The sequence below is a fragment of the Stenotrophomonas sp. 05L413 genome (assembly GCF_056397945.1).
Genome location: NZ_JBFTOL010000001.1, coordinates 398,735 through 511,810 on the forward strand (window position 1 = coordinate 398,735; position 113,076 = coordinate 511,810).

The following is a 113,076-nucleotide window of genomic DNA, read 5'->3' on the forward strand; positions in this document are numbered from 1 at the left end:
GAGGCGACGTGAGGTGTCACGGGTTGGCGCCACCGGCCTGCTCGTTGCCCACCCACGGGGTGATGGAGACCCGGATCTTGAGGCGGTTGCCCGGGTCTTCCGGCAGGCGGGAACGGTACTTGGTGCCCTTGTAGACGTAGTCCACGTCGTAGGCGATCGGGCGGCGGAACTCACGGCCGACCGGGATGATCTTGCAATCCCGGGTCAACAGCGGCCCGGTGTTGGCCGGCGTGGCCTCGACCACCACCGTCTCGGCGTAGCCGCTCTCGTCGGTACTGCCGTCTTCCCGGCGGAAGATCGAACGCACCGAATCCATGAAGCGGCCGAAGCGGCCCTTGTCTTCCTGCGGCTCCTCGCCGGTGACGTTGACCGGCGCGAGCGTGCGGGTGGAGACCGGCTCGCAGTGCTCTTCAGTGCGGGTGGCGCGCAGGGTCTGGAAGACCGGCTCGACGTTGAGCACCTGGGCGTAGTCGAACTTGACGTTCTCCACGATCACCACCCGGTTGCGCACCTCACCCTCCTGGGCGCACGCCCCGAAGGCGGCACTTCCGAGCAGGCAGACCAGCGTCAACAACGAAGCGGATTTCATTGGCAACAAGGAAAAGGACAAGAGGGATAGTTTAGGCAGTGGCAAGCACAAGGGGCTGAACATTACCCTTCCGTGACGCTTCTGCCCATAGGCCGGCCCCACCCGCGGGGCCGGAAGCCCGCCACGACGGGACGGAACGCCTGAAGCCTTCAGCCACACCGCCGGCGGCCGGGGCGGCCTGCCTGCCCTGCCCACATCCCCCCAAAGCCCCCGACACGTTCTAAAATCGACCGCTTACCCCCGCTCCCGACCCTCATGACCCTGCGCCTGCACAACAACCTGACACGCCAGCTCGAACCGTTCACCCCGCTCGATCCGACCTGTCCGACCCTGTATGTGTGTGGCCCCACGGTCTACAACTACGTCCACATCGGCAATGCCCGTGGGCCGGTGGTGTTCGGGGTACTGGCCGACCTGCTGCGCCGCCGCTTCGGCGGCCTGCGCTATGCCCGCAACATCACCGACGTGGATGACAAGATCAACACGGCCGCGCGCGAGCAGCACGTCCCGATCAGCACCATCACCGACCGTTTCGCCGCCGCCTACCGCGAGGACATGGCCGCGCTGGGCGTGGTGCCGCCGGACATCGAGCCGGAAGCCACCGCGCATATCCCGCAGATCGTGACGATGATCGAGCAGCTGATCGCCAACGGGCATGCCTATGCGGCCGAAGGCCACGTGCTGTTCTCGGTGAGCTCCTACGCCGACTACGGCAAGCTCTCGCGCCGTGACCCTGACGAGATGCTGGCCGGTGCGCGCGTGGATGTCGCCCCGTACAAGCGCGACCCGGGCGATTTCGTGCTCTGGAAGCCCTCCAGCGACGACCTGCCCGGCTGGGAGTCGCCCTGGGGCCGTGGCCGCCCGGGCTGGCACATCGAGTGCTCGGCGATGGCCGCAGCGCACCTGGGGCCGACCATCGATATCCATGCCGGCGGCGTGGACCTGCAGTTCCCGCATCATGAGAACGAGATCGCCCAGAGCGAGTGCGCGCACGGCGGGCAGACCTTCGCCCGGTTCTGGCTGCACAACGGCATGCTCAACTTCGGCGGCGCCAAGATGAGCAAGTCGATCGGCAACATCGAGCGCGTGCACGATCTGGTCCGCCAGCATGCCCCCGAGGCGCTGCGCTATGCCCTGCTGTCGGCCCACTACCGCCAGCCGCTGGACTGGTCCGATGCGCTGATCGAGCAGTCGGTGCGCACCCTGGACCGCCTGTACGGCACCCTGCGCGATCTGGTCGGGGTGGACGCCGCTGCGGTGATTCCGGCCGAGATCGAGGCCGCGCTGGATGACGACCTCAACACCCCACAGGCACTGGCCGAGCTCGCCCGTATCGCCGGTGAGGCACGCAAGGCTGCCGACGCCGACAAGGCGCACTGGAAGTCCGCGCTGCTCGGTGCCGGCCTGGCGCTGGGCCTGCTGCAGCAGGATCCCGCGGCCTGGTTTGGCACCGCAGGCGGCAACGACGACGATGCGGCCATCCAGGCCCTGATCGATGAACGCGCCGCTGCCAAGCAGGCCCGCGACTTCGCCCGCGCCGATGCGATCCGCGACCAGTTGGCCGCCGAGGGCATCGTGCTGGAAGACACCGCCCAAGGCGTGCGCTGGTCGCGCAAGCGCTGAACGACCGCCCGGCTGACCGTCGGGCGCTACCCGACACCGCCCGATCCACTGGGCATTGCCATGACATCGCCCCGGCCACGGACGGCCGGGCTGCCTCCCCCCGCAACTGCACGGTCACCCACGGACGGCGAACACCGACCCGGAGCCCCCATGACCCCCACCTCCCCGTTCCCGCTCGAACCCACCACTGCTGAAGCCCAGGCAGCCATCGCCGAGGAATTCGCGTTCTTCGGTGACTGGTCCGAGCGCTACCAGTACCTGATCGACCTCGGCCGCAAACTGCCCACGTTCCCGGAAGAATGGAAAACCGAGGAACATCGCCTGCTCGGCTGCCAGTCCATGGTCTGGATCGTGCCGGACGGCAATGCCGAGGCGCTGCGCTTCCACGCCATCAGTGATTCGGCGATCGTCTCCGGGCTCATTTACCTGGCCCTGCGCGTCTACTCGGGCCGTTCGGCGGCCGACATCCTGGCCACCGAGCCGAACTACATCCAGGACATCGGGCTGTCGCGCCACCTGTCGCCGACCCGCAGCAACGGCGTCGCGGCGATGCTGGCCTTCATCCGCGACACCGCCCAAGCGCAGTCGTGACGCTCTCCGCCGATCCGCAGGAGCCGGACAGCGCCCTGCAGCTGCTGGCCCGCCCGGGCTTTTCGCTGGTGCTGGCGTACCGCATCTTCGCGATGCTGTCCTACCAGATCGTCGCGGTGACGGTCGGCTGGCATATCTACGAGGTCACCCGCAATCCGTTCTCGCTGGGCCTGGTCGGCCTGGCCGAGGTGCTGCCGTTCTTCTGCGTGGCGCCGTTTGCCGGCTACCTGGTCGACCACCTGCCCCGCCGCCGGCTGGGCATGGTCGCCTGCAGCGGGCTGGTGATGACCGCACTGGTGTTGACCGCGGTCGCCCAGGGCTGGCTGCCGTTCCACGGAGTGTGGCCGATCTATGCGGCGATCGCCCTGACCGGCATGGTCCGCGCGTTCCTCTCGCCGATCTACAACGCTCTGTTCGCCCGCGTGCTGGAGCGTACGCAGTACGCCCGCGGAGCCGGCCTTGGCGCGGTCGTCTTCCAGGCCGGCATGGTGCTCGGGCCGGCCCTGGGCGGTGCGCTGGTGGCGTGGGGCGGCAAGGGCGTGGCCTATGGCGTGGCGGTAGGCGTGTCGCTGATCGCGCTGGGCTGCCTGGCGGCGCTGCGCGTCTCCGAGCCGGTGCACACGGGCCCGGCGGCGCCGATCTTCAAGAGCATCGCCGAGGGCGGCCGGTTCGTGCTGGGCAACAAGATCATGGTCGGGGCGATGGCGCTGGACATGTTTTCGGTGTTGCTCGGCGGCGTGGTGGCGATGCTGCCGGCGTTCCTGCACGAGATTCTGCATCACGGCCCGGAGGGGCTGGGCGTGCTGCGTGCGGCGCCGGCGCTGGGTTCGGTGTGCGTGGGGCTGTGGCTGGCGCGTCGGCCGCTGCAGCGCAATGCGGGGCGTGTGCTGTTGTTCGCGGTGGCCGGCTTTGGCCTGTGCGTGATCGGCTTCGGGCTGTCGTCGAATTTCTGGCTGTCGGCGGCGATCCTGTTGTTCTACGGTGCGTTCGACGGTGTGTCGGTGGTGGTGCGTTCGACGATTCTGCAGTTGGCGACGCCGGAGGAGATGCGTGGTCGGGTGTCGTCGATCAATGGCATTTTCATCAGTTCGTCCAATGAGCTGGGTGCGTTCTATGCGGGCACGATGGCGAAGCTGTTGGGGCTGGTCCCGGCGGTGGTGCTGGGTGGCTTTGCGGTGTTGAGCGTGGCGGGCATTACGGCCTGGAAGAACCCGACGCTGCGGCGATTGAACCTGCGCGATCTGCATTGAGCATTTGGCCGGCTCATTGCTTGGTGCTGGCCAGCTGGTTGGCTGGCGCCGCGCGGTTGGGGTGCATGCGTTGTCGGCTCGGCGCCTTCCTGTGCCTGGGGTTGGGCGGCCGGGCAGCGCAGTGCAGGACCCGCCGTAAACCCATCCATGGGGGCTCGTAGTGCGGCATCCATGCCGCACACGGTCCTTCACTGCGCCACCCGTCCACCCATGGACAGTGGGTTGCTTGCGCGGAATCAACAGCGAAGAACAAACGACGACAGGCAAAAAGCAAATAGCCGGCTCCTCACCGCTTATCACTCACGGAGTGCGACGCCGGTTGTTCGCTGTCAGCTGTCAGCGCTTAGCTTTTGGCTTTTGGCTGTTAGCTGCTGGCTTACGACATACCGCTTACGGCTTGCGGCTTGCGGCTTGCGTCTTGCGTCTTGCGGCTTCGGTCTCGCCTCCGGGTGCCAGCGGATTGCAGATTGCGTAATTTTCGGCGCGCCCGCCTAGCCGGTAGATCCACACCACACATGAATACCGCGCGCCGCGGCACAAGCATCCAGACCAGCGTTTGGTAGTTCCTGAAGGCCCAGCCAACCCTGGCAGCTGATTCAGAGCGTGCCGAAAGCGGGAGTCCAGGCTCTTCCTGCCGCCCACCCATGAACCTGTCGGGAGTGGGTCGGGTAGCCCGGTCCGGGACCGTGTGCGGCATGGATGCCGCACTACGAGCCCCCATGGATGGGTTTACGGCGGGTCCCGGACCGGGCTGCCCGACCCACTCGAGCACCAGACAGCAAGGCGCCAACGGCCTTCGCGACCAACCCGAACCAACCCGAACCAAAAACAAACAGCCAGCCAAAAAAAACCCGGCCGAAGCCGGGTTTTTCGTAGAACAGCACAACCAACAGCGCGATCAGTCGCCCTGCTGCTTCTGCAGATGCTCCCAACGCTCCTGCGCATCGATCGTGCGCTCAGCGGTCAGGCGGGCTTCCAGACGGTCCAGGCCAATTTCTTCGCCCGTATCCACACAGAAACCGTAATCGCCATCTTCCAGACGCTTCAGCGTGCTGTTGATCTTGCCGATCAGCTTGCGATAACGATCGCGGGTACGCAGTTCCAGCGAGTTCTCGGTCTCGCGGGTGGCGCGCTCGGCCTCATCGCCGATATCACGCACTTCCTCCTGCAGATTCGCGATGGTCTGCTTGGATTCCTCCACCAGATCATTGCGCCAGTGCTGCAGGCGCTGGCGGAAATACTCCAGCTGCAGCGGGCTCATGTATTCCTCTTCCGCGCTCGGCTTGTAACCGTCGGGCAGGATCGGACGACCGGTGGCTTCGTCAGTCTTGTATTCCACCACCTTCACCTTGGTGCGAGGGGCCGGGGCGGCCGAACGCGCTGCCACGGCAACGGCGACCTTGCCGACCGGACGGGACACGGGCTTGGGGGCGGACTCGGACTTGGCGGGGGTTTTTGCAGGCGATTTCGAAACGGGCACGGGATTCTTGTTTTGCGGGGCCTTGGAGGCGGCGACAGGGGCGACCGGCGCCGGCGCGGACGCCGGAGAAGGTGCCGCCTTGGCCGGGCTCTTGGCCGGGACAGACTTGGCCGGCGCCGGCGATGCCGGCTTCGGTGCGGACTTCACTACGGGTGCTGCAACCGGCTTGGTGGCCGGCTTGGGTGCCACGGGCTTGCTGGCGGTCTTGCTGGCCTTCACCGGCGTAGCCGGTGCCTGCTTGACTGCGGTCTTCTTCGCCGGTGCCGGCTTGGCCGCCGGTTTGGCGACAGCAGGCGTCACGGTCTTCTTGGCTGCCGTCTTGCTGGCAGCGGCTTTCTTGACGGGCGCCTTGCTCACCGGCTTGCCTGCCGCGCGCTTGGCGGGCGTGGCAACCGGCTTGGCGACCGTCGACTTCTTGGCAACGACCTTCTTGGCGACGGTCTTCTTGGCCACCACCGTCTTGGCAGCAGGCTTCTTGGCGACAGCCTTCTTGACGGTCCTGGCCGGCGACGTGCTGGCCGCCTTTTTAACGGGTGCCGTCCTGGCCGCCGGTTGTTTGGATGCAGGCTTGCCAGCCGGCTTGGCGGCCGGCTTCCTGGCAACGGACTTGGCCGCCAACTTCTTTACAACAGGCTTGGCGGTTTTCTTGGCGGCCTTGACGGCCTTCTTTGCAGTTTTTTTAGCAGCCACGAAACGCTCTTCCTTGGATTCCCCGGGGCCCGGGAAAGCGGGCCTTTATAGCCTACCCGACCAGCAGCAGCAACCACACCGCCTACTCCGTTCAGCCCCGGAGTCGCAAGGCGTGCGACCGGTCCACCTGGCAGGCGGGCCAACGTGCGCAGTTCGGTACCTGACCCGGCGACACCGCCGGGGTGGCCCGTCGCGCGCGTGGGTGCGGACGGGTCCAACGCCCCATCCTGCGACAAATGCGCCCTTCATGCCAACTGGAATAAGATTGGGGGGTGATCTCACGCCTGCTCATCGCCCTGCTGCGCTTCTACAAGCGCTTCATCAGCCCGTTGCTGGGGCCGCGTTGCCGCTTCATGCCCAGCTGTTCTGAATACGCCATGCAAGCCATCGCCACCCATGGCCCCGCGCGCGGCAGCTGGCTGGCCGCGCGCCGGCTGGGCCGCTGCCATCCCTTCCATCCCGGTGGCATCGACGAGGTGCCCCCGCGCGCCGCGCATGACGCCACCTGCCGCTGCACAGGAAAACACTGAATGTCCTCCACGCTCATCGTCAACGCCCGCTTGGTCAACGAAGGCACCATCACCCAGGGCGACCTGCGCATCGAAGATGGCCGCATCGCGCAGATCGGCCCCGGTTTGGATGCCCGCCCCGGCGAAACCGTCGTCGACGCCGCCGGCCGCTGGCTGCTGCCGGGCATGATCGACGACCAGGTCCATTTCCGTGAGCCCGGCCTGACCCACAAGGGCGACATCGCGACCGAATCGGCCGCGGCCGTCGCCGGGGGCCTGACCAGCTTCATGGACATGCCCAACACCAATCCACCCACGCTCAACGCCGAGATCCTGCAGGCCAAATACGATGCCGCCGCCGGCCGCGCACGCGCCAACTACGGCTTCTACATGGGCGCCAGCAACGACAACCTGGCCCACATCCAGTCGCTGGATCCCAAGACCGCGCCGGGCATCAAGGTGTTCATGGGCGCCTCCACCGGCAACATGCTGGTCGACAACCCGGAAACGCTCGATGCGATCTTCCGCGATGCGCCCACGCCGATCATCACGCACTGCGAAGACACGCCGATGATCGATGCCAAGGCCAAGGAGTACGCCGAGAAGTATGGCGATGCCCTGAGTGCCGAGCAGCACCCGGACATCCGCTCGCGCGAGGCCTGCCTGAAGTCCTCCGAGCTGGCCGTGTCGCTGGCCAGGAAGCACGGCACCCGCCTGCACGTGCTGCACATCTCCACCGCTGATGAGCTGGCCCTGTTCGAACGCGGCCCGCTGATCCGCGCCGATGGCAGCCGCAAGCAGATCACCGCCGAAACGTGCATCCACTTCCTGCGTTTCGACCGCAGCGATTACGCGCGGCTGGGCAACCTGATCAAGTGCAACCCGGCGATCAAGGAAGCCAGCGACCGCGAAGCGCTGACCCGCGCCGTGGCCGATGACGTGATCGACGTGCTCGCCACCGATCATGCGCCGCACACCTGGGAAGAAAAGCAGAAGCCCTATGCACAGGCGCCGTCCGGCCTGCCGCTGGTGCAGTACGCGCTGGTCGCCGCGCTGGAACTGGTACACGAAGGCAAACTGGAGATCACCCAGGTCGTGCAGAAGTTCGCGCACGCGCCGGCGCAGTTGTTCGATGTCAGCCAGCGTGGCTACCTGCGCGAAGGCTACTTCGCCGATCTGGTGCTGGTCGAAGACGTGCCGTTCACCGTCAAGCGCGAAGACGTGCTGTCCAAGTGCGGCTGGTCGCCGTTTGAAGGCACCACCTTCCGTTCGCGCATCGCCTCGACCTGGGTCAACGGGCAGTTGGCGTGGGATGGCGAGAAGCTGGTGGGCTCGCCGAACGGCCAGCGCATGAGCTTCGACCGCTGATGCGGGCACGGGTGTTGCGCGCGGCCCTGGCGGCCGCAGGCGTCGCGGCGATGGGCAGTCTGCTGCCCTCGCCCGCCGTGGCCCAGGCAGATGCGCGCGTGGTGTTTCCGGCCAGCGCCTCGCAGGGCGCGATGGTGATCGGCAAAGTGCCGGCCGGCAGCGTCGTGCAGTACGGCGGCCGCACCCTGCGCGTGAGCGGGTACGGCAGCGTGGTGTTCGGCATCGGCCGCGATGAGAAAGGTCCACTGCAGGTGCAGGTGACGCGCCCGGACGGCGGCAGCGAAACGGCCAGCATCGCGGTCACCCCGCGTGACTGGCCGACCGAGCGCGTCAACGGCGTGCCGCCCAAGACGGTCAATCCGCCGCCGGCGATTGCCGAACGAATCAAGCGTGAGCAGGCGCAGGTCACCGCCGCGCGTGCCCGCGATGACAATCGCGCCGACTTCGCACAGGCCTTCATCTGGCCGGTGCAGGGCCGCATCAGCGGCCGCTTCGGCAATGCGCGCGTCTATAACGGCCAACCCGGTTCGGGCCACTCCGGCATGGACATCGCGGTGCCGACCGGCACCCCGGTGAAGGCACCGGCCGCCGGCGTGGTCACCTTCGCCGGCCCGGACCTCTACCTGACAGGCGGCACGCTGCTGCTGGATCACGGCTTCGGGATCAGTTCGAACTTCCTGCATCTGTCGCGCATCGACGTGAAGGTCGGCGACCGCGTCGAGCAGGGCCAGGTGATCGCCGCTGTCGGTGCGACCGGTCGCGCGACCGGCCCGCACCTGCATTGGGGCATGAACTGGTTCGATACCCGCATTGACCCGCTGCTGGTGCTGGAACGCGGCAAGTAACGGAGGGCCGGCCGCTGGCCGGCACCCACGCTCAGCCTCGCGCAGCCCACCAGGTCCGCCACAGCGTACGCATCGGCGTGGCCTGGTACTGACGGTCCTGCGCCCAGGTCTGCTGGCGGGCACGGGCCAACGCGGCGTACAGCCGGCGGGGCCGCGGGCCGGCAACCCGCGCCGGCCACTTCGCCAGCAACTGCTGCGCCCACCTGCGCGGTGCGGCGGTGTCATCCTCGGCCAGCAGCGAACGCGGAATGGCGGCAACGCCACACTCGTGCAGCCGCTGGGCCAGGGTCTGCACCAGCACCGGGGTGGCGACATCGCCACGCGCCGGGGTATCGAACATCACCGCCTCGACCGCGGCCACCGCGGCCGCATAGGCCTGCAGCGCGCGCAGCGCCTGCGCCGGATCGACCGGCACCGCACGCGCGTCGATCAGATCCGGCAGGGTCTCGGCCAGCTGCGCCCACGGCGCGCGCACCGGCTCGAGCACACGGCCCAGCGGATGGCGCGAGCGCTGTGCGGACCAGCTGCGCAGCTCTTCACCCCACCACGCCAGTTTGGCGTCGGACGGCATCGGGTCGCCGGCGGTATTGAGGATGTCGTCGAACTCCTGCAGCAGCGAGAACCACGCCACCACCAGGGTGCGCTGGTGCTCGGGCACGAAGCGTTCGGCCACCTGCCACTCGGGCCAGCGGGTCCGCCACTTGTCCAGGAAACTGTCCAGGGCGCTGGGAGTACTCACGGTGTATTCCTTGAAAGGCTAGAGCGTGCGCGGAAGCGGCCACGCCTTGGCATGTTGCAGGTGTTCGGGACGTGCGATCAGCGTGTCGGCGCCCCAGGCCATGGGGTCGTCGGCATCGAGCCGATAGCCCCACAGCGCGGCGACCGAGGCCATGCCGGCGGCGTTGGCGGCGACGATGTCGCGCTCGTCATCGCCCACGTAGATACACGTGCCCGGGGCGATGCCCATGCGCTCGGCGGCAGCCAGCAGCGGATGCGGATGCGGCTTGCGCTGGGCCAGGGTATCGCCGCCGATCAGCACCTTGCAGCGCTGTTCCCAGCCCAGCTGCGGCACGATCAGCCGGGCCAGGTATTCGGGCTTGTTGGTGACGATGCCCCACGCGCAGCCGGCCACATCGAGCGCGTCGAGCATGCCGGCGATGCCATCAAACAGCACGGCATGCTGGCCGATCAGGCCTTCGTAGCGCGCCAGGAACTCCGGCACCAGCGCATCACGCTCGGCCTGCCCCAGCTCGGGAAAGGCCACCGAGACCATCGCACGCGAGCCCTTGGAGACCACCGGGCGCAGCGCGTCCAAGGTGATTGGCGCACGCTCGCGTTCGGCCAGCATCGCATTGGCGGTGGCCAGCATGTCCGGTGCGCTGTCCAGCAGTGTGCCGTCCAGATCGAACAGCACCGCCGGCGGGAAACCGGACTCAGACACGTGCCGCGTCGTCCGGCTTGACCGCGTGGGCCAGGTAATTGATGTCGGTGCGCGTGCTCAGGCGGGCACGGTTGCGCCACGGCTCATACGCCATGCCGCTGACATCGCGCAGGTTGAAATCGGCCTCGCGCAGCCACTTGCCCAGCTCGGCCGGCTTGATGAAATCCTGGTAGTGATGCGTGCCCTTCGGCAGCAGCCGCGCCACGTACTCGGCACCGACGATCGCCACGGCGAACGCGGCCGGGGTGCGGTTCACGGTGGACAGGAACAGCTGGCCGCCCGGCTTGAGCAGGCGATGGCAGGCGGCGATGATCGCGCCCGGGTCCGGCACATGCTCGAGCATTTCCATGCAGGTGACCACATCGAAGCTGCCCGGCTGTTCGGCGGCCAGGTCTTCAGCGGCCTGCACGCGGTAGTCGACCGTGACGCCCGACTCCAGCCCGTGCAGGCGGGCGACCTTGACCAGTTCCGGGGCCAGATCGATCGCGGTGACGTCCGCGCCTTCCTTGGCCAGCGCCTCGCTGAGCAGCCCGCCACCGCAGCCGATATCGAGCACGCGGGCACCGCGCAGGGTGACGCGCTGGGCGACGTACTGCAGGCGCACCGGGTTCAACGCGTGCAGCGGCTTCTGCGGGCCATCGACGTCCCACCAGCGGTTGGCGAGCGCGGCGAACTTGTCCAGTTCGGCCTGATCGAAATTGGTGGAAGCATGGGGGGTGTTCATGGGGATCCTTGATGCATCAAGCACGGATGTGTCGGATACGCTCGCGCCACTGGCGGGCGTTGGCGACGATCGCGGCGGTGTCCATCCCGACCAGTTCGCGCTGGACCAGCTTGGGCTGGCCGGCGATCCAGACATCGCTGACCTGGTGGCGGCCGGCCGCGTAGACAAGCTGAGAGAGCACATGGTGCAGCGGTTGGGTTTCCAGCGCGGAGAGATCCACGCAGACCAGATCGGCCTGCTTGCCGACCTCGATCGAGCCGATGCGGTCGCCGAAGCCCAGCGCGCGTGCGCCGCCCAGGGTGGCCGCACGCAGCGTGGTGGCCGCGTCCAGCGCGGTGGCGTCATTGGCCACGGCCTTGGCCAGGATCGCCGCGGTGCGGTTCTCGCTGAACATGTCCAGGTCATTGTTGCTGGCGCAGCCATCGGTGCCGATCGCCAGGTTCACACCGGCGCGCTGCAGCGCGCACGCCGGGCAGAACCCGGAGGCCAGCTTGAGGTTGGATTCGGGGCAATGCACCACGCTGACGCCGCGCTCGGCGCAGAGGTGGATCTCGGCCTCGGTCAACTGGGTCATGTGCACCGCGATCAGGCGGTCGTTGACCAGGCCGAGCCGATCCAGACGCGCCAGCGGACGCTGGCCGTGCAGCTTGAGCGAGTCGCTGATTTCCTGCGCGGTTTCATGCGTGTGCAGGTGCACCTGCATGTCCAGCTGGTCGGACAGCATGCGCACGCGTTCGAAGTTCGCGTCGTTGACGGTGTACGGCGCGTGCGGGGCGAACGAGGTGCCGATCAGCGGATCGTTGCGCCACTGGTCGTGCAGGTCGCCGGCCTTGGCGAAGTACTCGTCGTCGGTCTTGGCCCAGGCGGTCGGGAAATCGATGATCACCGCACCGACCAGCGCACGGAACCCGTGCTGCTTGTAGACGGCGGCCTGGACGTCGGAGAAGAAGTAGTTTTCGTTGGCGCAGGTGGTACCGCCGCGCAGCATCTCGGCGATCGCCAGGGTGGTGCCGTCGGCCACGAACTCCGGCCCGATCACCGCCGCTTCCACCGGCCAGATGTGCTGCTGCAGCCAGACCATCAGCGGCAGGTCGTCGGCGACGCCCCGCAGCAGGGTCATGGGATTGTGGGTGTGCGCGTTGACCAGACCCGGCATCAACGCCGCGTCCGGGCGGGACACGGTCTGCTTGGGCGCAAAGCGCTCGCGCGCTTGGGCACGCGGCAGGATCGCGATGATCTCACTGCCACGCACGGCCACGGCATGGTCTTCCAGCACCACCGCATGCGGCTCGATCGGGACCACGTAACCGGCTTCGATCAACAGGTCACAGGCTTCGGGAATGCGGGCGGTGTCGGTCATGCGGGCTCACTTTGCTGGAGAAACAGGTCAGCCTACGGCAGGGCCTACCTCGAACCTTCAGAAGACCGGTCCCATGCTGGACGGCTACCGCGATGCTTCTGGAGGACTGGCCCCTGAATCAGGGACGGCCGCGAAGCGGCGGGGTGTGGATGCGGGTGAGTTGGGGCCCACGATCCGCGGCGCGGATCGTGGGAGCGCCAGCGCGGATGCGCTGCCGCATACCCGGATTACTTGCCTGCGCGTGCGGAGTATTCGCCCGAGCGGGTGTCGACCTTGATGATTTCATCCTGGTTGACGAACAGCGGCACGCGGACCACCGCGCCGGTTTCCAGGGTGGCCGGCTTGCCGCCGCCGCCCGAGGTGTCGCCACGGACGCCCGGATCGGTTTCGGTGATCTTCAGTTCCACGAAGTTCGGCGGCTGCACGAAGATCGGCTCGCCGTTCCACAGGGTGACGATGCAGGACTCTTCGCCCTTCAGCCACTTCTCGGCGCCGCCCATGCCGGCCTTGGTGGCCTGCACCTGCTCGAAGGATTCCGGGTCCATGAAGTGCCAGAACTCGCCGTCGCTGTACATGAAGTCCATGTTGGTATCGACAACATCGGCCTTCTCCACGTCGTCGGTGGCCTTCATGGTCATTTCGACCACACGGCCCGACTTGATGAAGCGGTACTTCATGCGGGTGAAGGCCTGGCCCTTGCCCGGCTTGACGTATTCGGTCTCGGTGATGACCGCTGGTTCATTGTTGACCAGGATCTTCATCCCGTTCTTGACGTCGTTCATGCCAACAGTGGCCATGCTGAAACTCCTGAATGGGCAAACGCCGCGCAGGCGCGGCGAGCCGGATAGAATGGGAAATCCCACCGACACCGGTGGGGTGACTCGATATTTCTGACCCACATGATAACCGCAGGCCCCCATTCCATGCAGCTTTCCGCCATGCCCCTGGCCGCCCCCGTCCGCTGGCAGCAACGGTGGCGCGAGGCGATCCGCGACCCGCGCGAGCTGCTGCGGCAGCTGGGGCTGGATCCGGTGGCGCTGGGGGTCTCTGACGAGGCGGCCGGCCAGTTCGCGGTGCGCGTGCCGCAGGGCTTCGCGGCCCGGATGCGCCATGGCGACCGGCATGACCCCCTGCTCCGGCAGGTCCTGCCGATCACCGACGAATTGAAGGTCGTGCCCGGCTTCAGCCTGGATGCGGTGGGCGACGGCGCGGCCAAGAAGGCCACCGGGGTCATCCAGAAATACCGCGGCCGTGCCCTGCTGGTCACCACCGGCAGCTGCGCGATCAACTGCCGCTACTGCTTCCGCCGCCATTTCGACTACGGCGCCGAGAACGCGGCCCGCGAGGGCTGGCGCGATGCGGTCGACGCGATCGCGCAGGACCCGGACATCGACGAGGTGATCCTGTCCGGCGGCGACCCGCTGTCGCTGGCGACCCACAAGCTGGTGGAGCTGACCCAGGCCCTGAAGCAGATTCCGCACCTGCGCCGCCTGCGCATCCACAGCCGCCTGCCAGTGGTGCTGCCCGAACGCGTGGACGACGAGCTGGTGCAGTGGATCGCCTCGCTGCCGTGGCCGGTGGCGTTCGTGATCCATGCCAACCACGCCAATGAGTTCGACGCATCGGTGGACGCCGCGATGGCGCGCCTGCGCGCGGCCGGCGCCACCCTGCTCAACCAGGCGGTACTGCTGCGCGGGGTCAACGATTCGATCCAGGCGCTGCAGGCGTTGAGCGAGCGCAGTTTCGCGGCGGGCGTGCTGCCCTATTACCTGTACCAGGTGGACCGGGTCGAAGGCGTGGCCCATTTCGAAGTGGCCGACGACACCGCCAAGGACCTGCATGCACAGCTGACCGCACGCCTGTCCGGCTACCTGGTCCCCAAGCTGGTCCGCGAGATCTCCGGCGACAGCAGCAAGCGGCCGGTCTAGCGTCAGCTGCCCGATTCGAGCAGCTGCACCACCTCGGTCGCGCTGACCGGGTGGCTCAGCCAGTAGCCCTGGGCCAGGTCGCAGCCGCGCTGGGCCAGCAGATCGAACTGCACTTCCTGCTCGATACCTTCGGCCACCACGGTGATCCCCAGCGCATGGGCCATGGCGATGATCGCCGTGGTCAACGCCAGATCGTCCGGGTCACGCTGCATGTCGGCCACGAAGCTCTTGTCGATCTTGACCCCGTCCACCGGCACCTGGCGCAGATGACTCAGGCCGGAGAAGCCGGTTCCGAAATCGTCCAGCCAGACCTTGACGCCGGTCCGGTGCAGCTTGTCCAGCAGCGCGGCAGCCAGCATTTCATCGCCGATCACGGCGGTTTCGGTCAGTTCCAGGTGCAGGCGCGACGCCGGCAGCCCGGTGTCGCGCAGGCACTCGGCGACCAGAGTCGGCAGCTCGCCGCCCCGCAGCTGGCGCGGTGACACGTTGACCGAGACGAACAGCCCTTCACCATCGGCGCCGGGTGGCCACTGCACCGCCTCGGTGCAGGCCGCGCGCAGCACCTTGGGGCCGATCACCTCGATCAGGCCGCTCTGCTCGGCCACTTCGATGAACACCGAGGGCGGAATCGTGCCCAGGGTGGGGTGCTGCCAGCGCAGCAGTACCTCCACGCCGACCATGCGGCGGTCGCGGGTCCGGTAGATCGGCTGATAGGCCAGCCGCAGCTCGCCGCGCTCCCAGGCACCGCGCAGCTCCTGCTCCATGTGCACGCGGCGCTCGACCGCGTGATCCATGGCCCGGCTGTAGTAGCGGTAGCAGTTCTTGCCGGCCATCTTGGCCTGGTACATCGCGATGTCGCCGTTCTTGAGCAGCGTGGTGGCATCGGCGGCATCGTCCGGGAACAGGGTCACGCCGATCGAGGTGCCCAGGAACAGCTCGCGGCCCTGCACCACCAGCGGCTTGCCCAGTTCACGCACGAGTATCTCGGCCAGCTCACGGGCCCCGGCGGGAACATCGCCGTCACCGATCAGGATCACGAACTCATCGCCACCGAAGCGCGCCAGCAGCGCCTCATCGCCGCCGGCCTGGGCCACCGCCGCGCTGATCCGCTGTGCGAACTGCAGCAAGGCCTCGTCACCGGCCTCGTGGCCCAGCGTGTCGTTGACGCGCTTGAAATCGTCCATGTCAGCGAACAACAGCCCCAGCCGATGCCCGGAGGCCCGCGCCGCCATCAAGCGGTGATCCAGTGCCTCGCGGAAAGCCAGCCGGTTGGTCAGCCCGGTCAGGGCATCGGTATAGGCCATGTGCCGCACCTCACGGTCGTGCCGGGCAATCGCCTGGCTCATGCGACCGAACGCGCGCATCAGCTCACCGACCTCATCCTGGCGCCGGATCTCCGGCATCTGCAGGGTGTAATCGCCGGCCTCGATCTGGCGGGCGGCACCGGCCAGCCAGCGGATCGGCGTGACCAGGGTGCGCTGCACGTAGATGATCACCACCGCGCCGATTCCAACCAGCAGGCCGAGCATCAGCAGCAGCCAGCCCAGGTGCCGCTTGCCGACCTGCTGCAGGCGATCGCCCAGGGTCTGGTTGGCCTGCTGCTCCATGGCCTGCACATCGTCCAGCGCCATCCCCACGCGCACGCCGCCGATCCGCTGGTTGCCGATCATGATCGGCATCGCGTTGTCGAGCACCTTGGGCGACTGCTGAACCACCAGCGCGCGCGCGCCGGCCGCGCCCGCCGCGAGCGGATCGGTCATCGGCTGGCCAAACTCGAGCACGTCCACCGTGCCGTCGTGGATCAGCCTGCCGTTGTCATCGAATACCAGCACATAGCGCACCACCTGCTGCCGCGAGGTATTGCGTACCAGCGCGCCGACCTGCTCCAGGTCGTTGTAATAGAGCGGATTGGCCAGCGCATCGGACAGCTCCCGCGCCAGCGCTTCGCCACGGCTGCGCACACTGCGGTCGAACAGGTCATGGATGACCGTCCCGCTGAGGTGCTGCACCTCATCCTGCATCGTCGCCTGGCGCCCCAGCACCACGGCCACGATCGCCACCACGACCAGCATCGCGCCGCCCATCGCCAGCACGAAGCGGGCCTGCATTCCCGAACCCAAGCGACTCATTCCACTTCCATCCGCACGCGCGTCAAGCCTTGTTTCAATTCATCCAGCCGGTGCTGCATCTGCGCATCCACCCGGTGGAACCCGGACGTACCAAAAAATGTTTTCAATGCCGGCTGCGCCTGCGGATCCGATGCGGCATCCAGCAGCACCTGCTGCAACCGGTCGCGCACCTTCGGATCCAGGTCGTCACGCACCATTTCGACCGCACGCGGATACGGTTCGGTGCGATGGATGATGCGGAAATCGCGCAGGAAATTGGCCGGAATGCGCTTGGCATCGGACCAGTCCACGCTGCTCACCGCACCGGCATCGACCAGCCCCTTATGGACGAACGTGGCGATGTTCGATTCCGACCGGGCGAACACGTAACCCACCGTATCCGGCGCGGCGACATCGCCGATCGAGGCCAGGATTTCCGGCGTCTCGCCATGCTGCAGCAGGGTCATCACCGGCACCAGATACGCGCTGGTGGAGGCCACGTTCTGCAACGCCAGGGTGTGCCCACGCAGGTCTCCCAGCGTCTGGATGGGGCTGTCGCGGCGCACGAAAAACACGGTGTAGTAGTCGCGAACGCCGCTGCGCTCGGTCAGCAGCAGCGGCCTGGCGCCGCTGCGCAACCCCAGCGCGACGGCGGTACCGGAGGTCTCGGTCACCCAATCGACACGGCCGCGGCGCAGGTAACTGCCCATCTGCTGGGTATCGCGCGCCATCAGGATGCGGCCTTCGGTGATACCAACATCGTGCATGCGCGGAATCACGTAATCGAGCAGGGGCTGCAGTTGCGCATAGTGTGACCTGGGGTCGTCGCTGATCCGGCCCAGCACCAGCACTTGAGCGGGCCCGGCCCACACCGGGCCGGTCATCGCGACGATGGCCAGACACAGCACTACGCTCTGCAGCAGCCTTCGCAGTCCCGACAAGCCCATCACTCCCCCCAAGGAATCGAGACAGACTACCCGAAAAAATGAGAACTGCGTCAGCTTACAGGGGCTTATTGGTCGCCAATCTCGCCATGCGCTGTGCGTCGGAGAGGATGCCGCGCAGCAGGCGCACTTCCTGTTCGCTCAATTCGGTGCGCAGGAACAGGCGGCGCAGCTTGCGCATCGCCGATTCAGGGGCACGGCCCTTGTGGAAATCGATCTCATCCAAGGTGTCACCCAGCTGGCCGAACAGGCCTTCCACCTGGGCATGGCTGGCCGGCGCTTCGCCGAAGCCGGGGTCGGCCGGGGCGGCGGCCGGGGCATCGGCCGCGCCGAGAATGGCCATGCGCACTTCATAGGCCAGCACCTGGACGGCGGCGGCCAGATTCAATGAACTGAAGTCCGGGTTGGACGGAATATGGACGGCGGCGTGGCAGAGCTGCAGCTCTTCGTTGGTCAGGCCGGTGCGTTCACGGCCGAACACGAAGGCCACTTCGGCCGGCTCGGCCGCCTTGGCCAGCACGCGCTGGGCAGCCACGGCAGGCAGCAGCTCTTCCAGCTGGACCCGGCGCGAGCGGGCGGTACAGCCCAGCACGAACCGGCAGTCGGCCACGGCCTCGGCCAGGGTCGCCACGACCGGCGCGTCGCCGAGGACGTCTTCGGCACCGGCCGAGCGGCGGAAGGCCTCTTCATCCAGCGGTTTTTCCGGGGCGACCAGGACCAGGCGGCCCAGGCCCATGGTTTTCATGGCGCGTGCGGCCGCCCCCATGTTTCCGGGGTGCTGGGTGCCGACCAGGACAAAGCGGATGCGGGCGGGAGCGGTTTGAACGGACATGAACAGGCCAAATGCGAGCAGGACAGCGACAAATGGTAAACTGTGCGGCCGGCCTCTGCGCCGGGACCGCTCTTTTCCCCCGCCAAACCCCTACTCTGCCTTTACGGGAGCTTTTCGCCATGCAGAAACCCGCCGTCACCGTCATGGTCAAGGCCGCCCGCCTCGCCGGCAACGTCCTGTTGCGCAACATCAACAAGCTCGAGGCGTTGAACGTCGTGCAGAAGGGCCGCATGGACTATGCCAGTGAAGTCGATGCAGATGCGGAAAAGGTCATCGTCAAGGAACTCAAGCGCGCCTATCCCGAATACGGGATCATGGGTGAGGAAGGTGGCGTGCAGTCGGTCAACCGTTACATGTGGGTCATCGATCCGCTGGACGGCACCAGCAACTACCTGCGCGGCTTCCCGCATTACTGCGTGTCCATCGCCCTGGTCGAGAACGGTGAGCCGATCGACGCGGTGATCTTCGATCCGCTTCGCAATGAACTGTTCACCGCCAGCCGTGGTGCGGGCGCGGTGTTCAATGACCGTCGTATCCGGATTGCCGAGCGCAAGGATCTGGGCGGCGCGATGATCCATACCGGTTTTGCACCGCGTGAGCGCCAGCGCACGAGCGCGCAGCTGAAGGCGGTGGACGCACTGCTGGTACAGGCCGAAGACGTGCGCCGCACGGGTTCGGCGGCGCTGGATCTGGCCTATGTGGCCTGTGGCCGTGCCGATGCGTACTTCGAGGCCGGTGTGAAGGCCTGGGACATCGCCGCCGGTGTGCTGCTGGTCCGTGAGGCCGGTGGCCGTGTGTGCGATTTCAAGGGCGCGACCCCGGCCCGCATGGACAGCCGTGGTCCGGAAACCCAGCAGATCGTCGCGGGCAACGTGAAGATCAGCGATGCGCTGCAGAAGGTGCTGGTCAATACGGGCTACGCGGCGGAGTTCGACGCGAAGTTCTGATCGGGCTGGATCTGATCTGCATGATGACGGCGCCTTCGGGCGCCGTTGTTGTTTGTGGGCTGTCATCGTGCGCCGTTCTGGACGCGTCATAGCGAGCCTGGCTCGTCGTGCTTCGGTAGTGCCGACCGCTGGTCGGCTGCTGTTGAATGCTGGCAACGGTAACGGCAACGGCAGCGGCAGCGCTTCCATTGCTGAGGGCGAGAGGCCGGTGGGTAGCCTGGGCCAAGACGCGCCGTAAACCCATCCCTGGGGGCTCGTGGGCGCCATCCATGGCGCCCTGACGGTCTTGGCCCAGGCTACCCACCGGCCTCTCGACAGATCTCGATGTGGCGGATGGGAGAGCTCAACGCTCCTGACATCTACTGGACGGCACTGACATTTTTTGGTCGCGGGCGCCCGCCCAACAAAAAACGCCCGGCGGGAGCCGGGCGTTCTGCTCTGCGCACTGCGGTGTGGGTTACACCACGGTGTTGTTGGCGGCGCGCAGGGCGGCGATGCGCTCGTCCAGCGGGGGGTGGCTCATGAACAGCTTCTTGGCAGCGCCGCCGGCGATGCCGAAGGCGGCGATCTGGGTCGGCAGCGTGCTCTGGCCGTGGTTGACCTTCAGGCGTTCCAGGGCGGCGATCATCTTCTGGCGGCCGGCCAGGTGGGCGCCACCGGCGTCGGCGCGGAATTCGCGGTGACGGGAGAACCACATGGAGATCATGGTGGCGAACAGGCCGAACACCATTTCCAGGACGAACACGATGATGTAGTACGCAAAGCCGCGGCCGCCGCCTTCGCGGTTGCCGGACAGGGCGCTGTCGATGAAGCCGCCGACGATGCGGGCCAGGACGATCACGAAGGTGTTGAGCACACCCTGCAGCAGGGCCATGGTAATCATGTCGCCATTGGCGACGTGGGCGATTTCATGGCCGAGCACGGCTTCGGCTTCGTCTTCGCTCATGTTGTGCAGCAGGCCGGTGGAGACGGCGACCAGGGCCTTGTTGCGGTTGGCGCCGGTGGCGAAGGCGTTGATTTCCGGGCCTTCGTAAACCGCCACTTCGGGCATGCCGATGCCGGCTTCGCGGGCCTGCCGTTCCACGGTGGCCAACAGCCAGCGTTCGGTCGGGTTGCGCGGCTCGGTGATCACGACGGCGCCGGTGGAGCGCTTGGCCATGAACTTGGAGAGCAGCAGCGAGATGAACGAGCCGCCGAAACCGAAGATGGCCGCGAAGACCAGCAAGCCGCTCATCTGGTTGGGATTGACGCCCAGTACCGACATCACGATGCCGGCCAGGATCAGCACCGCAAAGTTGGTCAGCAGGAAGAGAGCAATGCGACTGAACATGGGAAAAGGACGCTCATGGGAGGTTGATGAGTGCAAATCTGCGGTGACTTCAGCTTGAATTCAAGTCGCAAACTGACCGACGATTCATAGTCCATGTCTGATTCCTCCTATTGCGGGCGCTTTGCGCCCTCGCCTACCGGCCCCCTGCACCCCGGCTCGCTGCTGGCGGCGCTCGGCAGCTGGCTGCTCGCCCGCCATGCCGGCGGCCAGTGGCTGGTGCGGGTGGAGGACGTCGATCCTCCTCGAACGGTGCCTGGAGCGGTGAGCGGCCAACTGGCCGCACTGGCCGCCTTCGGGCTGTGCAGTGACGGGCCGATCGTCCATCAGAGCCAGCGCGATGCGCTGTACCAGGGCGCGCTGGACCGGCTGCTGCGCGAGGGCAAGGCGTTTGCCTGCCACTGCAGCCGCAGCGAGCTGGCCGCGCAGGGCGGCATCCATCACCACTGCGTGGCCCGCGCCGCGCGTGCGCAACCGGCGGTGCGGCTGCGGGTGCCACCGGGCAGCGTGGTGGGGTTCGACGACGGCTTGCAGGGCCGCATCGTGCAGGACGTGCACGCCGAGGTCGGCGATTTCGTGCTGCGCCGGGCCGATGGCTTCTGGGCCTATCAGCTGGCAGTGGTGGTCGACGATGGCGCGCAGCGCGTGACCGACGTGGCGCGCGGGGCCGATCTGCTCGAATCCACGCCGCGCCAGATCCTGCTGCAGCAGGCCCTGGGTCTGCCGACACCGCGCTACCTGCATCTGCCGCTGCTGCTCGGCCCAGAGGGGCGCAAGCTCTCCAAGTCCGAGGCGGCGCTGCCGGTGGACCCCGCCCAGCCGCTGCCAGCGCTGCGCCGGACATGGGCGCAGCTGGGCCAGGATCCGGCGATCGGTGCAGGGGCCGATGAGGTGGGCGGGTGGCTTCGGCAGGCGGCCGATGGCTTTGATCCGGCGCGATTGCCACCGGGCGACATTCCGCTGCCGCACGCCGCTGGCGAGGCCGCCCCTTTTGCCCGCTGATGTTGCAGAATCCTGTTCCCCCTTGTTCGCCCTGCCTTTCGGAGTAGCTGCTCATGACATCTCGCGTCGCACTGGTCACCGGTGGTACCGGCGGTATCGGTACTGCCATCTGCCAACGCCTGGCCGACCAGGGCCATCGGGTCGCCACCAACTACCGCGACGAAGCCAAAGCCAAGGCCTGGCGCGAGAAGATGTTGGCGCGCGGCTGCGATGTGGCGATCTTCCCGGGCGATGTGTCCGACCCGGGCACCGCCGAGAGCATGGTGCAGGCCGTTGAAGCGGCGCTGGGCCCGGTCGAGATCCTGATCAACAACGCCGGCATCACCCGAGACACCACCTTCCACCGCATGCGTGCGGACCAGTGGCACGACGTCATCAACACCAACCTCAACTCGGTGTTCAACGTCACCCGCCCGGTCATCGAGGGCATGCGCCGCCGCGGCTGGGGCCGGGTCATCCAGATCAGCTCGATCAACGGCCTGAAGGGCCAGTACGGCCAGGCCAACTACGCCGCCGCCAAGGCCGGCATGCACGGCTTCACCATTTCGCTGGCGCGCGAGAATGCGGGCTTCGGCATCACCGTGAATACGATTTCGCCGGGCTACGTGGCCACCGACATGGTGATGGCCGTGCCGGACGAAGTGCGCGCCAAGATCATCGCCGACATCCCCACCGGCCGCCTCGGCAAGCCGGAGGAGATCGCCTACGCGGTGGCCTTCCTGGTCAACGACGAAGCCTCCTGGATCACCGGCTCCAACCTGGACATCAACGGCGGCCACCATATGGGGTGGTAACGGCCGAAATTGCTGCACTCCATGTTGCGCAACATAAATGCGGCCCCTTGCTACCTATGGCGGTTGCATAGGCTGCTGCACTGCGCCATGCTGCGCGCCTACTGTGATGAGTGACTGCTTCATGGCTGCGACCCGCATTATCAAGAAGTACCCGAACCGCCGGCTCTACGACACGGAAATCTCCAGCTACATCACCATAGAGGATGTGCGCCAGCTGATCCTGGACGGTGAGGACTTCGAGGTGCGTGATGCCAAGAGCGGCGATGACCTGACCCGCTCGGTGCTGCTGCAGATCATCGCCGACCAGGAGCAGGACGGCGAACCGATGCTGTCCACCCAGCTGCTCAGCCAGCTGATCCGCTTCTATGGGGACTCGCTGCAGGGCTTCATGGGCAATTACCTGGAGCGCAGCATGCAGGTCTTCCTGGACCAGCAGCAGCAGTTCCGCCAGCAGATGGGCAATCTCCTCGGCCAGACTCCCTGGGCGATGATGAACCAGCTGACCGAGCGCAACATGGAGATGTGGCAGGACTTCCAGCGCAACATGGGCACCGGCTTCGGCGGCCGCCCGGGTGGCACCGGGACAGGTACCGGCACGGGTACGGGTACGGGTACCGGCAAGAAGCCGGAAACGCCGGCACCGGGTGCAGGCAAAACCCGCCGCTGAGCCGCCGGCGTGGCGCAACAAAGAAAAAGGCGCAGCCCTCGGGCCGCGCCTTTTCTCGTTTCGGGGCCGGGCGACGTCACCGTCGCCGGCCGTCCAGCCCTATCGCCGTCCGGCCGCGCGCATCAGCGCTTGGGCTTGGCACAGCCGGTGCAGACCCGCTCGACCTTGTAGCCCTTGGCGCGCAGCTTCTCGACCACGCCGTCGTTGCCGAGCAGATGCAGCGTGCCGACCACCACCATCGTGCCGCCCTGCCCGGCCTGCAGATGCTGCTGCAGCTTGGGTACCCAGGCATCGTTGCGGTCGGTGTTGATGCGCTTGTACAGCTGCGGGTACTGGCCGCGCATCTCGGTGGCCATCGAGGTCCACAACAACTTGTCGTCGCCACGGCGCCAGGCATCGTGCAGCTTGCGCCCCATCTCGTCGCCCTTGCCGGCCTGTTCCAGCGCTTCGGCCACCATCTGCTGCTGTTCCTTGGCCGTCATCCCCGACAGCACCGCGATCTGGGTATCGATGTCTTCCAGCCCGGCGGTCGCCTTGCCGGCACTCGCGGCGCGGGTCATGAAATGGCGATCCAGGCCGAGCGCGGGGTCCAGTCCCATCTTGGTGAACTGGCTCAGGGTGATGGTCAGGCCGACGAACCACGGCTTCATGCCCTGCAGTTGGGCCAGCGGCAGCTTGTTCTCCTGCGCATAGGCCTGCAGCCTGGTCCAGGTCGCGGCGTCCAGGTCGCGTTTGAGCTCCGAACCATCGGTGCGCATCGCGGCCTGCACCATTTTCTGCGCCAGCTGCGGCGATTCCATGTCCTGCGGCGACAGCTCGAACACCACCCGCTGCGAGGCCGTGAACGCCTGGTCGACATCGGCAGAGAGCGGGTAATCGCTCGGCTGCAGCAGATGGAACGAACCCAGCAGATACAGGCGGCTGTCGCCCGGGCCGGTCACCTTCCACAGCAGCGGGACCGGCGGGGTGGCTTTCGCCGCTGTCGGCACGCTCGGCGCCACCGGGCGCGCGTCGGCGCTGCCCGTACCGAACAACAGGCTCGCAGCGATCAGCAACGGGGACACGACACGCGACAACATCGAGATCATCAAGCCTCTCCTTCAGGGGCGTGGTACGCCTGCTCCCCTGCGTCCACACGCAGGTCCAGGCGGTTTTCAGGGGGTGTCAGCGGACAGGTCGCGAACGGCGTGAACGCACACGGTGGGTTGTAGGCGTGATTGAAATCGATCACCACCCGGCCCTGGTCATCGGGGGCGGGCAGATCCAGATAGCGGCCGGCCGGATAGCTGCCGTGGCCGCTGGTGCGATCGCCGAAAATCACGAACAGCTCGCGACCAGGCTCGCCGATCGCCTCCAGCCGCCAGGTGCGGCCGTCGCGCTCGAATTCCAGCGTGCCGGCATTGGGCATGTTCGTGGTCAGCCCGGTGATGTCCACGATCGGCAGCGTCTTGCCGGCCGGATGTGGCACGAAGCGCGCGGTGATGCGCCAGGAGGGACCACCCGGCCAGTAGGTCAGGCCCGTGAAGTTCGTCCGCGAGGGGGCATCGGCGTGCTTGACCCGCAGCGCCAAACGCTCACCGCGATGGATCAGGCTGAGCCGGCCCTTGTCGTCATCGAAGGCGATCACTGTCGGGGTGGGATCGCGATCGCTGAAGAAGCGGATGCGGCCGGTGACCGGCTTGCCCTCCACGCGCATCGGCACGCCACGCTCCGGCGTGAACCAGACGGAGTTGCCGTCACGCGCGACCATGCCCAGCTTGTCCGGGCCGACCGCCAGACGGATGCCGCTGCCCGGCCCACGCCCGATGTAGTGCGCCTTGTATTCCAGCCAGTGCAGGCCAACCAGGCTGGTCCAGCCATCGGCGGCGTGCAGTTCTTCGTAGCGCTGTTGGCGCCACTGCTGTTGTTCGGCGGCGAAGGCCGGATCGATCGCCACCTTCGCCGGTGCCGCCTCGTTCTTTTCGCCGCATCCTGACACGCTGACTGCCAGCAGCAACGCGGCGGTCCACACTCCCCAGTGCTTCATGACCTTCCTCTCAACGTCCGCGCAGGAACCAGCGGTCGATTTCCGCCAGCGAAAAACGGGCCCAGGTCGGTCGGCCGTGATTGCACTGACCCGAGCGTTCGGTGATTTCCATGTCGCGCAGCAGGCCGTTCATTTCCGGCACGGTCAGGCGCCGGTTGGCGCGCACGGCACCATGGCAGGCCATGGTGGACAGCAGTTCGTCGCGGGCACTGGCGATGCGTCGGCTCTGGCCATGCTCGCGCAGGTCGGTCAGCACGTCGCGCAGCAGCGCTTCGGGTTCGGCATTGGCCAGCAATGCCGGAATGCTGCGCACATGCAGTGAGCCCGGCCCAGCGCGGGTGATTTCAAAGCCCAGCGAGGTCAAGGTCTCGGCCTCGCGCTCGGCGGTGTCGGCATCGCGTTCGCCCACCGCCAGGGTGATCGGCACCAGCAGCGGCTGCGCATGCAGGCCCATGCCATCGTGCGCGGTTTTCAGGCGCTCGTAACCGATGCGCTCGTGCGCAGCGTGCATGTCCACCACGATCAGGCCTTCGGCGTTCTCGGCGAGGATGTAGATGCCATGCAGCTGTGCGATCGCATAGCCCAGCGGCGGTACGCCACTGTCGGCTGCGGTCACCGGCAGGCCGTTTTCGCTCGGCATCGGCGGCAGGCTGCTGGTCGCTGCGGTACCGCCCGGCGCGCCATACAGCGCTGCGTAGGCGGACGGCGCATCGGCCACACGCAACCCCAACGGTGATTGCTGCGGGCGCCAGTCGCCGCCCATGCCACCGCCAGCGCCGTTGCCGGCGAGTGCATAGCCGGTACTGCCCGACGACGGCAGCCCGTAAGCGGGGGCCGCCGTGGCGGCACTCTCGGTGGCATGCACCTGGGGGCCGGCCGCGGTCATGCCGGCACGGGTTTCGGCCAGCGCTTCCTTGAGCGTGCGGTAGACGAAATCGTGGATCAGGCGCGAGTCGCGGAAGCGCACTTCATGCTTGGCCGGATGCACGTTGACATCGACGCGGGTCGGGTCGAGTTCCAGGAACAGCACGTACGCGGGCTGACGACCGTGGAACAGCACATCGCCGTAGGCCATCTTCACCGCATGGGCAACGCTGCGGTCGCGCACCGAGCGGCCGTTGACGTACAGGTACTGCTGATCGGTGCTGGCCCGCGAATAATGCGGCTGCGCGATCCAGCCGTGCAGACGCAGGCCGGCACCGCTGTGATCCACGCGCAGTGCCTGGTTGGCGAAGTCTTCGCCCAGCGTTTCGCCCAGGCGCGCATCCGAGTACAGATCCCCGGGCTTGTAGCGGCGCGAGGGTTTGCCGTTGTGCGACACGCGCAGCTCCACATCCGGACGCGCCAGCGCGAGCGAGCGCAACCACTCTTCGATATGGCCCAGCTCGGTGCGCTCGGCGCGCAGGAACTTGCGGCGCGCCGGCACGTTGTAGAAGAGCTCGCGCACTTCTACCGTGGTGCCGGGCGCCTGCGCGCGCGGGGTGACTTCGCCCAGCCGGCCGCCCTCGATATGCAGGGCCGAACCGTGCTCGTCGATGGCGCGGCGCGAGCTCAGGGTGAAGCGGCTGACCGAGGCGATCGACGGCAGCGCTTCGCCGCGGAAGCCGAGCGTCGCCACCGATTCCAGATCATCCAGGCTGGCGATCTTGCTGGTTGCATGCCGCGACACGGCCAACGGCAGCTCTTCCGGAGCGATGCCACCGCCGTCGTCGCGGATGCGGATCAGCCGCACACCGCCCTCTTCCAGGTCGATATCCACGCGGGTGGCGCCGGCATCCAACGCGTTCTCGACCAGTTCCTTGACCACGGACGCAGGGCGTTCGACCACTTCGCCGGCGGCGATCTGGTTGATCAGGATCTCAGGGAGTTGGCGGATGCTCATGCGCACCTCCAGGCAGTGGAGGTGGCAGGCATGGCAGCGGTGGGAATTCGGGAAACGGACGTCATCCCGTGATGATAGCGTGCGCCGGGCGGTGCAGCCCGGCGGGGTTACTTGCTGCCGCCCGCCACGGTGCCGGCGGCATCGATTTCAGCCTGCGCGCGCGCGGCGTACAGGGTGCCCGGCGGCGGCTGGCGGCTGAAGAAGGTGTGCACACCATCCAGCACCGCACCGGCGATCTGGCGCTGGTAGGCCGGATCGATCAGGCGGCGCTCTTCATCCGGGTTGGAGATGAAGGCGGTTTCGACCAGCATGGCCGGCATGTCCGAGGTGCGCAGCACCGCGAAGTTCGCACGTTCAATGTTGGGCTTGTGGTTCTTGCCGATCCGCTTCAGGCCGCCCAGCACATGCCCGGCCGCGTCTTCGGAGGCCTTCATGTAACCGCTCTGGGCCAGATCCAGCAGCACGTTGGCCAGGGTGCCTTCGGTCTGCTGCAGGCGCACGCCACCCACCAGATCGGCGGCGTTTTCCTTGTCGGCCAGCCAGCGCGCACGCTGCGAGGAGGCGCCCTTGGTGGAGAGCACGTACACCGACGAGCCGGTCGCGGCCCGGTTCTCGGCGGCATCGGCGTGGATCGAGATGAACATGTCGGCCTTGGCCGCACGCGCTTTCTGCGCGCGCATCGGCAGCGGAATGAACACGTCGCTATCGCGGGTCAGGTAGGCCTTCAGCCCGGGCGTCGCGTTGACCTGGCGGGCCAGTTCACGTGCCACCGCCAGGGTGATGTCTTTTTCGCGCTTGCCGGTCGGGCCGACGGCGCCGGGATCCTGGCCGCCATGGCCGGGATCGATCGCGATCACCAGTGGACGCATGCCGGCGCGCATCTTCACGCGCGAAGCGTCGCTGGGCATGGCCGGACGCGGGTTGTCCTGCAGCGCCGGGGTCGGCGCGGGCGCCGGAACCGGGGCACTGGCCACGACCGCCGGGGTCGACTGGCCGGCCAGGATCGCGGCCGGCGACGCACTGTTGCTGGCCGCGTTGGCGGTCCCTGCGGCAGCGACGTTGACCGTGGTGGCCGTCGCGGCAGCCGGGCCCGGCGCCGAGGTGGCGACCGTGGCGCTGGCCTGCTGGCGTACCGACGCGGTCAGCAACGCGGTGGCGCGCGCGGCATCGCTGCGTGCCTGTGCAGTCTGGGCGGCGGTCGGTGCAGGGGTCGGTGCAGGGGTCGGTGCAGGGGTCGGTGCCGGCGCGGTGGCCGGCGTCGAAGCCGCTGGCGTGGGCGAAGGTGCTGCGGCCGGGGTGGGCGCGGGCGCACTGGCAACGGTGGCCGCGGCCGGCGCATCGCCCGGCCACTCGATCACCAAGCGCGACTCATTGCCCTGCTTGATCATCTGCGGGCGGAACGGCGCGACCGATTCGGCCAGATCGAACACCACGCGGAACGTGCCTGGCACCGGCTGCCCGGTGCGGACAGCGGTGACCACGCCCTTGGGCGCAGGCAGTGTGAGGTTGCGGATCGCGCTGGAATCCGGGAAATCCACCACCAGCCGGTTCGGACCGGCCAGGGACAGGGTCTTGTAGCCCCCGCTGCCGGCCAGCGAAATCTCCGCACGGGTACCGGTCGCACCGGTCTCCACGGCCACCTGGCGGACTTCGCCCGCCCACGACAGCGCGCTCGCCAGACAGAGTCCGACGGCAGTGCAGAGGGCGGCGAGTGATTTCCCCATTGGCATGGGTCTGGATTCAATCACCGCGCTGAATGAAATGCAACTCCTTTTCCCTTAATAATCCGTAACCTGCCGGTGTTTCCTAGTGTCAGCCGACAGAAAGGGCCTGCAAGTCACCCCCTTGGGGCAGCCGTGCGAGCCATTCACGACCGGCCGGACTGGTGGCGGTGAGCCGGGCGCGACGCCCCTGTCCTTGGATATCCAGGGCCACTTCGAGGTCCGTCGGCGGCAATGCACCGGCACCGCGCTCGGGCCATTCGACCAGCCACAGCGAGGCGCTGCCTTCGTCCAGCCCGAGGAAATCCAGCTCCTGCGCGTTGCCGATCCGGTACAGATCCAGGTGCCAGGCCTCGTGGCCGTCGGCGAGCGGGTAGCGCTCCACCAGGGTGTAGGTCGGGCTGCGGATCGCCCCCTGCACGCCCAGCGCGCGCAGCAGTGCGCGGGCCAGGGTGGATTTACCGGCCCCCAGGTCGCCCTGCAGCTGCATCACCGCCTGCGGCGGCCGGGTCGCGGCCAGCCATTGCCCGAGCAGGTCGGTGTCTTCGGTCTGCGCGAGGAAAAACTCGATCATGTTCAACCGTCCGGATTGACCAACCGGCGCAGCGGCGCCAGCAGATCGGTGGGAAGCAGGCCCCGCTGGCCGTCACTGGCGGCGGCATCGCCGGCCAGGCTGTGCAGCAATGCGCCGGTGCTGGCGGCATCGAAGGCGCCCAGCCCCTGCGCACGCAGGGCGGCAATGATGCCGGTGAGCAGGTCGCCCATGCCACCTACGGCCATGCCGGGATTGCCGGCCGCCATCACCCGCGGCAGCGCATCGGGCGCGGCGACCACGGTGCCGGCGCCCTTGAGCACCACCACCGCGTGGAAACGCTCGGCAAGCGCTTTGGCAGCCGTGAAGCGGTCGGCCTGCACCTGCGCGGTGCTCAGCCCAAGCAGGCGCGCGGCCTCCCCCGGGTGCGGGGTCAGGATCGCGTCATGGAGTGGCTGCGGCGCCTTGGCCAGCAGGTTCAGGGCGTCGGCATCGATCACCAGCGGCTTGCCGCTGGCCAGCACCTGGCGCCAGAGTTCGTGCGCCCAGTCGTCCTGGCCCAGGCCAGGCCCGATCGCAATCACACCCGCGCGGGGCAGCAGGGCCTGCAGCTCCTGCGCGTCCTGCACGGCATGCACCATCGCTTCGGGCAGGCGCGCCAACAGCGGTGCGACATGCGGTGACTGGGTCGCCACACTGACCAGCCCTGCGCCGGCGCGCAACGCCGATTCACTGGCCAGCATCACCGCGCCGCCGCTGCCGAGGTTGCCGCCCACGCACAGCACGTGGCCGGATTCGCCCTTGTGGGTGTTGGCGCGCCGCGCCGGCAGCTGCGCGCGCAGGCGCGGTTGCTGCCAGCACTCGGCGCTGTGCTGCACGCCTTGCCCAGCGTCTGCAGGCAGATCCAGCGCGGCCAGGCGGCGACCGCCGACATGCTCCAGCGCTGCGCCGGTATACAGCCCCTGGTGGCGCACGATGAACTGCAGGGTGACCGTGGCACGGATGGCAACGCCCGGCACGTGACCGGTGCGCGCATCCACGCCGCTGGGCACGTCCAGCGACAGCACCGGCACGCCAGCGCCGTTGATGGCCGTGATCAGATCCACCGCGGCACCGGCCGGCGCGCGGTTCAGGCCGATGCCGAACAGCGCGTCCACCAGCAGGTCCATCGGCGGGAGAACGCCATCGAAGCGCCCCACCGCACCGCCGGTGGCGAGGAACGCCTGCTCGGCCCGCTGCGACAACGGGGTAGCCGGCGCATCGGTGTCCAGCCGCAGCACCGTCACCGGGCGGCCGGCTTCACGCGCCAGACGGGCCAGCACGTAGCCATCGCCTCCGTTGTTGCCGGTCCCCACCACCACACCGATGCGCTGCGCCTGCGGCCAGCGCTCCAGCAGGCAGTGCCAGGCGGCCTGGCCGGCCTGTTCCATCAGCGAGGCACCGCCATCGCCCAGCAAGGCACTGGCCTGCGCATCCAGGCGGCGCGCAGCGGCGATATCGAACAGTTCAGCAAGCTGGGGCATGCCGGGATTCTATACTTGTCGCCCAGGCGCAGCCTTGCCGCGCCCTCCCCAGGCTCCGTTTCCGCCCAGGCCATGTCCGCCGTTCCCCTGCCCGCCCCCGTCCATCTGGCCCGTGCCGCCGAACGCATCCGTGCGATCGCGGGCGTGCACGGCTTCCAGCGCTGTGGCGTGTCCGGCATCGATCTGCGCGAAGACGAGGCGCACCTGGCCGATTGGCTGGGCAAGGGCCTGTACGGCACGATGGAGTGGATGGCGCGCCACGGCACGCTGCGTGCGCGGCCGGATGAACTGCTGCCGGGCACGGTGCGGGTGATCTCGGTCGGCATGGATTACGGCCACAAGGACGACGCCGAAGCCTGGGCCACCCTGCACGATGGCGACCGCGCCTACGTGGCGCGCTATGCGCTGGGCCGCGATTACCACAAGCTGATGCGCAACCGGTTGCAGAAGTTCGCCGACAGCATCGCCGCGGAGATCGGGCCGTTCGGCTATCGCGTGTTCGTCGATTCGGCCCCGGTGCTGGAGCGTGCGCTCGCCCGCAATGCCGGGCTGGGCTGGATCGGCAAGCACACCTGCCTGATCGACAAACAGGGCGGCTCGTGGTTCTTCATCGGCGAAATCTACGTCGACCTGCCGCTGCCGGTGGATACACCGGCCAGCGCACACTGCGGCACCTGCACGCGCTGCATCGATGTCTGCCCGACCCAGGCGATCATCGCCCCGCACCGCCTGGATGCACGCCGCTGCATCTCCTACCTCACCATTGAACACGACGGCGCGATTCCCGAGGACATGCGCACGGCGATGGGCAACCGCATTTACGGCTGCGACGACTGCCAGCTGGTCTGCCCCTGGAACAAGTTCGCCAAGCGCACCGACGAGCCGGATTTCCGCGCGCGCAACGATCTGGACACCGCCTCGCTCGCCCAGCTGTTCGCTTGGGAAGAAGACGAGTTCCTGCGCCGCACCGAGGGCAGCCCGATCCGCCGCAGCGGACATGAACGCTGGCTGCGCAACATTGCCGTGGCGCTGGGCAATGCCCCCACCCACGCCGAAACACTGGCCGCGCTGCAGGCACGACGCGAGCATCCTTCGGCGATCGTGCGCGAACATGTGGCCTGGGCCCTGCAGCAGCACGCCAACCGCACCTCCGCGGGATGAAGCATCGCCGCCGACGTGCGACCATGGCCCCCCGTTCGTACCGTTTGGCCTGATTCCTCCATGGACCGCAGCGCGCAGATTCTCACGCCCAGCCAGCTCAACATCCTGGCCCGCGACCTGCTGGAAGGCGCGTTTCCCCTGATCTGGGTGGAGGCCGAACTGGGCAGCGTGACGCGCCCTGCCTCGGGCCATCTATATTTCACGCTGAAGGACGCGCGCTCGCAGATCCGCGCCGCGTTGTTCAAGCCCAAGAGCCAGTGGCTGAAGTTCGTGCCGCGCGAAGGCATGCGCGTGCTCGCGCGTGGCCGGCTGACCCTGTACGAAGCCCGCGGCGAGTACCAGATGGTGCTCGACCACATGGAGGAAGCCGGCGAAGGCGCCCTGCGCCGCGCCTTCGAGCAGCTCAAGGCACGCCTGGAGGCCGAGGGCCTGTTCGCGCCGGAGCGTAAACGCCCGCTGCCGGCGCATGTGCGTCGCCTGGCGGTGATCACCTCGCCGACCGGCGCGGCGGTGCGCGACGTGCTGAGCGTCCTTGAACGGCGTTTCCCGATGCTCGAGGTCGATCTGCTGCCCAGCCTGGTGCAGGGCGACAGCGCAGCCGCGCAGATCACTTCGCTGCTGCGTGCTGCCGATGCCAGCGGCCGCTATGACGTGATCCTGCTGACCCGCGGTGGCGGCTCGATGGAAGATCTCTGGGCCTTCAACGACGAGCAGCTGACCCGCGCGATCGCGGCCAGCCAGACCCCGGTGGTGTCTGCCGTGGGCCACGAAACCGACTTCAGCCTGGCCGACTTCGCCGCCGATCTGCGCGCGCCGACGCCGTCGGTCGCGGCCGAACTGCTGGTGCCTGATCAGCGTGACCTGCTGCTGCGTGTGCGTCGCCTCGATGCACGTCTGGCGCAGCTGCAACGGCACAGCCTGGGGCAGGCGATGCAGCGCGCGGACCGTGCCCTGCTCCGCCTCAACGCACAGAGCCCGCAATCACGCCTGCAGCTGTTGCAGCGCCGTCAGCAGGATGTCGCGCGCCGTCTGCACGCAGCGTGGTCCACACAGCATCAAGGCCGTCTGGCCCAGCTGCGCCACGCAGCGGCCGTGCTGCGCAGCGGTCATCCGCAGCGCCGGCTGGATGCCCTGCGTGAGCGCCTGCAACGCCTGCAGCCGCGTGCGGACAGCGCGATCGGTCGCCAGCTGCAGCGCGACGCCCTGCGCCTGTGTGCGCTCGCCCGTTCGATGGAGGCAGTCAGCCCGCTGGCCACCGTCGCGCGTGGCTACGCGATCCTGACCCGCGAGGACGATGGCAGTCTGGTGCGTTCGCCGTTGCAGGTGCGCCCGGGCGACACGCTCAAGGCGCGCGTGCAGGACGGCGTGATCGATGTAACGGTCAACGAACCGGCGCGCTGATCCGGCGCGCCCAAGCCGCTGCGCGGTTCGCCTTCAACGTCCCGCGCTTTCGCAGAATTTCTGCCGGTATTCCATCGCCTTGGGCATCAACGCCTGCAGGTTCTGGATGCGCGTGCCCGGGTTGGGATGCGTGGACGCGAATTCCGACGTCGACTGCCCACCACTGGCCTGTCCCATCCGCTCCCACAGCGGAATCGCTTCCTGCGGATCGAAACACGCTGCCGCGGCCAGCATCAGGCCCACTTCATCGGCCTGGGTTTCATGACTGCGCGCGTACGGCAGCAGGTAGCCGTAGCCCATCGCCGACATCATCATCTGCTGCTGTTGCGGGTCCATGCCGCTGGCGGCACCGGCCATCTGCCCGATCTGGGTCATCTTCTGCTGGGCCATGCGCTGGGCGCCATGGCGCAGCAAGGCATGTGCGATTTCATGCCCCATCACCACCGCCATCGCATCCACCGTACGCGCGACCGGAATCAACCCGGTGTAGACCGCCATCTTGCCGCCCGGCAGGCAGAAGGCGTTGGCCTGATCGGAGGGGATCACGTTGACTTCCCATTCGAAATCCCGCGCGAAATGGGCTGGCTTCAGGCCATGTTCTTCGGCGAGGGCGGTCTCCACCACGTCCACCTTGGCGATCAGGCGCTGGGCGATCGCCTGGATTTCGCGCGACTGCGGTGCACTGGGATCCAGCGGCCGCTCCTGCGCCAGGATCTCCTGGTAGGCCTGCAGGCCCAGCGCCTTTTCCTGGGTCGCATCGAGCGAGCTGTCGATCAGCACGCTCTCGCCGGTGTACGGATCCACCGCACGGTTGGAGAACCAATAGAACGCGGCATAGCCGGCGAAGGCCAGCAGTACCCACCAGCGGATGTTGCCGAACAGGCCCGGCCGCCGGGCGCGGCCCTGCTGCTGACCGCCGAATGGATCGTTGCGCATGCGCGTGGTTCCTGAGATGGCCGCGGCACCCTGCCCGACACTGTGCCAATCCTAGAACGCGCGCCGGGGGGCCGGGTGAAATCCCGTCACCCCACGACGGGGAGATCCCTCAGATGCCTCGGACCAGGCGGAAGCCGATCCGTGCGCTGGTGGTGTCCGAATCCTGCGATTGCCGCCACGCCGCGCGGGTCTGTGCCGGCGCATTGGCCCAGTTGCCACCGCGGATCACGCGCTGCCGGCAGCCCGGGTTGAACCAGGCCACGCCATCGGACGGCGCACGCCGGTAGCTGGCATGCCAGCAGTCGGCCACCCATTCGCTGAGGTTGCCGGCGATGTCGTGCAGGCCCCACGGGTTGGGATCGAAGCTGGCCACCGGCGCCGGCCCCCAATACCCATCGCCGTAGCCGACGAAGGCGTTGTACCAGTGCCGCCCGGAGGGCGAGACATCCTCGGCCCCGGTGAAATTGCCCGCACGCGCGGGCGGCGTGCCTGCATCGCCCCACGGGTACCGGCCGCTGCTGCCGGCGCGCAGGGCGTATTCGAATTCGGCCTCGCTGGGCAGCCGGTAGGAGCGCCCGGTCTGCTCGGACAGCCAGGTCGCGTAATTCTCGGCATCGCGTACGCTGACGTGCATCACCGGCAGGTTGGCGATCGCCTCGGCCCCGTTGTAATCGGACTGCCAGTCCACCCCGCTGCGCCGGACGAAGTTGCCGCTGCGCTCGTCATACACGATCGAATGACCGCGCCGCGTGGCCCGGGGGCGGGCCTTGGTAGCCTGCACATAGCGGCGGAAATCGGCGACCGTCACTTCCGTGATCGACATCGCGAAACCACGCTCGAAGCGCACGTAGTGCGCGGGTTTCTCGGCATCGGTCGCGCCGAGCTCGTTCTCGGCCGCGCCCATCTGGAAGCCGCCGTGCGGCACCACGATCATCTGCGGCCCGCGGCCGCCATCGCGCAGCGCATCGCTGAACACCTGCCGCGGCCGGAAGCTGCCGTAATGGGTGACCAGTTCGATGCGCTCGCGCAGCTGCCCCACGACAGGATCACCGGGCAGCGCGATGCGCAGGGCATCTTCCAGCTTCTGCCGGGCCGGCTTGAGTCCCTGCGGCGTGGCCAGATCGCGCAGGCCCTCGTTACGCAGCCGCGCCAGGGTGTCGGAGCGGATCGTTTCGATACGTTCGAAGGCGTCGGCAATGGTGATGGAGGAATCCCGGACCTTGGCCGCTTCGGCCAGCCAGGTACCGGCCGTCGCGAAATCGGCCGCCAGCGCCGCCGTCTCGGCACGCCGGATCAGTGCGCTCTCGGCCGCTGCCAGCCCTTGCCGGGCGCGGGGGTTGTCCGCGTCCAGTGCGAGTGCTTCACGGAAATTGGGAATGGCGCCATCGCCGTCTTCGCCGATGCGGTCCGCGCGCAGATCGTCTTCGCCGGCGCGGTTGTACGCCACCACGCGCTGTGCAATTTCCACACGCGACTGCAGCTCGCGCACCTTGGGATCGTCCGGCGCCAGGGTCAGCAATACCAGGGCCATCTCGCTGGCCTGGGCCAAGGCCTCGCGCTGCTTGAGCGGCCGCTCCAACAACGCTGAGGCTTCCTGCAGCAGGCGTTGCCGCGCGCGTTTCAGCCCGGCCTCGGCCACGCGGTCCTTGGGGTCGTGCTGCAACAGGGCAAGCCAGATCGGGATCGCGTCCTCGGCGGTGCGGTACAGCCGGTCTTCCTCGAAGGCGCGTGCGGCGTCGCGGCGTGCCTGGGGGACATCGCCGTCAACGAGGGTGGCAGCAGGCGGCTGCCAGCGCTCCACGGTCTCGGCAGCGTCCTCGCCTCCGATGGTGACCTGCGCCACCGGGGCGCTCGCTGTGCCCGGCGCGGCAGCAGGCTTGGCGGCCGGCGCTGCCGACGGTGCCGGCGCGGGCGCGGGAGAACACGCGGCCAGGATGCCCAACAGAGCAGTGAACAGCAGCGGCAATGGGCCTGACGGTCGCAAATGGGGGTCCTTGGGGCGTGTCATCGTCTTGCTGGTGCCCACGCCACGTCGCAAGCCGCCGCCTGGGGCGCGATGGCGATCCAGGTGGCATGCCGCAGGCGCAGGCAGGGGATCATCATAATCGCCACCGTCGCGGGGGGCGACCGTCCCCGGCCCGGGCGTTCATCACCACACGGCAGGATGCCGGCCGTAGCAGGGCGTTAGGCTATCCTCCCCGACCTGAGCACCCTTTTGCAGTACATGGAATCCCACGTGGCTTACTGGATCAAAACCCCGGCGGAACTGGACGAGCGCTACCGCCAGCGCCCCACCCGCATCGGCCTGGACACCGAGTTCATCCGCGAACGCACCTACTGGCCGCAACTGGCGCTGGTGCAGATGGCCGTCGGTGATGAAATCCTGCTGATCGACCCGCTGATTCCTGGCATGAACGAGGCCCTGGCCCCGTGGCTGGCCGACACCTCGATCCTCAAGATCATGCACAGCGCCAGCGAAGACCTGGTCACCTTCAAGGTCGCCTGCGGCGTGCTGCCGCGCCCGCTGTTCGATACCCAGATCGGTGCGTCGCTGGCCGGCATCGGCGGCGGCATGGGCTACCAGAAACTGGTCACGGCAGTCACCGGCGTCACCCTGACCAAGGGCGAAACCCGCTCGGACTGGATGCGCCGCCCGCTTTCGGAGGCGCAGCTGGAGTACGCCGCCGACGACGTGGAGTACCTGTTCCAGATCCACGACACCCTCGACGCGCGCCTGCAGGAACTGGGCCGCCGCCAGTGGCTGCAGGACGATGCCGAGCGCCTGCTCGCCAGTGTCGAACACGATGAAGAGCGCTGGCCGCACGTGGCGATGCGCTCGGCGCAGTTCATGGATACCCCCGCGCAGCTGCGCCTGCTGCGGCTGCTGCGCTGGCGCGATGTGCAGGCCCGCGCCAGTGACAAGCCGCGCAGCTGGGTGCTCGACAACGAACTGGCTGCCGTGCTCGCCCGCACCCCGCCGGCCGATGTGGAGGCGCTGTCCAAGCTGATGGAAGGCTTCCCCAAGGCCCCGCGCAAACTGGCCGCCCAGGTGTGGCAGGCGCTGACCACCCCGCTTGCCGATGAAGCCGAGGCACCGCTGGCGCTGCCGGCCAACGATGCCAACAAGCAGGCCCTGAAGCGGCTGCAGGATGCCGTCAGCGCGCGCAGCGCCGAACTCGGTCTGCCTGATGGCGTGCTCGCCTCGCGCAAGCACCTGGAAAGCTATCTGGAAAGCCGCCAATGGCCGGCCGCGCTCGCGGGCTGGCGCCAGGCGCAACTGGAGCCGATCCTCTCGGCACTGTTGCCGCCGGCGGCCTGAGCTTCGTGCGTCGGTGCGGATCTCACCGCACCGATGCACCGCTCGCGTCACCTTGCGAGTGCACTGCCGTCGAATTCTGAACGAATCGCACACCGCCCCTGACATGTCGTCATCGGCATGACCGCAGACACATACGCACGTTCAAACCGCATGCAAGAGTGAATCGCACGCAACGCTCCGCGCCTGCAACAGGCCCGGTCCGGACACGGCATCCCGCAGGACCGTGCCGCCGGCGCAGGTTCTGCCCACGCGGCTGCGCAAAGGACTCCCATGCATCTGATCGCGACTCGAAGGAACGCCCCCTCCCCTCGCCGCACCGCGCGCCGCCTGCAGCGCTGGCTCGGCGCGACCCTGCTGCTGGCGGCCACTACGGCCAGCGCTGCCGATGATCTGAACGAACGGCTCGCACAGGCCCTGCAGGGCACCGCCACGCCTGCGATGGGCGTGCTGGTCATCCGCGATGGCAAGATCGCCGAACATGCCGTGCATGGCGTCCGTCGCAATGATGCGACGACACCGGTCACCACGGACGATCAATGGATGATCGGCTCCACCGGCAAGCCGATCACGGTGGCGATGATCGCGCGGCTCGTTGAACAGGGTGTGCTGCGCTGGGATGCACCGCTGTCGACCTTGTTGCCCGACCTTACCGCACAGATGCAGCCGGCCTACCGCAGCGTCACCCTGGTGCAGTTGCTCTCGCACCGCGCCGGCCTGCCGGAAAACCTCACCGACGCCGCCGCACTGGATGCGTTCTTCGTTGATACGCGGGCCCTGCCCGTGCAGCGCGAGGCGTACGTCAAGGCAGCCCTGGCCGAAGCGCCGGTGCATCCGCCCGGCACCGAATTCGCCTATAGCAACAGTGGCTTCCTGATCGCGGCGGTGATCGCCGAACGTGCCACCGGCAAGGACGTGGAAACGCTGATGCAGCGCGAAGTGTTCCAGCCGCTGGGCATGACCGGTGCCGGGTTCGGCCCGACCCCGGCGGGGCAACCGCGGGGCCATCGCGCCGGCAAGCCGGTGACCACCGCACCGCAGAAGGCCGATGACGGGGTGCCACCGATCTACACCGCCGCCGGTAATCTGCACATGCGCCTGCAGGACCTGGCGCTGTTCGCCATCGATCAGCTCGCGGGCAGCCAAGGCAAGGCCACGCTGCTGACGCCGGCCTCATACGCGCTGATGCAGACCGCGCAGCCGGGCAGCGGATCCGGGCTGGACTGGGGCGTGCAGCCCTCGATTGCCGGCCGTCAGGGCCCGGTGCTGGTGCACGGCGGTTCGGACGGTAACTGGCTGGCCTGGGTAGTGCTGTTCCCCGGCCAGAACAACGGCGTGATCGCCATCGCCAACGCTGCCGAAGACATGGGCGCCGACCAGGCCACCATGGGCGTGCTGGGCGGACTGTTCGCCGAGCTGGCGCCGGCTGCAGCCGGGGCGCCCGCCAAGTAACAGAAACGACAACGCCCCGCAGATGCGGGGCGTTGCCGAGACACGCATCATGCTCACCGGTGCCCTGCGGCACCGGCGATCGCGTGTCTTACCAGTTCATGTTGAGCGAAACGCCCACGGTGCGCGGTTCGTTGTAGACCGCGGCCATGTAGTTCTCGATCACACCCTTGAGGTTCTTCTCATTGGTGATGTTGCGCGCGAACAGCGCCACTTCCCAGGCACCGTAGTTGGCGGAGTAACCCAGCTTCAGGCCACCTTCGAAGCTGCCCTTGGAGTTGAACTCGGCCGAGTCATACAGCACGAAGCTGGTGTAACCCTGCTTGTTCCAGTCGGTGGAGACGAAGAACACATCGCTGTCATTGACCGGCATGTCGTAACGCGCCGCCAGGTTGATGTTGTACTTCGGGGCGTTCGGCAGCGGATTGCCGTTGATCTGTGCAAACGTGTTGGCACCGACCTTGATGGTCGGGTCATTCACGGTGCAGACCACGGCGCCGTTCAGCGCGCAGACCTGCGCGTACACGCGGTCGTCCTGGATCTTGCTGTGCAGCAGGCTGACACCGGCGCTCAGGGCCAGGTTCGGGATCGGGCGCAGCTCCATGTCCGCTTCCAGACCGTAAGCCTTGGCCTTGTCGGCGTTGAACAGCACGCCGTTGCCATCCGAATCGTTGCCGTTGAGCTGGATGTCGTTGACCACGTAGGTGAACGCGGCGGCGTTCACGCGCAGGCGGTTGTCCCACAGGCTGCTTTTGATGCCGGCTTCCCAGGACAGGATGGTTTCCGAGTTCGCCGTGGTGAAATCGGCATTGAACACGGCCGAACGGCCCTGGATGGTCGGGCCGCGGAAGCCGCGGGCCACGCGCGCATACACGCTCAGCTGCGGGTTGAACGCATACATCGCGCTCAGGTCCCAGCTCGGCGTGGTGTCGGACATTTCCACGTAGGTGCGACCCTTGTAGGTCACGGCACCGGCGGCGGTATCGGCGGTCTTGAGCAGACGGGTCTTCTTCTCATCCTTGGTCTGGCGCAGGCCGGCGGTCAGGGTGAACTTGTCGGTCACGTCATAGCTGACCTGGCCGAACCCGGCCCAGGAGGTATTGACGTTGCGCAGGCGTACCCAGTTGTTCGGGTTGCGGGCATTGCCCTGCAGGAACCAGGCGCGCTGGTAGAAATCGGTGGTGTCGCGGCCGTCGAAGTAGAACGCGCCGACCTGCCACTTCAGGCGGTTTTCATCGGCGTTGGCCAGACGGAACTCCTGGGTCCACTGGTCCAGATCGCGGATCTGGCCCATCGACTGGCCGTAGCCGTTCGGCACGCCGTTGACCGGGTAGTTCACGGCGGCGCCGCCGTCGGTGTCACCGCGGCTGTAGCCGGAGGTGGTCTCGTAGGCAGTGATCGAGGTCAGCGAGACGTTGCCGAAATCGTAGATCGCCTTCACCGAGCCGCCGTAGGTCTTGTAGGCCTGCGGGTTGTTGTCGGCTTCGTCGTAGGCGACCTTGTCGCGCGGCACGTCGGTCGTGTTGGAGCCCTTGGTCACGGCGCTGCGCAGGAACAGGGTCGAGGTACCGTCGTAATCGCGTGCGTGGGCCGAGGCCAGCAGCGAGAGGTTGTCGCTCGGCTGCAGCAGCAGCTGCGCGCGCACGTTGCGGTCGTCGAAGCCGCCCATGGCGTTCTTCTTCGGCGAGACCGTGCCATCGGCGCTCGGGCCGCTGTAGGTGTTGTCGACGTAATCATCGCGGTGCTGGTACAGCGCCGACACGCGGAACGAGGCGATGTCGTTGATCGGGCCGCCGAAGCCGCCATCGATGGCCACGCTGCCGTACGAGCCATAGCTGGCCTGCACGCGGCCGCTGTAATCCTGGCTCGGCTTGATCGTGTCGAACTTGACGATGCCGGCGGTGGTGTTGCGGCCGAACAGCGTGCCCTGCGGGCCGCGCAGCACCTCGATCTGGTCCACGTCGTAGACCGGGTTGGACTTCAGCACCACGTGTTCAAGCACCACGTCGTCCTGGATGATCGACACCGGCTGCGAGGCACCCAGGTAGAAATCGATGTTGCCCAGGCCACGGATGTAGAAGCGCGGGAAGATGCGGCCGGTGGTGGTTTCGGCGTAGAAGCTCGGCACCTTGCCCGACAGGGCCAGCAGGGTGTCATCGCCGCCAGCGGTGTAATCACGGATCTTCTCGCCCTGCACCACGCCGACCGACACCGGCACTTCCTGCAGGTTGCGCTCGCGATGGTCGGCGGTGACGGTGATGGTGTCCAGCGAGGTCGCGCTGGCGGACTGCGCGTCCTGCGCCGAGGCGGCAGCGGACAGCATCAGCGCAGCGGAGGCGCAGGCCAGCGCCAGCGCGCGGCGGCGCGGCAGCACGGCAGCGGAGAGGGAACGGGAGAGAAGACGCGTCGACACAGGGGCGTGGCGTAGAGCGGGCATGCAGAGGTCTCGGGTAGTACAGATCGGGGCATCCGGCAGATGGCCGGGCACCATAGGAAATCGGCATCGCTGTGGAGACAGCGATGCGGCACGGTATTGGCTGGATGTTGCAGATTGGTGTCAGGGCGTTGTGGGCGACGGCTGTCCGGCCCCCCTGGTCCACTGGCTATGCGGCCGCGTTTTCTGGCGCGGATTATGCCCGGCCAAGGCGCGCGCCGGAAGGGCGGGGTTCGCGTTTGATGCTTTCCGGGCCATCGGTCACGTGTCGCCCGGCACTTGTCGCCCTGGCAGCGGCGGCGAACACTGAACCGGTCATCCACGAGATCCCCGCATGTCCTCTCGCCCGCTGGCCTGCCTGCTCCTGTTGTTGTCCGCCTCGGCCGCCCAGGCCGCCGAACCGCCTGCACAGTGGCTGGTCACCACCGACCTGTGGGGAAGCCCGGCCTACCAGCTGCTCACCCTGCCCGACCAGCAGGGTCCGGTGGAGGGGCGTTTCGATGGGGATAGTCTGCAGGGCAGCCGCCAGGGCACCACGCTGGCATTTGTCGTCACCGGCAGCGATGGCGCGACCTACCGCTTCCGCGGCGAGCAGACCGGCACGACCCTGCGCGGTACGGCCGATTATCCCGACACCAACGCCAGCGAGCGACGCGCGATGCATCCCTTCAGCGCGCGCCGCCTGCCCGAGCGGCCGGCCGGCGGCCCACGCCAGCATGACTTCGTGCCCATCTCCTATTCGAATGAGTTTTCGCCCCACCGCGCGCCCGTGCTGACGGTCTGGCCGGGCGACAGCGTGCGCACCACGACGCTGGATTCCGGCGGCGTGGATGCCAACGGCCAGACCCGGGCGCTGTTCGGCAATCCGCAGACGGGGCCGTTCTACGTGATGGAGGCCGAGCCCGGCGATGTGCTGGCGATCCACATCAAACGCCTGCGCTTGAACCGCGACTACGCCGATAGTCTGGACAGCATCGTGGGACGCGCGCTGACACCGGCCCTGGCAGCAAAGGCCACCGCACTGGACAAACCGGTGCGCTGGACCCTGGACCGCGAACGCGGCCGTGCCCGCCCAGAGGCGGCCACCGGCAAGCTCAAGGACTTCTGGGTGCCGGTCAGGCCGATGCTTGGCGGGCTGGCGGTGGCGCCAGGGTTTGGCAGCGCGCCGATCTCCGCCGGCGACACCGGCCGCTTCGGCGGCAACATGGACTTCAACGAAATCCGCGAGGGCGCCACCGTGTATCTGCCGGTATCCCAGCCCGGCGCCCTGCTCTACCTGGGCGATGCGCACGCGCTGCAGGGCGATGGCGAAACCTCGCAGTACGCGCTGGAGACCTCGATGGACGTGGAGTTCAGCGTGGAGGTGATCAAGTCCCGTGCGCAGTCAGCGCCGCGGGTGGAATCAGCGACGCAGTTGATGGTCCTGGGCCAGGCCGGCTCGCTGGATGATGCCCTGCGCGCGGCCACCGCCGGGATGGCGCAGTGGCTGGAACAGGACTACGGGTTGAGCCTGTCCGAGACGGCGCAGGTGCTGGGCAGTTCGGTCAGTTTCGTGGTGGCCAACCTGGCCGGGCGCAGCGTCGGGGTGGCGGCCAAACTGGACAAAGCCCTGCTGCAGCAGGTGGAACGCGCGCCCGCCACGGCGCGGGCCAGGCACTGAACCCAACGCAGGTCCCACTTGGCAGGCGCCGCCGGTCGGCGCTAGACTAGGCCCATTGCGGGGTACGGCCGAGGCCGGTGACGCCACGCAGCAGCAGCATACGTGGGGCCATAGCTCAGCTGGGAGAGCGCGTCGTTCGCATCGACGAGGTCAGGAGTTCGATCCTCCTTGGCTCCACCACTATTCAACAGAACGCCCCGGGAATCAGGTTCCCGGGGCGTTCTTGTTTCTGCAGGCCGCGCGCGGTTGCTTACGCGCCCTCGGGATTGTCCTTGCGCTCCGGYCGACGCGTGCCTGCATCATGGATCGCCTGATCGGTCTGTCCCGGCCGCTGCTTGGCGGTTTCGTCCTGCTTGCGGTCCTGCTGGCTTTCTTCGATGCCTTCCTGCTTGCCGTGTTCGCTGGGCTTGGTGTCAGCCATGGGTCTACTCACTCGTGCGGGCGCCGGGGCGGCGCCTTCCCGGGCAGACTAACCAGCCGATCGTGATGCACGAATCACGATCGGCGCGGCCTCGCACACAGCGCGCTCACGCGTGAGGCGTCGGTCACTCCAGCTTGACCACCAGCTTGCCGAAGTTGCGCCCCTTGAGCAGGCCGAAGAACGCCTCGGGCGCGTTCTCCAATCCCGCCACGATATCCTCGCGATACTGCACGCGGCCGTCCCTCAGCCACTGCCCCATGTCGTGCAGGAACGCGGGGAAGAAGGCGTGCAGATCGGACTGGATGAAGCCGCGCACGGTCAGGCGCTGGCGCAGCACCTGGCTCATGAAGCCGGGCAGCCGATCCGGCCCGGGCAGCACCGCGCCGCGCGCGTTGTAGGTAGCGATGGTGCCGCAGACCGGAATGCGTGCGAAGTCGTTGAGCAACGGCGCCACCGCATCGAACACATGCCCGCCGACGTTCTCGAAGTAGACATCGATGCCGTCGGGCACCGCCGCACGCAATTGCGCAGCGAAATCGTCGGCGCGGTGATCCAGCGCCACATCGAAGCCCAGCGTTTCCAGATACGCGCGCTTCTGCTCGCCACCGGCAATGCCCACCGTGCGCGCACCCTGCAGCTTGGCGATCTGCCCGACCGTTGCGCCCACCGGGCCGCTGGCAGCAGCCACCACGAGCGTTTCGCCCGGCTGCAGCTTGCCGATTTCCTGCAGGCCCACGTACGCCGTGAATCCGGGCATGCCGTACACGCCCAGTGCAGTGCTGATCGGCAGGCCGTTGTCTTCCAGCTTGCGGCTGAGCTGATCGCCGTCGATGACGGCATGCGTCTGCCAGTTACCCGGTGCCAGGACATGCTCGCCGGCCGCAACATCCGGATGGTTGGAGGCGAGCACCTCGGCAACGGTGCGCCCCTCCATCACTGCATCCAGCGCAACCGGGGCGGCGTAGGACGGCCCTTCTTCCATGCGACCGCGCATATAAGGATCCAGGGACAGGTATCGATTGCGCAGCAGCACCTGGCCTGGGCCCAGCGCGGGAACCGGCACCTGTTCGACACGGAAGTTAGCCGCGACCGGGGCGCCGTTCGGGCGCGAAGCGAGCACGATGCGTTTGTTGGTGAGTGCGTTCATCAGCGGATCGCTCCGGGGGAGACGAAAAAGGAATCCCGACAGTACGCCGTCCAGGCACGTCCAGACGGGGGGCAAAACAGCGTTCCATCGGTGCGGCGCGATGCGGAGGTGGCCTGGCCTTTGCGCGACAGCGACCGACGCTCTGGATGGCGTCACAGCATTCCATCCATACGCTGCACCGATCATCCGTTGCCCGCGCCGCAGGCCAAGGCGCATGATCGCGTCATGAACGTTCCCTCTTCCAGCCGACGCCGCTACCTGCTGCCCGTGTTGATGTCCGCCACCACGGTGTTCGGCTTGGCATGCTGGGCGATCCTGGCGACCGAGCCCGGTTGCCTGGCCGCGCAAGGCCATTGGTCGTCCGGTGCAGGCAAGTGCCACACGCGCCTGTGCCTGCTGCAGGGCGACTGCGGCGAGATGGCTTCACCTATCGTGGCATGCAACAAAGTGCAGGTCGGGGACAGCCGTGGCCGCGTGTACTTCCACTTGGGCAATCCCCTGCCTGGTGCGGGCGCCGAAGCGGAGTGGCCCGCAGGCAAAGCCGACAACGGCACGATCCGTGCACGCTTCGAGGATGAGCGGCTGGTCAGCCTGGCCTGCCCGGTCACGCCGTAGTGCGTGCGCGCTTCCATTGCAGCGGGCTCATGCCCATCTCGATCCGGAACATGTAGTTGAACGCCGATGCCGAGGCATAGCCCAGCTCGTGCGCGATTACCGTGGGCGAACGCCCCTGCGCCAGCCACTCGATGGCGCGCAGCAGGCGCAGCCGCAACCGCCAGTCGCGCAGGCGCATGCCGGTCTCGCGTTCGAAATGGCGTGCCAGAGTCCGTGCCGATGCCCCCAGCAACGGTGCCCAGTCCTCCACGCTGCGGGTATCGGCCGGCTGCTCGTAGAGTGCCTGGCACCAGCGCTGCAGGCGCGCGTCCTGCGGCCATGGCAGGTGCCGGGTGTGTTGCGGCTGGCGCGGCAACTGCGCGGTGATCAGCGTGCACAAGGTGGTGTAGTAGGTGCGGTCGTGATCGGGCACGGTGCGGTCGAGTTCGATGATCAGTTCGCGCAGCAGCGGTAACACTTCCAGGACCACGCAGCGCGTGGGCATGCCCAGATCCGGGGCATCATCCACGTACAGATTGCGGAATGCCGAAGTGCTCAACGCGCCGGTGTGATGCAGCGTGCCCGTCGGCACCCACAGCGCCTGATGCGGGGTGATCACGTGACGGGCCTGCCCCGCGCTGGCCTGCAGCACACCCGTGCTGGCGTGGACCAGCTGGTTCCAGCCGTGCACGTGCGGCGGGAAGCGCTCACCGGCCTCCAGCCGCTGGCTGCGCGCCACCACCGGCCACGGCAGACGCCGCAGCGGCGGCACCAGGACTTCGCGCCAACCCGGAACAGTGGGTTCCGCCGTGGCCATGTGACGCCTCATCGACAGGATGGGTCATTCTATCGAAAGACGCGGTCACCTCTGTCCACGGACCATGGGCCCTCCCCGCTGCCCTCCCCACCCATGTCACTCTTGATCCCGCCTCCCCGCCACGCCTGGCAGGTCATCACGGCCGGCATCTGCGCGCTGGTACTCACGGTTGGCCTGGCGCGCTTTGCCTACACCCCGCTGCTGCCGGTGATGCGACTCGACGCCGGGCTCACGGCAGCCGGCGGCGGCTGGCTGGCAACGTTCAACTATCTGGGCTACCTGGCCGGCACTGTGCTGGTCGCCCGGGTCGGCGACATGCAGCTGAAATTCCGCTTCTACCGCATCGGACTGGTCCTGGCAGTGGTATCCACCGGCCTGATGGGCACCACCACGGACATGGCCACCTGGGGCGTGCTGCGCTTCGTGGCCGGCCTGTCCAGCACCGCCGGCCTGCTGCTCGCCTCCGGGCTGGTGCTCAACTGGCTGCTCGCCCATCAGCGCCGCCCACAGCTCGGCCTGCACTTCGCCGGCCTCGGGGTGGGGATCGCGGTCTCGGGCCTGGCGGCTGCGGCGATGGCCGATCAACTGGCGTCCTCCCGGCAGTGGATCGCGCTGGGCACCCTCGCGGTGGTGTTCCTGATCCCGGCCTGGGCATGGATGCCGCCGCCGGCAGCGATCTCCAGTGCCACTGGGGCCAATGCTCCCCCGCCACCCGGGCGGCGCTGGCGCTGGCTGCTGATCGCCTCGTACTTCTGCGCGGGGGTCGGCTTCGTGGTCAGCGCGACCTTCATCGTCGCCATCCTGGTGGAGACCCCTGCCTTCGCCGGCCACGGCAGTTGGGTGTGGGTCCTGGTCGGCCTCACTGCCATCCCCTCGACGTTTGCCTGGGATCGGCTCTCGAACCGGCTTGGACTGATCCGTGCATTGATGCTCGCCTATGCGTTGCAGGCTACGTCCTTCGTATTGCCCTTGCTGGATGGCGGGCTGTGGGCCGGCGCGGCCAGCGCCGTGCTGTTCGGCCTGACCTTCGCCGGCATCGTCAGCCTGACCCTGACCGTGGTCGGTCGCCACTACCCGCACAATCCTGCCAAGGCGATGGCGACGCTGACGCTGAGTTATGGCGTCGCCCAGATCATCGCCCCCGCGATCGCCGGCACGCTGGCGCGCGACAGCGGCAGCTACCAGGGCGCATTGGTGCTGGCGGCGATCATGATGGTGATCGGCTTCGTGCTGTTGTGGTGCATTCCCGACGACCCACGATCCACCACGGGCTGATCAACTGCACCGGCGGAAAGCATCCGCCTGAACCGACGTTCATGCGCTTGTGTGATGTGCTCGGGCCCGCTGGATCAAGCACTTGGATGTGGGCGGACACGGGTTTGGAAACAAATGTGAAATTTTTTTCGCGAAACGCTTGCCGAACCCCTCATACCTCCGTATTATTCGCGTCCTCGCCAGCGGCAACGCAGCGATGAAGTGGCCGGGTAGCTCAGTTGGTAGAGCAGGGGATTGAAAATCCCCGTGTCGGCGGTTCGATTCCGTCCCCGGCCACCACAATTTCAGATGACCTGCAGAAATGCAGGTCATTTTTTTTGTCTGTTGTGCGGCGTCGCCACATCGCGCAGCGTTCAAGGAAGGAGGTTCCGCACATGGTTCGTGCTTTGTTCGCCGCGCTGTTCGGCAAACGTCCCGTTACCTTCCACAGCACATCCCCGATCGATGTGACCGTGCTGCGCCTCAAGCAGTCGATCCAGCATGGCCCGCGTCTCTCTGTCGCCGGAATGCGCGGGACGGCCTCCGCTCAACGGATCCGCCTGTGCTGGACGCGCCCGTTCGTGTCCAATTCTTTCAAGCCGTGTTTCATCGGTCAGTGCATCCCCACCGAACGCGGCACGCGGCTTGAAGGTGCGTTCCAGATGCATCCCTTCATCCGCACCCTGATGATCGGCATGTTCGTCAGCCTGCTCATCGTTCCGTTGGTGGCGGTGGTGAAGCACTGGCAACACACACACGACCTCGCGCCTGCGCTGTTGGCCAGTCTGGCGGTGGTGCCTGCTGCCTACTTCATGGCCGGCGCGGTGCTGGTGATCGTCACGATCAGCCGCTGGGCCGCACGCGACGATGAAGCGATGATCGAGGCGGAGATCCATCGCGCGCTGCAAAGCGGGCACACCGCTCAGGGATGATTTCCGCGGGCAGGCCGTTGCGCGCCTTGCCGTCCATCGCCACGCGCTGGCATGCTCACCCGGCGGACAGGATCGTCTGCGGCCGCGCTTGTTCGTCCCCATGGCCGCACACACAGGGAGAGGTGAATGTCCGAAGGCATCGAAGTGCTGCAGGCGCAGATCGCGCATCTGCAGCGAAACCAACGGCGACTGACGCTGGGCTGCGCAGCGGCTGGCCTGCTCACCATGGCCGCGTTGATGATGGGTGCGACGTCACAGCGCAGCGCCAGCTTTGATGTCATTGATGCGCAGCGCATCAACATCAAGGAACCTGACGGAACGTTGCGGCTGGCGATCTCCAATCGCACGCTGTTTCCTGGCGTGGTCATTCACAACAAGGAGCAACCTCATCCGCGCCCGATGGCAGGCATGCTGTTCTTCAACGATGAAGGCACGGAAAACGGCGGGCTGATCTACAACGGTTCGCTCGACAAGAGCGGCAAACCCTCCAGCGGCATGAGCCTGACCTTTGATCGCTATCAGCAGGATCAGCAGATGCAGCTGCTGGGCGTGGACGACGCGGGCACACACTACGCCGGGCTGACCTTCAATGATGTTGCCGATGGCCTGTCCCGCCCGTTCTTCTCCGAGCGGGACGAAGCACTTCATCGGAAGGGCATTCCTGCGATCACCGAGCGCGTGTTCCTTGGCAAGTCTCATGCGCGCGATGCCATGCTGACCCTGCGCGATGGTCAAGGAAAGCCGCGGCTTGAGTTGGTGGTCACGCCCTCTGGAGATGCCAAGGTGCGCTTCCTGGACGAGAGCGGCAACGCCACGCGGGAACTCTCCGCTGACAGTCGGTAGCGCGGGTGCCGCATGCTGCCACGCGCACGTCAGCGACGTGGGACGGCCACTGCATGACGGAATATTCACAATTTCCGCTCAGCCTATGCCTAAGCTCGCTGCGTCTTGTGTGGAGTGTCGACAATGCGCAGCCGCTATCTGATCAGTGCCCTGCTCGCCCTCGCCGCCACCGGGTCGGCCTGGGCGGCCGCGCCGGTGACCTCGGTGGAGGCGCTGGACATGGGCCGCTATGCCGGCCAGTGGCATGAGATCGCGCACCTGCCGGTCTCGTTCCAGAAGAAATGCGTGGGCGACATCACCGCCACCTACAGCCTGCGTGCCGATGGACGGATCAGCGTGCACAACGCCTGCCGCGAAGCCGATGGCGACCGCGTCGCCGCCGATGGCGTGGCACGCCCGGTCGAGGGGCAACCGGGCCAGTTGCAGGTGCGCTTCGTGCCGGACTGGCTGTCCTGGGTGCCGCTGGTCTGGGCCGACTACTGGGTGATCGCACTGGACCCGGAGTACCAATGGGCGGTGGTCGGTGAACCGGACCGCAAGTACCTGTGGATCCTGTCGCGGTCGCCGAGCATGGATACCGCCCTGTTCGAGCAGCTCAAGGCCCGCGCCGAGGCGATGGGCTATGACCTCGCCCCGCTGCGGGTGATGGCGCCGCTGGACTGACCCGGCCCGGCCTCACCCCACGACCGGGCCGGCCTGGCCCTCCCCACGACTAAAAGCACGTGGCCCCGTCATCCCGGTGCCCTACCCTTGCGTCTCGCTGCCACAGGCAGCGCGAACACCATACGCCGTAGTATGCTCGTACCCATGCAACACCCGCCTGAGGATTGCGCCATGTCCCACCGCTTCCGCCCCCGCCTCGCCCTTGCCCTCATCGTCGTCGCCTCGCTGGCCCTGACCGCCTGCAACAAGACGGTCAAACGCGTTTCCGAGCCGGCCGCCAGCGTGCAGGAGTTGACGGTGCGTGCCGATGGCAGCTGGACGGTTGCGCTGCGCCTGCAGAACTTCAGTTCGATGCCCATGACCTTCGACAACGTCGCGCTGCAGTTGAAGGTGAGCGATGAGGATGCCGGGCAGCTGCAGCTGAAGCCCGCACTGTCCATTGGCGGGGTCTCGGCCGATGTGGTCAACGTGGACATCAAGCCGAGCTCGGGCGCCCGCCTGGTGATGGCCGATGCACTGGCCGGCAACCGCACCCTGGGCTATTCGCTCAAGGGCACGGTAAGTGCCACCCCGCAGGAAAAGAAGCAACGCACGTTCGAGATTGATAGCCGCAGCACGCTCAACCAGGCTCCCGGCCTGCCCGGCGTCCTGCGCTGACCGGCGGGCTTTCCGCCACCCTTCGCCACTGATCGAGACTGTCCCCGATGAGCAGCTACACCGCCCCGCTTTCCGATATCCGTTTCGCCCTGCATGACGTGCTCAAGGTCGAGCCGCTGTTCGCGCGCCTTGGCCTGACCGATGCCACCGCCGATGTGGTGGATGCCGTGCTGGAAGAAGCCGGCCGTTTCAGCGCCAGCGTGCTGGCGCCGTTGAACAGCGTGGGCGATGAGATCGGCTGCGTCCTCGACCAGGCCACCGGCGAGGTCACCACCCCGCCGGGCTTCAAGCAGGCCTACGCCCAGTTCGTGGACGGCGGCTGGACCGGTCTGACCGCGGCACCGGAACTGGGTGGCCAGGGCCTGCCGCATACGCTGGGCGTGCCGCTCAACGAAATGATCAACGCCGCCAACCTGGCGTGGGGCAACTTCCCGCTGCTCTCGCACGGTGCGATCGAAGCGCTCAAGCAGCATGGCGAGGCCTGGCAGCAGGACGCCTTCCTCAAGCCGCTGATCGAAGGCCGCTGGACCGGCACCATGTGCCTGACCGAACCGCATTGCGGCACTGATCTTGGCCTGCTCAAGACCAAGGCCGAGCCGAACGCGGATGGCAGCTACGCGATCACCGGCACCAAGATCTTCATCACCGCCGGCGAGCACGACCTCACCGAGAACATCGTGCACCTGGTGCTGGCCAAGCTGCCGGATGCACCGGCCGGGGCCAAGGGCATTTCGCTGTTCGTCACCCCGAAGTTCAAGGTCGATCGCGAGGGCAAGGTGGGCGAGCGCAATGCGCTGCGCTGCGGCTCGATCGAACACAAGATGGGCATCAAGGGCTCGGTCACCTGCGTGATGAACTTCGACGGTGCCGAAGGGTATCTGGTCGGGCAACCGCACAAGGGCCTGCAGGCAATGTTCACCATGATGAACACCGCGCGCCTGGGCGTCGGCCTGCAGGGCATCGGCCTTTCCGAGCGGGCCTACCAGAACGCGCTGAAGTACAGCCGCGAGCGCCTGCAGTCGCGTTCGTTGAGCGGTGCGAAGAATCCGGAGAAGCCGGCCGACCCGATTCTGGTCCACCCGGATGTGCGGCGCATGCTGCTGACCATCAAATCGCTGGTCGAAGGCAGCCGCCTGCTGGCCCTGCACGCGGCGACCCTGATCGACGTCGCCCACCACGCCGAGGATGCCGGCGAGCGCGAACGCGCGGACACGCTGGTGAGCTTCCTGACCCCGATCTCCAAGGCCTGCCAGACCGAATGGGGCATCGAGAACACCTACAACGCGCTGCAGTGCTTCGGTGGCCATGGCTACATCCGCGAGCACGGCATGGAGCAGTTGGCCCGCGATGCGCGCATCACCACGCTGTACGAAGGCACCACCGGCATCCAGGCGCTGGACCTGATCGGCCGCAAGACCGCTTCCAGCCAGGGCGCGGGGCTGAAGCTGATGCTGGCCGAGATCGAGGCCTTCGCCAAGGCCAATGAAGGCAACGAAGCGCTGGCCGAGTTCATTGCCCCGCTGCGCGCCAAGGCCGACGAATGGGCCACGCTGACCATGGCGACCTTGCAGCGCGCGGCCACCAACCCGGACGAACTGGGCGCAGCCAGCTTCGATTACCTGTTCTACTCGGGCTATGTGGTGCTGGCCTACTGGTGGGCCCGCAGCGTCGCCGCCGCCGAGGCCTCCGCGCAGAGCGACGCGTTCAAGCAGGCCAAGCGCGAGACGGCCCGCTTCTACTTCGCCCGCGTGCTGCCGCGCACGCTCAGCCACGCCGCCGCGATCCAGTCCGGCGCCGAACCGTTGATGGCCATGACCGACGCGCACTTCGGCGAAGGTTGATCGGTCGCCAGACCACCGACCAACGGTCGGTGGCTACCTGATTGCCACGCAGGTGCCGACCGGCAGTCGGAACACCGATACCTGATCGTCGGTAGGTGCCGACCGTTGGTCGGCACCCCGGATACACCTTCTGGAGAAAAGCCCCCTTGATGTTCAAGGGGGCGCGCCGAAGGCGGGGGGTCAAGGTGGAATGCCTGTCCGAATCGTTACGAATCGGGTAGGGGCGCAAGCCCCTATACCCAATTCGTAACGATTCGGGTATAAGCTGTTTTCCCGATGGAGACAGACACTACACGCTTGGGTCTGATCGATACCGGAGCCTCGTCCGCCCCGGTCGCCGAGGTGTCGCCGATCGTTACGCTGCATCGGCCCGGATCGGTGCGGTTATTGGCCCTGGACGCCCACGGGCGCGTACTCGACTGGATCAATTGGCAGGACGCCTCCTGCCTCTACGCGCGTGGCGCGGTAGCCTGGACCTTGGGCGACCCCTGCCTGCACATCCACGGCGGCATCTGCCGCACCACCGGCCTGCAGAGCGGCCTGGACCTGCACCCGATCATCGCCGCCCGCGGGCATGCGCGCTCCCGCGCGATCGACCCCACCCCCAATCTGTCCAATCCCGCGCTGTTCGCGCGCGATTCGCACCTGTGCCTTTACTGCGGGCAACAGTTCAACCGCCCGCAGCTGACCCGCGACCACGTCATGCCGCTGTCCAAGGGGGGCCTGGACGTTTGGGAGAACGTGGTCAGCGCCTGCTTCCACTGCAACTCGCGCAAGAGCAACCGGACCCCGCAGCAGGCCAGCATGCCGCTGCTCGCCGTGCCCTATCGGCCGAGCTGGATCGAACACATGATCCTGTCCAACCGCAACATCCTGGCCGATCAGATGGCCTTCCTGAAGGCGCAGTTGCCCAAGCGTTCCAAGCTCTGCGCCTGAGCGCGCTGCGACGTTCTGTCGCAGCCTCCGTCACCGTTTACTCACTGAAAAGGCGGTTTGCTTGCCCCACCCTCATTTGGGGGGGAAAATAGGCGCTCAGAAGAAGCGCGATAAACATGATCGATTCCGCCCGCTATCCCCGCCTTGCGCGCATCCAGTCACCGGATGACCTGCGCAGGTTCGAAGAATCCGAACTGCCCGCGATCGCGGATGAACTGCGTGCCTACCTGATTGAATCGGTCGGCAAGAGCGGCGGCCATTTCGGCGCCGGCCTGGGCGTGATCGAACTGACCGTCGCACTGCACTACCTCTATCAGACGCCCGTCGATCAGCTGGTGTGGGATGTGGGTCATCAGACCTACCCGCACAAGATCCTGACCGGCCGCCGCGACGAGATCCACACGGTCAAGCAGAAGGACGGCGTCGCGCCGTTCCCCAAGCGTGAGGAAAGCGAGTACGACACCTTTGGCGTCGGCCATTCCTCCACCTCCATCTCGGCGGCGCTGGGCATGGCGATCGCACGCCAGGCCGAAGGCGATGACCGCAAGGTCGTGGCCGTGATCGGCGATGGCGCGATGACCGCCGGCATGGCTTACGAGGCGCTCAACCACGCCGGCGGCATGGAGCAGGAACCGAACCTGCTGGTGATCCTCAACGACAACAACATGTCGATCTCCGAAGCCGTGGGCGGGCTGACCAAGATGCTCGGCCGCGCCACCGGCAGCCGCACGCTCAATGCGCTGCGCGAAGGCGGCAAGAAGATCCTCGGCGACAAGAAGCACAACCCGACCGCGCGCTTCGTCAAGCGCTGGGAAGAGCACTGGAAGGGCATGTTCGTGCCGTCCACGTTCTTCGAGGAAATGGGCTTCCATTACACCGGCCCGATCGACGGCCACGACGTGCCGGCGCTGGTCGCCACGCTGAAGACGCTCAAGAGCCTGAAGGGCCTGAAGCTGCTGCACGTGATGACCACCAAGGGCAAGGGCTACGAGCGCGCCGAAGGTGATCAGATCGGTTACCACGCGGTCGGCCCGTTCGATCCGGACAAGGGCCTGGTCTCCAAGGGCGGGGCCAAGAAGCCGACCTATACCGACGTCTTCAGTGACTGGCTGTGCGATGCCGCCGCGGCCGAGCCGAAGCTGATGGGCATCACCCCGGCGATGCGCGAAGGCTCGGGCCTGGTGCGCTTCAGCAAGGAATATCCGGAGCGCTACTTCGATGTGGCCATCGCCGAGCAGCACGCGGTGACCCTGGCGGCCGGCATGGCCACCCAGGGCGCCAAGCCGGTGGTGGCGATCTACTCGACCTTCCTGCAGCGCGCCTACGACCAGCTGGTGCACGATGTGGCCGTTCAGGAGCTGGACGTGCTGTTCGCGATCGACCGCGCCGGCGTGGTCGGCCCGGATGGCGCGACCCATGCCGGCAACCTGGATTTGAGCTTCCTGCGCTGCGTGCCGCACATGGTGGTGATGGCGCCGTCCGATGAGGCCGAGTGCCGCCAGATGCTGACCACCGGGCTGGGCTATGCCGGCCCGGCCGCGGTGCGCTACCCGCGTGGCAGCGGGACCGGCATCGCCGCCGGCACGGATCTGGCCACGCTGGAGATCGGCAAGGCCGATCTGCGCCTGCAGGGCAGCCGGATCGCCCTGCTCGCGTTCGGCAGCACCGTGACGGCCGCCGAACAGGTCGGCCGCGAACTGGGCCTGACCGTGGTCAACATGCGTTTCATCAAGCCGCTGGACCGGGCCCTGCTGCTGGAACTTGCGCAGCGCCACGAAGGGTTCGTCACCATCGAAGACAACGTGGTCGCCGGCGGTGCCGGCTCCGGCGTGGCCGAGCTGCTCAATGCCGAGAACGTGCTCAAGTCGTTCCTGCACCTGGGCCTGCCGGACAGCTTCCAGCACCATGCCAGCCGTGAAGACCTGCTGGCCGAAGCCGGCATCGATGCCGATGGCATCCGCCAGGCCGTGCTCAAGCGTTGGCCGATGCTGGTCAAGAGCGGCCAGACGCTCAGCGCGGCAGGCTGACACGCTGCCCACCGCCCTTGGGCGAGTGCTCCGCAAAAAACAGCGAGGCCGCGTCCAATCGACGCGGCCTCGTTCGTTTGAGCACTCAGGGGGCGCTCAAGCGCTGTGCACCAGCCATCAGTAGATCTGGAACTGGGCGCGGCAGCCGCCATCCACCCAGACGCCGGTGCGGTCCCAGCCCCAGGTCCGCCCTTCGATGCAGGCATTACGCGAAGTCTGGCGGATCAGCCGCGCCTCGCGGCGGACATTGGCCACGCAGCGCTGACGGCGATGGTCGTTGGAATCGCAGGTCAGGATCTGGCCCCGGCCGTTGTTGCCGCCGCCGTTGTGGCCCCAGCCGCCCCCACCGCCATTCCAGCGGCCGCCGCGGCCGCCCTCGGCAATGAACTCGGCCCGGCAGCCTTGCGTCACCCACACGCCGTTGCGTGCCTGGCCCCAGGTCTGGCCTTCAACGCAGGGCGAGCCGGAGATCTGCCGCACCAGGCGTGCACGCCCTGGCAAGGCGCACTGCTGCGTGCGGTTCTTGATCGATTCGCAGCGCACCGGACCGCCGTTGTAACCGTCGTCATAGCGGTCGTAGTTCTGCGCCTGGGCAGCGCCGGCCAGCGCCATCAGCGCCGGCACCACGGCCCAGCGCAATCGTCTGGCGGCCTGGGAAGGGCTGGTGTTCGACATGGGATCCTCGTTGCGTGTTGGGGGAGGCGCACAGGATCGGTGATCGTCCGGCGCCGCGACATAGGCCAGAAGTCGCTGATTTCATCCCCTATTTAGGTACCCGACGCGTGGCTGACTGGGCGGGCGGCCGGCGGTCACATCCGCACGAACAGCCTTGGATGGCCGGCTCAGCCGTAGCGGACGGCGTCCACGTAGGTCTCCAGCACCTGCACCCGGACGGCGCTGCTGTCGCCGGTCTCGGCATGATACTCGCGTGCCAGGGCATCGGCGAAATCGAAGGCGGTGGCCCCGCTGCGGAACGCAATCGGTGCGGATTTGGCCGGGTGCACGACGTGCCAGCGGCGTTCGATGTGTTGCAGTTTGATCACCATGCGGATCGTTCCTTTGCGGCATGCCTGGGCGAAAAGCTCACGACGTGAGGGATCCATCCCTCAGCAGGAACGATAGAGCAGGTTGAAGCCCGTTGTTATCGGATTAGTCTGATTTTGCTCAGCCGTCGGTGCCCAGGAACCGGAACGGCTCGGCCGGCTGGAACCGGGGCAGCGCGTCGCCCGCGAACACGTTGCGCTGGTCCGGCCCCAGGTCCAGTTTCAACACCGGGGCACCGCGCGAGAAATCGGCCTTGTTGAGGTCTACCCAGAAGGTATTGGGCGTCATCGCCGATTCAAAGAAATACAGCTTGCGCTTGTGGTCGGCCACGGTCCGCCAGCGGGTGGAGGAGATGTTCGGCTCCCCCGGCGTGGTGATCCCGTAGGGCACGGACACATTGCGGATCACACTGAACACACTGGCCAATGCGACCACGGGATCCTCGCTTTTGGGAATGGCGTTGATGTAGAACTTCGCGCGAGCGAAGCGATCGGCCGAGCGGTTGGTGCCGGGCAGCATCACGGTGCCACCGATTTCCTGCCAATACGTATTGAGCGCCAGTTGCTGATCGAACACCGGCGAGTTGGTCATCACCTGATAGGCGCGATCGTGATGGATCACCTGCTTGCCGTTGATGTATTCCACGATGGCGCTGTCACCGCTGGCGTCGGACAAGGACAGGTGCAGCGTGGCCAGCCGGGACTCGCCCGGCACCTTGTCCGTCACGATCGAAAACGGCTCGCGCTCCAGCGCGGCGACGGCCTCGGCAACGGTGGCGAAGTTGTCGAGCACGTATTGCGCCCACAACGAGATCGCCAATCCCGGTTTGCTGCCACGTTGCTGCAGGTACTGCGATTCTGCCAGCCACAACAGATTGGCTGACAACCCCGCTTCGTTGAGTCCATCGGTGGTGGAGATGTCATACCCGGTGGCGACCACGCTGCCGTAGCGTGAGGTCCAGCGGATCGAGCGCGGGCCGGCCTGGCCATCGCGGTCGATGCCTTTGGGCAGCACCCACAGGTTGGTGGCCACATCGCTCTTCCAATCCATCGAGCGGGCCGTGATCACATCCTGATTGTCGCCCAGATACACCACGCGGGTGCAGGCATCGGCCCGGGCGGAGACGCAGGTGAGCGCCGCAGCGAATGCGATGTGACGGATCGAAAACAGTGTTTTCATGACGTGCCTCCTGGCAGTGGCGCTGACAACCTGGCGTCAAACCTGATACCGGCGATGTCCACACAGGCGGGTCGCACGCATCCTGCTTCAACGCATCATCGCGTTCCGCGGTGCTGGTCACGGACTACAACGCAGCATCGGCGGAATCCTCCAGCGTCATATCAGCCCACGCCGGGTGATGGAGGAGTGAACCCTGCATCCTGCACGTGACATCGACGGACCCGGCGCGAGACTGCCCGCGACCTCAAGCGCCTACGGAGCCTGCATGTCCATTCGAGCCGCCCTGCTTCCCCTGCTCGCCGCCCTCACCGCCTGCGCCCATCCTGCGCCGTCACCCTCCTCGCCCACGGCAGGCGTACCCGGCTCGGACCGCGATGCGCATGGGTGCATCGGCTCGGCAGGCTACCGTTGGTGCGAACGCACACAGCAGTGCGAACGTCCGTGGGAGTTGGCCAATGCAAACGGGTTGGAGAACACCGCCGAGGCCATCACCGCCTACTGCGCCGCGCCGGCGCCACGCTGATCTCGTCATAGCACGCTCATCTCCTCATAGGCGGCGCAACAGGACAGGCCGGACAGGGCGTCATGCCGGGGACGCGCCCGGAAACGGCCGCGCGTCCACTGGCAGGACCACCAGGAACCGCGCGCCACCACCGGGGGCGCTGTCCACGGCGATGGTGCCGGCGTGACGCAGCACGATCTCGCGGGCCAGGTGCAGGCCCAGCCCGCTGCCGCTGCCGCTGGGCCGCAATCGGTGGAACGGCTCGAACACGGACAGCCGCTCGGCCTCCGGCACGCCCGGGCCTTCATCACTGACCGACAGGCCGCCATCATCATGCAGTGCCACGGCGATCATGCCGCGGCCGCCACCGTGGGCGATGGCGTTCTGCAGCAGGCTGGCGATGACCCGGTGCAGCGCATGGGGATCCCCGCGAACCCAGATCGGCTGATCCGGTGCATCCACCGAAAAGCCGTAGCCGGCATCCACCACCAGTGGTGCGACATCGGCGGCCACGTCGCGGGTCAACGCGGACAGGTCGATACGCTGGGACTGGCTGCCATGCCGGTCCAGCCGCTGCAGATCCAGCAGCTGCTCGGCGATGTTGCTCAGCCGGCTCAGGTCCAGCTGCAGGCGCGAACGCGCATCGCCGGGCGGCAGATCGGCCAGGCGCGTGGCGAGGATCGCGATCGGCATGCGCAGCTCATGCGCGGCACCGGCGAGGAAGCGATCCTGCGCATCGTAGCTTTCACCGATGCGGCGCACGGCCGCGTTGAAGGCGTCCACCAGCGGATAGATCTCCAGCGGCACGGCACGCGTATCCAGGCCGCTGCCGCGCTCGTTGACTTGGATCGCTGCGGCCTGCGCCGCCACGCGGTTGACCCCGCGCAGCGCGCGATGGATCACCCATGGCGCCACCACCAGCGTGATCACCAGCACCGGCAACGCGATCCAGCCGCCCAGGTAGCGGAAGATCAACAGCAGCTGCCGCACGATGCTGCGTTCGGGAATGCCGCCTACCGCCACGTGCAACCGCCCTTCCGGCCGAACAACGACCACCACGCGCACGGCAAGCGCATCGGCATTGATGCGGGTACGGATGTCGGTCTGCTCGATCTGATCCAGCCGTGCCACCAACTGACGGTACTGCACGGGGACATCGCCATGCACCAGGCGTCGGCCACGCTCATCGGCCGCGGCGAACCAGAACATCGCCGGCGGCCGTGGCACGGCCAGCGCCACCTTCGGCAGATCCGCCTCCAGTCCCTGGGCACCGAAGGTGATGGCCGATGCGATCTGGTCGCTGGTCTTCCAGTCGATATAGGCCGAACGGCGGTCGCCGTAGGTCAACACCATCGCGCTCAACGCCAGGGCGATCGTGGCCGCCTGGATCAGGCAGACCTTCCACACCAGGTTGAACGCCAGCGAATCGGGTTTGAGCAATCTCACGGCGTGTCCTTGAGCAGATACCCGATGCCGCGCATGACGTGGATCTCCACGCCCGCGTCGGCTTCCAGCAGCGCTTTGCGCAGCTTGGAGACATGCGCATCCAGCGCATTGGATTGGATGGCATCGTCAAAGCCGTACACGGCTTCCAGCAACGAGGCGCGGCCCACCGTGCGCCCTTGCCGCAGTGCCAGTGCTTCGAGCACCAGCAGCTGCCGCCGCGGCAGCGCGAGCAGCAGCTCTGACACGCGGGCTTCGCGCGCCACGAAATCGAACTGCAGCCGGCCCAGCGACAACACCGGCAGGGTGATCTGCGAGGGCCGCCGCGAGATCGCGCGGATGCGCGCAAGCAGCTCTTCGACCGCGAACGGCTTGGTCAGGTAATCATCCGCGCCCACGTCCAGGCCGGTGACCCGATCGGCCACCGAATCGCGCGCGGTCAGCATGATCACCGGCAGGTTCGGCACGCGCTCACGCGCGATCCGGACAAAGCTGGCACCGTCGCCGTCGGGCAGCTGCCGGTCCAGCAGCAGGATCTGGTGGACGCCGGCCTTGAGGGCTTCATCGGCCTGCGCCATCGTGCCGACCACGTCGATCACCATGCCGTGGCGCGCCAGGCTGACCTGGATCGCGCTGGCCATTTCCGGATCATCTTCCAGGAGAAGAAGGCGCATGGGGCGGTGCCTTGCGGGGTACGAAGGAGGCGATGGTACCGCGCAGCCGGACGTAACGTTCCGACAATGTAGGGCGCCCACCATGACACTCCGGTTGTTCCCCCTCGGCAGGTCCATGCACGTCCGTTTTCGTTCCCCGCGCCCTTCCCTTCCCCTGTTTGGCCTGGCCCTGGCCAGTGCATTCACCGCCGCCAGTGCGCAGGCGGCTGATGCGCCCGAGGGCGCCAGGAAAAGCAGCGTCGGCATCGCCGTCGTGGCGCTCAAGGCCCCCTACGCCGGCTATGACACCGATCGTCTGGCCGCCCCGATCGTCAGCTGGGAAGGCCGTTCGTTCTTCTTCCGCGGTGGCAGCGTGGGCTATCGCCTGCACCAGACCGCGCAGTCCGAGCTTGCCCTGACCGCCTCGCCGTACGTGATGCGCTTCAAGCGCCGCGACAGCCACGACCCGCAACTGCGCCAGCTCGACAACCGCAGCCTGTCCGGCATGCTGGGCGTCTCCTGGCGGCACCAGGCCGAATGGGGCGTACTGCAGGCCAATGCGCAGGCGGAAGTCACCGGACACGGCGGCGGCTTCTCGGCCGATGCCCGGTACGCCTACCCGATCCCGGCCGGCCGCGTGACCTTCATGCCCGCGGTGGGCGTGACCTACACCAGCGCCGATCTCAACGACTACTACTTCGGCGTCAGTGAGCGCGAAGCGGCACGCAGCGGCTTGGCGCGCTACTCGTCCGGCAGCGGTGTGTCGCCCTACATGGACATTGCCGCCGTGATGCCGCTGGGGCCGCGCTGGACCGCGACCGCGTCGATCCGCCGCACCTCGCTGGCCGATGCCGTGCGCGACAGCCCGATGACCCGTGGCGACCACATGGATACCGCCGCGCTCTCCCTCAGTTACGGATTCTGATCATGCGTCAGGGAATCGTACGTCGTGTCGCGGATCTGGCCTTGCAGATCGAACCGGACCGCGCCGCCGTTATTGAATGGATTCTGCATTCCCCACTGCCCGCGCTCGACGGGCAGACCACGTTCGAACTGGCCTGTGAGGGCCAGGGTGAACGCGTCGTCGCGCTGCTGGACACCTTGCTGCGGCAGGGTAATCCGGTCCTGCCGCGCGGCTGATTCCTCGTTTTTCCCCTACCGGTGTCCTGGAGGCGCGAATGCACAACGCAACCGATACCCCGCTGCTGCAAGCAGCCAACGATGACCTCGCCGCGCACGCGATCGTGGCCAATCTCCACCGCGCGATCCTGCACCGCATGGACCGCGACAGCCAGGCCCACGGCCGGTTCTCACGGGCTTACATCGCCGAGCTGTTCGACATCGGGCGCACCATCAGTCCCGCGTGTCGCCCGCACCAGGTCGACAGTGAATGGATCACTGCGCGACGGTCGTGGCTGGATACGGTGCTGCGCGAGCATCCGCTGGACCGTCGCGATGCGCAGCTGACCGCTGCACGGCACGCCGCCGATGGGTTCCTGCTCCGCGCCTGCGTGCTCGGCTGTGACGCCACGCCGGAAGCCGCGACCGAGCGCGTGCGCGATGCCCTCATCGCCATGACCCGGCCGACGCACTGAGTGACGAAACGCCACCGACACGTGCACATGACCGCCGGAATCACCGTGCTACATTCCGGCCAAGAGGCAGGCTGACTGCTTCTTGATGCCGGTATCGGCCGGCCCGGAGCGTGCCCATGCGGTGTTCGGCCCTGCTGCTGTCCCTGCTGTTCTGCGATGCCGTGCACGCCCAACGGGACGCGCCGCCGGACCTCGCCTTCGACCGCCCCGGCATCGGCTTCGCCGCCTCGACACTGCCCCGCGGTGGCGTCGCGCTGGAGGCGGGATTGCCCAGCTTCAGCCGCGACCGCGACGGCGCGGGCGTGCTGAGCACGCAGTACAGCGCCGACATCAATCTCCGGATCGGCTTGGTCGAGCATCTCGAACTGCAGGCCTTCACCTCGCCCTGGAACCACCTGCGGGTGGCGCCGCGCGATGCACCGGCCGAGCGCAGCCGCGGTGCTGGAGACCTGGGCCTCGGCCTGAAGTTCGCCCTGCCCTTGTCCTCGGAAAAGCACGCCGTGGCGCTGCTGGCCAGCACCACGTTCGCCACCGGCTCGCGCGACTTCAGCGAGGGCGCCACGCAGTACGCGCTGGGTCCGAGCTATGAGTACAGCTTCGATGATCGCTGGACAGGCGCGCTGTACGCCAATGTGACCCGCGGTGCCAGCGAGGACAGCGTCACCTGGGCGCCGAGCCTGAGCTTCTCCGCCACCGATACCGTCAGCACCTATCTGGAGGCCGGCTTCACCGACACCAACGGCGAGCCCTCGACCGGGATTGCCGGCGCAGGCATCACCTGGATGGTGACCCCGACGGTCCAGTTGGATGCCTCATTCGATGTGGGGCTGGATGACGACAGCCCGGACACGCAGGCTGGCCTTGGGGTGTCGGTGTATTTCGAGTGAGGTTTGCGGGGCACCCTGCTGCATCGCCAACGAAAAGGCCTGCACGAAACCGCGCAGGCCTTTGTCTGGAACCGCAACGTCTTGGCGCGGCGGGTCAGGTCACCTTCTTGGCGATGGTCATGCCCAGCACGAACAGCACCACAGCGATGATGATGCCCGCCCAGAACAGGAACTTGGCGATCCCGATCGCAGCGCCGCCGATGCCGGCGAAACCGAGGGCACCGGCGATCAGGCCGATGACGGCAAAAATGATGGCCCACTTGATCATGATGATCCTTTCCCCGAATCGGGTTGAATGACAGGACTCCACGGTAGCCAGCCGACTGTCTCACCTTCGTGAACGCGCCGACTGAACGGCGTGAAGTCAGGCGCCCGGCGCCACGCGCATTTCCATCGGCTGGTAGCGCAGCCCGGAAGATTCCGCTGCCTCCCCTGTGCAGGTAAAGCCATAGCGCTCATAGGCGGGTACCGACGAGAGCGACGCGCTCACGGTCAGCACCTCCACACGCGCCTGCTCGATCATGGCCGCCATCAGGGCCTTGCCGACCCCCTGCTGCTGGGCCGCCGGGTCGACAAACAGCATGGCCACGTGACGGCCTTCCTTGAGCTCGGCGATACCGATGAGCCGATCCTCCTGCGCGTAGGCCAGCATCACATTGTCCTGCACCATGCGCGCGCGGAACCCCTCCACCGAGGCGATACGGGCAAAGGTCTCGATCCCAAGGGGGGGCAGTGATTCCGCCACCGCCCCCATGAAGGCGGCCATGCACACACGGCTGGCCTGTTCGAGATCGGCTGCCAACAACGCTCGTACCGCCATATGCATTTCCTTCCGCGTCCATGAGGTAAGCGATCACTCTACCTCGATGATCTGCAGCCGCGCACGACTCACCACCGGATCGACGCCAACTCAGCGCGCGACCTCGACAAACACGGGATTGGAATAGAACCACAGGTCCTGCCAGGGATCTTCGCCTGGCACATCGGGCAACGGCGCCACTTCAGGGGTGCTGCTGCCGCGTACACGAACGAATCCGCCCTGTGCAGGCGCCGGCAACACCCAGGATACCGTTCGCCATGCGCCGTCCACTTGCCAGTCACTGGCGCGGAATACACGCGTCTGCATAACAGGAGCATCGCTTTTTCCAGGGCTGCCCACTATCAGCTCGACGTGATCCAGCACCGGGGGCTGGCCAGCGTGATTGACTGACGCCGGCACACGCACCCGCAGTTCCACGCGCATGGAGGCGTCAGGCGACATCGACAGCGTGCCGCCCATCGTGGCGCTACGTGCCTCGTCGTCGTTCGCAGTCACCCGCAGCTCCAGTGCATCGATCAGATCGCCGGTCACCGCGAACATCCGACCGTGGCGAAGGCCATCAAGGATGTCCTCGGCGTCCCGCCGCGCCCAGACATGGGTCTTGCTGTACTGGCCCGGATCGAAGTCATTGCCGCCATCACGCTGGTTGACGTGCGAATCGGAGCTGGCCGTGATCCAGAAGCGATGCCCCTGGGACAACAGCGTGTCCCAGATCCCGCCGACGGTTGCCGTCATCTGGTCGAATCCTCCCAGGGTCGGTGCATCCGCGTTGCGATACAGGCCGCGATGGACACGGGTGGCCTGATGGCCCGGCGCGCCTTCCATACCAACCAGCACCTGCGGTGCAGCCGCATGCCAGGCACGCAGCTCATCGGGCTCGACGTCGCCCCACCGTCCCATGGCGGTGGCAGTGCGCGCGGGGTGATTGATGAACATCAACGGCGGTGCCGGCAGCGAACGCATGTGGGCCAGCGCATCAAGCATCGTCTGCCCGTCATCGCGGCTTCCCTGCAGCGGCTCGCTGCGGCCGTAATCGCGTTCGATCGCGATCAGCTGCTCTCGCTCATCCGGGCCTGGGGCGATGATCAGCGAGGCGTGCTCGCCGGCCGGCACGTCGAATTCCATGCCATTGAACTGGATCAGCGCGGGCACCTCGCGCCGGGCCTCCAGCAGCGCCGGCCACGCATGGTCCCGGGTGACCGCCGAATGCCCCGGCCCGCCATGATCGGTATGCACCATCCAGCTCAGCCCATTGGCGAGCGCCTGCTGGGCGTTATGGGTGCGGGTGTAGGACGAGTCGCCACCACGGATCGGCGTGGGCGGCGTGGTGCTGCGATCCCAGTCCACGCTCCACTCGCTGTGGACATGGTGGTCGCCAGCCTGCCAGCTGCGGCCGGCATCGTCATCGGCAGCCTGCGAGACCGCCGGCCACGCCAGCACCGCCACAAGCGGCAGGAAGAAAACATGTCGCATCGTATGTTCCTCACAAACCGGCAGCCGCATCCGGGGCACGCGCACGTGCCTCCGGATGCACCGCGAAGGTGGCTCAGAAGTCCGCGCGAAGGCCGAGGCTGATCCGGCGGCCGGAGCGCTCGTACATCGTCGGGAACGCGGAATCCATCGTGTACCCGGTGGTCGCCTGGTTGGTCAGGTTGATGCCCTTCAGGCTCAGCTTGATGTTGTCGGTGACGCGGTAGCCGATCGACACATCCACCTGGCCGTAGTCATCGCGCCAGATCGGGTACATGTTGTAGCCGATCGATTCGACGTACTCCCCCTTGTGGTTGTACGACACGCGCGCGTCGAAGCGGTCGTTCTCATAGTAGACGGTCATGTTGTATGACTTCTCCGAGAGCCCCGGCATCGGCGTGCTCACGCCCAGATCGGATTCGCCGGCCAGCGAGCTGTCCAGCATCGTGTAGTTGGCATTGATGCCGAAGCCTTCCAGCGAACGGTGCAGCATGCTCAGCGGCAGCTGCGCGATCAGCTCGACGCCTTTCACCACATAGGTGCCATCGGCATTGATCGGCTGGTACACGTCGAAATCATAGGTGCCGTTGAGCGAGCCGTTGGCGTTGTAGACCGCCACATCCGGTACCACGCCGGTCAACGCATTGATCACGACGCCGTCGATCTTCTTGTGGAAGTACGAGGCCGCCAGCAGCCCGCCGTTGTCCAGGTACTTCTCCAGACCCAGCTCCCATTGCTTGGCATAGGTGGGCTGCAGATCCGGGTTGCCATCGGTGAAGCGGAACGAACTCCAGCTGGCGGTGCGCTTGTAGGCGATGTCGGTCAACGCCGGGCGGATGAACGTCTTGGAGGCGGCGCCCCGCAGCACCAGGCCCTCGGCCAGTTCGGCAGTGGCATTCAGGCTCGGCAGCAGATCGTTGTAGCTGCCTTTGCGCGAGACGGGCGTGTCGGTATAGCCGGTGCTACCGTCTTCCCGCTGGATCGGATGGAAGCCGGAGGACTGCACCGAGGTATCCACATAGCGCACGCCGGCGTTGATCGAGACCGGCACGCGGCCCACATCGAAGCCGATGTCGGTCATCGCGTACAGACTGGTCACGTTCTCGTCGACCCGGTAGTACTGGCCCGGATCAAACGGCGTTGCGAAGCCCGGATAGCGGAACGCACTGCGTGCGTAGTCGTTGGAGACCATCTTCCAGTCCAGGTCTTTCACCGAATAGCCACCGCCCGGCACGATATCGGCAATCGACTGCAGCGGACTGTCGGCCAGGGTGCGCTTGTTCACCCAGCTGTTGTCACCCGCCCCCGGCCCGTAGATCTTGGCTTCGCCATACTCGCGCTGCTTGGACTTGTCGGTGTAGCGCGCGCCGAACTGCACGCTGCGCAGCGCCGGCAGGAAGGCCAGTTCCAGCGCCTTGGTCACATCCACCTGGGCGGCATACTTGTCATCGCTGACCTTCTCCAGCGTCGTCTCATACGCTTCGAACAGGTACTTGTCCGAGGCGTTGTACATGTCGATGCTGGCCGGGTTGGCGCTGGGAATCGTCTCCCCGCTCTTGCCGGTCCAGCGGGTCCGCGAGGGCGCGTAGGCCACATGCTTGAGGTTGCTGGCATCCAACGTCTTGTCGGCGCCGGAGTAACCGACCATCGCATCCACGCCCCAGGTGTCGCCCTGCCAATCCATTGCCACGCTGTACTGGCTGAAATCGGTCTTGTTGATCCGCTCCTTGCTCAGCATCTCGTGCTGGGTGGCGGTGTAGGACACATCGCGCAGCACCACGATGCCGTACTGCGACAGCGTGCTGGCGTCGTAATCATGGATGGTCTCCAGCGTGCTTCGGCTGGACGCCGAATATGCCGCCGCGTCGTACTCGTCTTCGGTGGTGTCGTAGCCGCCGCGCATCGCATCGAAAGTCAGGCTGAAGCGGCTGCTCGGCTTGTACTGCAGCGATGCGGTGGCACCCCACTTGTCCTGGTCGTTGACGAACACGCGGTCGCCCACTTTGTCCTGGAACACGATCAGGTTGCTTTCATCGGTGTTGTTGCGGTTCTTGACCACCACGCCGGCATCGCGTGCCAGCACCGCGGCGGCCTGCGTGCCGCGCGTGCCCGAGGCACCAAGGAAGCGCGACATGGGGCGGAAGTTGATGCCCGACGTCGCGTCCGTGCGGTTGCTGCGCTTGGCCGTGGCGAAGGACACCAGGCCACCCCAGTCGCCCCAGGTGTCACTGGCCAGGAAAGAGAATTTCGGGTCCACCTCTTCGGAAATCGAGTTGTGCGCCCCTTCCACCGACGCCACCAGCTTGCGGCCGGTGTAGTCGAACGGGCGTGCGGTGGAGATCTGCACGGAGCCGGCGATGCCGCCCTCCTCATCCGCCGCAGTCGGCGACTTCAGCACCGTGACCTGCTGGATGATCTCCGAGGCGAAGATGTCGAATTCGATATCGCGACCACCGCTGCCCGATGCCGTGGCCAGGTTGTTGATCGAGACATGCGTGTACTCCGACGGCAGGCCACGCACGTTGACGCGGCTGCCCAGACCCTTGTCACGCTCGATGGTCACGCCCGGCATGCGCTGCAGGGCTTCGGCCAGGTTCTGCTCGGGAAAGTCGGCCACGTCGGTGGCCACGATCGAGTCGGAGAAACCGATGGTGGCGCGCTTGATGTCCACTGCCTGCTCCAGGCTGCGGCTGTAGCTGCCCACCACGTCGATGCGCTCCAGCTGCTGCAGGCCGGCGCCTTCCGCTGCGGGGGCCGCTTCAAATGCCAGGGCCGATGTGGCGACGGGCACGGCGGATGTGCCCGACGGTGCGGTATCACTGCGTGCTTCGATGGTCACCGTGGTGTCGTTGAGATACCGATAGCGAAGGCCGGTGCCGTCCAGCAGCTGCTCCAGTGCCTGCTGCGGGGCCAGCCCCGCCGGCATCGCGCGGGTGCGCGGGTTGCCGGCCTGCTGCGCGTTGTAGACGAACTGCAGGCCGGTCTGGCGCGAGAGATCGTTGAGTGCACGGTCCAGCGGTTGGGCGGGAATCGCCTCGCTGGCCACGCGGGTCTCCTGCGCGGTGGCGGTGACGGCGGCGCTCTGCAGGGCAAGAGCGATCGAAAGGAAAAGAATGCGGCGCATCGTAGAAGTCCAGTGGGGTGGTATGAGCGTCGCGAGACGGAATCGTTCGCGCTTGCCTGGACTACGAGGGCGCAGGGCGAGGATCGGGCACCGGCATTTCGATGAATTTTTTTTGACAGCCGCTCGATGTGCGCCGCGCGATGACGCGCGGATAGTGCAATTACTGTTGTTTCGCGCTGGTTTCCGCCGCTGCTCGGCTGCTCACGTGGATCTGTTTGTCGACCACGCGCGTGCGCAGCGATGGCTGCTGATCGAGGAAGGTACGAAGTGATGCAAGATCGTCGCCACGCAGGTTGCCGGTCAGTCGCAGTGCCCCGGCGACATCGTCGTCCACCTGCAGGCGCACGCGGTTGAGGCGATTGAACTGCTCGGCCACCTCGCGCAGCGGCTCATCCTGGAACACCACGCGGCGACGCCACCAGGCGGTCATGGTGTCGGTGTGCTGCTGGCGGAGGCTGACGGTCTGATCGCGGTAGTCGATGTGGGCACTCTGGCCTGCGCGAAGATCGGCGAGCAGCCGGCCCTGGCCCGAGTCGCCGCGCACCTGCACGCTGCCTTCGGCTACCTCGATGCGCGCCTGCTCGCGGCGCAGCGATACATCGAAGATGGTGCCGATGTCGCGCACCTCCAGCCCGGCCGCGTGCACCGCGAAGGGACGGCGCTCCTCGGCCACCACAAAGCTGGCCTGCCCGCGCGAGAGCTCCACGCGGCGGCTCAACAAGGTGAAGCGGATCGACAGTTCACTTTCCGCGTTCAGATGCACGACGGTGTGGTCCGGCAGCGTAAATCGCTGTGGTGCGCCGTGTTCCGCCACATAGTGCCGGGTCTGTGGCCACGCCATGTGCCCCACGAACACGACACCCAGCAGCAACGCGGCCGCTGCGGCGATACCCGGCAGGTGCCGGCGCGGCGCACGGGAGGCCGCGGGCGGTGGAGGGCGTCGCCGCACCGGCAAGGCCACCACGTTGTCGTCGGCGGGCGGCGGCCCGGCGGCGATCAGCGCATCCAGATCCACTGCCATGCCCCGCAGCGCATCGCTGAGTTCGCTGGCGACGCGGCTGACCGTGATGTACTCGCGCAGGTGCGCCGGTGAGGTCACCAGCCATTTCATGAACTGGCGTTGTTGTTCGGCGGTCAGCCCGCCCTGGCGCTGCAGCGCATGCCAGTGCGCGGCCTCGTTGGCGAGGGACGGGCGTGACGCGGGCATCTCGCTCACCACGCCTCCGCATGCGCGGCCAACGCACGGCGACACACGGACAGCCCGCGCACCACATGCTTCTTGACCATATGCGAGGACACGCCGAGCCGCTCGGCGATCTCCCTGTAGCTGAGCCCATCGCGATACTGCATCACCAGCACGGCGCGGGTGTGCTCGGGCAAGGTGCCCAGCAGCGTCTGCAGGTGCGTGCGGCGCTGTTCACGCTCGGCGGCGTCCTCCACGGTTTCCTCGCCGGTCAACAGCGTGGTGAGGTTCTCAAGATCATCGATCGGCAGCATCGACCAGCGCCGGCGCGCGGCCTGCTCGCGTGCGAGATTCTGCGCGACAGTGAACAGGTAGGCCTCCGGATTGGCGATCGCCTCGCCTTGATCCTCATGTGCGCGCAGCAGGCGCAGATAGGTTTCCTGCACCATGTCCTCGGCATCCTGACGCGCACCGCGGCGGGTGAAGAATCCCCTCAGCACCGGCCCCTGTTCCAGAAACATGCGCGCCAAACGCCGTTTTGCGTGTTCGGCCACGGTCCCACCTCGCCCCCAGGTGCGGCGAAGGTACGTGGCTCGCATGACGATTCGATGACGCAGACGACACGGTACCGCCGCGCGGCGATACCGTGGACACGCGCCTCAGGCGGTACGTGCGTCGATCAGAACGTGTGTTCCGGGCCGGGGAACGTGCCTGCCCCCACCTCTTCCGCGAACTCACGCGCGGCCTTCTGCAGCAAGCCGTGCATATCCGCGTACTGCTTCACGAAGCGCGGCAGCTTGCCGGTGCGCAGCCCCGCCATGTCCTGCCAGACCAGCACCTGCGCATCGCAGTCGCTGCCGGCCCCGATGCCCACCGTCGGAATCTTCAGCGCGGCGGTGATCTGTGCGGCGACCGCGCCGGGCACCATCTCCATCAGCACCGCGAAGGCACCTGCGGCTTCCAGCGCGCGCGCTTCCTCGATCAGCCGAGCGCCATCCTCGCCCCGCCCCTGCACGCGGAAGCCACCGAGCTGGTGCTCCGATTGCGGAGTGAAGCCGATGTGCGCCATCACCGGGATGCCGCAGCTGACCAGCTTGCGCACCTGCGGCACCATCTCGATGCCGCCCTCCAGCTTGACCGCGTGGGCCCCGCCTTCCTTCATGAAGCGCACCGCCGTGTGGAAGCACTGCTCCGGCGAGGCCTGATAGGAACCGAACGGCAGATCGGCGATCACCAGCGGCCGCCGCGTGCAGCGGCTCACCGCGCGCACCAGCGGCATCAGCTCATCGACCGTGACCGGCAGCAGCGAGTCGTTGCCGAACACGTTGTTGGAGGCCGAATCGCCGATCAGCAGCACCGGAATGCCGGCGTCTTCGAAGATCGCCGCGGTGTACATGTCGTAGGCGGTGAGCATGGCCCACTTTTCGCCGCGCTCCTTCATCTGCTGCAGGTGCGGAATGCGCACGCGCGGTGCCGGGACCGGGGCGCTGCCCGGCGTTGCGTAGGGATGGAGCTGTTCGGTCATGCCAAGGATCCTCGTGGGGACAACGTGGGGTCAGAGTGTGCCGGTTCCGCTCAACAACAGCACGGCGATCAGGATCATGGCGGCGCCCGAGACGCGGCCGACCACGCGTGATGCACGCGGGCGCGTGCGCAGCACGGCACCGGCGCCATACCCGACGGCCAGATAGACCGCCGCGCAGCTGACCAGGTGCACCATGCCCAGCGCGATGATCTGCACAGGCATCGCCCATGCCGCGCTGGCGGAAATGAACTGCGGCAGCAGCGCCAGAAACAACAACAGCACCTTGGGATTGAGCCCGCTGACACAGACGCCCTTGACCGCCCAGTGGCGCCACCCCGTCACCGCTCCCGCATCGTCCGCTGCGGCCATCGGTGGATGGCGCAGCAGCCCGATGCCCAGCCACAGCAGATACAACGCGCCCAGGACGGTCAGTACGTGCAGCGCGACCGGCGCCTGGGTGAACATCGCGCCGACGCCCGCAGCGACCAGCGCGATCGCCAGCAGATGGCCAGACAGCAGCCCGGCCACCGCTGGCACCACCGCCCGCCCGCGCAGGCCGGCAGCGATCGCATGCGCCCAATCCGCACCGGGGGTGAGCACGAAGAGGATCGAAACCGCCCAGAAGGCGACGATGACGCTGGGTTGCATGGGGTCCAAAGGGCGGTCTTGCCGCGATCTGCGTGCCAGACGGAAGAATATTCCCACGACTCTGGAATGTGCTTCCAAATACTTGCCCTGCAATGCGCATCAGGAGGAAACTCTTGCGCATGGACATCATCGATCAGCGGATTCTTGCCGAGTTGCAGAAAGACGGGCGCCTCACCGTGACCGAACTGGCCGAGCGCATCGGGCTGAGCGTCTCGCCCTGCCACCGCCGGGTACGTGCCTTGGAGCAGTCCGGCGCGATCCGCGGCTACCGCGCCGAGCTGGATCCCGCCGCCCTGGGCCTGAAGTTCTCGGCCCTGGTGTTCATCACCCTGCGCGACGGCGACCGCCGCGCGGTGGACGCCTTCGAACACGCGGTGGCCGACGTGCCACAGGTGCTGCAGGCGCAGCGTCTGTTCGGCGATCCGGACTACCTGCTGCACGTCATCACCCGCGACCTGGCCGCGTTCCGTCAGCTCTACGACGAACACCTCTCTGCCCTGCCCGGCGTGCAACGGCTGACCTCTACCCTGGTGATGAAGGACGTGGTGATCGACCGGCCGCTGCCGTTGCACGGGCATTGAGGCAACGGCGTTATACCCTCAAATCGCGGCCTGCATCCAACGGCGAATGACCCGCCGGAAGAAATGTGCGACCGGCGTACTACGCACCGACGGCACCCGCACAACCGGACAACGCCAAGGCGATCGCCACGTTGATCGGGCTGCGGTATGACCGGCAACCGACAGCAGCCCAAACAGAAAAAAGGCCTGCGCATCGCTGCACAAGCCTTTGATCGAATCACCAACATTGGTCGGGACGGCCGGATTTGAACCGACGACCCTCTGCCCCCCAGGCAGATGCGCTACCAGGCTGCGCTACGCCCCGATGATGCTGGCAATGTCCCCGCCTCTCAGCGGGCCGACGAGTATAACGGGTTTGCGTGAAAAATGGTTCAGCGGCGCAGCAATTGCAGCACTTCTTCCAGTTCCATCCGCGTCTGCTTGATGATCTGGTTGCTCAGCGCCGATTCCTCGCGCGCATCGGCACCTTCCAGGCGCAGACGCGCGCCGCCGATGGTGTAGCCCTGCTCATAGAGCAGGCCGCGGATCTGGCGGACCATCAGCACGTCGTGGCGCTGGTAGTAGCGGCGGTTGCCGCGGCGCTTGGCCGGCTCGAGACTGGGGAACTCGGTTTCCCAGTAACGCAGCACGTGCGGCTTGACGTCGCACAGTTCGCTGACCTCACCGATGGTGAAGTAGCGCTTGGCCGGTATCGGCGGAAGTTCTCGGTTACTGCCCGGATCCAGCATATGCCTCTACCCTTTCCTTGAGCTTCTGGCCCGGACGGAAGGTGACCACCGTACGGGCGGAAATCGGAATTTCCTCACCGGTCTTGGGGTTGCGACCCGGGCGCTGGTTCTTGCGCCGCAGGTCGAAATTCCCGAAGCCGGACAGCTTCACCTGACGTCCCTGTTCCAATGCTTCACGCAGCACATCGAAGAACGCGTCGACAAATTCCTTGGCTTCGCGCTTGTTCAGACCGACTTCGTCGAACAGCTTTTCGGCCATCTCCGCCTTGGTCAATGCCATTGCCTGCTATCCCCCATGCTTCCCGCTCAACCGCGGATCCGGGCGTGATGTTCACGCTCCATGGCAGAGACCGCCTCGGCCACCACCGCATCCACGTCGCGGTCCGTCAGAGTGCGCGACTTGTCCTGCAAAATCAAGCCCATAGCGAGACTCTTGAACCCCGGCTCGACCCCCTGGCCGACGTACCGGTCGAACAGGGTGACCTCCCGCAGGAGCGGCCCGACGGCGCGGCGCAGGGTGGCTTCCAGGTCGGCCCAGGCCGCGGCCTCGGGCACCAGGAAGGCCAGATCGCGGCGCATCGACGGGAAGCGCGACAGCTCGGTCGCGCGCGGCAGCGCGCGGGCGGCCAACGGCGCCAGGTCCAACTCGAAGGCGAACACGTCCACGTCGATCTCCATGGCCTTGGCCAGGCGCGGGTGGATCTGGCCGATCCAGCCCAGGCTGACGCCGTCACGGGAGACCTCGGCCGACCGTGCCGGGTGGCCATACGGACGCTGCGACGGCGTGAACGCCAGCTCCGCGCCACTGGCCGCGGCCAGCGATTCCAGGTCGCCCTTGAGGTCGTGGAAATCGACCTTGCGGGTCGGCAGACCCCACTGCTGGGTGTCGGCATCGCCGCAGATCGCGGCGGCCACGCGCTGGGTTTCCAGCGGCGCGGGCTGGCCTTCGCCGGCCTGCTGATGGAATACGCGGCCCAGTTCGAACAGGCGCACGCGGCCCAGCTGGCGGGCGGCATTGCGGCCCAGGGTGGCGACCAGGCCCGGCAGCAGCGACGGGCGCATCACCGCCAGTTCGGCCGACAGCGGGTTGGCCAGCGCGACCAGGCCCTCGCCCAGCTGCCACTGCGCAAGCAGCGCGGCATCCACGAAGGCGTAGTTGATGGTTTCCTGCAGATCGCGGGCGACCAGTTGGCGCCGGACGCTCAGGTCGTCCAGGCGGGTCTCGGTCGGCATCGCCACGCGCGAGGCACCGCCCGGCAGCGTGGTCGGGATCTGCTCGTAGCCGTGGATACGGGCCAGCTCTTCGATCAGGTCTTCTTCGATGGCGATATCGAAGCGACGGCTCGGCGCGGTGACCTGCCAGCCATCGGCGGTCGCGGCCACCTCCATGCCCAGCGCGCGCAGGATGCGCTCCACATCAGCATCGGCGATCTGGATGCCCAGCACGCGCGCGATACGGGCGCGGCGCAGACCGATGGTGGCGGTCGCCGGCAGGTCCGCTTCGCGCACGGCCTCGGTGACCGGCGCAGGCGTGCCGCCGGCCAGGTCCAGAATCAGGCGGGTGGCGTACTCGATCGCCGCGCGCGGCAGCACCGGGTCGACGCCGCGTTCGAAGCGGTGGCCGGCATCAGTGTGCAGGCCGAGCTTGCGGCCCCGGCCCATGATCGCGGCGGGCGCGAAGTGCGCGGCCTCCAGGAATACGTTGGTGGTGTCGTCGGTGACGCGCGTATCGAAGCCGCCCATCAGGCCGGCCAGCGCGATCGGGCGATCGGCGTCGGTGACCAGCAGGAAGCTGTCGTCCAGCGCGGCGTCGCGGCCGTCGAGCAGCTTCAGGGTTTCACCCGCGCGCGAACGGCGCACGCCGATGCTGCCCTGCAGGGTGCCCAGATCGAAGGCATGCATCGGCTGGCCGAGTTCCAGCATGACGTACTGGGTGACGTCCACCAGCAGCGAGACCGGGCGCACGCCACAGCGGCGCAGGCGCTCGGCCATCCACAGCGGGGTCGCGGCGCGGGCGTTGACGCCTTCGATCACGCGGCCGACGTACCGCGGGGCTTCGGCGCCGGCGTCCAGCTGGATCGTCAGCTCACGCGTGCCCACGGCGGCGACCGGCGCGGCGTCGAACGGCACCACTTCACTGGCGCACGCGGCGGCCACGTCGAAGGCGATGCCGCGGATGCTGAAGCAGTCGGCGCGGTTGGGGGTCAGCTTGATCTCGATGCTGGCGTCGGGCAGGCCGAGGTACTCCACCAGGGTCTGGCCGACGGGCGCATCGTCCGGCAGTTCGAACAGCCCGGAGGCATCGGTGTCCAGGCCCAGTTCCTTGGCCGAGCACAGCATGCCGTTGGATTCCACACCACGCAGCTTGGCCGGCTTGATCTTCAGATCGCCGATCTGCGCGCCGACCATCGCCAGCGGCGCGACCAGACCCGGGCGCGCGTTCGGCGCGCCACAGACGATCTGCAGGTGCTCGCCCTGCCCCGCATCGACCTGGCAGATCTGCAGGCGGTCGGCTTCGGGGTGTCGTTCGGCGGAAATGATCTTCGCCACGACCACATGCTGCAGGCCATCGCCCAGCGCATCGACCGCTTCCACTTCCAGACCGATGGCGGTCAGCACCGCGCTGAGTTCATCGCGCGAGACGGTGGTCGGGACGTGGCTGCGCAGCCAGTTTTCAGAGAATTTCATGGTGTCACCCTGGTGGACCCGGCGCAGGCGCCTGGGCCGTGATGAATGGTGGTGCGACGTCGCGCCGGGGGCAGCCCGGCGGTTCCGCTGTTACGCGAACTGCTTCAGGAACCGCACGTCGTTTTCGAAGAACGCGCGCAGGTCGTTGACGCCGTAACGCAGCATCGCAAAGCGCTCCACGCCCAGGCCGAAGGCGAAGCCGGTGTAGCGTTCCGGATCGATGCCGACGCTGCGCAGCACGTTGGGGTGGACCATGCCGCAGCCGAGTACTTCCAGCCAGCGGGTGCTGCCATCCGGCTGCTGCCAGGCGATGTCCACTTCCGCGCCGGGTTCCACGAAGGGGAAGTAGCTGGGACGGAAACGCATCTCGAAATCGCGCTCGAAGAACGCGCGAACGAACTCGGACAGCGTGCCCTTGAGATCGGCAAACGTGGAGTGCTCATCGACCAGCAGACCTTCCACCTGGTGGAACATCGGCGAATGGGTCTGGTCGCTGTCGCTGCGGTACACCTTGCCGGCCGCGATCATGCGCAGCGGCGGTGCGTGCTCGCCCATGTAGCGCACCTGCACACCGGAGGTATGCGTGCGCAGCAGGCGGCCATCGCCGAAATAGAAGGTGTCGTGCATCGCGCGCGCCGGGTGGTGCGGCGGGAAGTTCAGCGCTTCGAAGTTGTGCCAGTCGTCTTCGATTTCCGGGCCTTCGGAGAGTTCGTAACCAAGGCGACCGAAGATCTCGGTGATGCGCTCCAGGGTACGGGTCACCGGATGCAGGCCACCGCGCTCTTCGCGACGGCCCGGCAAGGTGATGTCGATCGCTTCAGCGGCCAGGCGCGCGTCCAGCGCAGCGTCTTCCAGCACGGTCTTGCGATCACCCAGCGCGCTGGTCAGCGCGTCACGGGCACGGTTGATGGCTTCGCCGGCGGCTTTGCGCTCATCGGCCGGCAGGCCACCGAGCTGCTTGAGCTGGGCGGTGATGCTGCCGTTCTTGCCCAGCAGGGCCACGCGCAGGGCTTCCAGCGCATCGGGGCTCTGGGCAGCGGCCACGTCGGCCAGTGCCTGCGTGGTCAGGGATTGGATGTCACTCATGGATAGCCGGAGCCTCGCGTCGGTATGCCATCGCGATGCGCGTCGGGCCGACCCCCGTCGCCACCGCTGTCGATCGATGGCACCGGGAGGGCCACCGCCAACACAAAAAAGAATGGGGAAGGACTTGCGCCCTTCCCCATGCATTTGCCTTACCCACAGCCGTTGCGCGTGAACGGCAACGGCAGGGGAATGGACTTATGCCGCCAGTGCGCCCTTGGCCTTTTCGGCCAGTGCAGCAAAACCAGCTGCGTCGTGCACGGCGATGTCAGCCAGAACCTTACGGTCCAGGGTGATGCCGGACTTGAGCAGGCCGTTCATGAAACGGCTGTAGCTCAGGCCGTTGATGCGGGCAGCCGCGTTGATGCGGGTGATCCACAGCGAACGGAAGTTGCGCTTCTTCTGCTTACGACCGATGTAGGCGTACTGCTGTGCCTTGATCACGGCCTGCTTGGCAACGCGGAAGACCTTGCGGCGAGCGTTGTAGTAACCCTTCGCCAGGGTCAGAATTTTCTTGTGGCGGCGACGCGCCTGTACGCCACGCTTTACTCGTGCCATGGGTCAGTCCTCAGAGGTAGGGAAGCATACGGTTCAAACGGCCTGCGTCTTCTGCACGAACATGGTTCGTCTGACGCAGATTGCGCTTCCGCTTGGTCGACTTCTTCGTGAGGATGTGGCTACGGTTGGCGTGGCCAGCCTTGAACTTGCCGGACGCGGTCTTGCGGAAGCGCTTGGCCGCCGCCCGGTTGGTCTTGATCTTGGGCATTGCTATGTCCTTGATGATGTTTTGTCACTGACCAGGGCGGTGGCATTGCCACACTTTCCGTCCGTGCCCTTGCCTGCTTGTAAGCCCGGGATCCCCTATGGGAACCAGGCCGGTCCTGTTTGCCGTTGAAACAGCGTGCCTTTGTGGGGCGGGAAACCGTTCAAAACAGCACCCCCGCAAAACGGGGCCGCCCATTATGCCCGTGAATCCAGGCAGTTGCAAACGCTTGATTGGGCGGGTGTTTACCGGTGCCGGCAGGCGTGGAACGCCCGCCGGACGGGCCGCAGAGGCTGCGGCCAGGGCAAACGGCAGCAGGCGCCTGAAAAGGCGCCCGTGCCTTGTAACGCGAATCTGAAGCACTCGACGCCGGCGGCGCCGGCAGCCGGGCATGGCCCGGCGCTACGCCCCGCCCGTCCGGGCTGGGGCCGATGGCCGGTTACTTCTTCTTCGGCGCGATCATCATCACCATCTGCCGGCCTTCAAGGCGCGGACGGGACTCGATCACGATGTCCTCGCCCAGATCACCTTCGATCCGGCTGGCCATTTCGCGACCCAGTTCCTGATGGCTCATTTCACGGCCACGGAAGCGGATGTTGACCTTGATCTTGTCGCCCTCTTCCAGGAAACCGCGCATCTTGCGCAGCTTGATCTGGTAATCACCTTCATCGGTGACCGGGCGGAACTTCACTTCCTTGATCTCGACCTGCTTGGTCTTCTTCTTGGCCTCGTTGGCCTTCTTCTGCGCTTCGAACTTGAACTTGCCGAAGTCCATGATCTTGCACACCGGCGGATCAGCCTGCGGCTGAATCTCGACCAGGTCCAGACCTTCGTCTTCGGCCATCGACAGCGCTTCGTCACGCGTCAACACACCAATCATCTCTCCGTCGCTGCCGATCACGCGGACGCGCGGCACCCGGATTTCCTGATTCTTGCGGTTCTGTTTGTTGTCAGGGGTACTGATATTGCAATCTCCCAGAGGAATCAAACCGGCCCATCGCGGAGCATCCGCAGGGCCGGGACTTTCTTACACGGACTGTTCTGCCTGCAACCGCTCGATGAAGGCCTGGACGGACATGCTGCCCAGATCTTCGCCAGAGCGCGTACGCACGGCCACGGCGCCATTTTCCTTCTCACGGTCGCCAACCACCAGCAGGTACGGGACCCGCTGCAGCGTATGCTCGCGAATCTTATATCCGATCTTCTCGTTGCGCAAATCGGCGTTCACGCGGAAGCCTTGATCTGCAAGGGTTTTCCGCACTTCGCTGACGTATTCAGCCTGCGCATCGGTGATATTGGCCACCACCACCTGGGTCGGAGCCAGCCAGGACGGGAAGGAACCGGCGTGGTGCTCGATCAGGATGCCGATGAACCGCTCCATCGAGCCGACGATCGCCCGGTGCAGCATGACCGGGTGCTTCTTCTGGCTGTTTTCGTCCACGTACTCGGCGCCGAGGCGGCCGGGCATCATGAAATCGACCTGCATCGTGCCCAGCTGCCAGGTACGGCCGATGGCGTCCTTGAGGTGGTACTCGATCTTCGGGCCGTAGAAGGCGCCCTCGCCCGGCAGCTCCTGCCACTCGACCCCACAGTTGCCCAGGGCCGAACGCAGCGCGGCTTCGGCCTTGTCCCAGGTGGCGTCATCGCCAAGGCGCTTTTCCGGGCGCAGCGCGATCTTGATCTGGATCTCGTCGAAACCGAAGGTCGTGTAGACCGCCAGCGCCTGCTGGTGGAACGCCGTCACTTCAGCTTCGATCTGCGACTCGGTGCAGAACACGTGGCCGTCGTCCTGGGTGAAACCACGCACGCGCAGGATGCCGTGCAGCGCACCGGAGGGCTCGTTGCGGTGGCACGAGCCGAACTCACCGTAGCGGATCGGCAGATCGCGGTAGCTGTGCAGGCCCTGGTTGAACACCTGGATGTGGCCCGGGCAGTTCATCGGCTTGACCGCGTAGGTGCGCTTCTCCGATTCGGTGAAGAACATGTTTTCCTGGTAGTTGTCCCAGTGGCCCGACTTCTGCCACAGCGACACATCCAGGATCTGCGGGCAGCGCACTTCGCCGTAGCCGCTGTCGCGGTACACACGGCGCATGTGCTGCTCGACCACCTGCCACAGCGCCCAGCCCTTGGGGTGCCAGAACACCAGGCCCGGCGCCTCTTCCTGCAGGTGGAACAGCTCCTGCTGCTTGCCGATGCGGCGGTGGTCGCGCATTTCGGCTTCTTCGATGCGCTTGATGTAGGCCTCGAGCTGCTTCTTGTCGGCCCAGGCGGTGCCGTAGATGCGCTGCAGCTGCTCGTTCTTGGCATCGCCGCGCCAGTAGGCACCGGAAATGCGGGTCAGCTTGAAGGCCTTCAGGAAGCGCGTGTTGGGCACGTGCGGGCCGCGGCACATGTCCACGTATTCCTGGTGGTAGTACATGCCCATGGCCTGGATCTCCGGCGACATGTCGTCGATGAGGCGCAGCTTGTAGTCTTCGCCACGCGCCTTGAAGATCTCGATGACCTCCGCACGCGGGGTGACCTTCTTGATGACGTCGTAGTCCTGCGCGATCAGCTCAGCCATGCGCTTTTCGATGGCGGCCATGTCGTCGGGCGTGAACGGGCGCTCGGAGTAGATGTCGTAGTAGAAGCCTTCGGCGATGACCGGGCCGATCACCATCTTGACGTCCGGGTACAGCTGCTTGACCGCATGGCCGACCAGATGGGCGGCGGAGTGGCGGATGATCTCCACGCCCTCCTCGTCCTTGGCGGTGATGATGCGCAGGCTGGCATCGTGGTCGATGACGTCACTGGCATCGACCAGCACGCCATCGACCGAGCCGGCGATGGTGGCCTTGGCCAGGCCGGCGCCGATGGACTGGGCGACGTCCATGACACTGACGGGGTTTTCGAATTCACGGCGGCTGCCGTCGGGGAGCGTGATCGCGATCATGAGAGTGCTTTGGTCTGGTGGCCCGCAAGGGGGCCTGGAGAATCCGGGGGCGAGGCAATAAAAAAGCGCCACGAAGGCGCCTGCGTCAGGGGCCGTCGGGGGCGTTCAGCGGTGGGCGGTGGTAGTGCTCATGTCACACGCTAGACCGGCGCAGGGCGCGGGCCACCTTGTTGCCTCGATAGAGATACCCTGATCTTAACCCAATCCGCCGATGAATGCGCCGCTGCCGCTGCGACCGAGGGACCGGACCGCCTGAATGCGCCCGTGTGGCGCACACAAACCGCAATGATTACCATGCGCGGATTACTGTCCTGCCCAGGACAGGTTTGCCGATTGGATTCCCCCATGCCCTGCCCCGCTTCCTTCCCGGCCTGCCGCGCCCTGCCGCCCGTGCCGGCGGCCGCCCGATGATCACCGTCGCCCTGACCTCGCTTGGCTTCTGCAGCCTGGCGCTGGCCGGCTCGGCGTTCTCGGCGCTGGCGCTGTATGCCGCCTCACCGCACTGCCGCTGGCCGCGCCTGCGCCGTGCCGGCCGGCTGGGCCGGCAGATCAGTCTGGTGGCGGCGGTGGCGGCACTGTGGCTGTGGATCGCCAATCTGGGCATCGCCACCGGCGTGGTGGTGATGCTGTGCAGCTGGATGCTGGTGGCGGTTCTGCTGCCGCTGCTTGCTGCCTGGCACCGCCCGGCACAGGTGATGCGCTGATGTGGGCCCGCGCGGGCGCCGGCCTCCTGGCGGGGTTCTTCGTCGCGGCCGCGGCCACCGGCCTGGTCGCTTGGCTGCCGCCGGGGCCGTGGCAGAGCGCACTGGTACCCAGCCTGATCGCCTTCATTCCGCTGTGGATGCTGGCGGCGATCTGGGCCTTCAGCTTCCGCACCGGGATGCGGGCGTGGGCCGTGATGAGCGCGACCGCCCTGGCCGGATTTGGCCTGTTGTGGCTGCTGCGCCTGACCGGCGCGGTGCAATGAGAGCGATACGATGAAGTTCAGTTCCCAGACCCTGCGCACCTTCACCACGCTGCATACGTGGGTCGGCCTGGTGGCCGGTTTCGCGCTGTTCGTGGCGTTCTATGCCGGTGCGCTGACCCTGTTCCACCACGACCTGCCGCTGTGGCAGACCCCGCATGCGGTGGACACCCCGGCCGCGAGCCTGGACGACGCGCAGCGCCTGCTCGAAGGCGTACTTGAGCGCCACCCGGCCGCACGCGCCCACGTGGGCATGACCTTCCCGGGGGCGGATCATCCGCAGCCGATCGCGTATTGGCAGGATGCCAAGGGCACGTGGCTGTACGCCTGGCTGGACCATTACGACGGCAGCGTGAACCCGCCACAGACCGGGCTGGCCGAGCTGGTCAACGAGCTGCATTACAGCCTGGGCCTGCCGGTCGCGGGCACCTACCTGATGGGCATCGTCAGCCTACTGTATGGCGTGGCCCTGCTCAGTGGCCTGGTCATCCACCTGCCCAGACTGCTGGGCGATCTGTTCGCGCTGCGCCCGGGCCGCAACCTCAAGCAGATGTGGCAGGACGCGCACAATGTGATCGGCGTGCTCAGCCTGCCCTTCCACCTGATGTTCGCGGTCACCGGCGCGCTGCTCTGCCTGATCTTCCTGCAGATGGCGGCGCTGAATCCGCTGATCTTCGACGGCAAGCTGCTGCAGGCGGTGCCGGCGGCGATGGACACCGCCCCGGTACGCGAGCCCAGCGGCCAGCCCGGCGATGACACCCACCTGCGCATGCTGCACGCACGCGCCATCGAGGTAGCGCGCGCGCAGGGCGTGGCCGATTTCGAACCAGCCTTCCTGAAGCTCGCCCATGCCGGCGATGCCAACGCGACGATCGAGATCACCGGCGAATCCGGCGGCACCCTGGGGCCGCTCGGCGCGGTCGGCCTGGATGCGGCCACAGGCCGCCTGCTGAGCAGCCAGTTGCCCGGCCAGCGCGATGCCAACCATGCCACCCTCAGTGCGGCCTACGCGCTGCACTTCGGCGAGTTCGGCAATGGCGTGGTGGTGTGGTTGTACTTCCTGCTCGGCCTGGGCGGCGCCTTCCTGTTCTACTCGGGCAACCTGCTGTGGATCGAATCGCGGCGCAAGCGGCGCCAGGTGGAACAGGGGCGCGCGCAGATCAACATGGCCCGGGCCACGGTGGGGGTCTGCATCGGGCTGTGCGTGGCAGTCTCGGCGAGCTTCGTGGGCGCGCAGATCCTGGAGCAGATCGCGCCGCAGGCAGTGGATCACGGCATCCGCTGGATCTGTTTCGCCACCTGGGCCGCGTGTGCGCTGTGGGCGGCACTGCGTCGCCCCGACCAGGCCGCCCGCGAGCTGCTGTGGGCGGCCGCCATCAGCACCGCACTGGTGGCGGTGGCGCACGGCGGTCTGACCGGCTACTGGCCGTGGGCGAGCGCGGCACGTGGCTACTGGCCGCTGTTCTGGGTGGATGCCGTGGCACTCGCACTGGCGTTCGGGTTTGCCACGCTGGCCCGTGCGAGCCTGCGCCGCGCGCGGCATGGCGACCCGAACAGCGTCTGGAGTGCACCGCGCTGATTAGCCTGGAGGCCTGCTGCGGCGGGCTTTCAGAATTCTTCAGGCGCCTTTCCAGCACTTCAGACCGCGTCATGGCGTAGTCGGCCCTCATCTCGAGGAGCCTTGCCCATGCACCACCACCAACACCGACTTGCCGCCCTGGTCTTCGCCCTGGCGGCCGCCCTGCCACTCACCGCTCCCGCCGCACCCGCGGCGCTGGACAGCGCCCGGATCACCGCACTGGAATCGGCGATCGCCAGCCAGGACATCAAACAGGTCACCAGCGTGCTGCTGCTGGTGGACGGCCAGGTGGCGTACGAGGGCTACTTCAACGGCGGCACGGCGGAGACCCTCAATGACGTGCGCTCGGCCAGCAAGAGCGTGACCGCGATGCTGGTCGGCGCGGCCATCGGCGACGGGTCCCTGCCCGGCGTACAGGCCCGTGTGTACGACTACTTTCCCGCGTTCACCGCTGGCCATCCCGTCGATCCCCGGCTGCGCGCGATGACGGTGGAAGACCTGCTCACCATGAGCACGCTGTGGGAGTGCGATGACGAGAATGCATTCTCGGCCGGCAACGAAGAGCGCATGTACGTGACCGAGCACTGGCTGGACTTCGCGCTGTCGCTGCCGGTCAAAGGCTTCGCACCGTGGATGACGCGACCGGAAGACAGCCCGCACGGCCGCGCGCATGCCTACTGCACGGTCAATTCCTTCGTGCTCGGCGCGGTACTGGAACAGGCCACGAAGCGATCCTTGGCCGACTACGCCGCGCAGGTGCTGGAGCGCCCGCTGGGCATCACCACGAGCAGATGGAACCGCTCACCGGAGGGCATCGGCATGGGCGGCGGTGGGACGCGTTACCGCAGCCGGGACCTGGCACGGTTGGGCGAACTGGTGCTGGCCGAGGGCCGCTGGCAGGGCAAGCAGCTGATCCCCGCCGGCTATGTGCGGGCGATGCTCAGCGCGCAGGCCACCGCCGGTGATGGCAGCGACTACGGCTATCAGTGGTGGGGGCTGAAGCTTCCGGTCGATGGGCACGGCAGCACCGTGTGGACGATGTCCGGCAACGGTGGCAACTACGTGTTCGTGATGCCGGAGAAAAAGCTGGTGGCGGTGATCACCAGCCATGCCTACAACCGCAGCTACGCCCACCCGCAGTCGCGCCGCATCCTTACCGAGTTCCTGCTGCCCGCGCTGCGCTGAGGCCCTGGATGTCTGTTGGCCGCCACGGGGCGGCCAACACCTGGGCACGCTGGGCAGATACATCCGCCTCGATCGTGTCGAGCAGTCCCTGCCAGCCGGCCACACCGTGCAGCGGCGCAAACAAGGGGGTGGCGCGCAACCACGCCGCATCGCGGAAGCCGGCGTTCACCGCGTGATGCAGGGCCGCCAGCGCTGCGGCGGCGTCGCCCCGCGCCTGCAGCAACAACGCGCGTTCCAGCGCGGTATCCGACCAGCCATCGTCCGCCTGGCCCTCCAGCGCCTGCAGGCGCGTGGCGACCCACGCCGGCGTGGCGGCCTCATCGCCATACAGCCCGGCCAGGGTCTGCCCCATCGACTGCTGCGGACGCAGGGCACGGCTACGCTCGAAGGCCTCTGCAGCGCCCTGCCGGTCCCCCTTCAACAGCAGCAGTTCGCCTTGCAGGCGCAGCAGTTGCGGATGCGGCGTGCCGCGGGCCAGCGCCTGATCGAGCGCCTGCTGCGCCTTGCCCGGCTCGCCCATCGCCAGCAGGCTGTGCGGCCAGGCGATGTTGGCGAACACATTGTCGGGATAGAGCTGGAAGTTGTGTGCATGGCGGCGCGCGGCGGCATCGGTGAAACCGAGCAGCTCCAGTTCGCGCGCGACCTGCACGTCGCGGAAGCGAACCCGCTCGGGCGCGCGCAGCGACAGGTTGTCCTGCAGCGCCTGCGCAAGGTACCCGCGTTCCTGATGCAGATAGGCCAGCGAGGCGCGGGTGCGCTCGTCATCCGGGTCGCGCTGCAGGGCCTGCTGGTAGTCGGCCATGGCCTGCGGCATCGCGCCGAGGCAATCGTAGGCGTAGCCCCGCGCCGCCCATCCGGCCGCATCGTCCGGCGCCATGCGGACCCCCTGGCCGGCCAGCACCAATGCCTCCTGCGCGCGCTCGCGGGCGCCATTGAACAGGCAGGCATCCGCAGCCAGCGCCCGCGCGAGCCCGCGCCGCGCCGCCAACGATTCGGGGTCGATCTGCAGCGCCTGGCGGTACAACGCCATCGCGCGCTCGTTGTTGCTGGCCTGGCCGATGCCCGCGTAATACGCAGCACGCTGCAGCACCGGATCGGCAGGCGACGCCGGCGCGGTGCCGGAGCGGATCGCGATCAACGCGGCAACCGCTGCGGCCGCTGTCATTCCCGCTGCCATCCAGACCCAGTGTGTACGTCCGTGCCTGCGTGTCGCGCGGGCACCCCCAGCGGTGACGGTGGCAACGGTGTCGTGCATCACCGGCTGCGGCGGTGTGCACAGCTGGTAGCCACGGCCGCGCACCGAGCGCACATACCGTGGCCGTCGGCTGTCATCGCCCAAGGCCTGCCTGAGCAACTTCACCCGCTGGCTGATCGCATCCTCGCCGACCACCGCCGGTGCCCACACCTGCTCGGCCAGCGTGTCGAAATCGACGACGGCGTCGCCATGCGCCAGCAGACACTCCAACAGCCGCCAAGTCAGCCCGTTGACCGGCAACACCTCATCCCCGCGCCGCACGTGCTGTGCGGTGCGGTCGATGTGCAGATCCAGCAGGCGGACGGTCTCCATGCCGGCAAGCATAGGGCACGTGCCTGCGTCGCGGTGCCCCTTCCCGCGGGGCTTACTTCGCAGGGCCCTGGAACGGCGCCACCATCGCCTTGAGCAGGCTGCCCTGCGCATCGTCGCCGGTCAGCTCCCACATGAAGACACCGCGCAGGCCGCTGTCCTTGGCGAACTTCGCGCGCAGGCCGATCGAGGTGGGATCCTCGAAGCTGACGAAGACCTTCTCGGTGGCGTTGTACAACCACGGGCTCTGCGCAACCCGGTGCCAGTGCCGCTGCCAGCCGGGTTGGCCGAGCATGCTGGCCTGGATATGCCGCCAGTCGCCGGCCGGATGCGGCACGCTGTAGGGCTGGTAGAGGCCATGATTGGCGTCGCCTTCAAGCTTGAAGCCGCGGCCGTAGAACGGCACCCCCAGCACCAGCTTCTCCTTCGGCACGCCCTGCTGCTCGTAGTAGGCCACCGCGCCGGCCACGCTGTTCCAGCGCTTCAGCCCGGGTGCCAGCGGATCTTCGGGCACCTCGTGCAGCGGCGCGTTGAAGGTGGACACCGCTGAAAAGCCGGTGCCCATGTCGTAGCTCATCAGGTTGATGAAATCGAGCGTGCGGCCGAGCGCCTTGAGCTCATAGCTCCGTGCCGGATCATACGGCCCATCGGTCTGCACGCGGCCGGCCGGCAGTGCGGCGGTGACCAGCCGGTGCTGGCCGTCGGCCTTGTCCAGCGCATCCAGCTGGCGGCGGAACTCGCGCACCAGCAGGGTCATGTTGCGGCGATCCTCCGGGCGGTCGGTGATCTCGGCCGGGCCGCCATACACGGGGAACTCCCAGTCGATGTCCACGCCGTCAAAGCTGCCGCGATGACGCTCGAAGAACATCGCCACGCAGGAAGACACGAAGCGCTGGCGGCTTTGGGCGGTCAGTGCTGCATCGGAGAAGCCCCCGGCGTTCCAGCCGCCGATCGAGATCAACGTGTGCAGCTTGGGATGCGCGCGCTTGAGCGTGGCCAGCGCCTTGAAGTGCGCATCCGCCTCCGGCGCGACCACGCATTGCCCTTGATCGATGGTGGCGAACGCGTAGAACAGATGGGTCAGCGTATCGGCCGGAATGTTCTCCACCGGATAGCGCTCGGCGGAGCCGCCGGGGTAATACGCACCGATCACCTTGGGCAACGGCTCGGCGGCGGAAGCGGCCTGCGGCATGACGCTGGCGATCAGGACGGCGAGGACAGCGACAGTAGAACGGAACATGGGATCTCCCGGATCGAAGGCGAGGCCACGTTAGCAGCGCGATGTGGTGTGTGGGCGCTTTACGCGGTGATGTCCTGCGAATCCGTCCGGCGGACACGCACGGCTGACCCGCGCGGGCCTGGCGACGGTCTGCAGGCCGCGCAGCGCGAGCGGGTAAGCGCCACAGACATGTCACCCGAGGGCGTCGACTGCGGCGCATGAACACGCAATCTGTCCCGCACGCCCCGCTGCGCAGAACGCGGGCACAAAAAAAGCGGGCCGAAGCCCGCTTTTTTCTTGTCTGCGTAGGCGTGAGGACCGACGGTCCTCACCTACCGCGAGATCGGCGTGGGCCGATTACTCAGCGGCGGGGGCGCCCTCGCCTTCTTCGACGGCCTTCATCGACAGGCGGATACGGCCCTGCTTGTCGACTTCCAGCACCTTGACCTTGACCACATCGCCTTCCTTCAGCACATCGCCGACCTTCTCGACGCGGTCGCTGGAGATCTGCGACACGTGGACCAGACCGTCCTTGCCCGGCAGGATCGTGACGAACGCACCGAAGTCCATGATCTTGGCGACCTTGCCTTCGTAGATGCGGCCCGGCTCGACGTCCGAGGTGATCTGCTCGATGCGGGCCTTGGCAGCCTGCGCAGCGATGGCATTGACCGATGCGATGACGATGGTGCCGTCATCCTGGATGTCGATCTGGGTGCCGGTTTCCTTGGTGATGGCCTGGATGGTGGAACCACCCTTGCCGATCACTTCGCGGATCTTGTCCGGGTGGATCTTGATGGTCAGCAGGCGCGGCGCGTAGTCCGACAGCTCTTCGCGCGGGGCGGTCAGGCCGTGGGCCATTTCACCCAGGATGTGCAGACGGCCAGCCTTGGCCTGCTGCAGTGCCTGCTTCATGATCTCTTCGGTGATGCCTTCGATCTTGATGTCCATCTGCAGGGCGGAGATGCCCTCAGCGGTACCGGCGACCTTGAAGTCCATGTCGCCCAGGTGATCTTCATCACCCAGGATGTCGGACAGGACGACGAAGCGCTCCCCTTCCTTGACCAGACCCATGGCGATACCGGCCACCGGCGACTTCACCGGCACGCCGGCGTCCATCAGGGCCAGCGAGGAACCGCAGACCGAGGCCATCGACGAGGAGCCGTTGGATTCGGTGATTTCCGAGACCACGCGGATGGTGTACGGGAAGGCTTCCAGCGACGGCATCACTGCCAGCACGCCGCGCTTGGCGAGACGGCCGTGGCCGATTTCGCGACGCTTCGGGCCCATCATGCGGCCGGTCTCGCCCACCGAGTAGGGGGGGAAGTTGTAATGGAAGAGGAAGTTTTCCTTGTACTCACCGGCGACGGCATCGATGACCTGGCCATCACGGGCGGTGCCCAGGGTGATGGTCACGATGGCCTGCGTTTCACCGCGGGTGAACAGCGAGGAGCCGTGGGTACGCGGCAGGATGCCGGTCTTGACCGAGATCGGGCGGACGGTGTCCAGCGCACGGCCGTCGATGCGGACCTTGGTGTCGAGCACCGAGTTGCGCATGGTGCTGTATTCCAGCTCGCCGAATTCCTTCGACAGCTCGGCCGGGTTCCAGCCTTCGGCGGCCACACGGCCAGCCAGCGACTCGACCACGTCCTTCTTGATCGCCGAGATGGCGTCACGGCGCTGCAGCTTGTCGCGCACCTGGAAGGCTTCGCCCAGGCGCGGGCCGATGGCTTCCTGCAGGGCGCTGATCAGCACGTCGTTCTTGGCCGGGGCTTCCCAGGTCGACGGCTTGGTGCCGGCTTCCACGGTCAGCTCGTTGATCGCGTTGATGACCTTCTGCATTTCGCGGTGACCGAAGGTCACAGCGCCCAGCATCACGTCTTCGGACAGCAGCGCGGCTTCGGATTCCACCATCAGCACGGCGTTGGCGGTACCGGCGACAACCAGCTCCAGCTCCGAATCCTTCAGTTCGGTCACGGTCGGGTTGAGGATGTACTCACCGTTCTTGTAACCCACCTTGGCGGCGGCGATCGGACCCTTGAACGGGGTGCCGGCCAGCGACAGCGCAGCCGAGGCGCCGATCAGGGCAGCGATGTCGCCATCGATGTCCGGGTTCAGCGACATCACCGTGGCGATGATCTGAACTTCGTTCTTGTAGTCTTCCGGGAACAGCGGACGGATCGGGCGATCGATCAGGCGCGAAATCAGCGTCTCTTTTTCGGTCGCGCGGCCTTCGCGCTTGAAGAAGCCACCCGGGATACGGCCACCTGCGTAGAACTTCTCCTGATAGTCGCAGGTCAGGGGGAAGAAGTCCTGGCCCTCACGCGCGCTCTTGGCGGCAACGGCGGAGACCAGCAGCACGGTGTCGTCGAACTTGACGATGACGGCACCGCCGGCCTGACGGGCGATTTCGCCGGTTTCAAGCGTGACGGTGTGCTTGCCGTACTGGAAGGTTTTGGTGATTTTTGCCACGGGGGTTTCCTTGGATGATGCTTTCTTCAATGGACCGCGGGCGACCCTTGCCGCCGACGGGTGACCGGTTGTCCGGCCCATACGTTTGATGCGGTACTGCCAAAACAAAACCGCGGCGCATTCCTGCGCCGCGGTGGGGGTTCGTGCTTAGCGACGCAGGCCGAGCTTTTCGATCAGGGCCTTGTAACGCGGAGCGTCTTTCTTCTTCAGGTAGTCCAGCAGGCTGCGGCGGCGGTTGACCATCTGCAGCAGACCACGACGGCTGTGGTGATCCTTCTTGTGGGTCTTGAAGTGGCCGGTCAGCAGTTCGATGCGGGCGGTCAGCAGAGCGACCTGGACTTCCGGGGAGCCGGTGTCAGCCGCGCTGCGCTTGTTGTCTTCAATGACTTTCTGGGTGTCGATCGACATATCTGTTTTCTCTTGGATGCGTGGCCCGCAGAAACGTCCCATTGACGTACCGCGCGACTCGCCGTTAACGAAAGGATGAACCCGCAGAACGCGGGAAGCCTGAAAAGGCCGCGGAATTGTAACGTCCGCGGGCGTCAGGAACAAGGACCGGGGTGGTGCCCGGGCGGCTCGATCAGAGGTTGAACAGGCGCTGCGGGGCCAGCAGACCGGTCTCGTCGACCTGGCCCAGGCCCTGGATTGCCTCCGCCGGGCCGAAGACCACCACCCCACCCTGCGGCCAGCTGGCGTCCCGGATCCGCTGCCCGACGCGGAAGCGACGGGTCTGCTCGTCGTCCACCGTGACCCGGGGGTAATGGGCCAGACCCGCGTCCAGCGGCAGCAGCAGGGCCTCCATGCCGGCTTCATCGCCCTGCTCGGCCAAGGCGCGCAGGGTCTCCAGGGTGACCATCGGTGCCTCACGGAAGGGATCCACCCAGAGCCGGCGCAGGCCGGCGATATGGGCGCCGCAGCCCAGCGTCTCGCCAAGATCGCGGGCCAGGCTGCGGATGTAGGTGCCTGAACCGCAGGTCACCCGCAGCGACAGCCGGGTCGGTTGCTGCGCCAGCACCTCCAGGGCGTGGACCTCCACATCGCGCTCCGGCGCTTCGATCGCCTCGCCACGGCGGGCCTTCAGGTACAGCGGCTCGCCGCCCTGCTTGAGCGCGGAGTAGATCGGGGCGCGCTGGCGGATGCGACCGCGCAGCGGTGCCAGCGCCGCCTCCAGTTCGGCCGCACTGATGGCCGGGACCGGGCGCTCGCGCAGCACGGTGCCATCGGAATCGTCGGTATCGGTGGTCTCGCCCAGCACCACCTCGGCGTCATAGGCCTTGGCCGAGCCGAGCAGCAGGCCCGCGATCTTGGTCGCTTCACCGAAGCACAGTGGCAGCAGACCGGTGGCCAGCGGATCCAGGCTGCCGGTGTGGCCGCCCTTCTCGGCGCGGTACAGGCGGCGGGCCACCTGCAGGGCCGCGTTGGAGCTCATGCCGGTCGGCTTGTCGAGCAGCAGGATGCCATCCAGGCGGCGGAATGAAATTCGGGGTGCCATGCATTCAATTCAAAACGGCGCCGTGTGGCGCTGCCGGTCAATCCGGCCTCCGGCGGAGCGGTCGCACTGCGACAGGCCCCGCCCCATAAGACAACAGCCCTTTCGGGCTGTTGGTCCATCAGGCTTTCTTTTCGCCTTCGTCGGCGTCTTCGCCTTCGTCGTCTTCGCCGCCGTCATCACCCTGCCGGCTCTTCTCTGCCGCCAGCGTATCGGGCAGATCGCGCAGGATGTTGTCGATGCGCTCGCCGCGATCCACCGAATCATCGTAGTGGAAGTGCAGCTCGGGCACGTGGCGCAGCTTCATCGCACGCGCCAGCTCCATCCGCAGCTCCCAGGCCAATTCCTTCAGGCCTTTCATGGCCTCCACCGAACGTTCGGGCATCAGCGCGGTGACGAAGATCTTGGCATGCGCCATGTCACGGGTGATTTCCACGTCGGAGACGCTCACCGAAGGCAGGCCGTGTACACGCACGGCGTTGTGCACGAGCGTCCCCAGTTCGCGGCGGATCTGGGCGGAAACACGGTCGGTTCGATGGAAGGTCTTTGGCACGGTAGGCGGACTCGTCTTGAAGGGTGATGCGTAAGCGAAAAAGCCGGACCGCGCGATGCGGTCCGGCCTGGAACATTACAGGGTGCGCGGCACTTCGATACGCTCGAAGCACTCGATCTGATCACCCGGCTTGACGTCGTTGTAAGCCTTCACGCCGATACCGCATTCGGTACCGTTGCGGACTTCTTCGACGTTCTCCTTGAAGCGACGCAGCGATTCCAGCTCGCCTTCGAAGACCACGACGCTGTCGCGCAGGACGCGGATCGGCTTGCTGCGCTTCACCGTGCCTTCGATGATCATGCAGCCTGCGACCGCACCGAACTTCGAGCTGCGGAACACATCGCGGACCTGGGCGATACCGATGATCTCTTCGCGGATTTCCACGCCGAGCAGACCGGAGGCCACCTGCTTCACCTGATCGATCACGTCATAGATGATCGAGAAGTAACGCAGGTCCACACCGTTGGACTCGATGATGCGACGCGCGGAGGCGTCGGCACGCACGTTGAAGCCGATCACGGTGGCCTTGGAGGCAACCGCCGAGTTGGCGTCCGATTCGGTGATGCCGCCCACGCCGGAGTGGATCACGTTGATGCGGATGTCGTCGTTGGACAGCGCGACCAGTGCCTGGCTCAGCGCCTGCACCGAACCCTGCACATCGGCCTTGATCACCAGGTTCAGCACCTGCTGGCCATCGCCCTTGCCCAGAGTCGCCATGATGTCTTCCATGCGGCTGCCCGCGGACTGCACCAGGCGCGATTCACGGCGCTTGGTTTCGCGCTGCTGCGCAACGTCCTTGGCCAGACGCTCGTCTTCAACCACGACGAAGTCATCACCGGCATCCGGCACGCCGGACAGACCCAGCACCTGCACCGGAATCGACGGGCCAGCCTGATCAGGCTGTGCGTCGGTTTCGTCGAACAGGGCGCGCACGCGGCCGTACTGGATACCGCAGACCAGGTAATCGCCCTTCTTCAGCGAACCCTGCTGCACCAGCACGGTGGCGATCGGGCCACGGCCCTTGTCCAGCGAGGACTCGATGACCACGCCGGTGGCGCGACCGTCGGCCACGGCCTTCAGTTCCAGCAGTTCAGCCTGGATCGAGATCGCGTCCAGCAGGTCATCGATGCCCAGACCGGCCTTGGCCGAGATCTCGACCATCTGCACGTCACCACCGAAATCTTCGGAGACGACCTGCTCGGTGAGCAGCTCGTTCTTGACGCGCATCGGATCGGCACCGGACTTGTCGATCTTGTTGATCGCCACGATCAGCGGCACACCCGCCGAACGGGCGTGCTGGATGGCTTCCTTGGTCTGCGGCATGACGCCGTCATCGGCCGCCACCACCAGCACCACGATGTCGGTCAGCTTGGCACCGCGGGCACGCATGGACGTAAACGCCGCGTGGCCCGGGGTATCCAGGAAGCTGATCACGCCCTTCGGCGTTTCAACGTGGTACGCACCGATGTGCTGGGTGATGCCACCGGCTTCGCCCGTGGCAACCTTGGTGCGGCGGATGTAATCCAGTAGCGAGGTCTTGCCGTGGTCGACGTGGCCCATGATGGTGACCACCGGCGGACGTGCCACCGGCTCGCCCTGGTTGCCACCAGCCAGCGCCAGCAGCGCGTCTTCGGCGTCGTTGGTGTTGGCACGGATCACGTTGTGGCCGAGTTCTTCGGTCACCAGCGCGGCAGTATCATGGTCGATGGTCTGGGTGATGGTCGCCATGACGCCCATCTTGAACAGCGCCTTGACCACATCGCCGCCCTTGACGGCCAGCTTCTGGGCCAGATCGGCGACGGTGATGGTGTCGCCGATGGTGACGTCACGCACGATCGGAGCGACCGGACGTTCGAACCCATGGGCACCACCGCCGCTGCGCGACTGGTTGCTGTCACGGCGGCTGCCGTGCTGCACGCGCCCGGTCGGACGACCGCGCGAGTTGCTGTTGTTGCCGCGGCGGGCACGATCGGCGGCCGACAGATGCAGCTGACCGGCGAAGCGGTTGCCACCATCGTCATCGCGCTTGGCGCCCGGACGGTTGTTGTTGTTGTTCGAGTTGCGATCGTCCGAACGCGGTGCCGGACGGGCAGCCGACGGTGCAGCCGGGCGCGCGTTGCGGGCCGGTGCATCGGCAGCAGCCGGCTTGGCCGCAGCCGGGGCCGGCGGTGCGTTCTTGGCCGCTTCAGCAGCGGCTTCGGCCGCCTTGCGCTCGGCTTCGGCACGTTCCTTGGCGTCGATTTCTTCCTGACGCTTGCGGGCGATTTCTTCGTCGCGCGCACGGTCCTTCTCGGCCAGTGCGCGCTGCTCGTCCAGATTGCGCTGGCGGGATTCCTCCAGCTTGCGCAGGATGTCGGCGCGCTCCTCATCCGCGGTCATCGGCTTGCCGCTGGCGTCCTTCATGTAGGTACGCTTCTGGCGCACTTCCACGTTGACGGTCGTCTTGCTGCGGCCGGCACTGACGGTCACTTCCTGCAACTTGCGACGGTTCAGGGTGATCTTCTTGGCGGCTTCGTCGGTGCTCTCGACGGGCTGCTCGGTCTTGCCGTGCGAGCGACGAAGGAAGCCCAGGAGCTTCACCTTTTCGGTACTGGTCACGACCTGGTCGGGACCGCTGAACTTCATGCCGGCTTCGGCAAGTTGTACGAGCAGTTTATCGACCGGGGTGTTGACCAGTTCGGCAAGCTTGCGGATGGTGGTTTGCTGCGACATTCGGATCCTATGATCTGGTTGGCGCTCCCTCGAAACGTGCGAAGGCAGCGCGGAGTCTAAGCCCTGAGCGGGTCAGGGCACTGTTCATCGCTGGCTCATTCGCCGCGCTCCAGGCGGGCGATCTCCTCGGCTCGGGCGGCAAGGATCAGGGCGGCGGCGCGCTCCTGGTCCATGTCCTCGATGCCGAACTCGAGGATCTCGTCGGCGGCCAGGTCCGACAGGTCCTCACTGGTACGCACGCCGTGACCGGCCAGGGCGTAGGCAGTTGCCTCGTCCATGCCTTCCAGGGCGAGCAGGTCTTCCGACGGCGAGCCGTCTTCCAGACCTTCTTCCACCGCGAGCGCTTCGTTGAGCAGCGCATCGCGGGCACGGGCACGCAGCTCTTCGACGATGTCTTCGTCGAAGCCTTCCACGGCCAGCAGTTCGCCGACCGGGACGTAGGCGATTTCTTCCACGGTGTTGAAGCCTTCGGTCACCAGGATGGCGGCGATTTCTTCATCCACTTCCAGCTTGTCCATGAACAGCTGGCGGGCAACACCCTGCTCTGCCTCGGACTTGGCGGTCACCTGGTCCTGGGTCATCACATTGAGCTGCCAACCGGTCAGGCGGCTGGCAAGACGGACGTTCTGGCCGCCCTTGCCGATCGCCTGGGCCAAGCGCTCTTCCGCCACGGCCAGGTCCATCGAGTGCTTTTCTTCATCGACGATGATCGACTGCACTTCCGCCGGCGCCATCGCGTTGATGACGAAGTTGGCGGGGTTCTCGTTCCACAGCACGATGTCCACGCGCTCGCCATTGAGCTCGTTGGACACGGCCTGCACGCGCGAACCGCGCATGCCGATGCAGGCACCGATCGGATCGGTACGCGAATCGTGGGCCAGCACGGCGATCTTGGCGCGGTCGCCCGGATCACGTGCACAGGCCTTGATCTCGACCAGGCCCTGGCCGACTTCCGGCACTTCGAGCTTGAACAGTTCGATCATGAATTCCGGGGCGGCGCGGCTGATGAACAGCTGCGGGCCACGCGGTTCGGAGCGAACTTCGGCCAGGTAACCGCGCACGCGGTCGCCAGCGCGCAGTACGTCGCGCGGAATGCCCTTGTCCTTCGGAATGAAGGCCTCGGCGTTGCCGCCCAGGTCCACATAGATGTTGCCGCGCTCGGCGCGCTTGACCACACCGGTGAACAGTTCGCCGACGCGATCCTTCCACGCATCGACCACCTGCTGACGCTCGGCCTCGCGCACGCGCTGGACGATCACCTGCTTGGCGGCCTGTGCGGCGATACGGCCGAAGTCCGGGTTTTCGATCTGCTCTTCGATGTAGTCGCCGACTTCCACGCCGTCAGCTTCATCGATGGCGTCCATCAGACGGATCTGGCGGTCCGGGGACTCCATGACCACGTCATCGGCCACCACTTCCCAGCGGCGGAAGGTTTCGTAGTTGCCGTCCTTGTGGTCGATCGACACACGGGCCAGCACTTCTTCTTCCGGGTAACGCTTTTTGGCAGCCGAAGCCAACGCTGCCTCGATGGCATCGAAGATGACTTCGCGCGGGACGCCTTTTTCGTTGGCGACCGCATCCACTACCAGCAAAAGTTCCTTGCTCATTGGCTCACTCCGCGCGCGGCTTTTTGGCCGCCGGCTCGTTGGATGGTTTCTTGTTCGCCTTGCCACCCTGTTTGGGTGCCGGGCCAGTCGGTTTGGTCGGAGCCAGGCCGAGGGCGGCCCAGTCCGGCATGATGCGCGCCTTGTCGATGTTGTCGATGTCGGCGGTAAACGGGGCATTGTCGACCTTGAAGGTGACCGTGCCTTGTTCGATATCCACGGCGAGGATCTCGCCCTGCAGACGGCGGCGGCCGTCCTGCGGCAGGCTCAGCGTCACCTTGGCGGATTCGCCGATGGCGCGCTCGAACTGGTCGCCGGTGAACAGGGGGCGGTCCACGCCCGGCGAAGACACTTCCAGCGTGTAGTTCGCCGTGATCGGGTCCTCGACGTCCAGCTGGGCGGACACTTCGCGGCTGACGCGTTCGCAGTCGTCGATGTTGACGATGCGCTCGGGCTGTTCGGCCAGCGGCACGTCGATGTACAGGCGCAGCGTGGCACCACCCGGGGCGGTCAGATATTCCACGCCCAGCAGCTCGAGACCCAGCGACTGAACGGTGGGGGCGAGCAGATTCGCGATTTCGGTTGCCTTGTCGCTCACAGTCGGCCTTGATTCGTTGAAAAGAAATACGGGTCTGGTCCGTTGCATGGACCACCTTCCGGAAACAACAAAGGGCCCGTTGGGCCCCTGTCCGGTACAACTCCGGTCATGCTGGATTCCGGTGCAGATGCGCACGTGGTGCGTTCCTGCGAGCCCAGCGTTCCGGGGGTCACGGCGGCCTGGGTACAGGTTGCCGTTCCTGGAAGCCGGTTGCGGGGCCTGTTCATTTCCGTTGACAGGAGATGAGTAGACAGTCCGCTAAGCCACTGATGATAGCCGTTGCACCGCGCTGGTGCAATGGCTGGGGTGGTTTGTGGTGTCTCTATTCGGAAAGCTGAACAGCCAAAGCGGGCTGTTTCGGCTTTCGTCCAGGGCATCGGTGCAGGCAGGTCCGCGGGACGCGCCGTGAACCCCGCTCCGCGGCCCGGCCCAGCCGCTGGCGGCTGTGCGTTCGAACGCATGCGAGGCAGTGCCTCGCAGGCAATGCGCCCTCACCCATGGGGGCTCATGGGCGACATCCATGTCGCCCAATGGTCCCGCCAACCACTACTCGTCATTGATCTTGGGTGCGCTTCGATGCCGATGCCATAACGAAAAAAGCGACCTCGTTGCCGAGATCGCCTTTTCGTCTACTGCATCTGCACTGCAGATTTTCTGTGGTAGCGGGGGCAGGATTTGAACCTGCGACCTTCGGGTTATGAGCCCGACGAGCTGCCAGACTGCTCCACCCCGCAGCAGAAGCGGAATTGTAAGGGAGTTTGAGTTCCCGTGCAACCCCTTTGAAACATCGGCTGTGAAAGGCGAGCCAGACCCAGGAACGAAAAAAGCGACACCGTTTCCGGTATCGCTTGATTCGTCCACTGCCTCCGGTTTGCACCGGAGCTATATGGTAGCGGGGGCAGGATTTGAACCTGCGACCTTCGGGTTATGAGCCCGACGAGCTGCCAGACTGCTCCACCCCGCAGCAGAAGCGGATGAGTGCGGAAGACCCGGGGGGCTTCCTAGCAACGATGTTCTGGCGAAACCGCTGCATCAACAACTCAGGAGATGAATATTACACGAGTTGCGCACGTTTGTATCGTTTTTTACGAAATATGTGCAAATGCCTGCTGGCACCACACCATGATCGGGTTCCACGCCACGCCCAGGGCCAGCAGCGCCAGGGCATTCACGCCCAGCACCACGCCCAGCACGCGGTCGTTGTTGGCCGGCAGCGGCTCACCCACCGGCTCATCGAAGTACATGACCTTGATGACGCGCAGGTAGTAGAAGCAGCCGATCACGGCGCAGATCACGCCGACCATCGCGAGCCACAGCATGTCGCCCTGGATCGCCGCGCCAAGCACGGCCAGTTTGGTCCAGAAGCCCAGGAACGGCGGGATGCCTGCCAGCGACGCCATGATGCACAGCACCAGGCCGGCCATCCACGGGTTGCGGGCATTCAGACCCTTGAAGTCTTCGATCTTCTCGGCCTCAAAGCCATTACGCGACAAGGCGATGATCGCGCCGAACGCAGCAGTGGACATGATCGCGTAGCTCAGGGCGTAGAACAGCGCCGCCGAGTAACCCCGCTCGCCACCACCGGCCATGCCCATCAGCAGGAAGCCGATGTGCGAGACGGTCGAGAACGCGAGCATGCGCTTGAGGTTGGTCTGCGCGATCGCCATCAGATTGCCGATCACCAGCGACAGTGCGGCCAGACCACCGATCAGGTACTTCCACTCGTCGGCCAGCGGACCCACGCCCATTTCCAGCAGGCGGTAGGCCATGCCGAACGCCGCCAGCTTCGGGGCCGAGCTGATGAACAGCGCGACCGGTGCCGGGGCACCCTGGTAGACGTCGGGCAGCCACATGTGGAACGGTGCCGCACCCAGCTTGAAGGCCACGCCGGCGATCATGAACACCGCGCCGGTCAGCAGCAGCATCTTCTCTTCGGTATGCGGAATGGCCGCGTTGATGGCATCCAGGTGCAGCGAGCCGGTGGCGCCGTAGATCAGCGACATGCCGTACAGCAGCAGGCCCGACGCCAGCGAGCCGAGCACGATGTACTTCATCGCCGCTTCCGAGGCCAGGCCGTTTTCACGGTTGCTGGCGACCAGGGCGTAGGAGCACAGCGCCAGCAGTTCCAGGCCCAGATAGACCATCAGCAGGCTGCCGGCCGAGACCAGGATCATCATGCCCGCGGTGGCGAACAGGATCAGCACCGGGATCTCGCCCTGGTAGAGCTTGCGCTCGCGCAGGTAGCTCCAACCGTAGATCAGGGTCAGGCCGCTGCACAGCACGATCACGGTCTTCATCACGTCGGCCGCGTTGTCGCGGACGAACATGCCGTGGAAGACCTCGCCCTGCCCGCCCACTCCGGTGGCGAGCATGAAGAACACGACCGCCAGTGCAGCGATCGAGAACAGGTGGGTCCAGATCTTGTTCTTCTCACTGATGAAAAGATCAAGCATCAACAGGGCGAACGCACTGCCAACCAGCACCAGCTCGGGAGCGAGCGGCGGGAGGTCAGCGGCGGTCAGTGGCAACAGCGGCGAGGTGGTCATCATCAAATCCTGGAATCAATACTCTCGACGGCCCGATTACAGCAGCTTGCTGGATGCGATCTGCATCGCCAGCTTCGCGATCGAGGGCTCCATCAGGTCGGTCAGCGGCTTGGGGTACAGGCCCAGGGCAAGGGTGCCCACGGCGAATACACCCAACACCAGCCACTCGCGACCGTTGATGTCCTTCAGTTCGGCGACATGGGCGTTGGCCACTTCACCGAAGAACACGCGCTTGTACAGCCACAGCGTATACGCCGCGGTGATCACCAGGGTGCTCGCCGCGCCGAGTGCCAGCCACGGATTGCGCTGGAAGCTGGCCATGATGATCATGAATTCACCGACGAAACCGCTGGTACCCGGCAGGCCGGCATTGGCCATGAAGAACAGCATGGCGAAGGTGGCGAACCAGGGCATCACGTTGACCACGCCGCCGTAATCGGCGATGCGGCGGCTGTGCATGCGGTCGTACAGCACACCCACGCAGGAGAACATCGCGCCGGACACGAAACCGTGCGAGACCATCTGCACCATCGCGCCCTGCAGGCCCAGGCGGGCTGCGTCCGGGTTACCGGCGTCACGCACCAGCCACAGGGCGATGAAGGTGCCCAGGGTGACGAAGCCCATGTGCGCGATCGACGAATAGGCGATCAGCTTCTTCATGTCGTCCTGCACCAGGGCGACCAGGCCGACGTAGATCACCGCAATGAGCGACAGCGCGATCACCAGCCAGGCCCATTCATGCGAGGCGTCCGGCACGATCGGCAGGTTGAAGCGCAGGAAGCCGTAGCCACCGATCTTCAGGGCGATGGCGGCCAGGATCACCGAGCCGGCGGTCGGCGCTTCCACGTGGGCGTCCGGCAGCCAGGTGTGGACCGGGAACATCGGCACCTTGACCGCGAAGGCGATCAGGAAGGCGAAGAAGATCCAGGTCTGTTCCTTGCCCGACAGCTGCAGCTGGTACAGGTCGGCCAGCTGGAAGCTGCCGCCCTTCAGGTACAGGTAGATCAGCGCCACCAGCATCAGCACCGAGCCGAGGAAGGTGTACAGGAAGAACTTCAGCGCGGCATAGATGCGGCGCGGGCCGCCCCAGACACCGATGATCAGGAACATCGGGATCAGCATCGCTTCGAAGAACACGTAGAACAGCATCGCGTCCGTCGCCGAGAAGATACCGACGGTGACACCTTCCAGGATCAGGAAGGCGGCCACGTACTGGTTCACGCGCTTGTCGATCGCGCTCCAGGCACCGATCAGGGCCAGCACCGAGACCAGCGTGGTCAGCAGGATCAGGGCGATCGCGATGCCGTCGACGCCGAGGTTGTAGCCGATGTCGTAGGCGGGAATCCAGGCGCGGGTCTCGACGAACTGCAGCGCGTCGATTCCCGTGTCATAGCCGCTGAGCAGCGACAGGCTGGCCACGAAGGTCAGCACCGCGACGCCCAGGGACGCCCACCGGGCGGTTTGGGCATCCCGGATGGCAAGGATCAATGCACCACCGATGATCGGCAGCCAGATGAGAACACTAAGTAGGGGCCAGTTCGACACGTCTTCTTATTCCGTACAGGTCATCAACGCAGGTAATGCATCAGGACGCCCAGAAGGGCAATCAGGCCGATGATCATCGCGAAGGCGTAGTGATAGAGGAAACCGGATTGGGTGCGACGCAGCAGGTTGGCCGCCAGATCGATCAGGCGCGCCGAACCGTTGACCACCACACCATCGACCACATTCGTGTCGATCGCGCGCGAAACCTTGCCGAGCTTGATACCGCCGCCGGCGAAACCGCCGATCCAGAGCTTGTCGAAGCCGTACTTGTTCTCCAGCACCGACACGATCGGCGCGAAGGTCTTGCGGGCCTTGCCGGCCAGTTCCGGCTTCCACAGGTAGAACAGCGCCGCCAGCAGGAAGCCGACCACCGTCAGGATGAAGGCCGGAGCCATCATGCCGTGGATCGCGAAGGCCACCGGGCCGTGGAACTCTTCGGCCAGCGCACCGATGGTGTTGCGCGCCGGGTCGTAGAAATCAACGATGCCGGTGAAGAACGAATGCACCTGGCCCGGGATGGCGGCGTCGGCGTGGTCGCCGGCCCAGTCGGTGCCATACAGCATCGGACCGATGCTGAAGAAACCGATGACCATCGAGGGGATCGCCAGCAGGATCAGCGGCAGCGTCACCACCCACGGGGTTTCGTGCGGCTCATGCGCGCCATGGCCGTGGCCATGATCGTCATGATGCGCGTCGCCGTGGTGGGCGTCGGCGACATGCGCGTCAGCGGCGTGGTGATCGTCATGGCCGTGACCGGCGTGCTTATCGTCATGGCCGTCACCATGGGCATCATGCGCGTCGCGGAAGCGCTCCTTGCCATGGAAGGTCAGGAACAGCAGGCGGAAGCTGTAGAAGCTGGTCACGACCACGCCACCCAGCACCGCCCAGTACCCGTAGGTTGCCACCCAGCTCGAGGACACATGCGCGTGGTGCTGCGCGGCCTCGATGATGGTGTCCTTGGAGTAGAAGCCGGAGAAGAACGGGGTACCGACCAGGGCCAGCGTACCGATCCACATGGTGACGAAGGTGATCGGCATGTACTTGCGCAGGCCGCCCATCTTGCGCATGTCCTGCTCGTGGTGCATGGCGATGATCACCGAACCCGCGCCGAGGAACAGCAGCGCCTTGAAGAAGGCGTGGGTCATCAGGTGGAACACGGCCGCCGAGTACGCCGACACACCCAGGGCGACGGTCATGTAACCCAGCTGGGACAGCGTGGAGTACGCGACGACGCGCTTGATGTCGTTCTGCACGATGCCGATCAGGCCGGTGAAGAACGCGGTGGTGGCACCGATGAACAGCACGAAGTTCAGCGCGGTCTGCGACAGCTCGAACAGCGGCGACATGCGGGTGACCATGAAGATGCCCGCGGTGACCATGGTCGCGGCATGGATCAGGGCCGAGATCGGGGTCGGGCCTTCCATCGAGTCCGGCAGCCAGACGTGCAGCGGCACCTGGGCCGACTTGCCCATCGCACCGATGAACAGGCAGATGCAGATCACGGTGGCGACCGACCAGATCACCGGCTCGCTCATCACCGGGATGGAGGTGCCGAACAGATCGATCGTGCCCGACCAGATCTGGATCAGCGCATCCGGGTGGCCCAGCACCTGGGCGTTGGCGAACACGGTGGCGTAATCCAGGGTGCCAAACACCCACAACACGCCGGCGATGCCGAGGATGAAGCCGAAGTCACCGACACGGTTGACCAGGAAGGCCTTCATGTTGGCGAAGATGGCGGTCGGGCGCTTGAACCAGAACCCGATCAGCAGGTAGGACACCAGGCCCACCGCTTCCCAGCCGAAGAACAGCTGCAGGAAGTTGTTGCTCATCACCAGGGTGAGCATCGAGAAGGTGAACAGCGAGATGTAGCTGAAGAACCGCTGGTAGCCCGGGTCATCCTGCATGTAGCCGATGGTGTACACGTGCACCAGGAAGGATACGAAGGTCACCACGACCATCATCATCGCGGTGAGCTTGTCGACCATGAAGCCGACGTGCGCCGAGTACTGGCCCACGTCGAAGAACGTATAGAGGTTCTGGTTGAACGGCTGGGCGCCGCCCCACAGCAGCATGTACAGCACGTAGCTGGACAGCACGCAGCTGACCGCCACGCCGAGGATGGTGACCGCCTGCGCGCCAGCGCGACCGACCTGACGACCGAACAGGCCGGCGATGATGCTGCCGAACAGCGGTGCGAGCACCACTGCGATCAACAGACTCTTGGAGAGAGTGATTTCCATCTACGGATCAGCCCTTCAGCGAATCGACTTCGCCGACATTGATGGTGCGGCGAGTACGGAACAGGGTTACCAGGATCGCGAGGCCGATGGCGGCCTCGGCCGCGGCCACGGTCAGGATGAAGAAGACGAACAGCTGTCCGGCCGTATCACCCATCTCACGCGAGAACCCGACGAAATTGATGTTGACCGACAGCAGCATCAACTCGATGGACATCAACAGCACGATGATGTTCTTGCGGTTGAGGAAAATGCCGGCAAGGCTGATGCAGAACAGCACCGCACCCAGCGCCAGAATGTGGCCAAGCGTGATCATGGCTGCGCCTCCTCGTTGCTGGACGGCTTGATATTGGTGTGCACGACCGGCTTCTCCACATCCATCTTGACGATGCGCAGGCGATCGCTGCCCTTGACCATGGTCTGCTCGGACGGGTTCTGGGTCTTCAGGCCGGTGCGGCGACGCAGGGTCAGCATGACGGCGGCAACCACGGCCACGGTCAGGATGACGGCAGCGAACTCGAACGGCAGCAGGTACTCGGTGAACAGGCTGCGGGCCAGCCAAGTGATGTTGGAGGTGTCGGCCGCCAGCGCGGCAGCGTTGTCGGCCGGGAACGGATTGACCGCCCTGCCCTTCACGCCGATCAGCACCAGCATCTGCACGAGCATCGTCACCGCCACCACCAGGCCCAGCGGCAGGTAACGTACCCAGCCCTCACGCAGGTTGGAGGGATCGATGTCCAGCATCATCACCACGAACAGGAACAGCACCATGACCGCGCCGACGTAGACCAGCACCAGCGCGACACCGAGGAACTCGGCCCCGACCAGGATCCAGATGCAGGCCACGGAGAAGAAGGTCAGGATCAGGCACAACACGGCGTAGACCGGATTGCGCACGCTGATCACCGCCGCAGCGGAAATGCCCGCCACGATGGAGAAGACCCAGAAACTGATATTTACCCAATCCATCATTCGACCTCAGCGGAAAGCGGCATCGGCGGCGCGACGCTCGGCGATCTCGGCTTCAAGCCGATCACCGATGGCCAGCAGCTGCGGCTTGGTAACGATGTTCTCGCCACGGTTCTCGAAGTGGTACTCGAGAATGTGGGTCTCGACGATCGAGTCCACCGGGCAGCTTTCTTCACAGAAGCCGCAGAAGATGCACTTGAACAGATCGATGTCGTAACGGGTGGTACGGCGGGTGCCGTCCTCGCGCTTGGCCGAATCGATGGTGATCGCCAGCGCCGGGCACACCGCTTCGCACAGTTTGCATGCGATGCAGCGTTCCTCACCGTTGGGATAGCGGCGAAGTGCATGCAGACCGCGGAAACGCGGCGACTGCGGGAACTTCTCCATCGGGTACATCATCGTGTACTTCGGCTTGAAGGCGTACTTCAGGGTCAGCCACAGACCACCGAGCAGCTCAAGGAGCAGCAGGCTTTTGAAGTAATGGGTAATTCGGTTCATCGCTTAGACGCCCTTCTGGATCACGCCGTAAAACACCATCAACGCCGTCACTGCAATCCAGAAGATGGTGAGCGGGATGAAGACCTTCCAGCCCAGACGCATGATCTGGTCGTAACGGAAGCGCGGGAAGCTGGCACGGAACCAGATGTAGGAGCTGGCGAAGAAGAAGACCTTCAGCAGCAGCCACGGCCAGCCGCCCTTCCAGATCCAGTCGATCCACGGCGAGATGTCTGCCGTGATCCAGCCCTGGAGCGGGCTCAGCCAACCACCGAGGAAGAAGATCGAGATCAGGAAGCTGATCAGGATCATGTTGGCGTATTCGGCCAGGAAGAACAGCGCGAATGCACCACCGGAGTATTCGACCATGTGGCCGGCCACGATTTCCGATTCACCTTCCACGACGTCGAACGGCGCGCGGTTGGTTTCGGCGACGCCGGACACCCAGTACACGATGAACAACGGGAACAGCGGCAGCAGGAACCAGTCGAACAGACCGGAGTTGCCCGCCTGCGCCATCACGATGCTGCTCAGGTTGAGGCTGCCCGAGGCGATCATCACGCCGACCAGGGCAAAGCCCATCGCGATTTCGTAGCTGATCATCTGCGCCGAGGCGCGCATGGCACCCAGGAACGCGTACTTCGAGTTGGAGGCCCAACCGGCCAGGATGATGCCGTACACGCCCAGCGAGGTCATTGCCAACAGGTACAGCAGACCGGCGTTGGCGTTGGACAGCACGATCTGTGCGTCGAAGGGAATCACCGACCAGGCCGCGAAGGCCGGGCCCAGCGTGATCAGCGGCGCAAGGATGAACATCGCCTTGTGCGAGCTGCTCGGCTGGATGATCTCCTTGAACAGCAGTTTGAAGACGTCGGCGAAGGCCTGGAAGATGCCCATGCCGACATACATCGGGCCATGACGCACGTGCATCCAGCCGATCAGCTTGCGCTCCCAGACCACGTAGAAGGCCACCGAGATGATCACCGGCATGGCGATCACCAGGATCTTCAGGATGATCCAGAGCAGCGCGCCGATGTCGCCCAGTGACAGCAGCCACTGGTGCAGCGGGTCAACCGCGTTCAACAGCAATTCGTTCATGCAGCCACCACCGTTACGCGTGCGGCACCCAGCGGTGCGGTTGCACCGTGGCCCGATTCAATCCAGACCGACCCGGCCGCAACGCGGGCGTCGACCACCACCGGCAGGGTGGCGCGGCCGGCATCGGTGCCGACCTTGGCCATCTGGCCTTCCACCAACTGCAGGCGGGCAGCGTCGTCGGCGTTGAGCACGATGCGCGGGGCGGTGTTGAGCGGATGCGACTGCAGTGCCTGGGCGCGACGGACCACCGCATCGGTGCGGTAGATCGCGGCGGTCGAGGTCACTTCCAGGCCCTCGCCTGCCACCGGCATTGCCGCCGAGGACGAGACGGTGACGCTGACCGGTGCCAGGCTGGCGCGCAGGCCGGCCAGATCGGTGAACTCGAAACCGGCCAGCGACATCTCGCCGCCCAGTGCACGCAGCACGCGCCAGCCTTCACGCGCCTCGCCCGGCAGCTTGCCGCCGGCACGGGCCGACTGCTCGCGACCATCGAGGTTGGTCAGGGTGGCATCCACTTCCGGCAGTGCACCGATCGGCAGGATCACGTCGGCGACATCGCGGGTCGAGGCACAGGCAAACTGGCTGAAAGCCACCACCTGCGCACCGGCCAGTGCCTTGCGGGCAGCGGCGGCGGCGGCGAAGTCCAGGCCCGGCTCGATGCCGTAGATCGCATAGGCCTTGCGCGGCTGGGCCAGCATGGCGTTGACGTCCTTGCCGGCCGGCAGCACGCCGGCGCGGGTCAGACCCACGGCATTGGCGCCCTGCGGGATGCGGCACAGCTTGGCACCGGTCGCGGCGGCGAAATCACGCGCAGCGGCGCGGATCGCGGCGGCCTGCGGGTGGTTTTCGGCGATGCCACCGACGATCAGCACGGCGTTGCTCGCGCCCTTCACGGCGTCACGCAGCGCGGCGTTGCCCAGTGCGTCGATGAAGGCCGACGGGGCGACGATCTGCTTGCTGGCCAGCTTGAAGGCGAAATCGAAGTCCACCGGGTTGACGGCGTGGATCTTCGCGTTGCGCGTGGTCTGCGCCTTGCGCAGGCGGGCATGCAGCAGCGGCAGCTCGTGGCGGATGTTGCTGCCGAGCACGACGATGCTGTCCGCGCCTTCGATCTCGGCCAGCGGCAGGCCGAAGACTTCGGCGGTGGCGGCGTCGGAGAAATCGCGGTTGTTGATGCGGTGATCGATGTTCGTGGTGCCCAGGCCGGCGGCGAGACGGGCCAGCAGTGCACCCTCCTCGTTCGAGGCCGACGGGTGCACCAGCACGCCGAGGTCGTCACCCTGGTGGGCGGCGAAGATCTCCTTGGCCGCGGCCAGGCCTTCGGCCCAGCTCACTTCCTTCCACTCGCCATTGACCTTGCGCAGCGGCTTGACCGCACGGTCTTCGCTGTACAGGCCCTGGTGCGAATAGCGGTCGCGATCGGACAGCCAGCATTCGTTGACCGACTCGTTGTCGCGCGGCACCACGCGCAGTACTTCGCCGCGGCGCACGTGCAGGAACAGGTTCGAGCCCATCGCGTCGTGGTAGCCCAGCGATTCGCGCGCGGTCAGTTCCCACGGACGGGCGCGGAACTGGAACACCTTGTTGGTCAGCGCACCGACCGGGCAGACGTCGACCACGTTGCCGGACAGCTCGGTGGTCAGCGGCTTGCCGTCGTAGGTGCCGATCTGCAGGTTCTCACCGCGGTACATGCCACCCAGCTCGTAAGTACCGGCAACGTCGGCCGTGAAGCGGACGCAGCGGGTGCACTGGATGCAGCGGGTCATTTCGGTGGCGACCAGCGGACCGATGTCCTCGTCGGGCACCACGCGCTTGCGCTCGTTGAAGCGGCTGACCGAACGGCCATAGCCCAGCGAAACGTCCTGCAGCTCGCACTCGCCGCCCTGATCGCAGATCGGGCAGTCCAGCGGATGGTTGATCAGCAGGAATTCCATCACCGAGCGCTGGAACTTCAGCGCCTTTTCACTGCGGGTGGCGACCTTCATGCCATCCATGACGGGCGTGGCGCAGGCCGGCGCCGGCTTGGGCGACTTTTCCACGTCGACCAGGCACATGCGGCAGTTGGCGGCGATCGGCAGCTTCTCGTGGTAGCAGAAGCGCGGGATCGGAATGCCCGCCTTGTCGGCGGCCTGGATGATCATCGAGCCCTTGGGCACGACCAGGGACTGGCCGTCGATTTCGACGGTCACATGATCCGGTGGCACGCTCGGGTTTACGGGTTGCGCGCTCATGCGGCGGCTGCCTCCACCTTCTTGCCGTCAACCATCGAATGACCGTTGACGATGTAGTACTCGAATTCGTCCCAGAACTGGCGCAGGAAGCCCTGGATGGGCCATGCCGCCGCTTCACCGAACGCGCAGATGGTGTGGCCTTCAATCTGGCCGGCCACCGTCTTCAATTGATGCAGGTCTTCCATCGTGGCCTTGCCGGCGACGATGCGCTCCAGCACGCGGTGCATCCAGCCGGTGCCTTCACGGCACGGGGTGCACTGCCCGCAGGATTCCTTGTGGAAGAACTGGCTGATGCGGCAGGCGAACTTGACGCAGCAGACGCTGTCATCCAGCACCACGATGGCGCCCGACCCCAGACCGGTGCCCAGGGCACGCAGGGTGTCGTAGTCCATCTGCAGGCCCTTGAGCTCTTCAGCCTTCAGCACCGGCATCGAAACGCCGCCCGGGACCGCGCCCTTGAGCGTGCGGCCCGGCTTCAGACCACCGGCCATTTCCAGCAGGTCGTCGAAGGTGGTGCCCAGCGGCACTTCGAAGTTGCCACCCTTCTGCACGCAACCGGAGACCGAGAAGATCTTCGGACCGCCGTTCTTGGTCAGGCTCAGGCCTGCGAACCATTCCGGGCCGTTGCGGATGATCGCCGGCACCGAGGCATAGGTCTCGGTGTTGTTGATCGTCGACGGCTTGCCGTACAGGCCGAAGTTGGCCGGGAACGGCGGCTTGTAGCGCGGCTGGCCCTTCTTGCCTTCCAGCGATTCCATCAGCGCGGTTTCTTCGCCGCAGATGTAGGCGCCGGCACCCAGCGCACCGTAGATGTCGATGTCCACGCCGCTGCCGAGGATGTCCTTGCCCAGCCAGCCGTTCGCGTATGCGTCGGCCAGGGCCTGCTCGAAGTTCTCGAACGGCTCGTGGTGGAACTCACCACGCAGGTAGTTGTAGCCCACGGTCGAGCCGGTGGCGTAGCAGGCGATCGCCATGCCTTCCACCACCGAATGCGGGTTGTAACGCAGGATGTCGCGGTCCTTGCAGGTCCCCGGCTCGGATTCATCCGAGTTGCACAGGATGTACTTCTGCATGGTGCCCTTGGGCATGAAGGACCACTTCAGGCCGGTCGGGAAGCCCGCGCCGCCACGGCCGCGCAGGTTGGACTGCTTGACCATCTCGATGACCTGCTCCGGCGAGATCTTCTCTTCGAGGATCTTGCGCAGGGCAGCGTAGCCGCCGGTCTTGAGGTAGCTTTCATACGACCACGGAGTGTCGTAATGCAGGGTGGTGTAGACCACCTGGTGCGGCAACGGTGCGGGACCGACCGGACCACTGGGTGCGTGATGATGTGCCATGTCTTACTCCAACCCGTCCAGCAGCTCGTCGACTTTCTCGACGGTCAGGCGCTCGTGGTAATGGCCATTGATGACCATCATCGGCGCACCGGCGCAACCGGCCAGGCATTCTTCTTCGCGCTTGAGGTAGATGCGGCCATCGGCGGTGGACTGACCGGTCTTGCACCCGAGCTTCTTCTCGGCGTGCGCGACCAGGTCTTCGGCACCGTTCAACCAGCAGCTGATGTTGGTGCAGAAGGCGACGTTGTGGCGGCCGACCTTCTCCAGTTCGAACATCGAGTAGAAGCTGGCGACCTCGTAGGCCCACACCGGCGGCAGATCCAGGTACTTGGCGACGCCGGCGATCAGCTCGTCGGTCAGCCAGCCCGCATTCTGTTCCTGTGCGGCGTGCAGGCCCTGCAGGACAGCCGAGCGCTTGCGATCCGGCGGGAACTTGGCCAGCCAGTGATCGATGTGCGCACGGGTCTTGTCATTCAAGACCACCATCGGGTCGACGTCACGCGCCGCCTCGAAATTACCTGTCGCCTTCATCGGCCGACCTCAGCGAATACGAAATCGTTAAAAACCAGAGCCTGCAGCGCCGGCAGCAGCCGGCGGGTGTCAGGCGTCGTGCAAGCGGATGCGATCACCGGTCCACCTCGCCGAACACCAGATCGTAGGTGCCGATCATGGCCACCACGTCGGCGAGCATGTGCCCGCGCACGATCGAGTCGATCGAGGACAGATGGGCGAAGCCCGGCGCGCGCAGATGCACGCGGAACGGCTTGTTGGCACCATCGGACATCAGGTAGCAGCCGAACTCGCCCTTGGGCGCTTCGACGGCGGCGTAGGTTTCGCCGGCCGGGACGCAGTAGCCTTCACTGAACAGCTTGAAGTGATGGATCAGCGCTTCCATGTCGTCCTTCATGTCTTCGCGGCTGGGCGGCGCGACCTTGAAGTTCTTGACCATGACCGGACCCGGATTGGCCTTCAGCCAGGTCACGCACTGCTTGATGATGCGGTTGGATTCGCGCATCTCGGCCACGCGGCACAGGTAACGGTCGTAGCAGTCACCTTCCTTGCCGAGCGGGATGTCGAACTCGACCGCGTCGTACTTGGCATACGGCTGCTTCTTGCGCAGATCCCAGGCAATGCCCGAGCCGCGCAGCATCACGCCGGTCATGCCCCAGGCATGGGCCAGTTCCGGGGTGACCACGCCGATGCCGACCGTACGCTGCTTCCAGATACGGTTGTCGGTCAGCAGGGTTTCGTATTCGTCGACGCGCTGGGGGAATTCAACGGTGAAGTTCTCCAGGAAATCCAGCAGCGAACCTTCGCGCGAGGCGTTGAGGTTCTTCAGGGCCTTGCCCTTGTGCCAGCGCGATTCCTTGTACTTGGGCATGTGGTCCGGCAGGTCGCGGTAGACGCCGCCCGGACGGTAATACGCCGCATGCATGCGCGCGCCGGAGACCGCTTCATAGCAGTCCATCAGCTCTTCGCGCTCGCGGAAGGCGTACAGCATGACCGCCATCGCGCCCAGATCGAGCGCGTTGGACCCCAACCACATCAGGTGATTCAGGATGCGGGTGATTTCGTCGAACATGGTGCGGATGTACTGGGCACGCTCGGGCGCCTCGATCCCCATCAGGGTTTCGATCGCGCGCACATAGGCGTGCTCGTTGCACATCATCGACACGTAATCCAGGCGATCCATGTAGCCGATCGACTGGTTGAACGGCTTGGACTCGGCCAGCTTTTCGGTACCACGGTGCAGCAGGCCCACGTGGGGGTCGGCACGCATGATGGTTTCGCCGTCCATTTCCAGGATCAGGCGCAGCACACCGTGCGCGGCCGGATGCTGCGGGCCGAAGTTCATCGTGTAGTTGCGGATCTCCTGCCGGAGTTCGGCCGGATTGCTCGCAAAGGCCTGGCTGGCCTGGTGGAATTCACTCACTTGCTTGCCTCCGTCTGCGCGCTTTCGCCGGCAGCGGTCTGGAAACGGGCGTCGTCACGGATGACACGCGGCACGCCGACGCGCGGCTCGACCGAGGTTACCGGCTCGTAGATCACGCGCTGCTTCTCTTCGTCGTAGCGCACTTCGACGTTGCCGATCAGCGGGAAATCCTTGCGGAACGGGTGCCCGACGAAACCGTAGTCGGTCAGGATCCGGCGCAGGTCCGGGTGACCTTCGAAGATCACGCCGAACAGATCGAACGCTTCGCGCTCGAACCAGTTCAGGCCTGGCCAGATGTTGGTCAACGACGCGACCACCGGCAGCTCCTCGTTCGGCGCAAAGCAACGGATGCGCATCGTGAGGTTGTGCTGGTAGGAACGCAGCTGGGTAACCACGGCGAAACGCTGCAGCGGGATCGGCTGCGGCTGGGCGCCATCGCTGGTTTCGCGGGTGGGGAATTCACCCCAGGCGAAACGGCCGACGGACTTGCCCTCCACGCCACGGCTGAAGCCCTGGGACGACACATCGGCCGTATCCCATTCGTCGCTGCCATAGCCGAGGTAGTCCAGGCCGCACAGGTCAACCGCCTGCTCGAAACCGAATTCGTCGCGCAGCGCCAGAGCGGCGGCATGCCAGTCAGCGGCGGGCACTTCCAGCGTCACTTCGCCGCGGGGTTCGACCACGAAGACCTGCGCACCTGCGAAACGTGCGGAAAGTCGGTCGATGAAGGAATGTGCTTGCTCTGCCATGGGGGCTTGGCGTGCTCTTGTCAGGAGGGATGTCAGCGGGCGATGGTCTGCGTACGCCAGATCTTCTTCTGCAACTGCAGGATCCCGTACACCAGCGCTTCGGCGGTAGGTGGGCAGCCGGGGACATAGATGTCCACCGGCACCACGCGGTCACAGCCACGCACTACTGCATAGGAGTAGTGGTAGTAGCCGCCACCGTTGGCGCAGCTGCCCATCGAGATGACCCACTTCGGGTCCGGCATCTGGTCATAGACCTTGCGCAGGGCCGGAGCCATCTTGTTGACCAGGGTGCCGGCCACGATCATCACGTCGGACTGACGCGGCGACGGGCGGAACACCACACCGTAACGGTCAAGATCCAGACGCGCCGCACCGGCGTGCATCATTTCCACTGCGCAGCAGGCCAGACCAAAGGTCATCGGCCACATCGAACCGGTACGCGCCCAATTCAACAGCGCATCGACGCTGGTGGTCACGTAGCCCTTTTCGAGCAGGGGGTTGTCGCCTTCGGGGCGCAGGATGTCATCGACCCGCCCTTCCGGGACCGGGTTGTTCATCAGGCCGTCGAGCGTCTGAATTACTCCCATTCCAGCGCTCCCTTCTTCCAGACGTAAATGAAACCGAGGAAAAGCATGCCTACGAAGAGGCCCATCGTGACCAGCGAACGTGCGCCCAGTTCCATGAAGACCTGGGTCCACGGCACGATGAAGATGATTTCCAGATCAAATACGATGAACTGAATCGCGATCAGGTAGTAGCGCACATCGAACTTCATGCGCGCGTCCTCGAAAGCCTCGAAGCCGCATTCGTACGGCGAGAGCTTTTTAAGATCAGGACGTCGGGGACCGAGGAATCGGCCAACCAGCATCAGCGCAACGCCGATACCGGTGGCAACGATCAGAAACAGCAGAGACGGCAAATATTCGGCCAGCACAGCGATTCTCTCTTGCCTCTGCCGCTGCGCCTGCAGGCGCTTTGGCATGGGGGAGTGGACGGATACCGCTACCTGGCGCTTTGCGCGCCAGACGAACCCGCTTACAAACAAATGGTGCCCAAGAGGGGACTCGAACCCCTACGACTCTCGTCGCTACCACCTCAAGGTAGTGCGTCTACCAATTCCGCCACCTGGGCTTACGATCGCACCGGTTGTTCTCCAGTGCGCCGCATATTGTAACCGTCTTCAGCGAGTCTGGGTGCCTTCCGAAGGCTTTTCTTCACCAGATTTCGGCGTTTCCGCCTGAGCCGGCACAGTGGCCGACGGAACAGGCTGCTGCGACGGGGTTTCCGGGGCCTTCGGCACGACCGGAAGCTCGCCTGCCGGTGCGGCCGGCGCAGTGGCGGCCGGCGCCGACATCAGACCCAGATCCTGCTGCGCCGCCGGGCGCGAGCCATGGCTGGCGTACCAGGCCATGAAGAGGCTGATACCGAAGAACACCACGGCCAGCCACTTGGTCGACTTGGACAGGAAGTTGGACGCGCCACGCGCGCCGAACACAGTGCCCGAGGCACCGGCACCGAAACCCGACCCTGCGGCCGCGCCGGAACCACGCTGCATCAGGATGAGCGCGATCATGGCCACTGCGACCAGCACGTAGACCACATTGAGGATCAACATCAGCATTTCGAATCCGTCCTCGGACATGTCGTGCCGGCGGTTGGGCCGACAACGTAACTAATTAGCGCCCCGCCGCCGCGGCAGCGATGGCAAGGAAGTCCGCGGCCACCAGGGAGGCGCCGCCCACCAGCCCACCATCGACATCGGGCTGTGCGAACAGTTCCGCGGCGTTGTCGGGCTTCACGCTGCCGCCATAGAGGATCGACAGTGAATCCGCAATTCTAGCATCGAGCTTGGCCACTTCGCCACGGATGAACGCGTGGACCTGCTGGGCCTGCTCCTTGGAGGCGGTCCGGCCGGTACCGATGGCCCAGACCGGCTCATAGGCGACTACAGCCTGGG

Annotated in this window: 104 protein-coding genes and 6 tRNA genes (1 of these 110 running past the window's edge); 37 read left to right on the plus strand and 73 right to left on the minus strand. The window is 66.3% G+C overall.

Features of this window, described 5'->3' with window-relative positions:
- Nucleotides 1–16: 16 nt before the first annotated feature.
- Complete coding sequence (locus tag AC1DIQ_RS01775; protein ID WP_282263430.1) at nucleotides 17–589, minus strand: hypothetical protein; 573 nt, start codon at nucleotides 587–589, stop codon at nucleotides 17–19.
- Nucleotides 590–844: 255 nt separating this feature from the next.
- Between AC1DIQ_RS01775 and cysS the strand changes: the two genes are divergently transcribed.
- From cysS to AC1DIQ_RS01790, 3 genes are all read left to right on the plus strand, one after another.
- Nucleotides 845–2,212 (plus strand): cysteine--tRNA ligase, encoded by a 1,368-nt coding sequence (cysS, locus tag AC1DIQ_RS01780; protein WP_121038200.1) that lies wholly within the window; start codon nucleotides 845–847, stop codon nucleotides 2,210–2,212.
- Nucleotides 2,213–2,362: 150 nt separating this feature from the next.
- Nucleotides 2,363–2,803 (plus strand): SufE family protein, encoded by a 441-nt coding sequence (locus AC1DIQ_RS01785; protein ID WP_478049348.1) that lies wholly within the window; start codon nucleotides 2,363–2,365, stop codon nucleotides 2,801–2,803.
- On the plus strand, nucleotides 2,800–4,053 hold the full coding sequence (locus tag AC1DIQ_RS01790; RefSeq protein ID WP_121038206.1) for an MFS transporter: 1,254 nt from the start codon (nucleotides 2,800–2,802) through the stop codon (nucleotides 4,051–4,053). Before AC1DIQ_RS01785 ends, AC1DIQ_RS01790 begins: the two co-directional genes overlap by 4 nt.
- Before the next feature lie 898 nt (nucleotides 4,054–4,951).
- On the opposite strand, the gene dksA is transcribed toward AC1DIQ_RS01790, so the two are convergent.
- Entirely contained in the window at nucleotides 4,952–6,223 is a 1,272-nt protein-coding gene (gene dksA, locus AC1DIQ_RS01795; RefSeq protein ID WP_121038209.1) for an RNA polymerase-binding protein DksA, read from the minus strand.
- Nucleotides 6,224–6,495: 272 nt separating this feature from the next.
- Here dksA and yidD point away from each other — a divergent pair, with 272 nt between their 5' ends.
- The 3 genes from yidD to AC1DIQ_RS01810 are packed head-to-tail and all read left to right on the plus strand — an operon-like array spanning nucleotide 6,496 to nucleotide 8,945.
- Entirely contained in the window at nucleotides 6,496–6,753 is a 258-nt protein-coding gene (gene yidD / locus AC1DIQ_RS01800; protein ID WP_121038212.1) for a membrane protein insertion efficiency factor YidD, read from the plus strand.
- Complete coding sequence (locus AC1DIQ_RS01805; RefSeq protein WP_121038215.1) at nucleotides 6,754–8,100, plus strand: dihydroorotase; 1,347 nt, start codon at nucleotides 6,754–6,756, stop codon at nucleotides 8,098–8,100.
- Complete coding sequence (locus tag AC1DIQ_RS01810) at nucleotides 8,100–8,945, plus strand: M23 family metallopeptidase (protein ID WP_183073676.1); 846 nt, start codon at nucleotides 8,100–8,102, stop codon at nucleotides 8,943–8,945. The genes AC1DIQ_RS01805 and AC1DIQ_RS01810 overlap by 1 nt, the downstream gene beginning before the upstream one ends.
- Before the next feature lie 31 nt (nucleotides 8,946–8,976).
- Here AC1DIQ_RS01810 and AC1DIQ_RS01815 read toward each other — a convergent pair whose 3' ends face one another.
- From AC1DIQ_RS01815 to efp, 5 genes are all read right to left on the minus strand, one after another.
- Nucleotides 8,977–9,684, minus strand: coding sequence for a squalene/phytoene synthase family protein (locus tag AC1DIQ_RS01815; protein ID WP_478049349.1), 708 nt, complete (start codon nucleotides 9,682–9,684; stop codon nucleotides 8,977–8,979).
- An 18-nt stretch (nucleotides 9,685–9,702) separates the two neighbouring features.
- Complete coding sequence (locus AC1DIQ_RS01820) at nucleotides 9,703–10,386, minus strand: phosphoglycolate phosphatase (protein ID WP_478049350.1); 684 nt, start codon at nucleotides 10,384–10,386, stop codon at nucleotides 9,703–9,705.
- Nucleotides 10,379–11,110 (minus strand): bifunctional 2-polyprenyl-6-hydroxyphenol methylase/3-demethylubiquinol 3-O-methyltransferase UbiG, encoded by a 732-nt coding sequence (gene ubiG / locus AC1DIQ_RS01825; RefSeq protein ID WP_121038225.1) that lies wholly within the window; start codon nucleotides 11,108–11,110, stop codon nucleotides 10,379–10,381. Before ubiG ends, AC1DIQ_RS01820 begins: the two co-directional genes overlap by 8 nt.
- A gap of 16 nt (nucleotides 11,111–11,126) precedes the next feature.
- Nucleotides 11,127–12,470, minus strand: a complete 1,344-nt coding sequence (locus AC1DIQ_RS01830; protein WP_152153458.1) for a TRZ/ATZ family hydrolase — start codon at nucleotides 12,468–12,470, stop codon at nucleotides 11,127–11,129.
- A gap of 227 nt (nucleotides 12,471–12,697) precedes the next feature.
- Nucleotides 12,698–13,267, minus strand: a complete 570-nt coding sequence (gene efp, locus AC1DIQ_RS01835; RefSeq protein ID WP_019182820.1) for an elongation factor P — start codon at nucleotides 13,265–13,267, stop codon at nucleotides 12,698–12,700.
- A 126-nt stretch (nucleotides 13,268–13,393) separates the two neighbouring features.
- Between efp and epmB the strand changes: the two genes are divergently transcribed.
- The gene (gene epmB, locus AC1DIQ_RS01840; protein ID WP_282264091.1) at nucleotides 13,394–14,398 is read left to right on the plus strand and encodes an EF-P beta-lysylation protein EpmB; all 1,005 of its coding nucleotides are present in this window, start codon (nucleotides 13,394–13,396) and stop codon (nucleotides 14,396–14,398) included.
- 2 nt (nucleotides 14,399–14,400) lie between these two features.
- On the opposite strand, the gene AC1DIQ_RS01845 is transcribed toward epmB, so the two are convergent.
- The 3 genes from AC1DIQ_RS01845 to AC1DIQ_RS01855 all read right to left on the minus strand — a co-directional run bounded on the left by AC1DIQ_RS01845 (nucleotide 14,401) and on the right by AC1DIQ_RS01855 (nucleotide 18,282).
- Nucleotides 14,401–16,527 carry a putative bifunctional diguanylate cyclase/phosphodiesterase gene (locus tag AC1DIQ_RS01845; RefSeq protein ID WP_121038232.1) on the minus strand — a complete coding sequence of 709 codons (2,127 nt, stop codon included), beginning with the start codon at nucleotides 16,525–16,527 and terminating at the stop codon, nucleotides 14,401–14,403.
- Nucleotides 16,524–17,447, minus strand: a complete 924-nt coding sequence (locus tag AC1DIQ_RS01850; RefSeq protein WP_428999401.1) for a phosphate/phosphite/phosphonate ABC transporter substrate-binding protein — start codon at nucleotides 17,445–17,447, stop codon at nucleotides 16,524–16,526. The genes AC1DIQ_RS01845 and AC1DIQ_RS01850 overlap by 4 nt, the downstream gene beginning before the upstream one ends.
- Nucleotides 17,448–17,508: 61 nt before the next feature.
- On the minus strand, nucleotides 17,509–18,282 hold the full coding sequence (locus tag AC1DIQ_RS01855) for an RNA methyltransferase (RefSeq protein WP_152153452.1): 774 nt from the start codon (nucleotides 18,280–18,282) through the stop codon (nucleotides 17,509–17,511).
- Nucleotides 18,283–18,401: 119 nt separating this feature from the next.
- On the opposite strand from AC1DIQ_RS01855, the gene AC1DIQ_RS01860 reads away from it, so the two are divergent.
- A complete protein-coding gene (locus AC1DIQ_RS01860; protein ID WP_019182815.1) occupies nucleotides 18,402–19,229 on the plus strand; it encodes an inositol monophosphatase family protein in 828 nt (275 codons plus the stop codon).
- 457 nt (nucleotides 19,230–19,686) lie between these two features.
- Here the strand turns inward: AC1DIQ_RS01860 and htpX are convergent, their stop codons facing one another.
- Entirely contained in the window at nucleotides 19,687–20,559 is an 873-nt protein-coding gene (gene htpX, locus AC1DIQ_RS01865) for a protease HtpX (RefSeq protein WP_121038240.1), read from the minus strand.
- A 93-nt stretch (nucleotides 20,560–20,652) separates the two neighbouring features.
- On the opposite strand from htpX, the gene gluQRS reads away from it, so the two are divergent.
- From gluQRS to phaR, 3 genes are all read left to right on the plus strand, one after another.
- Nucleotides 20,653–21,558 (plus strand): tRNA glutamyl-Q(34) synthetase GluQRS, encoded by a 906-nt coding sequence (gene gluQRS / locus AC1DIQ_RS01870; protein ID WP_478049351.1) that lies wholly within the window; start codon nucleotides 20,653–20,655, stop codon nucleotides 21,556–21,558.
- 53 nt (nucleotides 21,559–21,611) lie between these two features.
- Nucleotides 21,612–22,352, plus strand: a complete 741-nt coding sequence (gene phbB / locus AC1DIQ_RS01875; protein ID WP_152153448.1) for an acetoacetyl-CoA reductase — start codon at nucleotides 21,612–21,614, stop codon at nucleotides 22,350–22,352.
- A gap of 121 nt (nucleotides 22,353–22,473) precedes the next feature.
- Nucleotides 22,474–23,019 carry a polyhydroxyalkanoate synthesis repressor PhaR gene (gene phaR, locus AC1DIQ_RS01880; protein ID WP_152153446.1) on the plus strand — a complete coding sequence of 182 codons (546 nt, stop codon included), beginning with the start codon at nucleotides 22,474–22,476 and terminating at the stop codon, nucleotides 23,017–23,019.
- A 122-nt stretch (nucleotides 23,020–23,141) separates the two neighbouring features.
- Here phaR and AC1DIQ_RS01885 read toward each other — a convergent pair whose 3' ends face one another.
- The 6 genes from AC1DIQ_RS01885 to AC1DIQ_RS01910 all read right to left on the minus strand — a co-directional run bounded on the left by AC1DIQ_RS01885 (nucleotide 23,142) and on the right by AC1DIQ_RS01910 (nucleotide 30,703).
- The gene (locus AC1DIQ_RS01885) at nucleotides 23,142–24,104 is read right to left on the minus strand and encodes a TraB/GumN family protein (protein WP_461770330.1); all 963 of its coding nucleotides are present in this window, start codon (nucleotides 24,102–24,104) and stop codon (nucleotides 23,142–23,144) included.
- Between the two features lie 2 nt (nucleotides 24,105–24,106).
- Nucleotides 24,107–25,045: a DUF1684 domain-containing protein gene (locus AC1DIQ_RS01890; protein ID WP_478049352.1), complete on the minus strand. Its 939-nt coding sequence runs from the start codon at nucleotides 25,043–25,045 to the stop codon at nucleotides 24,107–24,109.
- Nucleotides 25,046–25,055: 10 nt separating this feature from the next.
- On the minus strand, nucleotides 25,056–26,927 hold the full coding sequence (gene mutL / locus AC1DIQ_RS01895; RefSeq protein ID WP_478049353.1) for a DNA mismatch repair endonuclease MutL: 1,872 nt from the start codon (nucleotides 26,925–26,927) through the stop codon (nucleotides 25,056–25,058).
- Nucleotides 26,928–27,034: 107 nt separating this feature from the next.
- Entirely contained in the window at nucleotides 27,035–28,651 is a 1,617-nt protein-coding gene (locus AC1DIQ_RS01900; protein ID WP_478049505.1) for an N-acetylmuramoyl-L-alanine amidase, read from the minus strand.
- An 88-nt stretch (nucleotides 28,652–28,739) separates the two neighbouring features.
- Nucleotides 28,740–29,222, minus strand: coding sequence for a tRNA (adenosine(37)-N6)-threonylcarbamoyltransferase complex ATPase subunit type 1 TsaE (gene tsaE / locus AC1DIQ_RS01905; RefSeq protein WP_259261485.1), 483 nt, complete (start codon nucleotides 29,220–29,222; stop codon nucleotides 28,740–28,742).
- 2 nt (nucleotides 29,223–29,224) lie between these two features.
- The gene (locus tag AC1DIQ_RS01910) at nucleotides 29,225–30,703 is read right to left on the minus strand and encodes an NAD(P)H-hydrate dehydratase (protein ID WP_478049354.1); all 1,479 of its coding nucleotides are present in this window, start codon (nucleotides 30,701–30,703) and stop codon (nucleotides 29,225–29,227) included.
- 72 nt (nucleotides 30,704–30,775) lie between these two features.
- On the opposite strand from AC1DIQ_RS01910, the gene queG reads away from it, so the two are divergent.
- Nucleotides 30,776–31,864, plus strand: a complete 1,089-nt coding sequence (gene queG, locus AC1DIQ_RS01915) for a tRNA epoxyqueuosine(34) reductase QueG (protein WP_152153436.1) — start codon at nucleotides 30,776–30,778, stop codon at nucleotides 31,862–31,864.
- Nucleotides 31,865–31,924: 60 nt separating this feature from the next.
- Entirely contained in the window at nucleotides 31,925–33,265 is a 1,341-nt protein-coding gene (gene xseA / locus AC1DIQ_RS01920; RefSeq protein WP_478049355.1) for an exodeoxyribonuclease VII large subunit, read from the plus strand.
- A gap of 33 nt (nucleotides 33,266–33,298) precedes the next feature.
- Here xseA and AC1DIQ_RS01925 read toward each other — a convergent pair whose 3' ends face one another.
- Nucleotides 33,299–34,201 (minus strand): M48 family metallopeptidase, encoded by a 903-nt coding sequence (locus tag AC1DIQ_RS01925; protein WP_121038276.1) that lies wholly within the window; start codon nucleotides 34,199–34,201, stop codon nucleotides 33,299–33,301.
- A 109-nt stretch (nucleotides 34,202–34,310) separates the two neighbouring features.
- Nucleotides 34,311–36,209: a formylglycine-generating enzyme family protein gene (locus tag AC1DIQ_RS01930; RefSeq protein ID WP_478049356.1), complete on the minus strand. Its 1,899-nt coding sequence runs from the start codon at nucleotides 36,207–36,209 to the stop codon at nucleotides 34,311–34,313.
- Between the two features lie 228 nt (nucleotides 36,210–36,437).
- Between AC1DIQ_RS01930 and rnd the strand changes: the two genes are divergently transcribed.
- Entirely contained in the window at nucleotides 36,438–37,520 is a 1,083-nt protein-coding gene (gene rnd, locus AC1DIQ_RS01935) for a ribonuclease D (RefSeq protein ID WP_478049357.1), read from the plus strand.
- Between the two features lie 270 nt (nucleotides 37,521–37,790).
- Complete coding sequence (locus AC1DIQ_RS01940; RefSeq protein WP_478049358.1) at nucleotides 37,791–38,969, plus strand: serine hydrolase domain-containing protein; 1,179 nt, start codon at nucleotides 37,791–37,793, stop codon at nucleotides 38,967–38,969.
- Nucleotides 38,970–39,057: 88 nt separating this feature from the next.
- Here AC1DIQ_RS01940 and AC1DIQ_RS01945 read toward each other — a convergent pair whose 3' ends face one another.
- Complete coding sequence (locus tag AC1DIQ_RS01945; RefSeq protein WP_478049359.1) at nucleotides 39,058–41,403, minus strand: TonB-dependent receptor; 2,346 nt, start codon at nucleotides 41,401–41,403, stop codon at nucleotides 39,058–39,060.
- Between the two features lie 331 nt (nucleotides 41,404–41,734).
- On the opposite strand from AC1DIQ_RS01945, the gene AC1DIQ_RS01950 reads away from it, so the two are divergent.
- The gene (locus AC1DIQ_RS01950) at nucleotides 41,735–43,060 is read left to right on the plus strand and encodes an acetamidase/formamidase family protein (protein ID WP_478049360.1); all 1,326 of its coding nucleotides are present in this window, start codon (nucleotides 41,735–41,737) and stop codon (nucleotides 43,058–43,060) included.
- A 104-nt stretch (nucleotides 43,061–43,164) separates the two neighbouring features.
- Nucleotides 43,165–43,240 (plus strand) — tRNA-Ala (locus AC1DIQ_RS01955).
- Nucleotides 43,241–43,310: 70 nt separating this feature from the next.
- On the opposite strand, the gene AC1DIQ_RS01960 is transcribed toward AC1DIQ_RS01955, so the two are convergent.
- A complete protein-coding gene (locus AC1DIQ_RS01960; protein ID WP_183073677.1) occupies nucleotides 43,311–43,481 on the minus strand; it encodes a hypothetical protein in 171 nt (56 codons plus the stop codon).
- Nucleotides 43,482–43,605: 124 nt separating this feature from the next.
- Nucleotides 43,606–44,628, minus strand: a complete 1,023-nt coding sequence (locus tag AC1DIQ_RS01965; protein WP_478049361.1) for an NADP-dependent oxidoreductase — start codon at nucleotides 44,626–44,628, stop codon at nucleotides 43,606–43,608.
- Nucleotides 44,629–44,853: 225 nt separating this feature from the next.
- Here AC1DIQ_RS01965 and AC1DIQ_RS01970 point away from each other — a divergent pair, with 225 nt between their 5' ends.
- Nucleotides 44,854–45,243 (plus strand): hypothetical protein, encoded by a 390-nt coding sequence (locus AC1DIQ_RS01970; protein ID WP_121038291.1) that lies wholly within the window; start codon nucleotides 44,854–44,856, stop codon nucleotides 45,241–45,243.
- On the opposite strand, the gene AC1DIQ_RS01975 is transcribed toward AC1DIQ_RS01970, so the two are convergent.
- Nucleotides 45,233–46,039, minus strand: a complete 807-nt coding sequence (locus tag AC1DIQ_RS01975) for an AraC family transcriptional regulator (protein WP_478049362.1) — start codon at nucleotides 46,037–46,039, stop codon at nucleotides 45,233–45,235. The two genes, AC1DIQ_RS01970 and AC1DIQ_RS01975, sit on opposite strands and share 11 nt — an antisense overlap.
- Nucleotides 46,040–46,132: 93 nt before the next feature.
- Here AC1DIQ_RS01975 and AC1DIQ_RS01980 point away from each other — a divergent pair, with 93 nt between their 5' ends.
- The 9 genes from AC1DIQ_RS01980 (at nucleotide 46,133) to dxs (ending at nucleotide 55,192) form a co-directional block, all read left to right on the plus strand.
- Nucleotides 46,133–47,314 carry a YbfB/YjiJ family MFS transporter gene (locus AC1DIQ_RS01980; RefSeq protein WP_478049363.1) on the plus strand — a complete coding sequence of 394 codons (1,182 nt, stop codon included), beginning with the start codon at nucleotides 46,133–46,135 and terminating at the stop codon, nucleotides 47,312–47,314.
- Nucleotides 47,315–47,517: 203 nt separating this feature from the next.
- A tRNA-Phe gene (locus AC1DIQ_RS01985) sits at nucleotides 47,518–47,593 on the plus strand.
- A gap of 107 nt (nucleotides 47,594–47,700) precedes the next feature.
- Complete coding sequence (locus tag AC1DIQ_RS01990) at nucleotides 47,701–48,225, plus strand: hypothetical protein (protein ID WP_478049364.1); 525 nt, start codon at nucleotides 47,701–47,703, stop codon at nucleotides 48,223–48,225.
- A gap of 126 nt (nucleotides 48,226–48,351) precedes the next feature.
- Nucleotides 48,352–49,068: a hypothetical protein gene (locus AC1DIQ_RS01995; protein WP_478049365.1), complete on the plus strand. Its 717-nt coding sequence runs from the start codon at nucleotides 48,352–48,354 to the stop codon at nucleotides 49,066–49,068.
- A 123-nt stretch (nucleotides 49,069–49,191) separates the two neighbouring features.
- Nucleotides 49,192–49,731, plus strand: coding sequence for a lipocalin family protein (locus AC1DIQ_RS02000; protein ID WP_282261877.1), 540 nt, complete (start codon nucleotides 49,192–49,194; stop codon nucleotides 49,729–49,731).
- A 171-nt stretch (nucleotides 49,732–49,902) separates the two neighbouring features.
- Nucleotides 49,903–50,388 carry an LEA/WHy family protein gene (locus AC1DIQ_RS02005; RefSeq protein ID WP_152153416.1) on the plus strand — a complete coding sequence of 162 codons (486 nt, stop codon included), beginning with the start codon at nucleotides 49,903–49,905 and terminating at the stop codon, nucleotides 50,386–50,388.
- A gap of 47 nt (nucleotides 50,389–50,435) precedes the next feature.
- Entirely contained in the window at nucleotides 50,436–52,229 is a 1,794-nt protein-coding gene (locus AC1DIQ_RS02010) for an acyl-CoA dehydrogenase C-terminal domain-containing protein (protein WP_121038308.1), read from the plus strand.
- 276 nt (nucleotides 52,230–52,505) lie between these two features.
- On the plus strand, nucleotides 52,506–53,165 hold the full coding sequence (locus AC1DIQ_RS02015; RefSeq protein ID WP_088432555.1) for an HNH endonuclease: 660 nt from the start codon (nucleotides 52,506–52,508) through the stop codon (nucleotides 53,163–53,165).
- A gap of 116 nt (nucleotides 53,166–53,281) precedes the next feature.
- Nucleotides 53,282–55,192 carry a 1-deoxy-D-xylulose-5-phosphate synthase gene (dxs, locus tag AC1DIQ_RS02020; protein ID WP_478049366.1) on the plus strand — a complete coding sequence of 637 codons (1,911 nt, stop codon included), beginning with the start codon at nucleotides 53,282–53,284 and terminating at the stop codon, nucleotides 55,190–55,192.
- Between the two features lie 117 nt (nucleotides 55,193–55,309).
- Here dxs and AC1DIQ_RS02025 read toward each other — a convergent pair whose 3' ends face one another.
- The 3 genes from AC1DIQ_RS02025 to AC1DIQ_RS02035 form a co-directional block, all read right to left on the minus strand.
- Nucleotides 55,310–55,867, minus strand: a complete 558-nt coding sequence (locus tag AC1DIQ_RS02025; RefSeq protein ID WP_121038314.1) for a DUF3011 domain-containing protein — start codon at nucleotides 55,865–55,867, stop codon at nucleotides 55,310–55,312.
- 167 nt (nucleotides 55,868–56,034) lie between these two features.
- Nucleotides 56,035–56,238: a hypothetical protein gene (locus tag AC1DIQ_RS02030; RefSeq protein ID WP_121038317.1), complete on the minus strand. Its 204-nt coding sequence runs from the start codon at nucleotides 56,236–56,238 to the stop codon at nucleotides 56,035–56,037.
- Nucleotides 56,239–56,356: 118 nt separating this feature from the next.
- Complete coding sequence (locus AC1DIQ_RS02035) at nucleotides 56,357–57,415, minus strand: linear amide C-N hydrolase (protein ID WP_478049367.1); 1,059 nt, start codon at nucleotides 57,413–57,415, stop codon at nucleotides 56,357–56,359.
- 265 nt (nucleotides 57,416–57,680) lie between these two features.
- On the opposite strand from AC1DIQ_RS02035, the gene AC1DIQ_RS02040 reads away from it, so the two are divergent.
- The gene (locus AC1DIQ_RS02040) at nucleotides 57,681–57,938 is read left to right on the plus strand and encodes a peptidase (protein WP_478049368.1); all 258 of its coding nucleotides are present in this window, start codon (nucleotides 57,681–57,683) and stop codon (nucleotides 57,936–57,938) included.
- Nucleotides 57,939–57,998: 60 nt separating this feature from the next.
- On the opposite strand, the gene AC1DIQ_RS02045 is transcribed toward AC1DIQ_RS02040, so the two are convergent.
- Nucleotides 57,999–59,363: a sensor histidine kinase gene (locus AC1DIQ_RS02045; RefSeq protein WP_121038326.1), complete on the minus strand. Its 1,365-nt coding sequence runs from the start codon at nucleotides 59,361–59,363 to the stop codon at nucleotides 57,999–58,001.
- The gene (locus AC1DIQ_RS02050; RefSeq protein WP_121038329.1) at nucleotides 59,360–60,034 is read right to left on the minus strand and encodes a response regulator transcription factor; all 675 of its coding nucleotides are present in this window, start codon (nucleotides 60,032–60,034) and stop codon (nucleotides 59,360–59,362) included. The genes AC1DIQ_RS02045 and AC1DIQ_RS02050 overlap by 4 nt, the downstream gene beginning before the upstream one ends.
- 115 nt (nucleotides 60,035–60,149) lie before the next feature.
- Between AC1DIQ_RS02050 and AC1DIQ_RS02055 the strand changes: the two genes are divergently transcribed.
- The 4 genes from AC1DIQ_RS02055 to AC1DIQ_RS02070 all read left to right on the plus strand — a co-directional run bounded on the left by AC1DIQ_RS02055 (nucleotide 60,150) and on the right by AC1DIQ_RS02070 (nucleotide 62,495).
- Entirely contained in the window at nucleotides 60,150–60,938 is a 789-nt protein-coding gene (locus AC1DIQ_RS02055) for a MipA/OmpV family protein (protein ID WP_461770116.1), read from the plus strand.
- A 2-nt stretch (nucleotides 60,939–60,940) separates the two neighbouring features.
- Complete coding sequence (locus AC1DIQ_RS02060) at nucleotides 60,941–61,153, plus strand: hypothetical protein (RefSeq protein WP_478049369.1); 213 nt, start codon at nucleotides 60,941–60,943, stop codon at nucleotides 61,151–61,153.
- A gap of 38 nt (nucleotides 61,154–61,191) precedes the next feature.
- Complete coding sequence (locus AC1DIQ_RS02065) at nucleotides 61,192–61,608, plus strand: hypothetical protein (RefSeq protein WP_461770118.1); 417 nt, start codon at nucleotides 61,192–61,194, stop codon at nucleotides 61,606–61,608.
- A gap of 116 nt (nucleotides 61,609–61,724) precedes the next feature.
- Nucleotides 61,725–62,495, plus strand: coding sequence for a transporter (locus AC1DIQ_RS02070; RefSeq protein WP_478049370.1), 771 nt, complete (start codon nucleotides 61,725–61,727; stop codon nucleotides 62,493–62,495).
- A gap of 94 nt (nucleotides 62,496–62,589) precedes the next feature.
- Here AC1DIQ_RS02070 and AC1DIQ_RS02075 read toward each other — a convergent pair whose 3' ends face one another.
- The 8 genes from AC1DIQ_RS02075 to AC1DIQ_RS02110 all read right to left on the minus strand — a co-directional run bounded on the left by AC1DIQ_RS02075 (nucleotide 62,590) and on the right by AC1DIQ_RS02110 (nucleotide 71,265).
- A complete protein-coding gene (locus AC1DIQ_RS02075) occupies nucleotides 62,590–62,763 on the minus strand; it encodes a DUF1328 family protein (protein ID WP_019182774.1) in 174 nt (57 codons plus the stop codon).
- A 96-nt stretch (nucleotides 62,764–62,859) separates the two neighbouring features.
- Nucleotides 62,860–63,315, minus strand: a complete 456-nt coding sequence (locus tag AC1DIQ_RS02080; RefSeq protein WP_121038344.1) for a GNAT family N-acetyltransferase — start codon at nucleotides 63,313–63,315, stop codon at nucleotides 62,860–62,862.
- 90 nt (nucleotides 63,316–63,405) lie between these two features.
- Entirely contained in the window at nucleotides 63,406–64,788 is a 1,383-nt protein-coding gene (locus AC1DIQ_RS02085; protein ID WP_461770121.1) for a CehA/McbA family metallohydrolase domain-containing protein, read from the minus strand.
- Nucleotides 64,789–64,861: 73 nt separating this feature from the next.
- On the minus strand, nucleotides 64,862–67,909 hold the full coding sequence (locus AC1DIQ_RS02090) for a TonB-dependent receptor (protein ID WP_478049371.1): 3,048 nt from the start codon (nucleotides 67,907–67,909) through the stop codon (nucleotides 64,862–64,864).
- Between the two features lie 160 nt (nucleotides 67,910–68,069).
- A complete protein-coding gene (locus AC1DIQ_RS02095; protein WP_478049506.1) occupies nucleotides 68,070–69,116 on the minus strand; it encodes a FecR family protein in 1,047 nt (348 codons plus the stop codon).
- A 5-nt stretch (nucleotides 69,117–69,121) separates the two neighbouring features.
- Nucleotides 69,122–69,646, minus strand: coding sequence for an RNA polymerase sigma factor (locus tag AC1DIQ_RS02100; RefSeq protein WP_478049372.1), 525 nt, complete (start codon nucleotides 69,644–69,646; stop codon nucleotides 69,122–69,124).
- A gap of 125 nt (nucleotides 69,647–69,771) precedes the next feature.
- Nucleotides 69,772–70,617, minus strand: coding sequence for a 3-methyl-2-oxobutanoate hydroxymethyltransferase (gene panB / locus AC1DIQ_RS02105; protein WP_152153399.1), 846 nt, complete (start codon nucleotides 70,615–70,617; stop codon nucleotides 69,772–69,774).
- A 30-nt stretch (nucleotides 70,618–70,647) separates the two neighbouring features.
- Entirely contained in the window at nucleotides 70,648–71,265 is a 618-nt protein-coding gene (locus tag AC1DIQ_RS02110; protein WP_478049373.1) for a LysE family translocator, read from the minus strand.
- A gap of 119 nt (nucleotides 71,266–71,384) precedes the next feature.
- On the opposite strand from AC1DIQ_RS02110, the gene AC1DIQ_RS02115 reads away from it, so the two are divergent.
- Nucleotides 71,385–71,846, plus strand: a complete 462-nt coding sequence (locus AC1DIQ_RS02115) for an Lrp/AsnC family transcriptional regulator (RefSeq protein WP_121038359.1) — start codon at nucleotides 71,385–71,387, stop codon at nucleotides 71,844–71,846.
- Nucleotides 71,847–72,073: 227 nt separating this feature from the next.
- Here the strand turns inward: AC1DIQ_RS02115 and AC1DIQ_RS02120 are convergent.
- From AC1DIQ_RS02120 to thrS, 9 genes are all read right to left on the minus strand, one after another.
- A tRNA-Pro gene (locus tag AC1DIQ_RS02120) sits at nucleotides 72,074–72,150 on the minus strand.
- Between the two features lie 67 nt (nucleotides 72,151–72,217).
- Nucleotides 72,218–72,574, minus strand: coding sequence for a MerR family transcriptional regulator (locus tag AC1DIQ_RS02125; RefSeq protein WP_019182707.1), 357 nt, complete (start codon nucleotides 72,572–72,574; stop codon nucleotides 72,218–72,220).
- The gene (locus AC1DIQ_RS02130; protein WP_005410432.1) at nucleotides 72,555–72,854 is read right to left on the minus strand and encodes an integration host factor subunit alpha; all 300 of its coding nucleotides are present in this window, start codon (nucleotides 72,852–72,854) and stop codon (nucleotides 72,555–72,557) included. The genes AC1DIQ_RS02125 and AC1DIQ_RS02130 overlap by 20 nt, the downstream gene beginning before the upstream one ends.
- A 26-nt stretch (nucleotides 72,855–72,880) precedes the next feature.
- Nucleotides 72,881–75,262 (minus strand): phenylalanine--tRNA ligase subunit beta, encoded by a 2,382-nt coding sequence (gene pheT / locus AC1DIQ_RS02135; RefSeq protein ID WP_478049374.1) that lies wholly within the window; start codon nucleotides 75,260–75,262, stop codon nucleotides 72,881–72,883.
- A 90-nt stretch (nucleotides 75,263–75,352) separates the two neighbouring features.
- A complete protein-coding gene (locus AC1DIQ_RS02140) occupies nucleotides 75,353–76,348 on the minus strand; it encodes a phenylalanine--tRNA ligase subunit alpha (protein ID WP_019182705.1) in 996 nt (331 codons plus the stop codon).
- 195 nt (nucleotides 76,349–76,543) lie between these two features.
- Complete coding sequence (gene rplT / locus AC1DIQ_RS02145; RefSeq protein ID WP_017355264.1) at nucleotides 76,544–76,903, minus strand: 50S ribosomal protein L20; 360 nt, start codon at nucleotides 76,901–76,903, stop codon at nucleotides 76,544–76,546.
- Nucleotides 76,904–76,913: 10 nt separating this feature from the next.
- Nucleotides 76,914–77,111, minus strand: coding sequence for a 50S ribosomal protein L35 (gene rpmI / locus AC1DIQ_RS02150; RefSeq protein ID WP_017355265.1), 198 nt, complete (start codon nucleotides 77,109–77,111; stop codon nucleotides 76,914–76,916).
- A 436-nt stretch (nucleotides 77,112–77,547) separates the two neighbouring features.
- Nucleotides 77,548–78,087: a translation initiation factor IF-3 gene (gene infC, locus AC1DIQ_RS02155; protein ID WP_172838068.1), complete on the minus strand. Its 540-nt coding sequence runs from the start codon at nucleotides 78,085–78,087 to the stop codon at nucleotides 77,548–77,550.
- A 48-nt stretch (nucleotides 78,088–78,135) separates the two neighbouring features.
- Nucleotides 78,136–80,040, minus strand: a complete 1,905-nt coding sequence (gene thrS, locus AC1DIQ_RS02160) for a threonine--tRNA ligase (RefSeq protein ID WP_121038364.1) — start codon at nucleotides 80,038–80,040, stop codon at nucleotides 78,136–78,138.
- Nucleotides 80,041–80,447: 407 nt separating this feature from the next.
- Between thrS and AC1DIQ_RS02165 the strand changes: the two genes are divergently transcribed.
- The 4 genes from AC1DIQ_RS02165 (at nucleotide 80,448) to AC1DIQ_RS02180 (ending at nucleotide 83,768) form a co-directional block, all read left to right on the plus strand.
- On the plus strand, nucleotides 80,448–80,744 hold the full coding sequence (locus AC1DIQ_RS02165) for a hypothetical protein (protein WP_121041160.1): 297 nt from the start codon (nucleotides 80,448–80,450) through the stop codon (nucleotides 80,742–80,744).
- Nucleotides 80,744–81,007, plus strand: a complete 264-nt coding sequence (locus AC1DIQ_RS02170; RefSeq protein WP_121038367.1) for a hypothetical protein — start codon at nucleotides 80,744–80,746, stop codon at nucleotides 81,005–81,007. Before AC1DIQ_RS02165 ends, AC1DIQ_RS02170 begins: the two co-directional genes overlap by 1 nt.
- A gap of 10 nt (nucleotides 81,008–81,017) precedes the next feature.
- Nucleotides 81,018–82,583, plus strand: a complete 1,566-nt coding sequence (locus AC1DIQ_RS02175) for a PepSY-associated TM helix domain-containing protein (RefSeq protein WP_121038370.1) — start codon at nucleotides 81,018–81,020, stop codon at nucleotides 82,581–82,583.
- A gap of 108 nt (nucleotides 82,584–82,691) precedes the next feature.
- Nucleotides 82,692–83,768, plus strand: coding sequence for a serine hydrolase domain-containing protein (locus tag AC1DIQ_RS02180; RefSeq protein ID WP_478049375.1), 1,077 nt, complete (start codon nucleotides 82,692–82,694; stop codon nucleotides 83,766–83,768).
- Here AC1DIQ_RS02180 and AC1DIQ_RS02185 read toward each other — a convergent pair.
- From AC1DIQ_RS02185 to tpiA, 28 genes are all read right to left on the minus strand, one after another.
- The gene (locus tag AC1DIQ_RS02185; protein WP_478049376.1) at nucleotides 83,737–85,335 is read right to left on the minus strand and encodes a winged helix-turn-helix domain-containing protein; all 1,599 of its coding nucleotides are present in this window, start codon (nucleotides 85,333–85,335) and stop codon (nucleotides 83,737–83,739) included. The genes AC1DIQ_RS02180 and AC1DIQ_RS02185 overlap by 32 nt on opposite strands.
- A gap of 52 nt (nucleotides 85,336–85,387) precedes the next feature.
- A complete protein-coding gene (locus tag AC1DIQ_RS02190; protein ID WP_478049377.1) occupies nucleotides 85,388–86,572 on the minus strand; it encodes a glycoside hydrolase family 18 protein in 1,185 nt (394 codons plus the stop codon).
- 336 nt (nucleotides 86,573–86,908) lie between these two features.
- Nucleotides 86,909–89,020, minus strand: coding sequence for a polyribonucleotide nucleotidyltransferase (pnp, locus tag AC1DIQ_RS02195; protein ID WP_121038382.1), 2,112 nt, complete (start codon nucleotides 89,018–89,020; stop codon nucleotides 86,909–86,911).
- A 147-nt stretch (nucleotides 89,021–89,167) separates the two neighbouring features.
- On the minus strand, nucleotides 89,168–89,428 hold the full coding sequence (rpsO, locus tag AC1DIQ_RS02200) for a 30S ribosomal protein S15 (protein ID WP_038687260.1): 261 nt from the start codon (nucleotides 89,426–89,428) through the stop codon (nucleotides 89,168–89,170).
- Nucleotides 89,429–89,600: 172 nt separating this feature from the next.
- Complete coding sequence (gene truB / locus AC1DIQ_RS02205; protein WP_478049378.1) at nucleotides 89,601–90,512, minus strand: tRNA pseudouridine(55) synthase TruB; 912 nt, start codon at nucleotides 90,510–90,512, stop codon at nucleotides 89,601–89,603.
- Between the two features lie 118 nt (nucleotides 90,513–90,630).
- Nucleotides 90,631–91,062, minus strand: a complete 432-nt coding sequence (gene rbfA, locus AC1DIQ_RS02210; protein ID WP_121038388.1) for a 30S ribosome-binding factor RbfA — start codon at nucleotides 91,060–91,062, stop codon at nucleotides 90,631–90,633.
- 75 nt (nucleotides 91,063–91,137) lie between these two features.
- Complete coding sequence (gene infB / locus AC1DIQ_RS02215) at nucleotides 91,138–93,774, minus strand: translation initiation factor IF-2 (protein ID WP_478049379.1); 2,637 nt, start codon at nucleotides 93,772–93,774, stop codon at nucleotides 91,138–91,140.
- A gap of 95 nt (nucleotides 93,775–93,869) precedes the next feature.
- Complete coding sequence (nusA, locus tag AC1DIQ_RS02220) at nucleotides 93,870–95,381, minus strand: transcription termination factor NusA (protein WP_478049380.1); 1,512 nt, start codon at nucleotides 95,379–95,381, stop codon at nucleotides 93,870–93,872.
- Between the two features lie 4 nt (nucleotides 95,382–95,385).
- Nucleotides 95,386–95,976 (minus strand): ribosome maturation factor RimP, encoded by a 591-nt coding sequence (gene rimP / locus AC1DIQ_RS02225; protein ID WP_121038397.1) that lies wholly within the window; start codon nucleotides 95,974–95,976, stop codon nucleotides 95,386–95,388.
- Nucleotides 95,977–96,633: 657 nt separating this feature from the next.
- Nucleotides 96,634–96,710, minus strand: a tRNA-Met gene (locus AC1DIQ_RS02230).
- A gap of 153 nt (nucleotides 96,711–96,863) precedes the next feature.
- Nucleotides 96,864–96,940: transfer RNA gene (locus tag AC1DIQ_RS02235), tRNA-Met, on the minus strand.
- A 121-nt stretch (nucleotides 96,941–97,061) separates the two neighbouring features.
- A complete protein-coding gene (nuoN, locus tag AC1DIQ_RS02240; protein WP_176989302.1) occupies nucleotides 97,062–98,522 on the minus strand; it encodes an NADH-quinone oxidoreductase subunit NuoN in 1,461 nt (486 codons plus the stop codon).
- Between the two features lie 36 nt (nucleotides 98,523–98,558).
- The gene (locus tag AC1DIQ_RS02245; protein ID WP_282260951.1) at nucleotides 98,559–100,067 is read right to left on the minus strand and encodes an NADH-quinone oxidoreductase subunit M; all 1,509 of its coding nucleotides are present in this window, start codon (nucleotides 100,065–100,067) and stop codon (nucleotides 98,559–98,561) included.
- Nucleotides 100,068–100,090: 23 nt separating this feature from the next.
- Nucleotides 100,091–102,310 (minus strand): NADH-quinone oxidoreductase subunit L, encoded by a 2,220-nt coding sequence (gene nuoL, locus AC1DIQ_RS02250; protein ID WP_478049381.1) that lies wholly within the window; start codon nucleotides 102,308–102,310, stop codon nucleotides 100,091–100,093.
- A gap of 7 nt (nucleotides 102,311–102,317) precedes the next feature.
- Nucleotides 102,318–102,623, minus strand: coding sequence for an NADH-quinone oxidoreductase subunit NuoK (nuoK, locus tag AC1DIQ_RS02255; RefSeq protein WP_019182685.1), 306 nt, complete (start codon nucleotides 102,621–102,623; stop codon nucleotides 102,318–102,320).
- Nucleotides 102,620–103,276, minus strand: a complete 657-nt coding sequence (locus AC1DIQ_RS02260) for an NADH-quinone oxidoreductase subunit J (RefSeq protein WP_121041162.1) — start codon at nucleotides 103,274–103,276, stop codon at nucleotides 102,620–102,622. The genes nuoK and AC1DIQ_RS02260 overlap by 4 nt, the downstream gene beginning before the upstream one ends.
- A 9-nt stretch (nucleotides 103,277–103,285) precedes the next feature.
- Complete coding sequence (gene nuoI, locus AC1DIQ_RS02265; protein WP_121038409.1) at nucleotides 103,286–103,774, minus strand: NADH-quinone oxidoreductase subunit NuoI; 489 nt, start codon at nucleotides 103,772–103,774, stop codon at nucleotides 103,286–103,288.
- Nucleotides 103,775–103,777: 3 nt separating this feature from the next.
- On the minus strand, nucleotides 103,778–104,869 hold the full coding sequence (gene nuoH, locus AC1DIQ_RS02270; protein ID WP_121038412.1) for an NADH-quinone oxidoreductase subunit NuoH: 1,092 nt from the start codon (nucleotides 104,867–104,869) through the stop codon (nucleotides 103,778–103,780).
- Entirely contained in the window at nucleotides 104,866–107,100 is a 2,235-nt protein-coding gene (nuoG, locus tag AC1DIQ_RS02275) for an NADH-quinone oxidoreductase subunit NuoG (RefSeq protein ID WP_478049382.1), read from the minus strand. The genes nuoH and nuoG overlap by 4 nt, the downstream gene beginning before the upstream one ends.
- Nucleotides 107,097–108,437: an NADH-quinone oxidoreductase subunit NuoF gene (gene nuoF / locus AC1DIQ_RS02280; protein ID WP_123730636.1), complete on the minus strand. Its 1,341-nt coding sequence runs from the start codon at nucleotides 108,435–108,437 to the stop codon at nucleotides 107,097–107,099. The genes nuoG and nuoF overlap by 4 nt, the downstream gene beginning before the upstream one ends.
- 3 nt (nucleotides 108,438–108,440) lie before the next feature.
- On the minus strand, nucleotides 108,441–108,968 hold the full coding sequence (gene nuoE / locus AC1DIQ_RS02285) for an NADH-quinone oxidoreductase subunit NuoE (protein ID WP_121038421.1): 528 nt from the start codon (nucleotides 108,966–108,968) through the stop codon (nucleotides 108,441–108,443).
- Between the two features lie 94 nt (nucleotides 108,969–109,062).
- Complete coding sequence (locus tag AC1DIQ_RS02290; protein WP_478049383.1) at nucleotides 109,063–110,370, minus strand: NADH-quinone oxidoreductase subunit D; 1,308 nt, start codon at nucleotides 110,368–110,370, stop codon at nucleotides 109,063–109,065.
- Nucleotides 110,367–111,119 carry an NADH-quinone oxidoreductase subunit C gene (locus AC1DIQ_RS02295; protein WP_478049384.1) on the minus strand — a complete coding sequence of 251 codons (753 nt, stop codon included), beginning with the start codon at nucleotides 111,117–111,119 and terminating at the stop codon, nucleotides 110,367–110,369. Before AC1DIQ_RS02295 ends, AC1DIQ_RS02290 begins: the two co-directional genes overlap by 4 nt.
- A 32-nt stretch (nucleotides 111,120–111,151) precedes the next feature.
- A complete protein-coding gene (locus tag AC1DIQ_RS02300; protein ID WP_019182677.1) occupies nucleotides 111,152–111,706 on the minus strand; it encodes a NuoB/complex I 20 kDa subunit family protein in 555 nt (184 codons plus the stop codon).
- The gene (locus tag AC1DIQ_RS02305; protein WP_026069699.1) at nucleotides 111,697–112,053 is read right to left on the minus strand and encodes an NADH-quinone oxidoreductase subunit A; all 357 of its coding nucleotides are present in this window, start codon (nucleotides 112,051–112,053) and stop codon (nucleotides 111,697–111,699) included. The genes AC1DIQ_RS02300 and AC1DIQ_RS02305 overlap by 10 nt, the downstream gene beginning before the upstream one ends.
- A 112-nt stretch (nucleotides 112,054–112,165) precedes the next feature.
- Nucleotides 112,166–112,250, minus strand: a tRNA-Leu gene (locus AC1DIQ_RS02310).
- 49 nt (nucleotides 112,251–112,299) lie between these two features.
- Nucleotides 112,300–112,740 carry a preprotein translocase subunit SecG gene (gene secG, locus AC1DIQ_RS02315; RefSeq protein WP_478049385.1) on the minus strand — a complete coding sequence of 147 codons (441 nt, stop codon included), beginning with the start codon at nucleotides 112,738–112,740 and terminating at the stop codon, nucleotides 112,300–112,302.
- Nucleotides 112,741–112,795: 55 nt separating this feature from the next.
- On the minus strand, nucleotides 112,796–113,076 hold the end of the coding sequence (tpiA, locus tag AC1DIQ_RS02320) for a triose-phosphate isomerase (RefSeq protein ID WP_121038430.1). It continues 475 nt past the right edge of the window; the window shows 281 of its 756 coding nt (coding positions 476–756); the start codon falls outside the window, past its right edge; the stop codon is at nucleotides 112,796–112,798.

Excerpts from the sequence above, each read along its gene's own strand:
- AC1DIQ_RS01775 (WP_282263430.1), bottom strand. The coding sequence starts at position 589 with ATGAAATCCGCTTCGTTGTTGACGCTGGTCTGCCTGCTCGGAAGTGCC.
- cysS (WP_121038200.1), top strand. The coding sequence starts at position 845 with ATGACCCTGCGCCTGCACAACAACCTGACACGCCAGCTCGAACCGTTC.
- AC1DIQ_RS01785 (WP_478049348.1), top strand. The coding sequence starts at position 2,363 with ATGACCCCCACCTCCCCGTTCCCGCTCGAACCCACCACTGCTGAAGCC.
- AC1DIQ_RS01805 (WP_121038215.1), top strand. The coding sequence starts at position 6,754 with ATGTCCTCCACGCTCATCGTCAACGCCCGCTTGGTCAACGAAGGCACC.
- AC1DIQ_RS01810 (WP_183073676.1), top strand. The coding sequence starts at position 8,100 with ATGCGGGCACGGGTGTTGCGCGCGGCCCTGGCGGCCGCAGGCGTCGCG.
- ubiG (WP_121038225.1), bottom strand. The coding sequence starts at position 11,110 with ATGAACACCCCCCATGCTTCCACCAATTTCGATCAGGCCGAACTGGAC.
- AC1DIQ_RS01830 (WP_152153458.1), bottom strand. The coding sequence starts at position 12,470 with ATGACCGACACCGCCCGCATTCCCGAAGCCTGTGACCTGTTGATCGAA.
- efp (WP_019182820.1), bottom strand. The coding sequence starts at position 13,267 with ATGGCCACTGTTGGCATGAACGACGTCAAGAACGGGATGAAGATCCTG.
- epmB (WP_282264091.1), top strand. The coding sequence starts at position 13,394 with ATGCAGCTTTCCGCCATGCCCCTGGCCGCCCCCGTCCGCTGGCAGCAA.
- AC1DIQ_RS01845 (WP_121038232.1), bottom strand. The coding sequence starts at position 16,527 with ATGAGTCGCTTGGGTTCGGGAATGCAGGCCCGCTTCGTGCTGGCGATG.
- AC1DIQ_RS01855 (WP_152153452.1), bottom strand. The coding sequence starts at position 18,282 with ATGTCCGTTCAAACCGCTCCCGCCCGCATCCGCTTTGTCCTGGTCGGC.
- AC1DIQ_RS01860 (WP_019182815.1), top strand. The coding sequence starts at position 18,402 with ATGCAGAAACCCGCCGTCACCGTCATGGTCAAGGCCGCCCGCCTCGCC.
- htpX (WP_121038240.1), bottom strand. The coding sequence starts at position 20,559 with ATGTTCAGTCGCATTGCTCTCTTCCTGCTGACCAACTTTGCGGTGCTG.
- gluQRS (WP_478049351.1), top strand. The coding sequence starts at position 20,653 with ATGTCTGATTCCTCCTATTGCGGGCGCTTTGCGCCCTCGCCTACCGGC.
- phbB (WP_152153448.1), top strand. The coding sequence starts at position 21,612 with ATGACATCTCGCGTCGCACTGGTCACCGGTGGTACCGGCGGTATCGGT.
- phaR (WP_152153446.1), top strand. The coding sequence starts at position 22,474 with ATGGCTGCGACCCGCATTATCAAGAAGTACCCGAACCGCCGGCTCTAC.
- AC1DIQ_RS01890 (WP_478049352.1), bottom strand. The coding sequence starts at position 25,045 with ATGAAGCACTGGGGAGTGTGGACCGCCGCGTTGCTGCTGGCAGTCAGC.
- mutL (WP_478049353.1), bottom strand. The coding sequence starts at position 26,927 with ATGAGCATCCGCCAACTCCCTGAGATCCTGATCAACCAGATCGCCGCC.
- AC1DIQ_RS01900 (WP_478049505.1), bottom strand. The coding sequence starts at position 28,651 with ATGGGGAAATCACTCGCCGCCCTCTGCACTGCCGTCGGACTCTGTCTG.
- tsaE (WP_259261485.1), bottom strand. The coding sequence starts at position 29,222 with ATGATCGAGTTTTTCCTCGCGCAGACCGAAGACACCGACCTGCTCGGG.
- AC1DIQ_RS01910 (WP_478049354.1), bottom strand. The coding sequence starts at position 30,703 with ATGCCCCAGCTTGCTGAACTGTTCGATATCGCCGCTGCGCGCCGCCTG.
- queG (WP_152153436.1), top strand. The coding sequence starts at position 30,776 with ATGTCCGCCGTTCCCCTGCCCGCCCCCGTCCATCTGGCCCGTGCCGCC.
- xseA (WP_478049355.1), top strand. The coding sequence starts at position 31,925 with ATGGACCGCAGCGCGCAGATTCTCACGCCCAGCCAGCTCAACATCCTG.
- AC1DIQ_RS01925 (WP_121038276.1), bottom strand. The coding sequence starts at position 34,201 with ATGCGCAACGATCCATTCGGCGGTCAGCAGCAGGGCCGCGCCCGGCGG.
- AC1DIQ_RS01930 (WP_478049356.1), bottom strand. The coding sequence starts at position 36,209 with ATGACACGCCCCAAGGACCCCCATTTGCGACCGTCAGGCCCATTGCCG.
- AC1DIQ_RS01940 (WP_478049358.1), top strand. The coding sequence starts at position 37,791 with ATGCATCTGATCGCGACTCGAAGGAACGCCCCCTCCCCTCGCCGCACC.
- AC1DIQ_RS01945 (WP_478049359.1), bottom strand. The coding sequence starts at position 41,403 with ATGCCCGCTCTACGCCACGCCCCTGTGTCGACGCGTCTTCTCTCCCGT.
- AC1DIQ_RS01950 (WP_478049360.1), top strand. The coding sequence starts at position 41,735 with ATGTCCTCTCGCCCGCTGGCCTGCCTGCTCCTGTTGTTGTCCGCCTCG.
- AC1DIQ_RS01965 (WP_478049361.1), bottom strand. The coding sequence starts at position 44,628 with ATGAACGCACTCACCAACAAACGCATCGTGCTCGCTTCGCGCCCGAAC.
- AC1DIQ_RS01970 (WP_121038291.1), top strand. The coding sequence starts at position 44,854 with ATGAACGTTCCCTCTTCCAGCCGACGCCGCTACCTGCTGCCCGTGTTG.
- AC1DIQ_RS01975 (WP_478049362.1), bottom strand. The coding sequence starts at position 46,039 with ATGGCCACGGCGGAACCCACTGTTCCGGGTTGGCGCGAAGTCCTGGTG.
- AC1DIQ_RS01980 (WP_478049363.1), top strand. The coding sequence starts at position 46,133 with ATGTCACTCTTGATCCCGCCTCCCCGCCACGCCTGGCAGGTCATCACG.
- AC1DIQ_RS01995 (WP_478049365.1), top strand. The coding sequence starts at position 48,352 with ATGTCCGAAGGCATCGAAGTGCTGCAGGCGCAGATCGCGCATCTGCAG.
- AC1DIQ_RS02000 (WP_282261877.1), top strand. The coding sequence starts at position 49,192 with ATGCGCAGCCGCTATCTGATCAGTGCCCTGCTCGCCCTCGCCGCCACC.
- AC1DIQ_RS02005 (WP_152153416.1), top strand. The coding sequence starts at position 49,903 with ATGTCCCACCGCTTCCGCCCCCGCCTCGCCCTTGCCCTCATCGTCGTC.
- AC1DIQ_RS02010 (WP_121038308.1), top strand. The coding sequence starts at position 50,436 with ATGAGCAGCTACACCGCCCCGCTTTCCGATATCCGTTTCGCCCTGCAT.
- AC1DIQ_RS02015 (WP_088432555.1), top strand. The coding sequence starts at position 52,506 with ATGGAGACAGACACTACACGCTTGGGTCTGATCGATACCGGAGCCTCG.
- dxs (WP_478049366.1), top strand. The coding sequence starts at position 53,282 with ATGATCGATTCCGCCCGCTATCCCCGCCTTGCGCGCATCCAGTCACCG.
- AC1DIQ_RS02025 (WP_121038314.1), bottom strand. The coding sequence starts at position 55,867 with ATGTCGAACACCAGCCCTTCCCAGGCCGCCAGACGATTGCGCTGGGCC.
- AC1DIQ_RS02030 (WP_121038317.1), bottom strand. The coding sequence starts at position 56,238 with ATGGTGATCAAACTGCAACACATCGAACGCCGCTGGCACGTCGTGCAC.
- AC1DIQ_RS02035 (WP_478049367.1), bottom strand. The coding sequence starts at position 57,415 with ATGAAAACACTGTTTTCGATCCGTCACATCGCATTCGCTGCGGCGCTC.
- AC1DIQ_RS02040 (WP_478049368.1), top strand. The coding sequence starts at position 57,681 with ATGTCCATTCGAGCCGCCCTGCTTCCCCTGCTCGCCGCCCTCACCGCC.
- AC1DIQ_RS02050 (WP_121038329.1), bottom strand. The coding sequence starts at position 60,034 with ATGCGCCTTCTTCTCCTGGAAGATGATCCGGAAATGGCCAGCGCGATC.
- AC1DIQ_RS02055 (WP_461770116.1), top strand. The coding sequence starts at position 60,150 with ATGCACGTCCGTTTTCGTTCCCCGCGCCCTTCCCTTCCCCTGTTTGGC.
- AC1DIQ_RS02060 (WP_478049369.1), top strand. The coding sequence starts at position 60,941 with ATGCGTCAGGGAATCGTACGTCGTGTCGCGGATCTGGCCTTGCAGATC.
- AC1DIQ_RS02065 (WP_461770118.1), top strand. The coding sequence starts at position 61,192 with ATGCACAACGCAACCGATACCCCGCTGCTGCAAGCAGCCAACGATGAC.
- AC1DIQ_RS02070 (WP_478049370.1), top strand. The coding sequence starts at position 61,725 with ATGCGGTGTTCGGCCCTGCTGCTGTCCCTGCTGTTCTGCGATGCCGTG.
- AC1DIQ_RS02075 (WP_019182774.1), bottom strand. The coding sequence starts at position 62,763 with ATGATCAAGTGGGCCATCATTTTTGCCGTCATCGGCCTGATCGCCGGT.
- AC1DIQ_RS02080 (WP_121038344.1), bottom strand. The coding sequence starts at position 63,315 with ATGGCGGTACGAGCGTTGTTGGCAGCCGATCTCGAACAGGCCAGCCGT.
- AC1DIQ_RS02085 (WP_461770121.1), bottom strand. The coding sequence starts at position 64,788 with ATGCGACATGTTTTCTTCCTGCCGCTTGTGGCGGTGCTGGCGTGGCCG.
- AC1DIQ_RS02090 (WP_478049371.1), bottom strand. The coding sequence starts at position 67,909 with ATGCGCCGCATTCTTTTCCTTTCGATCGCTCTTGCCCTGCAGAGCGCC.
- AC1DIQ_RS02095 (WP_478049506.1), bottom strand. The coding sequence starts at position 69,116 with ATGCCCGCGTCACGCCCGTCCCTCGCCAACGAGGCCGCGCACTGGCAT.
- panB (WP_152153399.1), bottom strand. The coding sequence starts at position 70,617 with ATGACCGAACAGCTCCATCCCTACGCAACGCCGGGCAGCGCCCCGGTC.
- AC1DIQ_RS02110 (WP_478049373.1), bottom strand. The coding sequence starts at position 71,265 with ATGCAACCCAGCGTCATCGTCGCCTTCTGGGCGGTTTCGATCCTCTTC.
- AC1DIQ_RS02115 (WP_121038359.1), top strand. The coding sequence starts at position 71,385 with ATGGACATCATCGATCAGCGGATTCTTGCCGAGTTGCAGAAAGACGGG.
- AC1DIQ_RS02125 (WP_019182707.1), bottom strand. The coding sequence starts at position 72,574 with ATGCTGGATCCGGGCAGTAACCGAGAACTTCCGCCGATACCGGCCAAG.
- AC1DIQ_RS02130 (WP_005410432.1), bottom strand. The coding sequence starts at position 72,854 with ATGGCATTGACCAAGGCGGAGATGGCCGAAAAGCTGTTCGACGAAGTC.
- pheT (WP_478049374.1), bottom strand. The coding sequence starts at position 75,262 with ATGAAATTCTCTGAAAACTGGCTGCGCAGCCACGTCCCGACCACCGTC.
- AC1DIQ_RS02140 (WP_019182705.1), bottom strand. The coding sequence starts at position 76,348 with ATGAGTGACATCCAATCCCTGACCACGCAGGCACTGGCCGACGTGGCC.
- rplT (WP_017355264.1), bottom strand. The coding sequence starts at position 76,903 with ATGGCACGAGTAAAGCGTGGCGTACAGGCGCGTCGCCGCCACAAGAAA.
- rpmI (WP_017355265.1), bottom strand. The coding sequence starts at position 77,111 with ATGCCCAAGATCAAGACCAACCGGGCGGCGGCCAAGCGCTTCCGCAAG.
- thrS (WP_121038364.1), bottom strand. The coding sequence starts at position 80,040 with ATGATCGCGATCACGCTCCCCGACGGCAGCCGCCGTGAATTCGAAAAC.
- AC1DIQ_RS02165 (WP_121041160.1), top strand. The coding sequence starts at position 80,448 with ATGATCACCGTCGCCCTGACCTCGCTTGGCTTCTGCAGCCTGGCGCTG.
- AC1DIQ_RS02170 (WP_121038367.1), top strand. The coding sequence starts at position 80,744 with ATGTGGGCCCGCGCGGGCGCCGGCCTCCTGGCGGGGTTCTTCGTCGCG.
- AC1DIQ_RS02175 (WP_121038370.1), top strand. The coding sequence starts at position 81,018 with ATGAAGTTCAGTTCCCAGACCCTGCGCACCTTCACCACGCTGCATACG.
- AC1DIQ_RS02180 (WP_478049375.1), top strand. The coding sequence starts at position 82,692 with ATGCACCACCACCAACACCGACTTGCCGCCCTGGTCTTCGCCCTGGCG.
- AC1DIQ_RS02185 (WP_478049376.1), bottom strand. The coding sequence starts at position 85,335 with ATGGAGACCGTCCGCCTGCTGGATCTGCACATCGACCGCACCGCACAG.
- AC1DIQ_RS02190 (WP_478049377.1), bottom strand. The coding sequence starts at position 86,572 with ATGTTCCGTTCTACTGTCGCTGTCCTCGCCGTCCTGATCGCCAGCGTC.
- rpsO (WP_038687260.1), bottom strand. The coding sequence starts at position 89,428 with ATGTCGATCGACACCCAGAAAGTCATTGAAGACAACAAGCGCAGCGCG.
- truB (WP_478049378.1), bottom strand. The coding sequence starts at position 90,512 with ATGGCACCCCGAATTTCATTCCGCCGCCTGGATGGCATCCTGCTGCTC.
- infB (WP_478049379.1), bottom strand. The coding sequence starts at position 93,774 with ATGTCGCAGCAAACCACCATCCGCAAGCTTGCCGAACTGGTCAACACC.
- nusA (WP_478049380.1), bottom strand. The coding sequence starts at position 95,381 with ATGAGCAAGGAACTTTTGCTGGTAGTGGATGCGGTCGCCAACGAAAAA.
- nuoN (WP_176989302.1), bottom strand. The coding sequence starts at position 98,522 with ATGACCACCTCGCCGCTGTTGCCACTGACCGCCGCTGACCTCCCGCCG.
- nuoL (WP_478049381.1), bottom strand. The coding sequence starts at position 102,310 with ATGGAAATCACTCTCTCCAAGAGTCTGTTGATCGCAGTGGTGCTCGCA.
- nuoK (WP_019182685.1), bottom strand. The coding sequence starts at position 102,623 with ATGATCACGCTTGGCCACATTCTGGCGCTGGGTGCGGTGCTGTTCTGC.
- AC1DIQ_RS02260 (WP_121041162.1), bottom strand. The coding sequence starts at position 103,276 with ATGGATTGGGTAAATATCAGTTTCTGGGTCTTCTCCATCGTGGCGGGC.
- nuoI (WP_121038409.1), bottom strand. The coding sequence starts at position 103,774 with ATGAACCGAATTACCCATTACTTCAAAAGCCTGCTGCTCCTTGAGCTG.
- nuoH (WP_121038412.1), bottom strand. The coding sequence starts at position 104,869 with ATGAACGAATTGCTGTTGAACGCGGTTGACCCGCTGCACCAGTGGCTG.
- nuoG (WP_478049382.1), bottom strand. The coding sequence starts at position 107,100 with ATGAGCGCGCAACCCGTAAACCCGAGCGTGCCACCGGATCATGTGACC.
- nuoF (WP_123730636.1), bottom strand. The coding sequence starts at position 108,437 with ATGGCACATCATCACGCACCCAGTGGTCCGGTCGGTCCCGCACCGTTG.
- nuoE (WP_121038421.1), bottom strand. The coding sequence starts at position 108,968 with ATGAAGGCGACAGGTAATTTCGAGGCGGCGCGTGACGTCGACCCGATG.
- AC1DIQ_RS02295 (WP_478049384.1), bottom strand. The coding sequence starts at position 111,119 with ATGGCAGAGCAAGCACATTCCTTCATCGACCGACTTTCCGCACGTTTC.
- AC1DIQ_RS02300 (WP_019182677.1), bottom strand. The coding sequence starts at position 111,706 with ATGGGAGTAATTCAGACGCTCGACGGCCTGATGAACAACCCGGTCCCG.
- secG (WP_478049385.1), bottom strand. The coding sequence starts at position 112,740 with ATGCTGATGTTGATCCTCAATGTGGTCTACGTGCTGGTCGCAGTGGCC.